This window comes from Bacillus sp. IT-79MI2 (assembly GCF_949768135.1).
GTDB classification, from domain to species: Bacteria; Bacillota; Bacilli; order Bacillales; family Bacillaceae_G; genus Bacillus_A; species Bacillus_A pseudomycoides.
Window position 1 is genome coordinate 288,357 of sequence record NZ_CATKPV010000062.1, and the last position, 115,343, is coordinate 403,699.

A 115,343-nucleotide genomic window follows, 5' to 3' on the forward strand; every position below is an offset into this window, starting at 1 on the left:
CGATTGTGAAACCTCGCTTGCAGCAATTTGAAATTGAAGTTGTAAATGAGTTAACAGAGGCACATGTGGTCGCCGATTTTGATAAGACGAAGCAGATTTTCTTGAATGTGTTCGATAATACGATTAAATATAGCGATGCCTCACAAGTACGTATGAATGTCGTTGTAAATGAGCATGAGGCAAAAGTTTTTATTTATGATGATGGAATTGGTATGGATGAAGGTATATTAGCTGAATGGAATCGTTCTCCAAAAGGGAAGGTACTCTCTTCTAGCTATGGGAATGGGTATGGTTTGTACATTTGCCAAGAGATTATGAATAAGCAGGGCGGAAGCATGCGAATAGAGAGTAGTGAAGAAGTGGGCACGATGGTGACGCTCGCATTTTTGTTACCGAGACGTTTGGAATATATAAAAAATTTGAAAGCGGTTGAATGATACATTTATGAAACAATTATGCGGTATTTTCGAAACAACGTTTTTTTATCTTGGAGGTAGGCAGAAATGAAAAGGCTATCATTTCAAATCCTTTTGTTTGTCTTTTGCACGATTGCTTCTCTTGTGTTGTTTTATTTTCTAGAGAAGCAGTTATATAACCGTGTTACAACATTGGATGACAAACAAGCTGTTTTAGAAAGAGCGAATGAATCCCTTCCTACTGAAGTGCGAGTAAAGCATGAGAAGTGGGGAGAGCTAGTTGTAACGGATGAAGTTCGTCTACATGCGATTGTTTCATTTTTTGACCGGATTCGAATGGAGCAGACAGGGGTGAAGATCCATGAACAAGTATTTACTGGAGAAGTAACGTACTTGAATGGACATAAGCGTACTTTTGCAGTAGGTGACTTGTTCCAGTATGAGGAAAACGTATACGGAAAGAATGGTACGGATCCAATGATTTCCGCATTCCAAACGTATTTGTTAAGCCTGTATTATACACCAGAGTCTATTGGCAACTTCTTTGCATCAGCAAAGGGAGTTATCGTGCGGCAAGGTGATATAGTGCATTCTACTGATCTTACGCGATTACTTGATTCGATTCGGCAAGCAAAGCAAATTACAGACTACGGAGAAATTCAGCAGCTACTGCAATCACAGAAGGATCCAATCGCTTATATGACTGCTTATCAAAACGGGAAGCAGGTAAAGAATGAACGTGAGGATGTTCTGACGATTTCTGTATATCCTTCTTACTTTGTTGTGCAATATCTTGGTGATAATAACGGGAACGTGATGTATATGAAAGGCTCCCTAGCAAATCTATTTGTAAAGGAGAATGTTTCATGAGAAAGATAGCCTTTTTCTTTTTTTTGCTAGTGATAGGAGGAGCGATGTCTAGTTGCTCTCGAGATACACCCTCTATTAAATATAGTAAAAATGGTCTTCCGATTTTGAAGGATCGCCATCTTGTTGCGTATGTAGCGGCTCGTGAAGAAGTTGGTGAAGCGCTGCTTTCATCATTTTGTAAACCGCGCGGATGTACATATGAATTTATTCGTCTTTCTACAGAAGAGCTGCTTAGAAGAGTGGAAGAAGAGGCGGGAAATCCGAAGGCGGATATTATTATTGGTGGTACACTAGATGCACATCAAACGATGAAGCGAAAAGATCTATCTATTCCTGTTACAAGTCAACATACGAATAGTCTTTCGAAAGCCGTTAAAGATAAGGATGGTTTTTGGTATGGCTATGAAGTCGAGCAGCTTGCCATTGCGATTAATAAAGAGCGATGGAATGAGGAAATAGCACCGCTAGGACTTTCATATCCAACGGAGTGGAAAGACTTATTACATCCAGCGTATGCCGGAAAGATTGTCATGCCTGATCCGAATGTTTCAGGAACAGCTTATACGTTGTTCCAATCACTTATTGATACATTTGGCGAAGAAGAGGCGAAGGGGTATGTAAGGAGCCTTGCCAAGCAAGTTGCAGAGGTAACGGTGAATGGTTATATGCCTGCTGAGTATGTGGCAAGCGGTGAATATATGATTGGTATTAACTTCATGGGAGACCAACGGATGCTTCAAAAACAAGGCTTTCCGATTTTGAGTAAAGTGCCTGAGCAAACAGGGTTATCTGTCAATGCGATTTCGAAACTGAAACATGCACCGAGTGGTATTATAGCGGATTTATTTATTGATTATTGTTTATCAGAAGAAGCGGGGCATATTTTAGAAAAAGTTTCGTTTGGCGTACCAACAATGCTTGCGAAGAATCAGAAAGAAATAGAAGGTCAGCCTGTTAGAAGAACGAATAAAAATGTATCAGATAGTGGAGTAATCGAGATATGGAATAGACAACGTCTCTCTCAAAAGTGAGAAAAGGAGAAGAGATGATATGTTTAAATGGCTTAAGCCAGCGCCAATAATAGAGCGCTTACCAGCAGATATGATTGATAAAGTATACAAACTCTTGCGTATTCGCGTGTTACTGGGAATTTCGGTTGGGTATGCAGCGTATTATTTAGTTCGTAGTAACTTTACGTTATCTAGTACGTACTTAATGAAAGAATATGGTTTTAGTGCAACGGAATATGGTTTATTAGGTTCCGTTACGGCGATTGTGTATGGACTAAGTAAGTTCTTTATGGGAAATTTATCAGATAAAGCGTATGCTCAGCGGTTTATTGCGGTTGGTTTATTCTTATCGGCAATTATAAATATTTGTTTTGGTTTTGCAAATTCATTTGGCATGATTTTAACATTATTAGTTTTCAATAATATTTTCCAAGGGATGGGGGCACCGCCTTGTAGTACCGTAATGACAAAGTGGTTCTCGAAGAAAGAGCGCGGTACAAAAACAGGACTTTGGAATATTTCACATAATGTTGGTGCGATGCTTGTAGCACCACTTGTTGGAATTGGTATTGGTATTTTCGGTGAAAGTCATTGGCAAGCTGGCGTGTTTATCTTCCCAGCGATCATTGCAATGGTCATTTCAGTTCTTATGTGGGTGAATGCAAAGGATACACCAGAATCTGTCGGTCTTCCACCAATTGAAGAATATCGTAATGACTATGAAGGTCTTGAGAAGGCAGACAATGCTAACGAAATGTCACCAAAAGAAATTCTGATGAAATATGTAGTGAAAAACAAATTTATTTGGTATTTATGTATTGCGAACGCATTTGTATATTTAATTCGTTTCGGTGTTATTAACTGGGTACCGATTTATTTAACAACGGTTAAAGGATTTACAAAAACAGAAGCGCATGCAGCATATTCAATTTTTGAAGCAATGGCAATTCCAAGTTCATTAATCGTAGGTCTGTTAAGTGATAAGTTATTTAAAGGAAAACGTATGCCACTATGTGTGTTTAGTATGGTTGGTGTTGTTATCGGAACGCTAGTATACTGGCAAGCATCGAATATACTTGTTGTGAGTGCGGCAGTTTCGATTATTGGTTGCTTAATCTACGTACCACAATTTTTAATTGGTTTAAGTGCAATGGAATTAGTACCAAAATTCGCAGTAGGTACAACAGTTGGTATGTGCGGCTTGTTCGGTTATTTAGGAGGAAGCCTTGTTGCAAACGCAGCGATTGGTGTTATCGTTGATCGCTCTGGTTGGGACGGCTGTTTCATTCTATTATTAGCCGGCGGTATTTTATCTACTGTATTCTTATTTATCGTTCAATTTGGTCATGAGAGAAAAGGTCCTGAGAGCAAAATAGCATAATCGTTTATTTAAGGGAGCTGTCCAAAAGTACTACTTTTGGGCAGCTCCTTTTATGTACATCTTATCAGTATAGATTTATATAAAATGAAAGAGATAAGGTGTAGTTTTTGAAACTTAGTAACAGTTTATCAAAAAGGCACTCGTTTTCGGATGCACTTATTACATAATGTTATTTCTAGTACATACAGTATGATGGTTATAAATTAATAGATTATATGCGATATCTATTAAGAATGAGTGAAGGGGTAGAGTGAAAGTACATTATATATAGAAAATTAACATTTATTTTACAATATCTTCAAAAATAAATGTTAAAATTTAGTAGGAGTTAGCAAGACAAATTATATGTATGAAGGAGATGCTGAAAAGTGGGAATCTTTGTATCAGAAGTAGAAACGTTTTTATTCTGTTCCGCAACAGTCACACAGCAAGATTGTACATTTGATTTTGTCGTTCGTAGTACGCCGATAGGGATTGCGATTTGTTTAGTAGAAGATTATGAAGTAGAGTGGCTTCCGATGAGAATTGAAACATATTTGAAAGTAAACGGAAGTATGTTTCCAGATGAAGATGCCAAAGAGGAATTTCGCAAGCAGTTAAATAGTGAAAATGGCTGGATGTTAGACAAGCAAGGTGATAACCCAGAAGGCATTGTTCAAAGGGCAATGCAAGCTGACGAATATGAAGCGTTTCAAACGGTAGAAAAGAATATTCCGCGTGAGATGAGAAAAGATGTGACAACTCTTCCATTTGAGCATGATTTGGATCAAGCGAAATTGAGTACTTGGAGGAAACGTCCAAACCGCCTTATGTAAGGCGTTTTTTTTTAGTCTTTTCATATGGCTTTTAGGTTTCTTAAAAATTGCTTAAAAGATAAAGTGTCATATTTCTAAACATTGGTATTTTTGTTACAATATAAAGGATAGTGTAAAACTTTGTAAAGAAAGCGTAATAATTTAAGAGATGCGAGTATCGTTTTCTGAAAGTCTTACATAATTGAAGAAACACTATATAAAGATATAAAAGGAGCGAGAATATGTTACCAAATACGGTTCGTACTCCAAACAAAAAGAAGAAATGGATTATCATTGGGGTTATTGCATTAATTGTCGTCGTTGCAGCCGTCAATATTTTTATCATGCAAGGAAAGAAAAAAGGCGCGACACAGGGAGACGCTGTTAGCTTTGAGAAAGTAACAGAACGTACATTGAATAATACGAAATTGATTTCCGGACAAGTAAAGCCTGGAAATATTGAGAGCTTCTACGCAGATCCGACAAAAGGAAAAGTGAAGGATATTGCGGTGAAAGAAGGACAGGAAGTAGAAAAGGGCGCGAAATTATTCTCTTATGATAATGAAGAAATCAATTTACAAATGAAACAAGCTGAGCTTGATCAAAAAATGGCAAGTATGCGCTATGATCAAGGGAAAAAGAAAATAGATTCACTAAAGAACCAGATTAAGAAAGCAAAAGATAGCGGTGCTGGGAAAGAGGTAACAGATCCGTTAGAAGAGCAAGTAAGCGAATTAGAAATAGGGCAAAAAACAATTGACCTTGAGAAAGAAAAAGGTCAATTACAATCACAACAATTAAAGAAAAAACAAGATGAACTCACAATTTATAGTAATTTCGCTGGTGTTGTGCAAAAGTTAGATAAAGATGCAGCACAAAGTTCAGCGCAAGCAATGGGTGGACAAGGAAAATCATTTTTACAAATCGCTTCTAAAGATTCATTCCAAATTCAAGGGACATTAACAGAACTTCAAAAATCACAAATTCAAAAAGATCAACCATTTACTGCAACTGCAAAAGCAAATAGTAAGAAGAAATGGACAGGTAAAATTACAGAGGTAAGTGAGTTCCCGACAAGTGCAGAAATGGCGCAAGCAGCTGGCGCGGGTGAGGGAGCACAAAACATGTCTCAGTATACATATAAAGCTAGTTTAGATGGACAAGAAGGTTTATCCCCGGGCTATCATGTATCTCTACAAGTAAACCTAGAAAACAAGAAAATGATTGCTGTTCCTAGTAAGAGCATTGTAGAAAAAGATGGTGAACCATTTGTTTATATGGAAGAAAAAGGGAAACTTCGTAAACAAAATGTGAAAAAAGGTTCTACTGATGGAGACTGGACAGAAGTTCTTGAAGGCGTAACAGTGGGGCAAAAGGTGGTTAAAAATCCTTCCGACAATGTATATGACGGAATGGAAGTGAAAGAAAAATGATTACGTTAAACAATATTCATAAAACATATTATCAAGGGAAACTGGCGGTACCGATTTTACACGGCATTAGTTTAACGATTCAAAGTGGTGAGTTTGTTTCCATTATGGGACCATCTGGATCAGGGAAATCGACGCTCATGAATATTATCGGTTGTTTAGATCGTCCAACAGAAGGCGAATATATGTTGAACGATGTGAATATCTTAACAGCAGACGAGTCAAAGCTTGCTCTCATTCGCAATGAATATATCGGCTTTGTATTCCAGCATTTTAACTTATTGCCACGTCTTTCAGCGGTAGAAAATGTAGAACTTCCGCTTATATATGGCGGCGTGAAGAAAGCGGAGCGCCGTCAGAGAGCTCTTGAAGCACTTGGGAAAGTCGGATTGTCTGACCGCGTGCATCACTTGCCAAGCGAACTTTCAGGTGGGCAAAAGCAGCGTGTTGCTATCGCGCGTTCCATTGCAAATGATCCAACTTTTATTATGGCCGATGAGCCAACTGGTGCTCTTGATACAAAGTCTGGACAGCAGGTTATGGATATTTTTACAAAGTTAAATGAAGAAGGTACAACGATTGTTATGGTTACGCATGAGGAGGAAGTTGCGGCGTATTCTTCGCGCCGAATCGTGCTACGAGATGGAAAAATCACAGAAGATAGAAGGTGTGCGGTATGAGTTTACTAGATAGTATAAAAATTGCCCTATCTTCTATTCTAGCTCATAAACTGCGCTCAGCACTTACAATGCTCGGGATTATTATCGGCGTTGGTTCCATTATTACTGTTGTTGCGATTGGGCAGGGCGGGGAGGCAGCGTTAAAGTCGCAATTCGTTGGATCTGGTAATAACGTAATCCCAATTCACTATAGTGCGGATATAAATGATCAGTTTGGTATGGGAATGATGGAACAACCAAAGTTAACTGAGGAAGATATTTTTGAAATAAAAAAACTTCCAGAGATTGCGCATGTTCTTACAACCAATTCAAGTATGGAGCCACTCGATATTGAAGATAAAAAAGAGATGGTGAGTATTACAGGATTAGATAGTGAGTACTTCTCAGTAAATAAAGTGAAAGTGTTAAAAGGCCGATCCTTACAGGAATCGGATATTGCGCAAGGTAATAACGTCGTGATGATCAGTAAGAGTATGGAAGAAAAGGTCTTCAAAAAGGAAAGTCCAGTCGGAAAAATTATTGAGATGAAAGGACAACCGATGCAAATTATCGGTGTCTATAAATCAGATAATGAGTTTATGGGAATGGGGTCATCGGAAGCTTTAATTCCAATTACATTATGGCCAACATTATATGGAAAAGATGAGATTCAAAGTATTTCTGTTCAAGCGAAAAATGTGGATGATTTAGAAAAAGCGGGTAAAAAAGCTGCCGACGTATTAAATAGTCGTAAGCCAAGTGATGCATCTGGTAAATACGAAGTGATGAATTTAAAAGAAATTCAAGAAGGTATTTCAAAAATGACGGGCATTATGACAATGATTATTGGTGGTATTGCTGGTATTTCATTAGTCGTTGGTGGTATTGGTGTTATGAACATTATGCTCGTATCTGTAACAGAACGTACACGTGAAATTGGAGTACGTAAAGCACTTGGAGCAACGCGCAGTAAAATCTTGCTGCAATTCTTAATTGAAGCTGTTATGTTAACGCTTCTTGGTGGATTGATTGGAATCGGTCTTGGTTATGGTGGTGCATATATTGTTTCTACATTTGCGAAATGGCCACCGCTCGTTTCATGGGAAGTTGTCGTTGGCGGCGTGTTATTCTCGATGACGCTCGGTATTATTTTCGGATTAATTCCAGCGAATAAAGCAGCGAAACTAGATCCAATTGAAGCACTTCGCTATGAATAGATTGGTAGTGTAGTAGAGAGGGTCTCTCTACTACACATATCTATTGTTCTAGTGGGCGGTTCACAGTCTCTGGGGAAGAGGAAGTGAACCGCCCACTAGAACGGGTGAGAAAAATACAAGGAGGTTTTTTAGAATGGAACCGAATGTTAATTCGCAAAAGGTTAGTGGAGAAAAACCATCTTTACTAGGAATGATCACATCTCCTGGCTTACAGTTTGAGAGAATGAAAGCGACTGATAAGGTTTGGGGTATGTTCTTTTTGGTTGCGTTGTTACAAGCACTTGTAAATGGATTATCTACATATGTGGCGCAATCATCGCCTGAGATGATGGAAATTCAGAAGAAATTTGGCACAGGCCAAGAAGACTCTATCGGATATTTAGTTGGTAAGTCAATCGGTTCAGGTTTTATTGGGATAATAATTGGAACTCTTATTGTAGCAGCTGTCTATAAAATCTTTATGATGTTTTTTGGAAATGATACTTCGTACAAAAAATTGTTAGCCATTATTGTATATGCGAATATTGTGCTTGTAATTGGTGGACTTATTAATTCTCTTTTAGATTTAATTCTTGGAAGTGGTGCAACTGGGTATACAAGCTTGGCACCATTATTTGAACAAGGTACTACGGGGTATGCAATCGGTAGTATAGTTGAGGTATTCTATTTATGGAATATCGTTTTAATCTGGATGGGATTACAAATAACAGCTGGGTTAGGAAAAGTAAAAGCTGCGGTTCCAATTATCGTTCTCTTTATTATTAAAGTAGCGTTTGTAAGTGTAATGATTATCGCATTAGCAAAGTTTATGCAAAGTTTCAATGGATAGGGATATGTGTAAAAAACGGCTCATATAGAGCCGTTTTTTTTATTTTTGTATGTATTTGAAATACTAGGCCTCGTATTTCAAATTTCCTCTACAGATATTTGAAATTTCCCTATGCAGAATTTCAAATAACTCACCATGAAATCCTCTTTATCTTCTTATATTGTAAAGGTACCGCGGAATAACAAAGAGGTATACCTTTTAGAAATAGGTATAATATGAAACCGGCTACTTTTACAGAAACAGTTACGTTGTATGAAAAGATGATTAAAAATCAAATGAAAAAGCTTTATCTGTACCGGGATTATGAAGAGTACTATCAATGCGGTTTAATTGGACTTTGGATGGCATATGAAAAGTATGAGGAGGAGAAAGGAACTTTTTCAGCTTATGCACTTGTAACAGTACGTGGATATTTGCTAGAGAAATTAAAGAAAGAAAATCGATTTCAAAAGCGGCATACATTCACCGGACAGGAAATGTTACAAAATGTATGCGGAGCGGAAGTGTCGTCAGAAACTCAGGATTATATGAGTTTGTTAGATGAGAAAGAGAAACATATTATTTACGAACGTTTTTATGCAGGAAAGAAGATACATGAAATTGCGGAAGAGATGGAGATGACATATCATCAAGTGAGATGGGTATATCGGCAGGCGCTGGGGAAGATGCGCAGCAGTATAAGAGAGTGAAAAAAGAAAAATGGAAGGCAGGAATATTCTGTGTCTTCCATTTTTTTTTATAACAAATTTGTACTAGCAAGGAAGTAATGGTTTGTCTAGGAGGCGCATGACTTTATAAATATCTCGAAATTGTTGTGAATCTTGCATGTTCATGCGGCACAAGAGGAATCCAGCTTTCAAAAATTGTTGTTGCATTTGATAAAAACTAGTGGCAACAATTATGGTTGTACCATTATAAAAATGAAGTTTGGATTGCTTGCGATTATTATAAATTTCTATTTTGTTTATATGACTATAGAAAACCCAAATACAGTCTGGAGATGCAGGAGATTTCGTTGGAATGGCGCAAATATAATGACGATGATCAATTGGGATTGGAATATTTTGTTTAAAGTAATAATTTTCTTGAATCGCATCTCGCCTTCCTTTATATGTAGAATGGTTATGTAATAGGCAAGATAGCTGTACCAATTGTAATGATGTTTTAGATGAAAACTTAATATTCCCGTCATTTTCTGTTATTTTAGTACGGTGAAAAGGATGGGCGTAAGGCTCAAGTATCATTGTAGAACTAGAGATAGTATCATGACTAACTAGGTCGTCCAAAGGAAAAGCCTCCTTAAAAGTATTTGTTTACATATTTTAGTATATAGATAGAATATAAAAATAATTTTAAATATTTGTAAATATTTGTAAAGTTTATATATCACTTCTATTTTTTCATAAACAGTAAGTTTTCTAATTTGCATCGCTTGTACATATATATGAAAATAGAAACAGTTAGGCGGTGATAGAATATGAAACGGAAGTATATTATTATGGCACTTGTTGTCCTTCTTTTCGTATATTTAGCAAACAGCAACCCGAGTAAAGAGGAATATACAGAATGGGCAGCAAAGCAATTTATGAATCGCAATGATATTAGTAAAAAATTAACAGAGGTTGAAAAAGAAGATCCAGATGGGCTTGTTGGTGAACTTGCGACAATTGGTAAGAAGTTAGCAAAGAAATATGTAGAGCCACAAGTTGACGTGTTGATTAACCATTATACAAAGCGAAGCGATTATATTTTCTTCTCGACGTATAAGACGGAATTTACAATTGGGAAAGAAAACTATAAATATGTTTCAGTCGGATTCTCTCATATTTTTATTCCGATTGAGATGCCGAAGAAAAAAGACGAAGCTGCAAATTGATGCAGCTTCGTCTTTTGCGTTTAAGGAGCAACTGTTACTTCTGATACTGTCTTTTCAACAAGGCGTGCCCCTTTTTTACGAGTGTTCCCACTAAGTGATAAGAAAATTGCAGAGGAGAGAATTGTGTCCATCACTTGGCTTATGGTTTGTTCATTCACAGGTGTAATCGGATTGTCGATAGAGAAGACGACTGTTTTTCCATCCTCTTTTAAGAAAATCAGTTCGAGTACTGTCATTGTTATTTACCTCCTTGTCACTAAAGTTTTACGGATTTGAGATGTCAGATGTACTTAAAAGCTGAACTGCATGAAGCTTTAATCCTTGTAATGAAGCAAGGGCACGTCCCACTTCATGGACCTGTGCTACATCAGCGTTTGGTTTTACTCGTTTAAACTGTTTGTTTTTCAAAATAGTTTTCCCATTTTTGTCTGTGCCACCGTTTAGGACAAGGCGCAAGCTTAAGTCAGTTACAATCGTTTCAATCGCCATTTTTTCACCCCCTTTTCGTCATATATATAGGAGGCAACGGTCATATTTTGGCGTGAAATTTTTTCTTTTTTTTGGTACGCTTAGAAGAATAAGAGAGGAGTTTCTATAGATGAATCGTAAATGGTTAGTTTGGATTCCCGTTTTACTATGGATGGGGATTATTTTTTATTCTTCAGCACAGCCGTATAAGAAGCAGGATATGCGTTCAGATATTGAGAAGTATGTTCCGTCTCAATTTGTAGAAGAAAAATTCTCCGGTGTATCGATTGACTATGGCGGGGGAACACCGGTTAGCATTGAAAATAAAGGCGTTGGTGGTTTTGTTGAGTTTTTCCTTCGTAAAGGAGCTCATTTCACAGTATTCTTGATTCTTGGTGCGCTTTCGTATTATGCATTGCACCGTTCTGGTTGTTCAAGAATGCGTTCCTTCGTATTCGCACTTCTGATTGTCGCTGGATATGCAACATTCGATGAAATTCATCAATCGTTTACAGGTGACCGTACACCGATGTGGCAAGATTCAGTTTTAGATACGTCGGGCGGACTGACAGGAATTATAATAAGCAATTGGTTTTGGCATAGAAAAAGGAGCTAACCCTTCGGGATAGCTCCTTTTTTGTGAATATATCGACGCCTCGACAATATGCGACACAGTATCTCATTATTAAAATGGATTTTATACACCAAGTAATTCCTTCAACTCGTCTGTGGAGAGTTCTGTCATCCAGCTATCACTTGTGATAATAGCGCTACTCAGTGATTGTTTACGTTCTAGCATTTCATCAATTTTTTCTTCAAGTGTACCTGTTGTAATGAGTTTATGAACGTGTACAAATCGCTTTTGACCGATGCGATATGCTCGGTCTGTCGCTTGATTTTCTACAGCTGGATTCCACCAGCGATCATAGTGAATGACGTGGTTTGCGGCAGTTAAATTTAGACCTGTGCCGCCAGCTTTTAATGAGAGGATGAAGATGTCGTATGTTCCATTTTGGAACTGTTCGATCATCTTATCACGTTCTATTTTCGGTACACTACCGTTTAGGAAGAGAACACGCTGACCGAATTTCTCTTCTAATATTTTCTGTAACATATTTCCCATTCCGATATATTGCGTGAAAATTAAGCAGCTTTCATTTTGATCTTTTATATTTTCAATAAGATCCATTAATGTTTGCGTCTTCATGGAGCGCCGTACAATATCTTTCGGCGCTTCTTCTTTTAAGTAAAGAGCGGGATGATTACAAATTTGCTTTAGCTTACTGAGCATCATTAAAATAAAACCGCGTCTTTCAATGCCTGTTAAGCCTTCAATGTTTTGTAGTGTATCTTGTACGAGTTGTTCATATAGTGATGCTTGCTCACCTGTTAGCGGACAGTACTCTTTTTGTTCTTGTTTGTCCGGTAAGTTTAATGCGACTGTTTGATCTTGTTTTGTCCGGCGCAGTAAGAACGGTGAGATGAATCTTTGTATTTGCTGAATTTTCGCTTCATCACGATCTTTCTCAATGGGTGTTACGAAGCGGCGCTGAAATTGTCCTAGGCTACCAAGATATCCGTGGTTCAAGAAGTCGAAAATAGACCATAGCTCTGCTAACCGGTTTTCCATCGGCGTACCTGTTAAAGCGATTTTGTGATTTGCTTGTAAATTACGAACCGCTTTCGATTGTTTCGTTTGCGAGTTTTTAATATTTTGCGCCTCATCCAGGATGATCGCATCCCAGCACTGCACGTTTAACTCTTCTTCATCAAGTTGTGCTAATGCATAAGAAGTTAATACGACATCTGTACTCTGAAGAAAGTCCTTAAATGAATCGCCTTTCGAACGGTTGCTTCCATAATGTAATTGAACCTGTAAATGCGGCGCGAAGCGTTCAAATTCCTTCTGCCAATTTCCAAGAACAGACGTCGGTGCTATGATTAGTGCCGGACCTGTTTGGAGGCTTTTTTCTTTCACATATAATAAGTAAGTAATGGTTTGGATACTTTTTCCAAGACCCATATCATCCGCTAACAACGCTCCAAATCCGAGCTCTCGTAAATATAAGAGCCACTCTACACCGTGTTCTTGGTATGGGCGAAGTGTGGCTTGCAAGGAAGATGGGATTGGAACTTTTGGAATGTCTCCGATATGCAATAATTTTTGGAAGAGCTCTTCGTAATAGCCATCTAGCTCAATTTCAATGTCTGTAAATGGATTATCTTCTTCTACAATTTCTGCTTCGGCAGAGTTTGATAAGTGTTGCTGCAAAACATCCTTCATTTCAAGGCCATATTTATCTGCACGTTTCATTAGTTTTTTCACTTCTTCAATAAAGGCAGGGTCGAGTCTCATCCATTGTCCATTTAAATTGAAGAGTCGTTTGTTTTGTTCGACAAGATCGAAAAACTCACTCTCTGATAGGTCGATGCCATCTGTGGAAACGCGCCAGTCAAAATCAACGAGAGTGTTCATGCCGAAGAAGGATTGTGTTTGATTCGTACTTTGCTTCAATTGGACGCGTAACTTTGGTTTCGTTGCTTTTAAGTTTTGCCACCAAGAAGGTAGTAAAATATCAACGCCGGCTGCTAATAATTCGTTACTCGCCTCTGTTAAGAAGTTCCATGCTTCTGTTTCATAGAGCTCAGTTCGAAAGTGATCATCTTCCTTAAGCCATGGAACTAGCTTGCCGAACCCTTCCTGCGTTTCTTGAATACGCTCTTCGTAGTTATGCCATCTTTTTGGTAGTGAATCGATGTCATTATAGACGTATATCCGGTGTGCTCCGCGTTTTGTGGTGATAATCGTTTCAAGTTTCCACAGTTCAAAATCATTGTGTGGTTCTTGGAGACGAAGTCCAATTGTGAAGGGAAGATCATCCTCGATATAGCCGATTTTCCGGAGCCAATCTTCTTCATGCATTGCTGTTACAAGCTGTCTTTTCGTAAAATCATAGTGCTCATATAGTCGCTTCGCATCTTCCCAGCCATCATTAGAGCGAGCATCTTGAAGAATACTCTCATTAACTGCCTGAGAGAAAAGTGATGCTAGCGTATCATCTTGAGCTGAAACATTGCTAACCTTCCATGACGGATAATCGGACCAGCGCTTCATATCAGGTATAAAGCTTCCAGTTACAAAGGCATCCCATAGTTCTTTTGCATTTGGCGTAAGTGCGGTAATAGGATCATTCATTTGCAGCCTGGCAAATGAATTCATTGGTTTCTTGGCGATATATTCAAATGCTTGAACGCTTGTTAGCATAATCCCGCTTCGTCCTTCGTATGTAGCTTCTTTCAAGAAGGTGCCATAGAAGGACGTTGAATGCCATGTAAAGGCATGTTGTTTCCAATCTCTTGCAGGTAAGAGACTGCCGGTTTCATCTTCTCCCCAAAGGAACCAACCTTGACTTACGTGCTGGAGCCGAATTGTTACTTCAGTTTGTATGATCATCGATTAACTTTCCTTTCCGCAGTTCTTCCTGTAGTGCTCTTAGACGTGAATATAAGTTAGCGATTTGGACAATGAAAATGTGCCATTCATCTGTTCGTTTGAGCCGTTTATAGAGCATACGCAATTTCTTTAAGTAACGGACTGCACGGCGGTATGACTTGCGATTCCGTTCTTCAATTGCTTGCATCGTTGCAAGATGATAGAGCGGAAGAGCTGCTTCTGGTGCTTCTTTTTCAATTTCTTTCAGTGGTTCTTTTAGCAATTCAATTGCTTCAAATCCATACAAGAGATGAAGTTCTGTCCATGCATGATATTGTTTTTTTGCTAGTACATATTGCTCGTAGTTTGTGAAGCTGTATGGCAATAGTTCTTGCAAAATCATTTCAAGACCTGCTTGTTCATTTGTGTGTGTTGCATATGTTTCATACATCATGACAAACAAACGAACGATATCTTTTACAAAAAGGGGATCGGCCTGATCATTCATTGTTTTCTTCACTTGTTTATATGTGAAAGACAGCCAATTCTTGGCGCGCTCCCATTGCATTGTACTCAGTAAATCTTCGAGCCAGTCGAAATAAAGACCGACAACTTGAGTTGGTTGTGTTTCGAGTAAGTTCATAGCTAAATGATCCTCTTCTTTTAAAAAGAGGAGGTGAGAAGAGGCGAGTGCTTTCGAAAGTGGATTCATCTTCGCATCAATTCGTTTTTCTTCTTCTTGTATCCAAGATTTTTCTGCTAGCAACTCTCCCCATATATGCCGGTAAATAAAGAACCTCTCCTGTGTATAGGAATCGGTAGAGAAGAAAATATCATGCACTTGGTGAGCTGTTTCTTGCAAAATTGGTTCGCATTCAGCAGGAATCGATTCTGATTTCAAGTCACGTACAAGTGATTCAACTTTATCGACAAATAGCCGGACAACGTTAATAGGTTGGTGATAGGAATACGTTTTGTTTGTCTCAAAGTCAAGGATTTCTTCTAATAGCTTTTGAAAGCAAAAAAGTGCGCCGTGTAATTTGAACAATTCATGTATAGCAACGACACGCGGCGCTTTTCGTTCTAATTTCATGTAAAAGTCTGTAAAGATGCTCATAAGAAAATACATTTGTCTATACGAGAGTCGTGTTTGTTCTTTTTTAAATGCGTCATATTCAGATTCAAAATATGCGTGCCAACTTGTAAAGTCCGTTTCTTCAAATGCAGACGATTGTAATACTTGTCGTGCTGTTCGAATCGGAGGGAGTGATGGTTTCGTTTTATTTTTAAATAATGTTAATACTTCTCCCACTTGTCCGAAGCTAGAAGCAGCAGATAGTAAAACAGCGAGCATGTGCTCGCACTGCGTCGGAGCGAAGCAATCACAATAGCTTTCCGCGATATTACGAATCGGAATATGAACGCTATACACGTTTCCTTCAGCATCTACGGTACCTGATAACGTATAGCCATCAAAATCAACGTTGTAGACAAGACCGCTGCGATATAAATGACGAGCAGTGGCAACATGCTCTTGATCGGCTACTTGCTGCGGATCGAGTCCTTGAACAAATTCATTCGCGATCATCATAATTTCATCTTTCGTAATTGAATGTTGCAGCATAGTTTTCCTCCGTACAAAAGATTTATTTCCTTTACCATTATAAACAAAAAGAGGCGAAAACAGAAAAAATGAATTTGCTCGTACTTAATATAGAAAAATATGGTAATATATATAGTTAAATACGTGACTTTTTTGTTTAGGAGGGAATTTGATTTGTCAGATTTGCAGACGAAATTAGGAAACGGTATGAATAAGCTACAAGAAGGAATTGAACAGGGAAAGATAAAGTTGCAAGTGGCACAAAAGATTGCGCAATTAAAAAAGGAAATACAAGTGCAGCTTCATAAGAAGACAGAAGTTTTATTAGAGCTTGGCCAACAGGTATATGTTCAGATTCGAGATACTGGAGTCAAGGAAGAAGTATTAAAGCAATTAGTTGCTCCGATTCAAGAATTTGACGTTTTAATTTATCAAGCACAAAAACGAATTGTTGAACTGCAAAAACAACAAGGAGAGAAAGTAACGTGTGAGTGTGGAGGCTCTTTATCAATTGGTGATAAGTTTTGTGGGACATGCGGAAAACCAAATCCAATGCTAATTGTAGAGAGCAACGTAGAAAAGGTTACGTGTGTATCATGTAATGAACACATTGCAAAAGGCTCCATTTTTTGTCCAGTTTGTGGAATTAAGCAAGGTGGGGAGTGAACGAAATGTACTGTCGCATGTGTGGGAATCAACATGGAGAAGAAGTGAACTACTGTCCAAATGAAGGAAGTATGGCAATGGTGTCTGGAGACAGTGTCGTTCTTGAGCAAGACAACTCTAAATATTGCCGTGGTTGTGGCAATGAAAATGCAGAGCAGAACCTGTATTGCCAAAAGTGCGGACATTCTTTATTTACAGTGAAGAAAAAAGAACATATCGTAAAGTTACCTAGTATGGAAAAAGGTCATAAAGTTGAATTAGGCTTACATAAAGGTGGTCTGAAGACAGGGATAATTGGTGGAGCAATTGCAAGCGTTCTTATGTTACTTGCGGGATGGCTTGGAAGTTTAGCGGTTTCAGAGATAATGAAAAAGATATTCCATGAATTTGCTAGGGAATTAACAATGTTACCTGATTTTTATGCGAGTACAACCTCTACACTATTAAGCTATCATTTACTTGGTTTTTCAGCAGGAGATGAAGGCAGAATTGTTATGTCGTTATCTTGGCATACTCCATTCTTTTTACTATTAATTATTCCATTTGTTATTTTATGTGGAGTAGGGATTTGGATAGGGAAACAACGTGTTGCAAAGACGATTGGAGAACAAATCGTACTAGCGGCAACAGTCGGTATTATTTATGGATTGTTCTTATTTGTAATCAGTTTTATTGCCTCACAATCAGCTACATTCCCAGAAGTAGGAACGATAACAGTTGGATACTCTTCGTTGAAAAGTTTAGTAAGTGGTTTTATGTACGGAACTTTCTTTAGTTTATTTGGATTGATTGCGTATACAAGCCGAAACAATATAGCAGATGCGTTTCAGGAGCTACTTCCATACGGGGCATCGCTATATCATGGAATGGCAGCGATGGTGAAAGGTCTTTTGCTGACAGCGGCTATTTTTTGTGTGACGACATTCATTGCACTATCTGGTAGTAATGCAAAGCCTTTCGAAGATGTAGCACCGACAATTTCAGCGCGCGCAATGATGGCATTGCAACTCACACCAAATGTATGGAGTATGACTCATTTTGCACCAGTAGAAATAAAGGTTCCAGCGTTACAAAAGGAAATGTCTAAAGTGATGACAACAGGTGACAAAAGTATGATAGAACTTTCATTCATATCAGGTGTATCTGCTGGTGGCGTTAAAATAAAAGATATTTTAATTGCTGAAGGTGCTCCGCCATCAGTAATGGAAAGTTTTGATGAGATAAATGGTAAATTCCACCTTGGTTTGTTGCTCCTTGTGATCCCAGTATTCTTTATGTTTAGAGCGGGACAAAAATTAGCGAGGGTGCCATTCTCTAATATGTATGTAACGTTAGCTGTATGTAGCGGTGCTTATACAATTATGATGATTGTAATGAATCTTCTTTCTAAAATTGAGATTAATATTGCAGGAAAGCTAACAAAGGAATTTGGAGTAGGTGGAACAGTATTTTCTATGCAGAGCGGCTGGATCTATTTAATACTCGGTAGTTTTATTCTGACATATGCAGCTGCCTTCGCTGGAATGAAATTGGCAAGGAAGTAGGGGGGGAAGTATCGTGAAGTTTTGTGGGAAATGTAAAAAACAAGTCGCAGATTACTTGAATTTTTGTTCTGAATGCGGAAGTAAAGTAGAAGTGATTGAAGAAAATGTAGCGGCTTCGAGAGCAGATGTACAGAGGGAAATGCAACCAAAGAAGAGCAAGAAAAATATTGTACTCCTCATTGTATTCGTCGTACTCGCTGCTTTACTATTTGGAGCATATAAATTCGGAGCATATAAATTCTCGAAAGAAAAGCAAATCAATGCATTAATTGATGCTTTCAATAAAAAAGATATAAATACAATTGATTCTCTTATAAAATCGGATGACCCAGGCTTGAAAATTAAAACAGAAGATATTAAATCTTATTTACGTTATTTAAAGGATAATCCTTCGTACAATAAAGAATTGTTATCTTATTTACAAAAGCAAACGGTAGATACAAAGCTCGTTAACAAAGAAAGCTTTGTGGACGGACAAATTGTAGAAGATGGAAAAGAGTGGTTCTTATATCCAAAATATAAGTTCAGCATTAAGTCGTATTTTATGACGGTCAGCACAACTGCAAAAAATGCAGAAGTATATGTAAATGATAAAAAAACGGCGGATATTTCTAGCGGAAAATCTTCTAAAGAAATCGGACCCTATTTCCCTGGGACGTATGTTGTAAAAGCAAAGGCGAAGGCAGAGCTTACTGAACTAGAAACGGAAAAGGAAGTTGAGTTAGCTGGAGAAAAAGAAGGGAAAGTGGATGTGAAATTACCACTTGAAGGAAAATATGTTACAATCTCTTCTGACGAAAATAGCGCTAATGTCTTTGTAAATGGTAAAAAACGTGGGAAACTAGAGTCTGGAAGCTATAAGCTCGGACCAGTACCAACAGATGGGACGGTGGAAGTTCATTTAGAGAAACAAACTGATTTTGGTGTTGTGAAAACCGAAAGCGTAAAAATTGGTGATGAGGAGAGCACGTATTATTTGAGATTCCCAAAACAAACATCTGAAACTGCGGTTGGTGATTTCGTTCGAAATCATATTTATGACAATGTACGGGCTATTTCTTTAAATGACTTTAGCTTAATTGAAAATAATTATGATAAGAGCGGAAAATCATATAAAGAAGACCATGATTATCTGCAATATTTAAAGAAAAAAGGAATTACTGAGGATTTATTAAAATTTGAAGTCCGTAATGTTGAACGTCAAAGTTCTACGAAATATAAAGTAACGACATATGAAGAATACAATATTCGCTATGGTGATGGATCTGTAAAGTTTAAGAGCTTTAGCAATGAACATATCGTTACAGTAAATGCGGATGGGAAACTAATGTATCATTCAATCAGTGCGAATAATACATTGAAAACAGAAGAAGTATCTGGCCCAACGCATTAAAATGTGAAAAGACTATCTCTTTACAAAGAGGTAGTCTTTTTGATATATCGACTTCTCTACAAAATACGACAAGCTTGTACATATGGATCTTGTAGAATTCTTTCTACTAACGGAAGCATTTCTTCTTGAAAGGGTATATCAATTGGAAATGGTTTTTGTGATCCCGGTTTTGTGCCGTATTGCACAAACTTATATTGAACGGATTGATCGTGCTTGAGCACCATCAATTTATAGCGATTGTCATCATGCTCAAGTGAAAAATCAATTGTAGCCCCGTCGTATGTTACATCATCTTTGTAGATGTATGGCTTCGGTGTGCCGATCCAGTCTATTTTTGCATGTGGGTTCATGGTATAGCCTCCTTATCGTCATTATATATATATCCATTTTGGTTTTCCAACATATAAGTCGCTGCTAGGAGACTTGCGCTCGTTTTTACTTTGCATGGGGTTAAAAAAGGATGTTTTTTCATTTGTGTTTATATAAAAAAGTAAAAGCCAGATCTCAATATATGAGAACTGGCTGAATTTTTAGCAGTCATTGGTTATTTTAAAATTTTCACTTTAACGGATTTACGTCCCCATTTGTTAGCAGCTGAATCAGAGCCAACTAGAACGTCGATACGGTTACCTTTAATTGCGCCGCCAGTGTCACCAGCGATTGCTTCTCCGTAACCTTCTACCCATACTTTTGACCCAAGTGGAATCACTTTCGGGTCAACAGCAATCATTTTCATGTTTGGATTCGCTGTTAGGTCATGACCCATTGCAGTTAATACACGACCACCATATGTGCCGCCATTTTCACTCGGATGAGCTGTATATGCTGTAGCTTCAACTGTTAGTTCACGACCACCAGAAGGAGTGTTTGTTTCTGCTGCTTTGACAGCAGGTTTAGCAGCTGGTTTTTCTTGTGCTGCTGGTGCTTTTGCCTCTGCTTTAGCAGGTGCTGCAGCTTGAGCAGGAGCAGGCGTTTCTTGTTTTTCAATAACAGGTGCTGTACCTGTTAAGAAAGGAACATGAACGTAAGCCGTTTTCCCATTATATTCGAATTGTAACCACTCATTTTGTACTTGGTTCGTTGTTTCGATCATATCGTCTTTCTTAAGCGTACCAAGAATTTCTGAGTTTGTGTTTGCTTCAGCACGTACGTTTAATACGTTTGCTGTTACGTAATAGATGCTTTTTATAAATTCTGCGTTTACGAATGCGTCTTTACCATCTAATTTGATTTTTGACCATCCGTTTTCTGTATTTGTAACATCTAATTTATGACCATTTAATACTTTGCCTACAACTTGTGATTCAGTAGTTGGGTTCTCGCGTACATTTAATACGTCTGTTGTTACAACAGTTTCTGCTTTTGCAGAAGTAGTGAAAATCCCAAGACCAAAAACCGCTGCCGTTGCTATACCAATTAATTTTTTCATGATAGCCTCCATTGCGTTTGTTTTCGTGTCCTCATTATAGCAACAGTTTTTTTCGGAATTTGGGAAATCACACAATTACAAACCATTCGTAACAAATCATTAATACTCTGTAATATAGAAAGAAATAATAGAAAGCGGTTTTCATTCCGTGTTTTTAAGAGGTTTGATAGATATCTCTATTACCTATAGCACAGAGGATATTTTTCAACTGAGCTAATAATGTTACGCAGTTATTACGGTAGGTTTACTAAATGGTTACAATCCTTGAGTAATTCGTCGATTTGTGACTAAAATAGTTATATAAACATAAACAATTTGTTTGTGTATTCACAAAGAAGTGCTATATCCTTACAAAAACAACCGCATAATTGTTACAAAAAGAAAGAGCTGCCATCCGTAAATTTGGCTTTTTTCCAACTGTAACACACCTTTTTTGGGAAACACACTCCCATCCGCATCTATCTCGCACGATTTGGCGGTAACATCTCCATTTTATAATCCGAACGGTTATATGGAGGCTGAACTGTCCATAAGAATTCTAATTGGTGAAGGCTGATTTTAGAGAGCTGGAAGAAAATCACCGCAAGAAATATTTCACTTTATCCGATTTAACATATCGTAATTAGAGTCATTTTACGAAAAAAAGAAACCTACAAAAGGGGGATTTTATGAGGAAACTGACAAAAACATTTATTGTCTCATTAACATTATGTATTGCATTTACAATTTGGGGGATTATTCCCGAATCTATAATCGGAAAAGGTAATTTAGGAAATGTGACTACTGCAATTCAAACTGCATTAGTTAGTAAATTTGGTTGGTTCTATATCATTTCTGTTTCTGTTTTCTTAGGTTTAGCTATCTTTTTAATCTTTTCAAAATATGGTTCGATCCGTTTAGGGAAAGATGATGATAAGCCTGATTATAGTTATATGACCTGGTTCGCTATGCTCTTTAGTGCCGGCATGGGAATCGGTTTGATTTTTTGGGGAGTTGCGGAACCATTAAATCATTTATACGCACCGCCATTTGGGGAGAGTGCAACAGAAGAGAGTGCACGTCTTGCACTTCGTTTTTCATTCTTCCATTGGGGATTACATCCATGGGGTTTGTATGCACTTGTAGCACTTTGTATTGCTTATTTTACGTTCCGAAAAGGGAAACCAAGTACAATTAGTGCAACAGTTGGTTCTTTATTTAAGAGTGGTGAGCACGGACGGATCGCACATACGTTTGACGTATTAGCTGTATTTGCGACAGTATTCGGTGTTGCAACTTCATTAGGACTTGGAGCAAAACAAATTGCAGGTGGCCTTAGTTACTTAACATCTATTCCAAACTCATTAACAACGCAGTTAGTTATTATTGGGGTAGTAACGGTCCTATATATGTTATCTGCACAAACAGGATTAGATAAAGGGATTAAATATTTAAGTAATATAAATATTATTTTAGCCTTTGCACTTATGGCAATCTTATTATTTGCAGGTCCAACGAACTTTATTATGAATTACTTTACTTCTACAATCGGTTCGTACATTCAAGAGTTGCCAAGTATGAGCTTCCGTTTAAGCCCATTAAATGAGGGTGGTAACCAATGGATTCAATCATGGACGATATTTTACTGGGCATGGTGGATTGCATGGTCCCCATTCGTTGGTACATTCATTGCCCGTGTTTCACGTGGACGTACGATTCGTGAGTTTGTTATTGGTGTGTTGCTCGTTCCAACAATTATTGGTGCGCTTTGGTTCTCTGTATTTGGGGGAACAGGTATTCACATGGAGATGTTTGATGGAGCAAATATTTATGGACAAATTAAAGAGATGGGTACAGAAATTGGATTATTCGCTATGTTAGATCATATGGGCAGCATAGGACCAGCTTTATCTGTTCTTGCGATTTTACTGATTTCAACATTCTTTATTACTTCAGCAGACTCTGCGACATTTGTTCTTGGTATGTTAACGACAAATGGTAGTTTAAATCCACCAAATCGTATTAAACTGGTTTGGGGTCTTGTTCAAGCAGCATTGGCAGCGATTTTATTATATGTAGGTGGATTAGAGGCATTGCAAACTGCTTCGATTATCGCAGCATTCCCGTTTGTATTTGTTATCTTCTTTATGGCTGCTTCCCTATTTAAAGAATTACAGAAGGAAGTTCGTCATCACCATAAATAATAGAAGGAAAGAGCTGATTTTGAATCAGCTCTTTTTTGGTAGGTTGTGCGAATTCCTGTTGATTAGCAGTTGTCGCAGGTTGTCGAATGGTCGATAAGTTGTGTCGAACCGCTGATATATTGTCAAAAGTAATCCATATTTTTGTCAAAAATTTGTCGGAAATGTGTTGTCACTTTTGCGTATATGTGCTATATTATTTCCTGTAAGCGATTTCAAATGGTTTTTAAGCGTATTCAAGGGGGACAACTAGAATAATGAAGCGTTACGAAAGAAAGTGGAAGCATATTTGTTTGAAACGTGTGGCACATCGCAGTGTCCAAGAAAACACGGAACCAAAGACTGAAGTGTCTAAAGAACAGCAAGAGAAGCAATTGGTTTTACAAAAATAGCAGTCACTTTTTCGTATATAAATGAAAGTAGATCGTTCGTTGGGGGATGGACGTGAAAATATTACTTTCGACTAAGGGGTATTGTCCGATATATAGATTTAAAGTAAAAATAAGCACAGAGCATACGGCGCTCTGTGCTTATTTTTTTAATCAAACGTTTGTTTAATTTTAAACGAGCCGCTGCCACTTTTACTTTTTAAACCTGACTGTCTTGTCCCATCCGATAATTTGTTTTTTATTTTTAGCGCGTAAGTATAGGAAGAGGCTTCTGATAAATAGGTACGTAAAGAGCTGGGCGTATGTGAAATACATTCATAAAAAAAGCTGACCCGAAAATTCGGATCAGCTCGATTTTTATTATAAGAACATCATACCTGCAACTGCTGCATTTAAGAAGTTCGCTAGTGTACCAGCGATTACTGCTTTAATCCCTAACTGTGCAATTTGTTTACGGCGAGAAGGAGCAAGTGTCCCTGTTACACCTAATTGAATTGCGATAGAAGAGAAGTTTGCAAAGCCACAGATTGCAAATGTTAAGATCATATTTGTTTTATCAGAGAAGTCTGCCATGTGTGGACCTAAGTTTGCATATGCAACGAATTCGTTGATTGCAAGCTTTTGTCCGATAAAGCTTGCTGCTTGTACAGCTTCGTTTGGTGAAACACCGATTAAGATAGCAAATGGAGATAGAATATATCCAAAGATTAAATCAAGGCTAAGTTTAATATGGAACCAAGATCCAACCCATCCTAATAGGCCGTTTAATACAGCGATTAATGCGATGAACGCCATTAACATTGCTGCAACGTTAATAACAAGTTGCATTCCTTCAGAAGCTCCGCGTGCTGCTGCATCGATAACGTTAGCATCTTCACGCTCTGTAGAAAGTTTTACATTGTTATCCGGTTTTTCTGTTTCTGGCATAATTAGTTTTGCAATTAATAGGCTTGATGGTGCTGCCATAATTGCTGCTGCTAATAAGTGCTCTAGCGGAATTCCCATTGCTGCATAACCAACAAGAACTGACCCAGCAACAGCTGTCATACCGCTTACCATAATCGTGAAGAATTCACTGTTGGTTAGACGTGCTAAGTACGGTTTAATTAAAATTGGTGCTTCTGTTTGTCCTAAGAAAACAGTTGTTACTGCATTTAAACTTTCTGCTTTAGAAGTGCCAAGAAGTTTGCTTAATGCACCACCAACGATACTAACGAACCATTGCATAATACCTAAATAATATAAAATTGCTACTAATGAACTAATAAATACAATTGGAAGTAGTGCTTGAATGACAAAAATGAATCCCCAAGGACCATCTTTATCTAATAAGTTACCAGCGACGAATTTAATTCCCTCATAAGAAAAATTGATTAAGCCTTGAACGCCGTCAGAAGCAACTTTTAAGCCAGCTTTTCCGGCATCCCATCGTAACACGATGAAAGAAAACGTAATTTGTAATGCTAGCGCGATTAAAATTGTGCGCCAATTAATAGCTTTGCGGTTGGAAGATAGTAAAAAAGCAACTGCTAAAATTCCAATCACGCCGCCAATTCCCCATAAAACATTCATGTAGTGTAAATCTCCTCTCTCATAGTAAAAAAGTATATATAACAGATGTCTATACTCTACGAAAATAGCATCTTAAGTAACTTATCACACCGGACATCAGAGGTCAAACGTCTATTGAAAAATTTTAATAGAAAGAAAATTCCTTAAGAAAACACATATCAATCTTATGGAGGTGAAATAGGTTATGCTTTTTAGGGGGATATATTCATTATTATAACGTTATGAGCTGTTTTTATAGAATATAGTGTATGAAATAAGAGGAGAGAAACATATTTGTAGAAATACGAATTAAAAAAATGATAAAGACTTTTCTTTTATAGGTAGGGAGAGAGCGTCCGGCCATGGATAGAAGCGGCCAGGGCCTTTTTTCGCCTCGTGCCGAATTGAAAACAAAAGGAGAAAAAGAGAGCAGGTCACCTTTTGTTCTTCGTAGCAGCGACTTATATGCAAAAAATCAAAAGGATTTATCCCGCATTAACGGGCAGTAATATTCCCACCTCAAAATGCGGTGAAAGCAAAGAGGTTAGGTGGGAGATCAACTGCCCGTAAAACCCCCACTGATTAAAGTTTCACTTTATATAAAAAGAGCCTTCTAGTAATCTAGAAGACTCTGAAACTATGACTTAAGGTGCTTTTGTATATCCTAAGAAGTGGCTGCTCCAGTAAGAGTTATTCATTGAAACAATTTTAACTCCGTTGTCACCAGCTTGAATAAATGATCCGCCACCAAGGTAGATACCCATGTGAGAAGGACCTGGCTTATAAGTGTTTTGGAAATAGATTAAATCGCCTGGTTGTGGATTTGAAGTTTTTGGTAGACTGCTCCAATATCCTGCTACAGTTTGACGGCTAACGTTGTGACCGAATTTGTTAAATACGTGGAAAATGTAACCACTGCAGTCAACGCCATTAGCAGAAGTGCCACCCCATACATATGGTACGCCTTGCATTGATTTTGCATATGCAAGAATAGATGATGTATCACCACTTGTGTTGCCTGCGTTGTTATTATTATTTTGGTTGTTGTTATTGTTACTGTTGTTAGGTTTATTGTCTACAGCGCCACCGACTGGTGTTTTAGATAGGAAACGAGTTCCTACATAGCCAGTGCGACCGTTGTAGTTAATTTTACTCCATCCATAATGTTCAGAAATAACTTGTACTTTTTGACCTTGTGGAAGAGCACCGATTACGCTGTAATTTGTACCTTCGCCGCTACGTACATTTAATGCGGCCGCATTAATGTAGTATTCACCAACAGAGGTTTGTGGTTGCTCAGGCTGGTTTGGTTGTTCCGGTGTCGTTGTGCCACCTTTAACAAATTTCACAAATTCGCTGCTTACATAGCCAGTTTTACCGTGATGATTAATTTTGTACCAACCATTTTCTACACCAATTACGTTTAATGTTTGACCGTTTAATACGCCGCCAAGTACACCGTGGTATGTAGCTGGGCCTGTACGAACACGTAATGATGTTGTATTAACAACATAAGTACCGCCAGTTTGAACAGTTACGTTGTTATTGATTTCTTGTTGTTGATCATTACCTTGGACAACATCGTTACTAGAACCACCTTTTGTTACGTAGTCCTTGCTAAGGTAAGCAGTTTGTCCAGCATAGTTAATTTTGAACCAATCTTGAACTTCGCCAACAACTTGTACAACTTGTCCTTTATGAATAGATCCTAAAACTGTATGAGAAGTGCTAGGGCCTGTACGGACGCGAAGAGAAGATACATTTACTGTATAGTTTCCGCTTGCTGCTTGAACATTGTTGTTATTTGAAGAACCAGCATTTGAAGAAATGCCAGATACGAATTGTCCACTAACATAACCAGTTTTGCCGTTATGGTTAATTTTAACCCATCCGTTTTCTATGCTAATAACTTGCAATGTTTGTCCTTCATATACACGTCCCATAATGGAACTAGAAGCATTTGGGCTTGTGCGAACACGCAATACATCAGCAGTAACTTTGTTTTTGCCACCTGTGCTTACGTTTGGTGTTGCACCATTTTTTGATACGAATTGTCCACTAACGTAACCAGTTTTACCATTATGGTTAATTTTAACCCAACCGTTTTCTTCACCGATTACGTTTAATTTTTGACCCTCATATACGCGAGAGATGATGTCGTGAGAAGTGCTAGCTCCTGAACGAACGTGTAATACGTCAGCAGTAACTGTGTAGTTTGAATTGTTTTGTGGTGCAGCTTGAACAGTTTGTGTAGCAGGCTTTTGTGTATTTTCAGGGGCAGCTTGAACGCTATCTAATGTCGGGGCTGCTCCTCCTGCTACAGACACTGCCGCAAGACCGGCAAGATATTTTTTCATGTTTTGTCGATTCCTTTCTGTCTGTAATATAGTAATGAAATATTTACCAACTGTTAAAAATTCTAAAAGGCATGTCGATTACTGTCAAGGCTTATGCGGTAATCTGAATATGTCAAAAATATTACGAAAAAAAAATCAGGGTGCATGCTCCACCTTGATTTTGAACGAAAATACATACATTATTTTATTGTGAAATTTAAAATGTTCGTGTTTAAGGTAATGAGATATTAGAAGTTGAAAAACTTTGGACAAATGTTTTTTGTAGTAGTTTGGTGATTGGCCCAACTTGCCCATTTTGGATGGCAGTTCCATCAAGATGTGTCATAGGCAGCACTTCTACAGTTGTTCCTGTAAAAAAGCACTCGTCAGCATTATAGACATCACGAATACTGAATAATTCTTCTTGAACAGGAATCTGTAGTTTATGGGCTAAGGAAAGAATATATTGACGAATAATCCCATTTAGGATTAGGTGATTAGCAGGGTGGGTATAAAGGATCCCGTTTTTTACAAGAAAAAAGTTCGAGTGACTACCCTCTGTAACTATTCCGTTACGAACGAGAAGGGCTTCTTTACATCCTTTGCGTTCTGCTTTTGTGGCAGCCAATACATTTGGCAATAGATTTAAGGATTTAATATCACAGCGGAGCCAACGTGTATCAGGTTCTGATATGGCACGTATTCCGTATTCAATCCATAAAGCGGGTCGTTCTTTTTTTGAGATATAAGCATAAATCGTTGGGGTTACATCAAAAGAGAATGTGTGCGCACGATGCTGTACTCCTCGAGAAACTTGCAGGTAGATGGTACCATCTTCTTGGAAGTTATTATTTTCGAGTAATTTGTAAAGTAGTGTAATGAGTTCTGCTTTAGAGAAAGCGAGTGTTAGTTCTATTTCATCCATTGAACGGTATAACCGAGTTAAATGTGGATCTAATAAGTGGATGTTTCCTTTATAAATACGAATTACTTCATAGACACCATCTCCAAATTGTAAACCACGTTCTTCTAATTGTATGTACGGTTGTTTGTTATTTGTATCAATAATTGTGTCATTCCATAATACAAATCTTTCGTATGCCATTTTACTTCCCATCCTTTCTTAATTGTTTAAATGATGAGTGGTGAGAGCCCGTATGGAAACGCCAATTTATTGTATTGCGCATATACAAATTCGCAAATGAGAAATGAGAATCCTGCTTTTTAGAAATAAAAAAAGCAACATTCATATAGAACGTTGCTTGCAACAATGTTGCATAAGAGGGTAGCTTGTTTCATAGGGATATTGTCTTGGTATAGCTTAGAAAGGTGACCAGTAAACCAAACGGCTTTACTAAGACAATGGATGTTACTTCCCGGTAACATCAGGGAAATTGTTACACAAATGATACTATTATTCCCCATGAGGAATGAACAGAACACTGTTTACAAATTCTATTATAGAGATGTTTCATGAATTTCATGTAAATATTTGGTGAAGATTGTGTAATTTTATCATACTAATGTAGAGAAAAAGACGCTGAGATTACTCAGCGCCTTTTTTGTCTTCTTTAATAATTGTTTTTACTTCGCCCGTTTTAATTTTGTTGCTTTCAGAGAAGCGAAGTAAGTCTCCCTCAATGAGTTTATCAGACATGTGCAGTTCATTTTGCGCACGATCAATCATCGCTTGAGCTTCTTCTTTCGGTACTTCTACAATTTCGCCTGTTTCGCGGTTATAGAATGTACTGTTTGTATATATATATTGTTCTGTTATAAAACTTCCATCACGAAGAACAACGAATGATTTATAATCTGGTGAGAATACATCATGACCGAAGCTAATGTCATTGCTTGAATCAACACCAAGTAAGTTTAGAATTGTTGGTTTAATATCAATTTCACCTGTTGGTTTTGAAATTGTTTTACCTTCTTTTTGACCTGGAACGTGAATGAACATTGGTGTACGTTGTAAGTTCATATGATCAAATGTTGTAATTTCTTCTTTTCCTAAGAATTGTGCCATCGCACGGTTATGGTTTTCAGAAATACCATAGTGGTCACCGTAGAATACGATAACCGAGTTATCATAAATACCTTCTGCTTTTAGACGTTCAATAAAGTTTTTCAGTGCTTCGTCTAAGTAACGAGCTGTTACCATGTAACGGTCAAATACACCATCACCAGAGTTGTAAGGCTCGATTAATTTTGTACCGTCATCATAAGTAAATGGATAGTGGTTGGTTAAACTAAGGAAGCGAGTATAGAATGGCTTCTTCACTTGTTTTAACATATCCACGGATTGATTAAAGTACTCAATATCTTTTAATCCCCAGTTTAACTTTGTTTCTGGTGTGATTTTGTAGTCAAGTTCGTTATAGTAACGATCGTAACCAAGTGCAGGATACATGATGTTACGGTTCCAGAATGTTGCGTTGTTCGCGTGGAATACAGCTGTGTAATACCCTTGCTGACGCAGGATTTCTGGTGTTGCAGTATATTCGTTATTACCATGTGTAAAGAATACAGCACCTCGGTCTAACGGATATAGTGATGTATCTACTAAGAATTCAGCATCCGATGTTTTTCCTTGTCCAGTTTGGTGGAAGAAGTTATCGAAGTAATAGCTTTCTTTTGCAAATTGGTTTAAGAATGGTGTAACTTCTTGACCATTTACTGTCGCACCAATTAAGAATGTTTGCAAGGATTCAAGAGAAACGACGATTACGTTTTTCCCTTTCGCAACGCCAAACATATTTGGATCTGGTTTCTCTTTGAGTGTCTTCACATAGTTTTCTGTTTCTTGTAATTTGCTACCATCAGCAAATGCTTTTTGTGAACTTGATTTTGCTTGTAAGCCAAGATCATATAATTGGTGAGTATATAAACCTAAGTTTTTTACGAGCATAACACGGTCAAATGAACGCGTTAATAGTTCCGGACGCTCAGTTTCTGCAAGACCTAAGTTTGCGAAGAAAATAGCAACCGTTGATACGAAGTATAAAGAACGCATTGGACGTGACACACGCTCCGTTTTTGCAAAGTCTTTCTTCTTTTTTAATAAAACGAAGAAAAGAATAATATCAGCAAATGCAACAATGATTTTGTAGTTGAGTAGTTCTTTTACACTAGAACCTAGCTGTCCAAAGTTGGACGTTTGCCCAAGTACCGGTAAAGTAACGAAATCATTGTAGAATCCGTAGAACATTACGTTACCAACAAGAACGATTGTTAAAACAAAATCAATTCCAAGTGCTATATAATTACGTTTTTTCCCTTTTGCGAATAATGCAAGACCCACAAGCAGTAATGATGTTGCCAATGGACTAATAAATAAGATAAATTCTTGCATGAAAGATTCAAGTTTCAAATCAAAGCTCGTACGCGTTATGATGTAAGTTTTTAGCCATAAGGCCAAAGCGACGAACAAAGTAAAACGCACACTATGAAATTGCGATTTTAAAGATTCCTTCATCCATTTCCACCCTTTCTCTATCAGGCTTGGTCGATTTTTGAGAGAAAAATGCTAAAATAAAAAATACATAGTTTTCTTGGCCATGAGCAGGGTTTTCTATATCACCCATATACGACTTTAACTATGCATACCCTTTTGGTTTCCTGCCATTTCTTTTGTTGATCCATAAGCATAACGTCATTTCTGTATTATACAACAAAATTCAATTCTTAGAAACACTATAACATTTTACAGTTTTTGTATTTTCGTTGTTACTACCAGAGAAAACTTTAACATTGGTTTATATGCTCGTCAACTAGAAAATATAACAAAGATAAAAGAGAATGTTAAGAGAAATAGAACATTTTATATTGAGAAATATTGATAGAAAATATATAAACCCTTTCTTTTTAGATGGGAGAGAGTGTCCGACTAAGCATAGAAGCTCGCCCCATGATGAGTTTAAAACAAAGGGAGGAGAAGAGAGCAGGTCCATTTTTGTATGCAAAGCAACTTATAAGTGAAAGAACAAAAAGGAGTTGTCTAGCAAAATTTCAATTGGTGATGGGAGTTTTAATATATAACCCCCCCTCTTTTTAGGTGGGAGAGAGCGTCCGCCTGAGTATAGAAGCTCGCCCCATGATGAGTTTAAAACAAAGGGAGGAGAAGAGAGTAGGTCTTCTTTTGTTCCCGAAGTCGTGATTTATATGTGAAAAATCTTAATATAAGTAGAGTAAATAGCGGGAAATGATTACGAACACTTGTTCTTTCTTGTGTTGTCTGTTACAATAAGTTTTTATCGATCGGTTATGTGTATATTTGATGAGCTTTTTATTGACTAATGGGGCTAGTTTTTTCTTTTTGAAGGCACATCTACTTTTTGCGTATAATGAAAAAAACAAAATATGGGGGCTCTTTATATGGAACGAAAATTTTCAGTTGAAGCGTTTTGGAATAAAGTGAAACATGTAGCGAAACAAGCGGGACAATCGGTTATTTATGCAAGTTTATTGCTGTTTTACGTTATGCAAAGACCGGATGTTCCAAAACGAGTAAAGGCAACCATTATCGGAGCGCTTGCTTACTTTATTGCGCCAATTGATGCGATTCCGGATTTTATAGCTGGAATTGGTTATACGGATGATTTAGGGGCATTAACAGCTGCACTTTTGCAAGCATCCATGTATGTAAATGAAGATGTAAAAGAAAAAGCGCAGATGAAATTAGCGGATTGGTTTGGTTCGGATATAGACACATCGTTTATCGATCAAAAATTAGATCAATAGGTGAGAACTGTCATGTGCTGGCAGGGCAAACATAAGCGAGGAAGTGTACTATGCCATCAGGAAAAACACATACGAAAATAAACTTACTTTCTCTTCCGATTGTTTTATTTATGCTTGTTTCGTATGGACTAACAAATTTTGATTTTTTACTTACTTTTGCGATAGGATTTTTAATCGGCACGTTTTTCTTAACACCAGATTTGGATATTCATAGTAACGCCTATAATAAATGGGGATTACTTCGTATTTTTTGGTATCCGTATCAATGTGTGATGCCGCATCGTTCTTTTTTAACGCATACGCTTGTAATCGGTGATCTCATTCGTATATTGTATATGCTTCTTGTCTTTTCTCCATTCCTATACATAGTAAATAAAATGGTACTAGACGGAAGGTTGCTTGAGATTGCAAAGGAACATGATGTTGCTTTAACGACATTTGTAATTGGAGTTATCACTGCGAGTGCACTCCATATTATAGCGGATCGATTGAATACGCGCCGGAAAAAGCTTATGAGAAAAAAGAAGAAAAGAAGAAGAAGGTAGGGCACTTGCGAATTGCGAGTGCTTTTTCTTTTTTAGTTGTGCTGAACGAGGCATAAGGCTTTTAATCAAACGTTTGTTTAAAGTGAAATACGCCAGAGTGATAGTCTTTTCTTTTGTTAATCAAACGTTTGTTTAAAATAATGAGGGAAGAATGAAACTTACTTTTTTCCTATTTATAGAAAGTGCAATTAAACGAAAAAACGGGAAAAATAATCAGAAAAATCTTTTTAAAATAAAAATGATATGGTAAAGTATAAATACAATAATTGAAAACGTTTTCTTAAACGTTTTTTATTTTAGACTTAAAGGTATGATGACCGGATAGTCTATTGATAGGATTATAAGAATTTTAAAACAGGGGATTACAGAAAGGGAGAGGACAATGGGCACATGGACACAAGTTTACGATCCGTTCGGTAACATTTGGATTTCCGCAGCGGTCGCACTTATTCCAATTATCTTTTTTTTCTTGGCTTTAGCAGTGTTTCGTATGAAGGGGTATGTGGCAGGATTTATTACAGTTGTATTAACAGTTTTAGTCGCACTATTTGCGTATAAAATGCCGTTTACAATGGCGATGGCAGCAACCGGATATGGCTTCTTATATGGGTTATGGCCAATTGCATGGATTATTGTAATGTCGGTATTTTTATATAAAATTTCTGTTAAAACAGGGCAATTTGATGTGATACGTGCATCGGTATTATCGATTACGAATGACCATCGATTACTCGTTATTTTAATTGGTTTTTCATTTGGCGCATTTTTGGAAGGAGCAGCTGGATTTGGTGCACCGGTAGCAATTACAGCAGCGCTTCTTGCTGGTCTTGGTTTAAATCCGTTATACGCAGCTGGACTTTGTTTAATTGCAAATACAGCGCCGGTAGCATTCGGAGCAATGGGGATTCCGATTACAGTTGCAGGGCAAGTAACGGGTATTGATGCTCATAAAATCGGACAAATGGCAGGACACCAATTACCGTTCCTATCATTATTTGTTCCATTCTTTATCGTATTTTTAATGGATGGCTTTAAAGGTATAAAACAAACATGGCCTGCACTATTTGTAGCAGGTGGTTCATTTGCAATTACACAGTTTATTACAGCGACGTTTTTAGGACCGGAACTTCCGGATATTACATCAGCGCTTGTCAGCTTAGTATGTTTAGCGTTATTCCTAAAAGTATGGCAGCCGAAAGAAATTTATCAATCTAATCAGGCGAACGCTGAAGTGGCAGCGACAACAACAGCTTCATCCATGCCGAAATTAACAGCTGGAAAAGTTGTGAAGGCTTGGTCACCGTTTATTATTTTGACAGTTATGGTTGTAGTTTGGAGTCAAGGATTCTTCAAAGCTCTATTTGCTCCAGGCGGGGCTTTAGAAAGTCTTGTCTTTAAGTTTGAAATTCCAGGTCTGCACAATTTAGTCATGAAGGCAGAACCAATTGTAAATAAGCCAACACCTTATGAGGCCGTATTGAAGTTTGATATTTTATCAGCAACTGGAACAGCAATTTTAATTGCTTGTATTATTTCTATCATTATTTTAAAAATGAGTGCAAAACAAGCTGTAGAAACATTTGCAGAAACTTTACAAGAATTAAAAATGCCAATTCTATCTATCGGTTTCGTATTAGGATTCGCATTCATCGCAAACTATTCTGGTTTATCGTCAACACTCGCGTTAGCATTAGCAGGAACAGGTGGATTATTCCCGTTCTTCTCACCATTCCTTGGCTGGATCGGCGTATTCTTAACAGGATCAGATACATCGGCAAACGCATTATTCTCCAACTTGCAAGCTATTACAGCACAGCAAGTTGGCGTCTCAGAAGTATTGCTTGTTGCTGCCAATACAACAGGTGGTGTAACGGGTAAAATGATTTCTCCGCAATCGATTGCAATTGCGTGTGCGGCAGTAGGTCTAGCTGGAAAAGAATCTGACTTATTCCGCTTCACATTAAAACATAGTTTATTCTTCGTAACCATTGTTGGGATTATGACATATGTACAAGCTTACTATTTAACGTGGATGATACCTTAAGTTTTTAGATGGGTATAAGCCGTCAACTTAACACAAACAAGCCAGGTGCTGAAAGTACCTGGCTTGTTTGTGCCTAAAATGATACATACCCTTAACCCGATGGTTACCCACGGCATGAAAGACTATTCATCCTCGAATAAATACCCTCCCAAGTTTATTAATCCCTCTATAAATAAGTATGCTGTTTGTGTTTTTTGATTGTTTTTTGCTATAAATTTAATAAAAGACAGCCTCACATTAGCTGCCTTTCGTTCTAAAAATTTATGTAATATAAATAAAGCAATTAAGCATTTATTTTATTTAAAATTGAAACTTTATTAGTAGTAAATAATATATAATTTTGTTTTATAGTTTTAATTAAGATACGATCAGTTGTACCATATGCTGTTCCTATTCGAATTGCATCAGCTTTTTCCACACCAGCATAAGTATCATCTTCAGTAATTTCGATGATTTCATCTAATGGAATACTAATTTTTGCTAATTGCCATTTAATAATTAATTCCTCTGTTGTCTTTATAACATCGATACCTAGCATATTACCAAGATCTACCTATCCTGTTATCTGGATATAATTATATATCTTAATTGGATATCTATGTTTAAAAATAATAAATTATTTTTATCATTTTTGAAAGTAAACTTCTAAATAAACGTTTACATTGATGAAAATATTATTTTAGCTGAACATGGATAAGTTTTGACACCCACCTCAAAATTCAGTGGAAACAAAGAAGTTAGGTGGGAGATGAACTGTCTGTAAAAGCCCGATTGGTCGGGCTAATAATCAGTGGGGGGATGAAGAAAACCCCACTAATTAAGGTTCACTTTATCAGCGGTTCGATAAGGAGTATCGACTAGCAGATAAAAAACGACATGTAAAAATTGTACTTCATGCCTTTGCATTTTTCTGATTATCGTGTATGATGGGAAAGTATTGAAAATTAAATCAGTGATAAACTAGGGGTGCCCAAGAGAAGCGTGGGCTGAGAGAGAAGTACGAGAACTTCTTAACCCTCTGGACCTGATCTGGCTCGTACCAGCGTAGGGAAGTTAACGGCTTTACATAACTATGTCTTTATGAGCCAGGTCCTTGTTTTACTATGGACCTGGCTCTTTTTATTTTGGCATACGCTGGTCACTAGTTCTTGTCCTTTTCACAAGTAAAGCGAAAGCGGCTCGGTCAGAATGGGAGGGGATGGAGCTTCAGCTGAAGAGGCGAAGCCACCGACCATTCTAGCTGCTGAAGCGGGAATCGAATTGCCCAGAAGGTGGCCCAAGATTCTGAGCAAGTTCGATGTGCCTGAAATGATAAAGGGGAGGAAACACAAATTATGAAGCAATCTGTTTCAGCTGAGCAAATTGAATTGAAGTCGAGTTTACCAGGAAGTCAGAAAGTCTATGTTGATGGCCCGCGTGAAGGTATGAAAGTACCAATGCGTGAGATTGAGCAAAGTGATACAAACGGTGTACCAAATCCGCCGATTCGCGTGTATGATACAAGTGGTCCGTACACAGACCCTGGGTACAAAGTAGAGCTGGAAAAAGGCATTCCAACACCTCGCCGTGCTTGGATTGTTGACCGTGGAGATGTAGAAGAGTATGAAGGACGTGAAATTAAACCGGAAGATGATGGCGTGAAGGCTGCTTCTCAGCATACACCTGTGTTCCCGCAGATGGATCGTAAACCACTTCGTGCAAAAAAGGGCGCAAATGTAACGCAAATGCACTATGCACGTAACGGTATCATTACATCTGAGATGGAATATGTTGCGATTCGTGAAGGTGTAGAGCCTGAGTTTGTTCGTAAAGAAATCGCAGAAGGACGTGCGATTTTACCAGCAAACATTAACCACCCAGAAGCAGAACCGATGATTATCGGACGCAATTTCCACGTGAAAGTAAATGCGAATATCGGTAACTCTGCAGTTTCTTCTTCTATCGCGGAAGAAGTAGAGAAGATGACATGGGCAACGCGCTGGGGTGCAGATACAATTATGGACCTATCAACAGGGAAAAATATTCATACAACTCGTGAATGGATTATTCGTAATGCTCCTGTACCAGTTGGAACAGTGCCGATTTACCAAGCGCTAGAAAAAGTAAATGGTATTGCTGAAGATTTAACTTGGGAAGTATACCGTGACACGTTAATTGAACAAGCGGAGCAAGGTGTGGATTACTTTACAATTCATGCAGGTGTACTACTTCGTTACATTCCAATTACAGCAAAACGTACGACAGGAATTGTTTCGCGCGGTGGTTCTATTATGGCGCAGTGGTGTTTATTCCATCATAAAGAAAACTTCTTATACACTCACTTTGAAGAAATTTGTGAAATTATGAAACAGTATGATGTTTCCTTCTCTCTTGGAGATGGATTACGTCCAGGTTCGATTGCGGATGCGAATGATGAAGCGCAATTCTCTGAGCTTGAAACGCTTGGTGAGTTAACAAAAATTGCTTGGAAGCATGATGTTCAAGTTATGATTGAAGGACCAGGGCATGTACCAATGCATTTAATTAAAGAAAATATGGATAAAGAACTTGATATTTGCCAAGGCGCACCATTTTATACACTTGGACCTTTAACAACGGATATTGCACCAGGTTATGATCATATTACATCGGCGATTGGTGCAGCGATGATTGGCTGGTTTGGTACAGCGATGCTTTGTTATGTCACACCGAAAGAGCATTTAGGCTTACCGAACAAAGATGACGTTCGTGAAGGGGTTATTACGTATAAAATTGCGGCGCATGCGGCTGATCTTGCGAAAGGACACAAAACAGCGCAGCAGCGTGATGATGCTCTTTCAAAAGCGCGTTTTGAATTCCGCTGGCGCGATCAATTTAACTTATCATTAGATCCTGAACGGGCAATGGATTTCCACGATGAAACATTACCAGCAGAAGGAGCAAAAACAGCTCATTTCTGTTCCATGTGTGGTCCGAAGTTCTGTAGTATGAGAATTTCACATGACATTCGTGAATATGCAAAAGAAAATGATTTAGAAACAACAGAAGCAATTGAAAAAGGCATGAAAGAGAAATCAGAAGAATTTAAAGAAGCTGGTAGTCACTTATATCAATAATTGGATTTGAGATGGGGTACGAATGCCCACAAATAGTGGGAGATATGTACGGCTTCCGAACACCTTTTAACTTGATTGATCACGTGTATCTAATTTAAATATAGAAGAAGCCTCCTTTGCTAAGACGGTAGCAAAGGAGGCTATTGTTTTTTAGAGGGAGAAGAAAAGTTGTACCCAGTAGAATAAGAGGAATAATGTTACGATTGTTGAGAGCGGAATGACGATAAGGGATACGCTTAAATAATCTTTCCACTTCACTTTAATTTTATTTTGTTTTAGGATGTACATCCAAATGAGGGAAGCAAGTGTACCGATTGGTAATAATAACGATCCCATGTCACTACCGATAATATTTGCAAGATAAATTGTTTTTAGAGTAACTGGATCGAGTCCCATCTCGGTTAATGTAATGGTACCAATCATTAATGCGGGGTGATTATTAAAGACGTTGGAGAGAAGTGAAACCAATCCACCCATTGTAAAGCTTGCGTATAGTAGATGTTGGTTAACAATCGGTTCGAGCCACGTTACAAGAAACGTTGTTAATCCTGCATTGTGAAGCCCGTAAATAATAACATACATGGAGAATGCGAAGATCAAAATGTGCCACGGTGTCTTTTTTAAGATATCGACAGGGTTTGTACGTAAATAGTACCATCTCCATATAAGGAGAATGAGTGAACCGAGTACAGCTACAATTTCAATTGGTATGGATAGGAAGGAAGCGACGAAGAGAAGACAGCGCATAAGAAATACGAAAAGTAATACCTTTAACATAAATTTTGTCCGTTTTTGTTTTGTATCAACGGAATTTTTTCCTTTTAGAGGATGGAAATTTTTTGTGAAGAAGATTTCTTCAATATCATAAGAGGAAACTGGTAATTTTTTAGGTAGTTTTCTTTTTAAAACAGTGTACATGAGCCATGACATAAATAGTAGTCCTAGTGTTGCAGGTACGAACATCATTGCAGTGTGCATATAAAGTGTCATGTGTACGATATTTAATGCGATTAAGTTTACGATATTACTTACACCAATTGGTGCACTTGAAGCAGTAGCAATTAAAGCACCACTTAGTAAATACGGAATTTGTTGGTGTGGTTTTAATTGAAGGTTTTTGAGAAGTAAAATTAAAATTGGAGTTGTAATTAAGATGCTGCCATCGTTGTTAAATAAAAGAGTCATGAGGAAGCATAGTAATTGAATGTACCAGTATAAACGGTGACCAGAACCTTTTGCTAGATTTGCCAGTTTTGCAGCCGCCCAATGGAAGAAGCCGAAGCTTTCTAATATAACGGCCATAACGATAGTTGCTAAGATAGTTATGGAGGCGCCTCCTATTTTACTAATAATATCCATAACATCCGGTTTTGATACAAGTCCTGTAAGGAGAATGATACCAGCGCCAATTGCAGCGGGCCATGCTTCATTCAATCCCCGTGGTCGCCAAAAGATAACGACCATGGTTAAGAAGAAGACGATGATAGTAATCAATATTTCAGTACTCATTGTTAGCCTACCTTTCTTTTTTACCTGAGCAAATAGATTTGAGCTTGTCTCAAGTGTATACAGCATTATATTCAAAAAAAAATAAGAAGAACTAGGCATGTACCTGAATCTAGTGAATATGTATATTTGATGTTAAAAGGCAAATATAGATATGAGAGAGATAACTAGTGCTTTTTGATAGAGAGAAGAACCTAGATAAATAAAAATTGAAAACATGATATAAAACCTTTTTTGGGGTGGGAGAGAGCGGCCGCCCGAGTGGGAATCTTCTTTTGTTTTCATAGCCGCGACTTAGTATGAAGGAAAAACAAAATGGATATATATGGTATTTTTGTTTGTAAAGATGTAGAAATTATTTAGGGAGTCATTATTATAAAGAGAAGCTACTCTAGACATTTTAGTAAATGTTTGGAGTAGCTTCTCTTTAAATCGTTATTTTTCTTTGAGGAACGTTCGATCCTTTAAGAATAAATTCCAGAAGAAGATAAAGCCTGGAAGCAAGATTGCGATGCCGATTGCATAGAGGATGAGCAGCGCATAGAATGTTTCTTTCGTTGTAAAGCTTGTAAATACAGTAACGTCCGGATAAATGATATACGGTAAATGCGCGACGCCGTAAGCGTAGCTAGCAAAGGCATATTGTGCAACAACTGCTAAAACAGCGATGCGAGGCCAGCCGAGTGAACCGTATTTTTTATTTGTCCACCAAAGGGAAGAATACCCGATTACAAATAAAAGAATGGAGACTGTGAACCATGGAAACTGCTTAATTAATCCTTGCATGAGCCACTGTGTTTCTGGTTCCATAACAACAAGGGCGATAATGGCTGTAACGAGCGTCGCCGGACCAAGTACGATGGCGTTTCGTCTGTAGAGTCGATACGTATCCTCTGAGCGCTGCTCTCTTGCAAAGTCAGCTAGAAAAAGAGAGGATAGGAACAACTCTGAAGTTAACCCAAATAACATATACCAATAGATTACAGGGCTTGATAGAAGTTTCCCGTATAATAGCACTTCTTTTCCACTAGAGGTCGTAATATAAGCACCTTCTGTTACTGGCAAAACTGTAATTAATAAGGCTGGAATTAAGAGCCCTGTAATACCAGAAATAAAGCGCAAGATATGCTCATACTTCGGTACGGAATATGCAAAAACCATGAATGTGCTACGAATGGCAACGAGAACTAAAATTAATGTCACCGGTACAAACATCACTGTTGCGAGTGTAAAAGCTGCTTTCGGAAAGAAGCCAAGAAATGCGACAACGACAAAGACGAGAAATGTATTCGTTACTTCCCATGTGGGCGATAAATAACGATTAGCAAGCTTTCCAGCTAGCGTCGGGTGCTTCGCGTATACCATGCCCCAAAATCCGGCCCCAAAATCAATGGAACCTAAAATGCTGTATACGAAGATAATGGCCCATAAGATGATAATCGCAATACTTGCCTCATGCACGAGGATCTCCTCCTTGCTGCCCTAGATCATTTTTTAATGGATGTCTTCTAAAGAAAGTTCGTAGTACAAAAATCGTTAAAGCGCCAAGACCGATATACAAAATGATGAATAAAATAAATAAAGGCCCGACGAAATCAGCGCGCGTAGCAGCATCCATTGTGCGCTGCATCCCATAAATCGTCCAAGGTTGACGACCGCTACAACTGAAAACCCATCCGAATTCAATGCCGAGCATCATAATCGGTCCGCACGCAGCAGTGGCCCATAGAAGCCATTTTGGTAATTCTGCCCCTTTTTTTCGATAGATAAAGTACCAATATACAAGAGCGATTGCTGCTACAGCAAAAGTGAATGCAGCTGTACCAACCATTAAATTAAAGAACGTATGGGTATAAAATGGCGGCCACGTTTCTTGTGGAAATTCATTTAACCCCTTTACAACGGTATTAGGATTAAATCCAACTAACATGCTTAGCATATTTGGGATTTCGAGGGCGTAGTTCAGTTTAAGAGTTTCAGGATCGACAACTCCGCCAAGGGACAAAGGAGCATGTGATGTCGTTTCAAATAAAGCTTCTGCAGATGCTAATTTTTCCGGAGAATGTTCATGCAAAGCAATTGCTGATTCATGTCCAGAAAGCCACATCGTAGCACCTGTAATAAACGTGACAACGAGGCCTAAAAATAGTCCTTTTTTATGATAAGCAATTTCCCGTGGACTTATATTTCGTTTTAATAATTTAAATCCAGCGATAGAAGCAATGACTGCTGCACCTGTTGCATAAGCCGTAATGACAACGTGAAGGGAGCTTGTGAAAAAGCTTGGATTAAAGAATGCTTTCCACGGGTCAACGTTAAAAACAGAGCCATCAGGATTCATAGAAAAGCCTGCCGGTGTATTCATCCATGTGTTTGCTGAGGTAATTAATACGGCAGATGCAGTGGCACCAAGCATGACAAAAAAGAGTGAGATTAATCTCATAAATGGTGGTAATTTATCTGCTGCATATACATAAATGGACATAAATAAAGCTTCTAAGAAGAAGGCGAAAATCTCAATCTGAAATGGAACAGAAATCACTTGACCGACAATTTTGGCGAATCCGGGCCAAAGAAGTGAAATTTGTACACCGACGATTGTTCCAGTAGGAATTGCGACACCAAGAAGGATGGCGAAAGCCTTTGTCCACCTTTTTGCCATAACAGCGTAATCAGAATCCTTTCTCCAGTGATATAATACTTCGCTTATAAAAATCATTAAAGATAGTCCGATTCCAAGTGTTGCAAAAATAATGTGGAATGCTAGTGATGACCCAAAGAAAGCCCGTGACAATGTAACAGTATCCATAATTCTACTCCTCTTCATTTTTGCCATTATTTTCTGATTGGATTGGAAAATTTATTCAAAAAAATGCCAAAAATATATATGTATTTTAAAAAGTGGATATGATATTATAATTTTGAAATCTTCAGAAAAGAAGGATAATAATATTTTATTTGTGTTTTAGAACAAAATCTTTTATAATGCTTACGCGAACGTTAGTTCTGTCTAAGGGGTTTTATTTGTAGAAGGACAAGCTAGAGTTTAACAGAATGTGGAAGTTCACGTAAAACGGAGGGGATGTTTGTATGTATCCTGAAGTCATTAGAAAAATGGCGTTTTCGAAAGAGCATAAAGATTTGTTATTAAAGTTATATAATAAAGAAATTACACGGCGTGAATATGATCACCTTGTGCAATTATTGTATCGCCCTACAAAAGAGGCTAATTAACGTGTGTAAAGGATAGAAAAGTGAGAGACAATCTAAAGGATTGTCTTTTTAATGTTTTCGTATGCTCTACTAAGATTACGGTTAGTCTTATTATAGAGGTGAGAAAAAGTGCGGAAACGTTTGTATATATGGATTGCGTTAACTTTATTTATGGTTTTAGGTGGAATTGTTTTTTGGACTGCACTACAAGGAAATCGAACAGAATATTTTATTATGAGACATATGATGAACGAGAATGGGACGCTCGCAACATATCGCATAGCTGATTCAAAGGTAGGAACGAACGAGGCTACCGGCCGTGAAGCATTATCAGAATCATCAGGGCTATGGCTACAATATACGCTTGATATGGACGATCAATCATTGTTTGATGAACAAGTAAAGGTGATCCAAAATTATTTTATACATCCAGTCCATATTGTGTTATGGAAGATTTCTGAAACAGGAGAAAGACAGGTTGGTACGAATGCTCTCATTGATGATCTCCGCATCATCGAACAGCTATATCGTGCTTATGACATGTATAAAGAAGAGCGGTATAAGCATCTTGCGGATCAAGTGAGTGATGCTGTACTACGTTATAATAAGAAAAAGAAAATCTATGTTGACTATTATGACGCAGATAGGGGGATGCAAAATAACATATTAACGACATCTTACATAAATCCAAGTGCATTCTCTTATATGAAAAAGTACGGAAAAATTTCAGAAACGCAGTATCAGGAAGCTATTCAATTTTTAGCGGATTATCCAAGACGTGGCTGGGCATTCCCGAAAGAATACAAAGAGGATGGTGCATTTACATATGAAGACCGGGTGAATCTCATTGATCAATCGTATGTTGCCTACCATCGTAGTTTAGGCGGAATTTCCTCCGAAGCATATTTAGAGTTTATTAAAAAGGTATTCCGCAAAGATGGAAAGTTATACGGTCGCTATGATTTAGAAACAGGAAAACCAGTAGTAGATTTTGAATCACCAGCAGCATATGGGCTAACGATTTTATATGTATTACAAGTAGGAGATAAAAAATTTGCCCAAGAATTGTATGAGCGCATGAGTGAATTTCGGAATGACAATGTATTCAGCAGGTTTTATGGTGGATATGTGATTGGGAAAGAGAACAACACGCATATTTTTGATAATGTGTTGCCGCTATTAGCTGAGACGGAATTGAAAATGGATAAGAAGTAAAATGAAACTTTAATCAGTGGAGAGCTTTATTCCCCACTGATTATGACCCTTCACCAATCGGGATATTACTGCCGGTTACTGCGGGATAAAAATGTCACTGAAAAGTGGCATTTTTATTTTGGAGATTTTTTAAGTACGTGGTGATGAAATGCTCGAGAAATAGTGAATAACGAATTGACGGAACTTCTGAGCTGTCGATGATAAGTAACAAATATAGCAGTATTAAGTAAGAGTGGAGAATTCCTTCCAATGTCTCATTCTCTCAGAGGGCTTCAGGATGTTATATCTCTAGGAGATTGGTCGCAATTACAAATGCAAATTTTAATTTTATTATGTTATTTAGTTGATGCTGGTGGAATTGCTTGGATTACAAGTCACATACAGCATAAAGAAACTTCTGCAGAGCAGGTTTCTTCCTAAAAAGAAGCTGTCCAAAAAATCTTTTTGGACAGCTTCTTTTACTTTTTACTTCTTAATAATGGCAGTAAAGGCAGGAGCGTTGGCCATTTTAATACAGGCGTGGGAGAAGGTCCTGTAATCCATGTATGGAATGGAATCGTGCTACATATAACCATTGTGATGATAGAGAATGTTGCTGTTAGAAGAAATAGTAATAGACTATATAGAATTGTATTTGCCTGTATTGTAAATAGAGATAGTAATTTCGTAATTAGCTGTAAAAAGAAAAAGTGTGCTAAATAGGCTCCGTACGTGTAGTTTCCGATAAAGCGTAATGTTTTATATAAAGCACCTCGCCGCTGTACAATCATGATAGATAGTACGTATAGTATTAAAATTTCACATACAATGTACAGAAACATGGATGGCTTTAAATAGGTAGATACAGTAAGGTGAATGGAATCTACACCATAAAAGCTAAATAGTTCATAGTTGATGAATAAGAATAGAATAAAAAATAAGATTGTTATAAGTGGTATGTGTTTCATTACAAATAAGCGCCAAGCTTGAAGTGCTACAGCAGCGATTCCTCCTATGACAAAGTAAAATGAATAGAAGAAGAAGGAACGATCTGTATAATGCAAAACAGTTGATTGAGTTAGCACTTCACCGTTAAAAATATAGTGAGAAGAATACCACATTAAGAGAAAATAAATGCTAGCGAAAGCGGCCATGTATCGGTATATATCTTGCTGATTTTGTGTTCTTTTTTTAAACCAATAAAATAAGGTGCATAATAAGGGAAACAGCAAATGGATTTGGAACATCATAATGACATACCAAAGATGAGGCGCAGCTGTTCCGAGCAATAGGCTCTTTATCCCGCTTTGCACTGTAACGACTTGGTTTGTTGTCAATAAGTAAACGACGGACCAGAAGAAGTAAGGAGCAAGTAAGTGTGCTGTTTTTTCATAGATGTATTCTGTATAGACCATTTGTTTTGTGTATTGCCGAATTAAATGGAACCCGACAATGAAGATGAATGCAGGTGCTGAAAATTTTGCGAGATTAAATAGCATTCCCATAATGAGAGATTGTTCTAGTAGAATATGTCCTTGATTCATTGTATATAGTAAGGAACTTTGCAAAACAACAGCAAGGAACGCAATGCTTTGCAAAACTTTAAACTCTGGGGCGCTGTGTGTCATAGTTTCCATCTCCTTTTCCATACATGATTATAGTACGAAGGAGAGGAAAGGGCTATGGAAACTTTGTGAAAGTTATAACAAATTTGTGGGTGTAGCCTGAGTAAAGTGTAGATATAAAACAAACTGATAAAATAAATAAAGAAGCTAGAGTAAATATCTAGCTATTTTTTATTTTAAAAGAATGATAAGAACTATTGTATTACTTTATTTTTAATCCAGTTCTTTCCTTCAACAAGACGAGCTGTCATTACGGCACAAGCGTTATCGCCTGTTACGTTTAACATCGTTGCTGGTGGGTCAATGATTGTACTAATAGCTGCGATAATTGGTAGAGCTTCTGGTGGAAAACCGTATAGAGAAACGATTAACATTTCACCAATCATACCGCCGCCAGGAATAGCACCCATTACTGTTCCAACTAATAGAGAAACAACAAGAGCGATTGCTAATATTTTCAACCTTATCAGGTCTTGTTAATTCTAGTACAACACCTTGTGCTGGCGGGAATACTTTCACAACAATAATCATAAAAATTGCAGCAATAATACTCGTAAATAAGAAAGTCCCAGCCATGCTAGACATAATTTTTCCGAAACGTTTTAATCCATCCATATTGGCAATAGATGAGGCAATGCTAAAGAACACGAGAGGTACGACAATCGTAAAACATTAAGTTTAAGAAAATGTCACCAAGCGGTTTTAAAGCAACTGCATCGGTACCCATGAAATAACCAATGAAACCCACCAATTAGGATGGAAGATAATAAAATAAGTGGAAAGCGATAAGCCTTCATCATATATCTCCTCCTATCTAATGTAAAAAATCATACTGAATTATTATAGTGATTTGTGAGGCAGTTTACTAGGAAAATACAGATAGCTGGAATAGAGTGAAAACGGAGAAATTTTTGTTTTTATGCTCGTCATATGGAAACCAATATAGACATATACATTGGTAACCTAGTAGTGGATATGAAGAGAAATGTGGATAGGATTCCAGCTGATTAAAAGTAAGGAGGGAGTTTAATGAACATTTTACTTTGCTGTGCAGCAGGAATGTCTACTAGTTTGCTTGTAACGAAAATGGAGAAAGCGGCACAGGCAAAAGGGTTAGAAGTGAAAATTTGGGCTGTATCGGGTTCGGAAATACGGAATCATATTGATGAAGCGGATGTGCTCTTGCTTGGACCTCAAGTGCGTTATTTATTACCGAAGATGAAGGAAATGTGTGAAGAAAAAGGGATACCTGTTGATATTATTCACTCTGTACATTATGGGCTTTGTAACGGAGAAGCCGTATTAGAGGCAGCGTTGTCAATGAGAGCATAAGGAGAGTGGAGTAGATGGTCCGGTTTTTAGAGAAATATGTTATGCCAGTAGCAGGGAGAATTGCGCAGCAGCGGCATTTACAAGCAATTCGTGATGGGATTATTTTAACGATGCCTTTCTTAATTATCGGTTCATTTTTTCTTATTATCAGCGCTTTGCCAATACCTGGATATAACGATTTTATGGAAAGTTTATTTGGAGGGAATTGGCAGAAGGCGTTAGGGTATCCAGTTAGCGCAACATTTAATATAATGTCTTTAATGGCTACTTTTGGAATCGCTTACAGACTGGGAGAACAATATAAAGTAGATGCATTAGCAGCAGGAGCATTGTCACTTGTATCCTTTTTACTAGCAACTCCATTTCAAGTGACACATATTATACCTAGTACGAAGGAGAGTGTAGTAGTAGATGGGGCTATACCTGCTGCATTGATGGGGAGTCAAGGGCTATTCGTGGCGATGATTATAGCACTTATATCTACCGAAATTTACAGGTTTATTATCCAGAAGAAGATGATTATTAAAATGCCGGAAACGGTTCCACCAGCTGTAACACGTTCATTTACTGCACTCATTCCAGGTTTTATCGTTGTGACGGTTGTTTGGATTCTGCGCTTAATTTTGGAGCAAACCACTTTTGGTAGTATTCATAATATTGTAGGGCAGCTTCTGCAAGCTCCGCTTAGTGCACTTGGAGCAAGTCTTTTTGGCGCGGTGGCAGCGGTTATTGTTGTTCATGTGCTTTGGGCATGTGGGATTCACGGGGCCGCAATTGTAGGCGGTGTTATGAGCCCGGTTTGGTTATCATTAATGGATCAAAATCGTATTGCTTTTCAGGCAGGGCAAGATGTCCCAAACACGATAACAGCACAATTCTTTGATTTGTGGATCTACACAGGTGGATCTGGTGCAACGCTTGCACTTGTTGTAGCGATGTTATTATTTGCACGGAGTCAGCAATTAAAAAGTTTGGGTCGGCTATCAATCGCACCAGGCATTTTTAATATTAATGAAATGGTCACGTTTGGAATGCCAATTGTACTGAATCCACTTTTGCTCATTCCATTTATACTTGTTCCTGTCGTTATGACATTTGTTTCTTATTTTGCAATGGAATGGGGACTTGTTGCTCGGCCAAGCGGTGCGGCAGTACCATGGACTACACCAATTCTTTTTAGTGGATATTTAGGGTCGGGTGGGGAAATTTCAGGAGTTGTCTTGCAAATTGTTAACTTTATACTTGCATTTTTGATTTATTTACCGTTCTTGAAAATATGGGATAAACAAAAAGTAGCCGAAGAAAAAGGGGGATTAGGCAATTAAGATGGATATATTAGAGACACAAGCCTTTCATCTAATTTTACATGGAGGGAATGCGAGAAGTTGTGCGATGGAAGCCATTGATTATGCAAAGCGCGGAGAATTTCAAGAAGCGGAGGCGAAATTGCAGGAGGCCTTACAAGAACTACAAGAGGCACATCGTTTACAAACGGATTTAATACAGAGGGAAGCTGGGGGGGAAAAGACAGAGATTACACTGCTCATGGTTCATGCGCAAGATCATTTAATGAATGCGATTACGGTGAAGGAATTAGCAAGTGAATTTGTAGAGTTATATAAGAAAATGTTAGCGAAAGAATGAGGCCTTGCGTATGCAAGGTTTTTTTATGTTTGAAAAAGAGTCAGTTATGACGTAAAGAATACCACTTATGTACCAATCTATTTCTTTTTTTGAAATATATGTAACAATAAGGGCGTAAGGGAGGTGGAAGGCAGTGAAAATTCACCTTGAATTAAATCCATCACAAGATGAGATAGAGATTATTGTCAAAGCAAAAGAAGTGACAGATGAAGTTCAGAAACTTTTAAAGAGGATAGAAGGGGGGAATGTGAAGCAAATTGTTGGAGTATTGAAGCAACAATATTATTTGTTAGAGCCAAAAGATATTTATTGGTTTTATACAGAGGATCGAAAGGTAATGGCTCAAACGACGAAAGGAATTCTTGAAGTGAAATCCCGTTTGTATGAATTAGAAACAAAATTACAGGGTGATCGCTTTGTACGATTTTCAAAGTCTACAATCGCTAATTTACAGCATGTAACAAGTTTTGAAATGTCTTTTAGCGGCAGTATGTGTGCACACTTTTCAAATGGAATGAAAGAGTACGTTTCAAGAAAATATGTACCACTTATTAAGGAAGCTCTAAATATGGGAGGAGGCTAGAATAATATGGTTACATTATTTGATAGAATAGGCGCCAAAGTGATTGCAGGAATGGCGATGGCAATGGTATATAGCATGTTGTTTTTAGGAATTGGTTATGCAAATGGAATGGATGTATTAGAGACAAAGACATTGCTTACTCACCTTGTCACAGCAAATATTGTGGGGTTGATTTTCTCATTTGCTTCATTTGTATTTGAGAAAGAAGAATGGGGCATTTTAAAGCAAACAATCATCCACCTTATCATTTTATTAGGCACATTTTTACCGACTGCAATTTGGGTTGGTTGGGTTCCAAATCATCTCGTTCCGCTTCTCATTTGCACAGGTAGCTTCATCGTTATTTACTTCATTATATGGTGTGCGATGACAATGTATTGGAAGAAGAAAATTGAGGGATTGAATAATAGCTTGAAATAAAGGAATCGAAATGAAGTAGGCCATTTAGTGAAAATCATATTGTTTTGGTGGAGCTCAATGATAAATCGAGAGTCGGTTTAATCACATTTAGTCTTGTATGAATCATAACAGTACCATCAGTGAATCCACTGATGGTACTGTTATGACTGAAAGTCCTCGCTTTTCATAGTTGATATATATGAGTTCTTTCCTCTTAATTTATCCTTTTGTATATTGAAAAATATAATTCCCATAAATTTTTTCTTATTACAGAGAAAATGAATGTTTTTTATAAAAATATTTTATTTTATGTTTTAAGCACAACTAGACACTAATCTATTTTCATACAGATATGTGTTGCAAGCGTGTTGTTTTATAACACACTATCAGTATTTTGGGTAACACACTTTTTGAAAGCGGTAACACACAATAAAAACATAGGGAAAAACGTTAATTTTAGGCGGTTTAAAAAGTTGGCACGGAAGTTGCATTAATAAAAGGCGTAAAGAAAAACAAATAAACAAAAATAGTTTACATGCATAGGGGGACTTATTAATGAATATTTTACTTTGTTGTTCAGCAGGAATGTCTACAAGTTTACTAGTTACAAAAATGGAAGCAGCTGCAAAGGCTCGCGGGTTAGAGGGAAAGATTTGGGCTGTATCTGGGGATGCAGTGAAAAATAACATTGATGAAGCAGATGTATTATTACTAGGGCCACAAGTTCGTTATATGCTGTCTTCAATGAAAGCGCTTGCCGATGATAAAAACGTTGGAATCGACGTTATTAATCCAATGCATTACGGCATGATGAATGGAGAGGCGGTTTTAGATCACGCATTAACACTAAAAAAATAATTAGGGGGGAAAGAAAATGCAAAAGTTTATTGCATTTATGGAGAAATATGTTGTTCCAGTCGCTGGTAAAATCGGGTCACAACGTCATTTAGCTGCAATTCGTGATGGATTTATTGCTGTTATGCCACTTATCTTAGTTGGTGCCCTGGCATCACTGATTAATGGTTTTCCATCTGAAGCCTTCCAAAATTTCATGAAAGGTACATTCGGAGAAGTTTGGAAAGACGTTGGCGGAGGAATGTGGACTGGTTCTTTCGCAATTTTAGCATTAATTATAGCGTTTACAACAAGTTATAATTTAGCAAAATCTTACGGTGTTGATGGATTGTCAGCAGGTATTATTTCATTTGGTGCGTTAATTATTCTTACGCCAACAACACCGAAAGAGGGCGGATTGAACTTAGCTTGGACGGGGGCACAAGGCTTATTCGTAGCAATCATCGTGGCACTTCTTGTTACTGAAGCATTCCGTTTCTTTGTACAAAGAGAGATTACTTTCAAAATGCCAGACGGAGTACCACCAGCAGTTTTAAGATCATTTGCAGCATTAGTTCCGGCGTTTGTTATTTTAACAGTAGTTGCAGGTATTCAATTAGCAGTGAAATTAGCAGGCACAAGTGTTCATGAATTTATCTTTAATACAATTCAATTACCATTACAAGGTTTAGCAGGTACATTACCAAGTGCGATTGTCATTGTACTTCTTGTTCACCTTCTTTGGTTCTTTGGTTTACATGGTCCAAACATTGTTGGGGGTATCATCGAGCCATTATACTTACCAGCATTAGAAAAAAATATCAAGTTATTCCAAGATGGCACATCTTCATTTGATGTTCCAAACATTATTACAAAACCGTTCTTTGATACTTTCGTATATCTTGGAGGTTCTGGTGCAACATTAGCATTCTTAGTTGTTGTATTAATTGTAGCGAAAAGCGCGCAAATGCGAGGTGTATCAAGGCTATCAATTGGACCAGGTGCATTCAATATTAACGAACCAGTAATTTTTGGTACACCAATTATTTTAAACCCAATTTTATTCGTTCCGTTTATTGTGACACCAATCGTATTAGTAATTACTTCTTATACAGCTATATCTCTTGGATTGGTGCCAAAAACAGTTGCGATGATTCCATGGGCAACACCACCAATCATTAGTGGTTACCTTGTAACAGGCGGACACATTTCCGGTACAATTCTACAGTTATTCAACTTTGTAATCGCGATGGTGATTTACTATCCATTCGTTGTATTATGTGACCGTTCTATCATTCGCACTGAAAAAACTACAGCACAAGGAAACGATCAATCTGTACCTATGTAATACATGATTGTTCTCACGGGTGAAACGAGCTCGTGAGAACAATAACTTTATATCTTGTTCAGAAAGATGGCACACATCTAGAAGAACACCAAAGCCAATTTAAGAAAATAATATTTTCATAGACACGTTCAAACTGAAGGGGTATTTTAATCGGTTGAACTATATAGAGAGGGCGGTATTTAGGATGACTACAGCAGAACAAATCCCATTCCAATTAATTTTACACAGCGGTAACGCAAGAAGCTATGCGATGGAAGCACTGCAATATGCAAAACAGGGGAAATTAGGGGAAGCAGATGAAGCGATGGTAAAAGCGAAAGAAGCGATTAATGAAGCACATCATTTCCAAACAGAACTCATACAATCAGAAGCAAGAGGAGAAAAAACAGAGATTAGTGTTCTTTTAATTCATGCACAAGATCATTTAATGAATTCAATGACTGTGAAAGAATTAGCAGCGGAATTTATCGACCTTTATAAAAAGCTTGATGCGAAAGGGGAATAAGATATGAGCGGAATTAAAATTGCTACAATCGGTGGTGGCTCTAGTTATACACCGGAGTTAATTGAAGGGTTTATTAAGCGTTATGATGAGCTTCCTGTTCGTGAAATTTGGTTAGTAGATATTGAAGCGGGAAAAGAGAAGTTAGAAATCGTTGGTAACTTAGCAAAACGTATGGTGAAAAAAGCAGGTTTACCAATTGATATTCACTTAACACTTGATCGCCGCGCGGCATTAAAAGATGCTGATTTTGTAACAACGCAGCTTCGCGTTGGTTTATTAGAGGCGCGCGCGAAAGATGAAGCAATTCCATTAAAATATGATGTGATTGGTCAGGAAACGAATGGTCCTGGTGGTTTATTCAAAGCATTGAGAACGATTCCTGTTATTTTGGATATTTGTAAAGACATGGAAGAGCTTTGTCCGAATGCTTGGCTGATTAACTTTGCAAATCCAGCTGGTATGGTAACAGAGGCTGTACTTCGTTATACAAGCATCAAAAAAGTAGTTGGATTATGTAACGTTCCAATTGGTATTTGTATGGGACTTGCAAAGATTCTTGAAGTAGATGCGAGCCGTGTTCATGTTGACTTTGCTGGTTTAAATCACATGGTCTACGGATTAGATGTGTATTTAGATGGAGTAAGTGTGATGGACCGAGTGCTAGAACTTGTAACAGATCCAGAAAAGCAAATTACGATGGAAAACATCGCTGCACTTGATTGGGAGCCAGATTTCATTCGCGGACTTCGTGCAATTCCATGTCCATATCATCGCTACTACTATAAAACACGTGAAATGTTAGAAGAAGAAAAACAAGCTTCTATTGAAAAAGGGACACGTGCAGAAGTGGTGAAACAATTAGAAGATGACTTATTCGAGTTATATAAAGACCCGAATTTAGATATTAAGCCACCGCAATTAGAAAAGCGCGGAGGAGCGTACTACAGTGATGCAGCATGTAGTTTAATTACGTCTATTTATAATAATAAAGGTGATATCCAACCTGTTAATACAAGAAACAATGGTGCAATTGCAAGCTTGCCACATGATTCTGCTGTTGAAGTAAACTGTATCATTACGAAGGATGGTCCAAAGCCGATTGCAGTAGGTGATTTACCGGTTCCTGTTCGCGGTTTAGTTCAGCAAATTAAATCATTTGAGCGCACGTCAATTGAAGCTGCTGTTACAGGGGATTATCATAAAGCGCTGCTTGCTATGACAATTAATCCACTTGTACCATCAGATAAAGTAGCAAAACAAATTTTAGATGAAATGTTGGAAGCACATAAAGAATATCTTCCGCAGTTCTTCAAAAAAGTAGAAAAGTAAAAAGCGGCGCTGACTCAGCCCGCTTTTTTTCATTTTACAGGAGGGAAAAATCTATGATTCGATTAATTGTAAATGCAGATGAACTACAGATTTTAACGGAAAGTGTTTTACCAGAAGGGATAGAGCTTGTGAAATTTTAATATAAAAAACTTTCCTTTTAGGAGGGAGAGGGAATCCGCTCATGGATAGAAGCGGTCAGTGCCTCATGCTAAGTGGAAACCTCTTTTCGTTTTCATAGCCGCGACTTATATGCTTGAAAATCAAAGGGAAGTTATATAGTAAAAAAGACGATTTAGTAAGACCGTCTTTTTGTATGTTTAGATAATAGAAAGAATATAGCCACTAAAAGCACCAAGAACAACAACGATCCATGGTGGTGCTTTCCAAAATGCTAATAGACAAAATAGGAGAGAAGCAATAACAAAATCAGTTTTACTCATGATTGTGCTTGTCCAAATAGGGTCATAAAAAGCAGCTAGTAAAATACCGACGACGGCGGCATTAATGCCAAGGAGCGCCCCTTGTACATAAGACAAGCGTCTCACTTGATCCCAAAATGGCAATACACCAATGACAAGTAAGAATGCCGGGAGAAAGATAGCGATTGTCGCAATAGTAGCTCCTAGTGCCCCGTCTAGTACCGTTCCTATGTAAGATGCAAATGTAAAAAGAGGACCTGGAACCGCTTGGGTTAAGCCGTATCCTGCTAGAAACTGTTCTTTTGTCATCATGCCATTTAATACAAACTCATTTTCAAGAAGGGGAAGAACGACATGTCCTCCGCCAAACACGAGTGAGCCAGAGCGATAGAAACTATCAAACATGGCAATCCAGTGCGAAAATGGTCGTAATAGTGGTAACAAGAATAATAAACTAAAGAATAGTAAGAGACAAAGGGCAGCTGTTATACGTGAAACAGGAATATGTGTTTTGCTAGCAGATGGAATTTCATGCTTACGATATAAGAGCCAACCGAGAAGACCAGCAAGTAGAATAAGCGTAACTTGTGTCCAAGCGCTTGGAAATAATAACGCAATTGCAGCAGTAATAATTGCAATTGTTGCTCGGTTACGGTCCGGTGTTAATTTCTGTGCCATTCCCCATATTGCATGTGCGACAATCGCTACTGCTACAAGTTTTAATCCATGAATCCAGCCAGCTTCCACCACATGAAATTGCTGGATTAGTGAAGCGGAAAAAACAAGAAAGAGAACTGACGGGAGTGTAAAGCCAATCCAAGCGACTACAGCTCCAAGGAGCCCGCCTCGTGATAAACCGGTGCCAATTCCAACTTGGCTGCTTGCAGGACCGGGTAGGAATTGACAGAGTGCCACTAAATCCCCATAGCTCCGCTCATCCATCCATTTTCGTTTTTGTACATATTCATGATGAAAGTACCCAAGATGAGCCACGGGTCCTCCGAAAGAAGTAAGGCCTAACTTGAGTGATACGAGAAATATTTCTATTAATGTTTTCAAAAAGAACCTCCTGAAGAAATTTCAAATTTACGTGCATTATACAGGAAGCAGTGTGGTGTGAGGAATGATTGTTATGTAATTTTTTTGTAAATATTTCTTGAGTAGAATAGCCATTATGAAAAAGCATTTCTGAAAGAGTCATAATTGATCGTGTCCCAGCAATAAATTAGTTAAAGAGATATCAGCATGAGTTTGAAATTTATATAAGGAGAATGTTGCTAGTATGACAAAACATTTTGTTGCTAAGCTGAAAGGTGATAATGAACTACCTCCTGTAAAAACGAAAGCTTATGGGGTCGCGGAGCTTATTTTTAATAGTGATTTTACGAAACTACATTATAGGATCATATTGAAAAATATTGAGAAGGTAACATCTTGTCAAATTCATTTAGGGAAAGGAAATCAGACCGGGCCAGTAGTTGTGTTTTTATATGGACCTGTGAAGCATGGAATTAGCGTAAATGAAGGAACGATAACGGGTGTGGTGTTCACTGAAGATTTAGAAGGACCTTTGCAAGGGAAGACGTTTGAAAATCTTGTGCAGGCAATTGATGAAGCGAATGCATATGTAAATGTTCATACAAAAGCACATGCAAGGGGAGAAATTCGTGGGAAGGTAAAAGAATATAGCAGGTCCATGAGCCGGTAAATAAACATGCCCATGAATTTTGAAATTCACGGGCATGTTTACGTTACTCTTTTTTTTCTGGTTGGTTTCTTATGAAGAAGTCCATTACATAAAACACTTCATCATCTGGAATCTGCACATCAAACGTATTTTCAATTGGTTGCAGGGCTTTTTTTACTTTCATATACATCCAATATTCATCTTGTCTACGCGCTTCTTTGTCAGGATAAGGGAGGAGCTTTTCTCCCTTTTGAAGCCGGTCAATCATACAGCTCATATGCAAAATAACTCCCATTAAACTATCAGAGTTTAACTGTAAGGAGATGAGCTCTTGAATTGTATTGAGCGCGTACCGTATTGTTTTAATCATCAGTGCCCCATCATGGCGCTGCATTTGTTGCCCGAGAATATCAGCCATTTTTGCATATGTTTCTTCATACGTAATTAATTCTTGAATTTGCTGAATGGCTTTATAGTTTACAATGTCTTGGAAATGATAAGTTAAACATGGTACTTGTACATCAAAGTTTGTGACAATACAAATCATATTGCGTTCTTTCTTTATGTTTTCGATCATTTTTGTTAAATCTTTTTCATGAACGATACTAATTGGAATAATTTCTATTAAATCTTTATCGAATCGTAAATAGTTTTCAAGCATTTTTTGAATGGCCAGTGCGCTTCCTTCTCCTGTTAAACAAGCTGTTAAAATGACTGATTTCATGGGAGCAAGTGGCTTTTTCTTTTCTTCTTGTACATTAAGGTAAAACGGTGTTAAGTTTTTCACGGTTTCATATAACGCATCTAATGAGTACCCGAGCTGAGCTTTTCTTGCTGCTTCTAATGCATGCGGCGTACTTGTCATAGAGAGAACGCGTACAGGGATATGAAATTCCGTCTCTAGTATATCCCCGATATAGGCAAGTGAACCCATATCGACGAGTAAAAGCAGTCCGTTTATATGCCCGAGTGTTTTCATGTACACTTTTACTCGTTCTAAGAAATCTTTCGGTGATTCATGAAGCGGCATATCAATTCCTGTTACTTCATCAATACCGAGGAGTTCATTCGCGACATTTGCCATTTCTGTTGCGATACCATTGCCGTGGGCTAAAATTAATACTTTTACTTCTGTTTGGGAAGCAGGAATGGGATCAACAACGAAAAACATCGTTAAGAATCCAGCTTCATCAATGGGCATCGTTACTTGTAATTCTTCTTCTAATAGTTGAATACATTGCATGGCAACTGAGAAAGCTTCTTTATATTTCGTGCGAATTTGATTCAGCTGCGGGTGATGAATTTGTTTCCCGCCCTGCAGTCGTTGTAAAGTTGTCTGTACATGTAAATTTAAAGCAAGAAAGACTTTTTCATCAAATGTCTTAGCTAAATGTTTTTCGGCTAGTTCAGCGATTTTTTCGCATACAGAAACAATATTGCGATCGACAATTTTAAGGACATTTTCATGACTTGTCTTTTGTGACATTTGATTAAAATACTGAACGAAAAAGCTTTGGAGATCGTTGTCTATTAGTAATTCTAATTCTTCTTCTTCAATACCGCGTGCTTGTAATTCTTCATATTTATGATCAATGTAATCATAAATGGAAGAACGTGAATCTTCTGTTTTATGTTTGCTCCATCCTTCGTCACTCGTAAATACAAATGTTTCGTTTGGCACTTGATACAGATGACGGCTTTTTCTTTCAATAAACAAGCCTTCCTTCATGTACCATGGCAAGTCAGCACTTGAAACGCGGACATGCTCTCTTTTCTTTGTTACGAAATCAGAATAGGCTTTCGCACAGGCAATTTGTACATCGGTTTTTAATTGTCCGATATTGTTTGGACATTGATAAAAGACGAAAGCACGCATTGCGTTCGGACTGACATGAATTTTTTTTCGCAGACGAATTGCTTCATTTGTAAAAAAGAGCTGCAAGAGAGCGAAGCGTTCCTGATGCGTTCGCTCACGAAGTGGTGGAAGCGTTACGGTCATCGGAATCCGTCTCGTAAAGGTTTTGAGTAAAAAAGAGTTTGGTTCTTCTGTTGTTGCAGTAATAATTAATACTTGTGCTCGGCGCTCGTTCTCTGTTTCCCCAAGGCGGCGATATACACCGCGGTCAATAAATGTGAATAACATTTCTTGACCTTCTGGCGGGAGGCGGTGCACCTCATCCAGGAAGAGAATTCCTTCGTGGGCTTTTTCGATTAACCCTTTTTGGTCACTTGCACCAGTGTAAGCCCCCTTTTTTATCCCGAAAAGTTGTCCAAGCAGGAGCTGTGGATTATTTGCGTAATCCGCACAGTTAAAAACGATAAACGGTGCATCTTTTGGGAGCTGATTTACTTCAATTGCATACTCGTGCATTAAAGAGGCAAACATAGATTTCCCGACACCCGTTTCTCCAAGTAGTAATGTATGCATACCATTTGGAGGATAGAGTACAGCAGCCTTTGCTTTTTCAATCGCAATTTTGAGGCTTGTGTTTTTTCTTGCAAAGGCATCGAGTGAAGTGTTATTTTGTGAATGCGTTTCCACGTGGGAGTTGTCTCCTAAATAGAAACGGACAGGGCGTGTTCCCGTTTTGGATAAACGACCATCTTTCACAAGTTTATTTAAATCGCTGCTTACATTTGCACGGTCTAGCTGTAGAAGTGTAGCGAGTTCAGATGCTGTTACACCTTCTGAGTAATTCCCTTTTTGTATTGCATTATAAATGAGGTCCATTCGTTTCATTTTTCTTCACCTCGAAACTTTGTCACTATTTAAAATTTTACACAAAAATGGGAAGTGTGGGAAGAGAAAAAGAATAAACAGCTCTAGTCTATACTAAAGCTGTTACAATCTTGCGTCCTTCCAGAAATTCACTTCTGAATGAGAGGAAGGATTATAGGGAAGAAGCGTGTATCCTTTCGCCTTAAGGTAGTCAATTACCTTTGGAAGAATTTTCACTGTAACGCTAGAATCATGCATTAAAATAACTTCAACTTGTTCGTCGCTTTGGTTCATAACACGCTCTAATATAGCAGAAGGATTATGATAACTTTTCCAGTCATATGTATCGATTGTCCAATCCCACATTTTGTACTGAGCGGAAACAAGTGCATCACGATAATTCTTTTTTAAATAAGGCATACTACCATACGGAACGCGAACAAGGTGTGTATCTAAATTTGCTATATGGCGCACAATAGAGCGGGCCTGCTCCATTTCGGTAATTAAAACGGATGGATCACCAGTATATAAACGCTTTACGTCATGAGACATGCTATGAAGACCGATATAATGACCTTCTTGTATGAAACGTTTCATTGTTTGTGGATAATGTGAAGCCTTGCCACCAATTACAAAGAAGGTTGCCTTTCCCTGCTTTTGCTTTAAGATGTTTAAAATTTGTGATGTGTATTTGTTTGGCCCATCATCAAATGTTAAGTATGCAATTTTGGGCGGAAGAGCCGCGTTCTGAATCGTAGATTGATGTGTAAGTGGGGAGTTAGCGGCTGCTTCAGTATAAGATACCAGACATGTAGTAATACTTAAAAATATAATAATACATTGAAACATTTGCTTCATCAAAATACTCACCCTCAGTCTAACAGTCATGGAGAAGGAGTTAAGATTGTAGTCTCATTATCCTCTTTACATATATATCTTTCTCCAATAGAAGAACTCTCAAACAAACTATATTTTGGAAATGAAAAATAGCACCCTTTCTTAAGAAGAAAGAGTGCTATTTGAATATTTTACACTAATAAAGGCTATACTACAGTTATTATTCGCGTTTTTTTACTTTTTTATAGAAGGAAATAATTGGTTTGTAACGTTCGTGCACAAGACCAATTACTTCTGCTACGATTTCAGTAAAGAAGATTAAAGCGAACAGAAGGATAATGGATAACCACAATGTTGCGCTAGTGAAAATAATTGCATTTACGCTAAAGAAAATACCAAATGCGTAAATGATAAGTACCGTCGTACGATGAGAAAAGCCCATTGCCAATAGACGATGATGTAAATGCGATTTATCTGGTGCAGAAATTGGTTTTTTATTCACAATTCGTCTGATAATCGCAAATGTTGTATCGAAGATAGGTACACCTAAAATGATAATAGGAACAAGGAAACTGAATAACGTTACACTTTTGTATAATCCCAGTAACGATATAACAGAAATACAATATCCTAAAAATAATGCACCTGTGTCTCCCATGAAAATTTTTGCTGGATGGAAGTTATAGAATAAAAATCCAAGTGTACTTGCAAGTGCAATGAGTGCTAGTGGCAGAATAATAACAGCACCAGTACCCATAGGGCTAGTAAAGGCCATATATGCTAATGTTGCAAGGACGATAGATGAAATCCCAGCGGATAATCCATCTAATCCATCAATTAAGTTAATGGCATTTGTAATACCTACAATCCAAAATACTGTAATTGGATATGCAAGGATACCAAGTTCAGTATCTCCTAAGATTGGAATATATAGCACCTGTACTAATAATCCACTTTTTACAATAAGTACGGCAACTAATAGTTGTCCACCGAATTTTACTTTCGCTGATAATTCGTACATATCATCTAAAATACCGATGATGATAATGATAATAGCACCTATAGTAATCGACATCATTCTTTGTTCATATAATCCACTAACAAAGAACCCAACGGCTACACCGATGAAAATTGCCAGTCCACCTAGACGAGGCATAATTTTTTGGTGTACTTTACGTGCGTTTGGCTTATCAGTTGCTCCAATCTTAAATGCTAATTTGATAACGAAAGGAGTAACAACTAATACGGTAATGAAAGATGCCAAAACAGCATAAATCACTTGTGAGTCCATTAATACCCCACCTTTTATATTTTAACGTAATTTTTGAACAAGTTATCTGAAAATTATGATGATTGTTTGCAGGCTCATAACATATGGTATCACAAAAAGATTAGAATTCAATCTTTTTTTCTATTCACTGTAATTGGAAATAGATAAAATATATGACAAGTTTATAATAAATACGATGTCGCACAAGAAGGTTATAATATATCTTATCATTAACTTGTATTGCATAGTTTTTAAATTGTGGTACAGATTTATGACATTTACATATAAGTCTGTCCCTAGTAGGGATGGTAGGATGTGACCGATTCTCTTTACTATAAGTGTTGCACGTTAAAATACGTACGTTCCGCGTTAAAATATGGAAACTTCAAATGTGCCGATAATAGAACAGTTTGTAAAGAAATACATCCAAATAAACGATGTTATTTTACAAAATCTTAAAAAAAGAAAGAGCAGGCGTCTCATATAATAGGGAGTGAGGGCTTGCATGCTATCTCATTTTTATATACTTAAAAGCAACAACTTCATGTCTTAGTATGGGAAACAGGGTGCCTTAAAGACATCGACATATATTCAGTTTTAGTATGAAAGGGGGAAGCCTAGAATATCTAAACTATAATCTTAGGTATTCTATGCGGAACATCTAATGAAAATTACGTTGATAGGTACTGGATATGTAAGATTAATTACTGGAGTAGGATTAACCACATTAGGTCATTCGGTTACTTGTTTTGATATAAATCAAGGGGAAATAGCGAGAATGAAGTAAGGGGAAATGCTAATTTATGAACCTGGTCTGGGGCAATTAGTAGATGCAGCAGTCCAAGAAAAATGATTAGCATTTACATCAAGTCAAACAGAGGCATTTAAACATTCAGATTTCATATTTGTAGCAGTAGGAACACCATCTTTACCGGATGGAACGGCAGATTTAACATATATTCGTAATAGTTATTATGAAATTGGTATGTGTGCCAATTCAGATATAATTGTGGTTACAAAAAGTACGGTTCCTGTAGGTACGAACAATCAAATGAAAGAATGGATTCAAGAGAAGCTACAAGGGCGGCATATGTATCATATGATACATATGGTATCAAATCGGGAATTTTTACATGAAGGTTCTGGTATACATGACTTTTTTCATGGTGATCGCATCGTCATAGGAGCGGAGACAGAAGAAATCGCGCAGAAGGTAGAGAGGCTATACAGTAAGCTGTTAATTGAAACGTTTGTTACAGATATCCGCAGTGCGGAGATGATTAAATATGCTTCAAATGCTTTTTTGGCTACGAAAATTAGCTTCATAAGTGAAATTTCTAATATATGTGAGAAAGTGGACGCAGCGTTTATTGTAACCGATTGGGAATGCATACGAACGTATCCATTAGAAAGGTATGTGCAACTTATGGGTGAACCTATTTTATTTGATGGGAGAAATTGTTATACTGGGAAAGATGTTGAGAAACATAGAATGGATTACTATTCCGTTGGCAGAAAGAGCATTCGTAATAGGGAAGTTTCTACCGTCTATTAAAAACGCTTTTTTTTGTCCTTTTGTCTTCTCAATATATAATGGTGAGTGTAACAATACTATATAAATCCATGTTGATTAGCTGGCATATAAGTTGCGGCTATGAAAACAAAAGGAGATTTTCACTCGTTTTCTCCGTTTGTTTTCACATGGCATGGGGGCTAAAGGGTCTGACCGCTACTATGCATAGCCGGACGCTCTCTTCCACCTAAAAGAGAAGATTTTAGGTTAGTTTTTCAATTTGTATTTATATAAATCTATGTTGATTAGCTGGCATATAAGTTGCGGCTATGAAAACAAAAGGAGATTTTCACTCGTTTTCTCCGTTTGTTTTCATATGGCATGGAGCTAAAAGAGGGTCTGACCGCTACTATGCATAGCCAGACGCTCTCTCCCACTCAAAAGGGGAGGTTTTATGTTAGTTTTTCATATATCGTAACTAGTGAAAGAAAAGAGGCATTGAAATGACTGAACGTTTAAAAGTAATGACGATTTTTGGAACACGTCCAGAAGCGATTAAAATGGCACCTCTTGTGTTAGAGTTGCAAAAACATCCTGAGCAAATTGAATCAATTGTAGCAGTGACAGCACAGCATCGCCAAATGTTAGATCAAGTATTGAATATCTTTGGTATTACGCCGGATTTTGATTTGAATATCATGAAAGATCGTCAAACATTAATTGATATTACAACACGTGGTTTAGAGGGCTTAGATAAAGTAATGAAGGAAGCAAAGCCACATATCGTTCTTGTACATGGTGATACAACAACTACTTTTATTGCGAGCCTTGCTGCTTTCTATAATCAAATTCCGATTGGCCATGTTGAAGCTGGACTTCGTACATGGGATAAATATTCTCCATACCCGGAAGAAATGAACCGTCAATTAACAGGTGTAATGGCAGATCTTCATTTCTCTCCTACTGCAAAATCAGCAACGAATTTGCAACAAGAAAATAAAAATGAAGCACGTATTTTCGTAACAGGAAATACAGCGATTGATGCACTAAAAACAACAGTAAAAGAAGAATATAGTCATCCAGTACTAGAGAAGCTTGGAAATGACCGACTTGTACTTATGACAGCACATCGTCGTGAAAATTTAGGTGAACCAATGCGCAACATGTTCCGTGCAATTAAACGCCTTGTTGAAAAGTACGAAGATGTACAAGTTGTGTATCCAGTTCATATGAATCCTGTTGTTCGTGAAACAGCTAACGATATTTTAGGAGATCATAATCGTATTCACTTAATTGAGCCACTAGATGTAATTGATTTCCATAATGTTGCAGCACGTTCATACTTAATGTTAACAGATTCTGGTGGTGTGCAGGAGGAAGCACCTTCTCTTGGCGTACCGGTTCTTGTTCTACGTGATACGACAGAACGTCCGGAAGGTATTGAAGCAGGTACATTAAAATTAGCAGGTACAGACGAAGAAACAATCTTTACACTTGCAGACGAATTATTATCTAATAAAGAAGCACATGACAAAATGGCGCAAGCATCTAATCCTTATGGTGATGGCCTTGCTTCAGAGCGTATTGTAGAAGCAATTTTACAATATTTTAATAAAAAATAAGTAGAAAAAAGAGCCGCTCCTCATATCTGTTGATATAAGAAGCGGCTCTTTTCTTTTAAGTAGTAATCTCTACTGATGATTTCGCATTAACCATTCCGCGTTAGCGTTCGTAGACGGAGGTTCCTGTTCTTTTTTCTTAGTAGATGAATTTGTTGAATTCGTATCAGAATTAGAACTTGTATTGGTTGTAGAATGCGTGTCTGTTTTATCTTGTCCTAAGTTTTTCAAAATTTCATTACGAACATTTTGAACGCTCATTTCATTTGGAATAAAGTAATAGATACCATTTAGTTTTTTATCTTCACCTTCTAATTTAATCGTTTGTATGGTAGAAGGATCGAATCCAGATAACTTATTATATAAGGCAAGTCCATCGGATACAGGTATATCAGTTTTTACGTATTTCCCAACAACCTCTGCTAAGTCTTTAATTTTAAAGACTGTAGAAGCGGAATTTAGTTTATGGACAACCGCGGCAAGTACTTGTCGTTGTCTTGCAGCTCGGCCATAATCTCCATTTGGGTCTTGCTTTCGCATACGGACATAAGCGAGTGCTTCTTCGCCATTTAATTCTTGCTGTCCTTGTTTAAATTGAATCAGTTTGTAGTAATCTATATCAGATCGTTCCTCGAAATTAAACGGCACATCGACTGTAATGCCACCAACGGCATCGACAATCCCTTTAAAGCCTTTGAAATCAATTTTAACGTAGTGGTCAACAGGCACCTCTAAAAAATTCTCGACTGTGTCTAATGCCATTTTTTCTCCGCCGTAAGCATGCGCCGCGTTAATTTTATCTTTTTTATTTTTTCCAGCAATCGTAACACGTGAGTCACGCGGGATACTCATGAGTGAAACATTTTTTGTTTTTGGGTTAATTGTTGCGAACATAAGAGAATCTGTTCGTCCATTTTGTCCATCCGTTGCATAATCTTCAATTCCCATAATAAGGACGCTGAAAGGTTCTTTTGTAATTTCTACATCTTTCGCACGTAATTTTGATTTATCACGAGTAAAGCCACTATACATCTCCATGAGTGAAGAGTAAGAGTTAAACATGTAAAGCCCTGCACTACCAATTAAGGACATAAAAATGAGGTAGATAAACAATCTACGTCTGCGCTTTTTTTTCACTCTTCTTTTCTGGAGATGATGATAACGCTCTTCCATACATAAACTCCTTTTAATATATATATGTTATTGTTGCACAATGTCTTGTTCTAAATACAGCATGTCATCTTCTTGTATTGTACATTTCCCATTTGTTAGTTCAATCATCCACTCTGTGAAAGTTTGTTTTTGATCTTCTTCCACATAAGTGTCAAATGTCACATTTTCTAGGTAATGAATCTCTTTAATAGCATATTTTGAGTGGCGTAATTCATTTTCAATTTTTCCAAGTAGTGTATAGTCAATTTCTGTCTTCATAACTCGCATTAATTTTCGTTCGACAACACCTACATAGTTAATTCCTTCACTTGTACATTTTCCATATGCACGAATTAAACCACCGGCACCAAGTTTAATGCCGCCAAAATATCGTGTGACAACAACAACTGTATCTTTCAATCCACGTTTTTTTAATACTTCTAGCATAGGTACACCAGCTGTACCGCTTGGTTCACCGTCATCATTTGCCTTTTGAATTTGATCTTGCTCCCCAATTAAATAGGCTGAGCAGTTGTGTGTTGCGTTCCAATGCTGCTTTTTTATCTTTTGAATAAATTCTTGTGCTTCTTCTTCTGTTTTCGCTCGACTTATATAGCAAATAAACCGTGACTTTTGAATGACAATTTTGTGTTCACCGTAGTCTTTGATTGTTAAATATTGTAATAACAATGATATACGCCCCTACCTTTCAAGATTACTAGTACTTTTTATTGTAAAAGGGGGAGTTTTCAGATTCAAACATTTTTTGTAGGAAAATAGCAAGTTCTATTATAAATTTAATATTTTTGTTGTAAATTGTCCAAGTGTTTATTATAATCTTATCCCGGCATTTTTCATACATTAATGCACCTTTTCCTATTTTCGTGTAAAATTAGGAAATAAAAACTTTTTTATAAGGCAGGTACGAAAATGAGAACAGCTATTGTTACTGATAGTACAGCATATATACCGAAGCATATTCGTGAAGAACTCAATATATATATGATTCCATTAAATGTGATTTTTGGAACGAATTCTTATCAAGAAGAAGCAGAAATTACAGCGGATGATTTTTATGTAAAAGTACGTGAACATGAAGAACTTCCAAAAACTTCTCAACCAGCAATTGGAAAATTTGTGGAGCTATTTGAAGAACTAGCAAAAGAATACGATGCGGTGATTTGTATCCATCTTTCAAGCGGAATTAGTGGTACATATCAAACAGCAACGACAGCTGGGCAAATGGTCGAAGGGATAAACGTATATACGTATGATTCTGAAATTAGCTGTGAGGTACAAGGGTTTTATGTGCGTGAAGGTGCGAGAATGGTAAGCGAAGGAAAGGTGCCAGAAGAGATTTTAGCTAGGTTTGATGAAATGAAGCAAACGATAGATGCTTATTTTGTTGTTGATGATCTTCATCATTTGCAACGCGGTGGCCGTTTAAATAGCGCGCAAGCATTTATCGGTAGCTTATTGCAAGTAAAGCCAGTTTTATATTTTAGAGATAAAGTTATTATCCCGTTTGAAAAAATTCGCACACGCAAAAAGGCACTAAAGCGTATCGTTGAAATTTTCGATGAACATGCGAGTAAAGGTATGCCGATGGAGGCTGTTATCATTCATGCAAATCGTGAAGAAGAAGCGAAAGAGTGGCAGCAAGAATTAGAGGAAAAGTACCCTCATGTTACAATCCGTATCAGTTATTTTGGCCCTGTAATTGGAACGCACTTAGGAGAGGGATCACTAGGTCTAGGGTGGTATACAAAATAATAAAAATGTAAAAGCTCTCTTTTTGTAGAGAGTTTTTTACGGATATACGAATGCCTATTTGACAAGTTAATATTTTGAAGTGATAAAATTTAATTTATATAAATACGGATTGAAAGACCGACATAAAGTGAAACTTTAATTAGTGGGGGGCTCCATCCCCCACTGATTATTAGCCCTCGCCAATCGGGCTTTTAGGGACAGTGCCTTTTTTATCCCTATTCCATGTGAAAACAGAAGGAGAAAATGAGTGGGAGTCTCCTTGTGTTCTTCATAGTCGCAATTTATATGTTGGAAAATCAAAATGCATTTATAAAAAATAAGGAAAGTTTTATTACTTACTTTTTATAAGAAACTATTTTATAATAAAGGAGAGGTGAAACATATGGAGCATAATTCTTGTTTATGTCCAAAGTTTGAGTCGGCTTTTACACTTCTTAGTAAAAAGTGGACGGGTTTAATTATTAAATCTTTGTTAGAAGAGCCGAAGCGATTTAGAGAAATTGCGGATATTATTCCAAATATGAGTGATCGTATGTTGTCAGAGCGTTTAAAAGAATTAGAGAGCGAAGGTGTAGTCGTTCGTAATGTGTACCCAGAAGTACCTGTTAGAATCGAATACGGATTAACAGACAAAGGAAAAGCATTAGAAAGTGTTATGAATGAAGTCCAAAATTGGGCTGAAAAATGGGTGAAATAATAGATTGTTCGATGAATAGGGAGAAAAAAGCACAAGGAGTGTTCCTTGTGTTTTTTTTATAACGAATGTATGACAATTGTACAAAAAAACAGCGCGATTTTCTTAAGATTCTACAAGAAAATACAGGATTAGAAGAAAAATGTCAGGAAATTACAAGTATAATATTACATTTATTTTACAAAATCGTAACAATGATAAAATATCTCCCGAAATATGGTATAAATTTTAATAGATTATTACATACGGAAAAGAAAAAAAGAAAGCGGTGTAAAAACAAAATGAAAAAGCTAAAAATGGCATCTTGCGCATTGGCTGCAGGATTTATGATGTTTTCAGTAGTAACACCAAATGTATTTGCGGAAAAGATTGAGGACGTAAAAACACAAATTAACACACAAAATGACACTTTACATAAACAACAACAAGAACGTGACGAGCTTCAAAAACAAATGAACGACTTAAATAAAACGGTTCAAGATTTAGATACGTCTGTTCAAGAAAATGCAGCAAAACTTGATGAAACAACGAAAAAAGTTGAAGAAACACAAGCATTAATCGAGAAGAAAAATCAAAACATTGCAGATTTACAAACGAAAATTGCAAAACGTGAAGAGTTATTAAGAAAGCGTTTAGTAGCGCTTCAAGAACAACCAAATACAAACGTTGTAACAGAAGTTGTTGTAAACTCTAAAAACATTGCAGATTTAGTAGATCGTTTAACTTCTGTTTCGAAAATTCTTGAATCTGATGAAGATATCATGACAACACAACAACAAGATCAAGCAACTGTGAAAAAAGATGTTGAAACGGTAAAAGAAAAACAAAAAGAATTAAAAGAAGCGCAAGTGAAAATCGAAACTGCAAAGAAAGAACTTGATGCTGAAAAAGCGAAAAAACAAGAAGCAGTGACCGATTTAAGCGGTAAAATGGATACAGTTGTAAACAGCATGACAAGCACAGAAGGTCAATTAAAAGAGCTTGAAAAACAAGCGTTATACTTACAACAATTAGCAGAAAAAGAAGCACAAGAAAAAGCAGCACAAGAAGCCGCTGCGAAGAAACAAGCAGAGCAAGCTCAGCAACCAGCACCGGCACAACAAGCTGCACCGGCACAACAAGCTGCACCGGCACAACAAGCTGCACCGGCACAACAACCAGCACCAGCAAATAGTGGTGGACAAGGTAAAAAAGAAGATGTTAAACCAGTACCGGCTCCAAAACCAGTTCCAGATACGGGTGTAATTGGAAAAGCAAAAAGCTTAGTTGGTATGAAATATGTTTGGGGTAGTTCTTCACCGTCAAATGGCGGTTTTGACTGCAGTGGATTAGTTTCTTATGTATATGGTTTAGGACAACAAGATACAAGAAGTTTATGGGGATCTGTACAAAAAATTAGCGCATCTGAAGCGCAACCAGGTGACCTTATCTTCTTGCAAGGTACTTACAGAGCAGGCGTATCACACGTTGGTATTTACATTGGTGGAGGCCAAATGATTCACGCTGCTGATGAATCAACTGGTGTTACGTACGGTAGTGTAAATAGCAGTTATAACACAGCTCATTTCTTAGGTTACGGTAGATTATAAGATTTTTAACTAAATAAAACATGTGTATAAAGTCGATAGCTTACTATTTTAAAAGTAGGTTATCGGCTTTTTTGCGTTTTTACGAGATAAAGAGAAGGGATTATAGTAGAGCTATATAAATATAAATACGCATAGAAAGACCGACATAAAACCATTCCTTTTAGGTGGGAGAGAGCATCCGCTCATGGATAGGAGTGGTCAGTGCCTTTTTTAGCCCCATGCCAAGTGAAAACAGAAGGAGAGAATGAGTGGAGAACTTCTTTTGTTTTCATAACCGCGACTTATATGCTGAAAAATCAAAATGGATTTATATAGGGGGCGTTACTATGCTAGCAGGAAGACAGATGCTATTAGAAGAGCTGTCACTTACAAAGGATGAATTAGACTGTTTGGAAAGAGAAGGGGATATTTCTTTAGAAAGAGGTGTTATACAGAAATCTTCATGTTATGTATGCCAGCGCTGCGGAAATAACGAGCAACGGTTATTTGCTTCGTTTTTATGTAAAAGGTGTAATCAAATGTGCACGTATTGCCGAAAGTGCATCACGATGGGGCGTGTGGGAGAATGTACAGTGCTCGTTCGAGATATACGACATGTAGTATGGGAAAGTTTGCCGAATCCTTTACGGTGGGAGGGCCATTTATCACCTGGGCAGGAGAGAGCAGCTAGCGGAGTAACAGAAGCAGTACGCCGAAAAGAATCCTTCTTTATATGGGCAGTATGCGGAGCTGGTAAGACAGAGATGCTTTTTTATGGTATAGACGAAGCTTTACGAAAAGGCGAACGGGTTTGTATTGCAACGCCGCGGACTGATGTGGTGTTAGAGCTCGCACCCCGTTTACAAACTGTTTTTCCAGATGTACCGATTGCTGCGTTATATGGTGGTAGCTTGGACCGTGAAAAGGAAGCGAGGCTCATCGTTTCTACAACGCACCAGTTGCTTCGTTATTATAGGGCATTTGATGTTATGATTGTGGATGAAATTGATGCTTTTCCATATGCGATGGACAAAATGCTTCATCATGCAGTAGAGCAAGCGAGTAAAGAGCGAGCTGCGCAAATTTATTTAACTGCAACCCCAGCAGAAACATGGAAACGTAAGCTATGGAGTGGTGAACAAAAAGGTGTAATCATTCCGGGGCGTTATCATCGTCAGCCTTTGCCAGTCCCAAGGTTCAGGTGGTGCGGTAATTGGAAAAAGGCGCTAAAACGAAAAGAAATCCCGCATGTTGTTTTAAAATGGCTACAGTATCATCTCCTTAAACAATCTCCTATTTTTCTATTTGTTCCTCACGTACGTTATATTGATGAAGTAAGTGTATTATTAAAAAAAATAGATGATCGCATTGAAGGTGTTCATGCGGAGGATCCAAAGCGAAAAGAAAAGGTAGCTTCGTTCCGAAAAGGAAATATCCCATTATTAGTAACGACGACGATTTTGGAACGCGGCGTGACGGTAGAGAATTTGCAAGTAGCTGTGTTAGGGACGGAAGAAGTCATTTTTTCGGAAAGTGCACTTGTACAAATTGCTGGTAGGGCCGGCAGAAGTCATCGCAGGCCAGATGGTGATATTCTTTATTTTCATTATGGAAAAACAGAAGCAATGATACGCGCAAAAAAACATATTCAATTTATGAATAAAAAGGCAAAGCAAGAAGGATTGATACATTAATGCATTGTCTACTTTGTCATGATTTTATTTCAGAAAGCGTTAGCTGGTATTCTTTTTTTATTCAGTCTGACAGGCGGTGTATATGTGAGCGATGTGAACGAAAACTTTCCTATATTATAGGAGAAATTTGTGATGACTGCGGCAGGCCATTTGAGTCTCTGTCAGAGGAGTATAGAGAAGGTAACCTTTGCAAGGATTGCGTAAGATGGCAGGAAGAGAGAAAGTTTCTACCTATAAAAAATCGATCTGTGTACGTCTATAATGATTGGATGAAGGAAATATTAGCTCAGTTTAAATTTCGTGGGGATGCTGAGCTTGTTCGTATTTTTCATGCGCACTTTGTAGCTACATTTCGTAAGTATTTTTCAGATTGTCATGCGATGATTCCGATTCCGCTTAGTAAAGAGCGAGAATACGAGCGTGGTTTTAATCAAGCGGAATTGTTAGCATCTTGTTTACCACTTAGTTTTCTACAAACATCTTTAAGTAGACAAGACACGCAAAAGCAAAGTAAAAAGAAACGTATAGAGAGGCTTTCAGTAGCGAATCCCTTTTACTTTCACAAAGAAGAAATGTTTATTGGACAGCATCTTTTACTCATTGATGATGTGTATACGACAGGAATTACGGTTAGGCAAGTTGCAAAGTGCCTGTATGATGCAGGTGCTCAAAAAATTTCTAGCCTTACTCTTTGCCGCGGATAATATATGTATGTCGAAAGATACAATAAAAAGGCGACAAGACTTCTTTGACTTGATATGTTGTCATTCGTTATAGTCAAATTATGGGGTAAATGCCCTTATTTTTAGAGTGAAGGGAATGGAACGAACATGCAAGGACGAGTAAAATGGTTTAATGCAGAAAAAGGATTTGGGTTTATCGAGCGTGAAGACGGTGATGATGTTTTTGTTCATTTTTCTGCAATTCAACAGGATGGGTATAAGTCGTTAGAAGAGGGACAAAAAGTAGAATTTGACATTGTAGATGGTGCGCGTGGACCACAAGCAGCGAATGTTGTGAAATTATAATTTCGAACGAAGAGTTTTGTGAGAAACATAGAGCTGGGGTTGTGGCAACGGTTTATATATATTCAATTTAATCTTCCAAAATATAAATTGCGGCTATGAAGAACAGAAGGAGACTTTCACCTATTGTCCCCTTCTGTTTTTTTTGCGTGGCATGGGGGGAAAAGTCCTGTCCGCTCTTATGCAAAGACGGACGCTCGTTCTCACCAAAAAGAAATGGTTGTATATGGTTCTTTCAATTTATAACTTTAATTTGATTTCACGGCACATAAATTACGGTTATGAAAGACAAACAGGGACTTCCGCTCATTGTCTCCTTGTGTTCTTACATGGCACGGGGCTAAAAAAGGCCCTGCCCGCTACTAGCCATGGACGGATGCTCCCTCCCGCCTAAAAGAGATGGTTGTGTTTTCAGTCGGTCTTTCCATTCAAATGATAAAAATGTTGTCAAAAAGTTGTTTCTTTTCTGTAACGAATTGTCCATACTTATATTCGTTATTTACGATGTTAATAGGGTAAAATGTAAATAGAAACGATGCATCTTTTCTTTTCAACAAAAAACGATAAAAAATTTCAATTTCCCTAACTTTTTCAAAAAAGTTAGCAGGAGTTCTTAAGCCGTTGTCGAAATTGTATACATAGGCTTGAAAGGGGGAATTCATCTATGAAATTCAACATTCGTGGTGAAAATATTGAAGTAACTCCAGCATTAAAGGAATATGTAGAGAAAAAACTTAGCAAATTAGAGCGTTATTTTGATACATTTCCAGAGATTAAAGTTAATTTAAAAGTATACTCTGACAAGCAACGTATCGAGGTAACAATTCCATTTACAGATTTATTACTTCGTGCAGAAGAAACTCATAGCGATATGTACGCTGCAATTGATTTAGTGGTTGATAAAGTTGAGCGACAAATTCGTAAACATAAAACAAAAGTAAATCGTAAATTACGTGAAAAAGGTTCTCCGAAAACTGCATTTATCCTTACAGAGCCAGCGGTAACGTTGGAAGAAGTGAAAGAGGATGAATTAGAGCTTGTACGTACAAAACGATTTGATTTAAAACCAATGGATGTTGAAGAAGCCATCTTACAAATGGCTATGTTAGGTCATAACTTCTTCGTCTTCACAAATGCGGATACAAATGAAACTAATGTTGTCTATGGCCGCAAAGATGGAAAATATGGATTAATTGAAACAAAATAATAAGTAAAGAACGCAGCTGTAAAAGGCTGCGTTTTTTTATTGTGTATAAAATGTTTTACGTGTAGACCGATGAAACATATGAAAGTCTTTGAGTTTTCACTCTATTATTTTTGGGAAGACATACCGCTGTCTCATAATGGAACAGGAAACAAAGAAGTTTAGTAAAGGATGAAATCGCTATAAAACGCCTATTAATCAAAATTTCAGCTAATTTAGGCTATGCGTTTGGCCAGTTGTTGTCATAGCTATAAAACAAGTGTTACAATTATCATTAGGTTTATACTTTTTTTGTTTTTTTAATTAGGAGAGAAAATGCTAGAAAATAAATTTGCGTTTTATAACGACTGATTAGTGAGCAGAAATATAGAGCACGATCGGAAGTTTTATTTTAATAAAAGAGGAGCGTATTTCCTATGATCGGTATTTTAAAAAAGGTGTTTGATGTAAACCAGCGCCAAATTAAACGTATGCAGAAAAATGTGGATCAAATAGAAGGGTTTGAATCATCGATTCAATCGTTAACTGACGAACAATTAAAAGGGAAAACAATTGAATTTAAAGAGCGTCTTACGAAAGGCGAGACAGTAGACGATTTATTACCAGAAGCTTTTGCGGTTGTTCGTGAAGCAGCGACACGCGTTCTTGGTATGCGCCCTTATCCTGTGCAATTAATGGGTGGTATTGCCTTACATGAAGGGAATATCTCTGAGATGAAAACAGGGGAAGGTAAAACATTAACTTCTACTTTACCGGTTTATTTGAATGCTTTAACAGGTAAAGGTGTTCATGTTGTTACAGTCAATGAATATTTAGCGCAACGTGACGCAGGGGAAATGGGACGACTACATGAGTTCCTTGGCTTAACAGTAGGAATTAACTTGAATAGCATGTCACGTGAAGAAAAGCAAGCTGCTTACGCTGCTGATATCACATATAGTACAAACAACGAGCTTGGTTTTGACTATTTGCGTGATAACATGGTGCTATATAAAGAGCAACGTGTTCAGCGTCCGCTTCATTTCGCAATCATTGATGAAGTCGATTCCATTTTAGTTGATGAAGCGCGTACGCCGCTTATCATTTCTGGACAAGCACAAAAATCAACAGAACTATATATCTTTGCAAATGCATTTATTCGTACGTTAGAAAATGAAAAAGATTACTCATTTGACGTGAAAACGAAAAATGTCATGTTAACAGAAGACGGGATTACGAGAGCAGAGAAAGCTTTCCATATTGAAAACTTATTTGATTTAAAACACGTTGCACTTCTTCACCATATTAATCAGGCGCTTCGTGCACACGTTGTAATGCACCGCGATACAGATTATGTTGTACAAGAAGGCGAAATTGTAATTGTAGACCAATTCACTGGTCGTCTTATGAAAGGCCGCCGCTATAGTGAAGGTTTACACCAAGCGATTGAAGCAAAAGAAGGCGTAGAAATTCAAAATGAAAGTATGACATTAGCAACCATTACATTCCAAAACTACTTCCGTATGTACGAAAAGTTATCAGGTATGACTGGTACAGCGAAAACGGAAGAAGAGGAATTCCGTAACATTTATAATATGAATGTTATCGTGATACCAACAAACAGACCAATTGTTCGTGATGACCGTGCGGATTTAATTTTCAAAACGATGGAAGGAAAATTCAATGCGGTTGTTGAGGATATTGTAAAACGCCATAAGCAAGGGCAACCAGTTCTTGTTGGTACAGTTGCAATTGAAACATCTGAACTTATTTCAAACATGTTAACACGTAAAGGTGTACGTCATAACGTCTTGAATGCGAAAAACCATGCACGTGAAGCGGATATTATTACAGAAGCAGGACTTAAAGGCTCTGTAACGATTGCGACAAACATGGCTGGTCGTGGTACGGATATTAAACTAGGCGAAGGTGTAAAAGAAGCTGGTGGCCTAGCGGTTATCGGTACAGAACGTCATGAAAGTCGTCGTATTGATAATCAGTTACGTGGTCGTTCTGGTCGTCAAGGAGACCCTGGTGTGACGCAGTTCTACTTATCAATGGAAGATGAATTAATGCGCCGATTCGGTGCAGATAATATGAAAGCGATGATGGATCGCCTTGGTATGGATGATTCACAGCCAATCGAAAGTAAAATGGTATCTCGTGCTGTAGAATCTGCGCAAAAACGCGTAGAAGGAAACAACTACGATGCACGTAAACAGCTCTTGCAGTATGACGATGTACTTCGCCAACAACGTGAAGTAATTTATAAGCAACGTCAAGAAGTAATGGAATCTGAAAACTTACGAGGCATTATCGAAGGTATGATGAAATCTACTGTAGAACGTGCTGTTGCCCTTCATACGCAAGAGGAAATTGAAGAGGATTGGAACATTAAAGGTCTGATTGACTACTTAAATACAAACCTTCTTGAGGAAGGTGATGTTAAGGAAGAAGAAATACGCCGCCTTGCACCAGAAGAAATGAGCGAGCCAATCATTGCAAAATTAATAGAGCGTTATGATGAAAAAGAAAAACTTCTACCAGAAGAACAAATGCGTGAATTTGAAAAGGTTGTTGTATTCCGCGTTGTAGATACGAAATGGATGGATCATATCGATGCGATGGATCATCTTCGTGAAGGTATTCATTTACGTGCTTACGGTCAAATTGACCCGCTTCGTGAATACCAAATGGAAGGATTCGCAATGTTTGAATCCATGATCGCTTCCATTGAAGAAGAGGTTTCTCGTTACATTATGAAAGCAGAAATTGAACAAAACTTAGAGCGCCAAGAAGTAGCTCAAGGTGAAGCAGTTCATCCGAAAGATGACGGTGAAGAAGTGAAAAAGAAACCAGTCGTAAAAGGTGAACAAGAAGGACGTAACAACCTATGCAAATGTGGCAGTGGTAAGAAATATAAAAACTGCTGTGGTATTGGGAAATAAGGAAAAGTGGCGCCGACTGTTCAGCATCGTTGGCTAAGGTTCTTCCGCACAGAAAGTGATTTGTACTTTCTTGTGCGGAAGCGGCTCGTTCAGAATGTGAGGAGGATGGAGCTCCTAACAGAGAGGCGTAGTTTGCCTCGCAGGAAGGCGCTCAAAATCGACCTTACACGAAATTTTATTTTCAAAATGGAAAAGTTTTAAAAGTATCCATATAATAAAAAGGGACAAACTCTCTCTGTAATAAGCGGAGGGAGTTTCCCTTGTTTTATATAAAAGCGATAGCAATTACATAGAGGTGAAGAGCATGGAACTAGTAGAAATTAGGCAAGAATTAGAGAAAATGGCTAAGAGATTAGCGGCTTTTAGGGGGTCTCTTTGACCTTCCTACAAAGGAAAAACGCATTGCAGAATTAGAAGAAACAATGATGGGTGCAGGCTTTTGGGATGATCAACAAGGCGCACAAACTGTAATTAATGAAGCGAATGCGTTAAAAGAAATGGTTGGGAAATTTCGTCAGTTAGATGAAACATTCGAAAATCTAGAAGTGACACATGAACTTTTAAAAGAAGAATATGATGAAGATTTACATGAGGAATTAGAATCTGAAGTGAAATCTTTAGTTCGAGAAATGAATGAGTACGAGCTTCAGCTATTATTAAGCGATCCTTATGATAAAAATAATGCGATTTTAGAACTACATCCAGGTGCTGGTGGAACAGAATCACAAGACTGGGGTTCTATGCTATTACGTATGTATACACGCTGGGCTGAAAAACGCGGATTTAAAGTAGATACAGTCGATTATTTACCAGGCGATGAAGCAGGAATCAAAAGCGTAACATTGTTAATTAAGGGTCATAACGCTTACGGTTACTTGAAAGCAGAGAAAGGTGTACATCGTCTTGTACGTATTTCACCGTTTGACTCTTCAGGCCGTCGTCATACATCGTTCGTATCTTGTGAAGTTGTACCTGAATTTAATGATGATATCGAGATTGAAGTGCGTACGGAAGATTTAAAAATAGATACGTACCGTGCAAGTGGTGCGGGTGGACAGCACGTTAATACGACGGATTCAGCGGTTCGTATTACACATACGCCAACGAATACGGTTGTAACATGTCAATCCGAGCGTTCGCAAATTAAAAACCGTGAACATGCGATGAAAATGTTAAAGGCGAAATTATATCAAAAGAAATTAGAAGAACAGCAAGCACAGTTAAATGAAATTCGTGGTGAACAAAAAGAAATTGGCTGGGGTAGCCAAATTCGTTCTTACGTATTCCACCCATACTCTCTAGTGAAAGACCACCGTACAAATACGGAAGTTGGTAATGTACAAGCGGTTATGGATGGAGAAATTGATCCGTTTATTGATGCATATTTACGCTCTCGTATTTCTTAAGAAAAAAGCCAACGGACTGTTGGCCTATCGTTGAGGAGATAGCGGGGAATAATGAGGTACATCTTGTCTGTATTGATAAGAGAAGGAGGAAGAGGAGTTGGGTGACAACTTCTCTTTTTGATGAGCTTGGTTTTATGATACAAGGTCGTATATTGTTTTGTAAAAAGTGAAAAATATTAAGAAGCAAGCTATAAATGATAAGGAAGCCGTATAGAATTTTTCCTTTTTTGTTTTGCAAAAACAGTATCTTTATAGTAATTTATATTTGTTCACAGAATTGAAACAATTGGTGAAAGCTTTATATGAGTAGGGTTCTCATCCCTTTTGTAAAAAATATCCTATGAAGGTTGGTTTTTCTATAAGGGGATAATTATTATAATGGCAAGTGAGAGCTATGTGAGAGTATGGCTATATCAATAATAAGAAGGATATCAACAATGGGGGGCGATAAAAGTGAAAAAGAAATTGTTGGCTATTGTATTAGGAACATCATTAGCTTTTACTATAGGAGCATGTGGAAAGAAAGAAGAAAATAAATCTTCTAATCAATCTGCAAGTACAGATAGTGCAGAGCAAATTTTCAAAAAAAGTTGTGCAGGTTGTCATGCTAGCGACTTATCTGGTGCAACTGGACCTGATTTACGAAAAGTAGGCGGTAAATACGACGCGGCGGAGATTGAAAATATTATCCAAAAAGGGCGCGGGGCAATGTCACCAGGAATTATTCAAGGTGAAGATGCAAAAAAAGTATCAGAATGGTTAGCAGAACATAAGTAAGAAAAGCGGAAGTGGCTTGTTTAAAATCGTAGGACGTTGGAACCCCCGACAGAGAGGCATTTTTTGTCTCGTCCGAGGGAGTGAAACGGCCGGAGATTTTAGCCACTGCAGCTAGACAAAAGAAAAGCGGAAGTGGCTTGTTCAGAATAGAAGGAAGAAGCAAAGACACTGAGCATTCTAGCCGCTAAAGCTAGAACGTAAAAAAAGTGGAGCTGACTGTTTAGCAGTGTTGGCTAAGGGGCTTTTTTGTGTGGAAGGTTTTTAGACATGATGGGCTAAACAGTCAGTTTTTTGGGTTGTTTTATAAAAAGCTAGACTTATAAAATGATTCATAAAATGATATAGACTTGTTTATGATATATATGTATCCATTTTGATTTTAAAATATATAAACTGCTACTATGAAGAACAAAAGGTGACCTGTACTCGTTTTCTCTCTTTGTTTTAACTTGGCATGGGGTAGGAAAAGGATCTGACTGCTTCTTTTATGTTTGTTTTTTCAATTTGTACTTATATAGTTAGGAATTAACCTTTTATCGAGGAAAGGGAGCTTTGAATAACTGCTTTTTCTTGTTTCTTTTTGTGCTGTAACATAACTGTAACAAAATTGTATCCGAATTGGAAACCGAATGATGTTACAATGTAGTTTGTAGAATTTTGCTGAAACATGTACATAAGCAACAGTGATAGACTGAAAATGCTGTTACTGTTATTTGAAACAACAGAAATACTTCAATAGGTTTGTAGTACAGCAGAGTGTAAGTAAGAGTGGGAGCTTTTGCTTTCATGTTCAGATAGACAGAAAAAGTATGTCGAAAAAAATCATTAAGTATTGGGTGATAAATAATGATAAAAATGACGAATGTTTATAAGGAGTATCCAAATGGTATGAAAGCCATCGATGGACTCACAGTTAGCATTAAGCAAGGTGAATTTTTATACGTAGTTGGACCGAGTGGAGCCGGAAAATCTACATTTATTAAGATGATGTATCGTGAAGAAAAACCAACAACAGGATCTATCAATGTGAATGGACTTGTAATTGAAACGTTAGCAGAGCGAGATGTACCATATTTTCGCCGTCAGCTAGGCGTAATTTTCCAAGACTTTAAATTGCTACCTAAATTAACGGTATATGAGAATGTAGCGTTTGCTTTAGAAGTAATTGAAGAAGAGCCTGATGCAATTCGTGAGCGTGTTACTGAAGTACTGGGTCTTGTAAGCCTTGAAGATCGTGCGGACGCACTTCCAACTGAACTTTCAGGTGGAGAACAACAGCGTGTGGCGATTGCAAGGGCGATTGTAAATAAGCCCAAAGTTGTGATTGCCGATGAGCCGACAGGAAACTTAGATATTGATACAGCACTTGATATTATGAGTATCTTTAAACGTATTAATGAACGCGGTACAACAATTGTTATGGCAACGCATAATGCAGATATCGTAAATACAATTCGTCATCGCGTAATTGCGATTGAAGGCGGAAAAATTGTTCGAGATGAGATTGAGGGAGGATACGGATATGAAGACTAAAACCCTTAGTCGGCATTTACGAGAAGGTGTAAAAAATCTATCCCGTAACGGATGGATGACGTTTGCTTCTGTCAGTGCAGTAACAGTTACATTATTACTTGTAGGTGTCTTTTTAACAGCGATTATGAATATGAACCACTTTGCAACGAAAGTGGAGCAAGATGTAGAAATTCGTATACACATTGATCCAGCGGCGAAAGAAGCGGATCAAAAGAAATTGGAAAAAGATCTTAGCAAAATTGCAAAAGTAGATTCTGTTAAATATTCTTCTAAAGAAGAAGAGTTAAAACGTTTGATTAAAAGCTTAGGTGACAGCGGAAAAACGTTTGAGTTATTTGAGCAAGATAATCCACTTAAAAACGTATTTATTGTAAAGGCGAAAGAACCAACAGATACAGCTACAATTGCGAAAAAAGTTGAAAAAATGCAGTTTGTAAGTACAGTCCAATATGGTAAAGGCCAAGTTGAAAAATTATTTGATACAGTGAACACAGGCCGTAATATTGGGATTTTGTTAATTGCTGGTCTATTATTCACAGCAATGTTCTTAATCTCTAATACAATCAAAATTACAATTTATGCACGAAGCACGGAGATTGAAATTATGAAACTTGTAGGTGCGACAAACTGGTTTATCCGTTGGCCGTTCTTATTAGAAGGTTTATTCTTAGGTGTACTTGGTTCAATTCTCCCAATTGTTGTAATTTTATCTACTTATAATTCGCTTCAAGGTATGTTTAACCAGAAGCTTGGAGGAACGATTTTTGAACTTCTTCCATATAGTCCGTTTGTATTCCAACTTTCCGGTTTATTAGTGTTAATTGGTGCATTAATCGGTATGTGGGGAAGCGTAATGTCAATTCGTCGCTTCTTAAAAGTATAAAAAGTTGCAAACATAATTCGTACAAGCTTATCATATAGTAGAAATAGGTAAAGGCATCACACAATGTGTGATGCCTTTTGCTACACCACCTGTGTGTTCTGGAAAGGGGAATTCCGCATTGAAACGTAGAGTTGCGATTATTGGAATGATTGTTGCATTTTTAATTGGTGCTGGCGGAATGTTTGCAGGTATGTATATGTTTGGAATCAATCCATCATATATGGCGCAAACAATTACAGGCGATAGTGCCGGCACGAAACAAGGGGATTTAGCTAAAATTAATGAGGCGTATGCACTGATTGATTCGCGTTATGTGGAAGACGTGAAGGATGAAAAGCTTGTTGAGGGTGCGATACAGGGTATGTTGTCGACGCTGAAGGACCCTTATTCCACGTATATGGATAAGGAAACAGCGAAGCAATTTACAGAGTCGCTTGATCCGGAGCTTGAAGGTATTGGTGCTGAGGTGAACAAAACGGATGGAAAACTGATCATTGTCTCTCCGATTAAAGGGTCACCAGCAGAAAAAGCAGGCATTAAGCCAAATGATCAAATTTTATCAGTAAATGGAAACAGTGTAAAAGATTTATCACGTGAAGAAGCGGTCTTAAAGATTCGTGGTAAACAAGGAACGGACGTTACGCTTGAGATAAAACGTTCAGGAGTAGCAGATCCACTAGAATTTAAAATTAAACGTGAAAAAATTCCGATTTTTACTGTGTTTAGTTCTGTAAAGAAAGAGAAGGAGAAAAATATTGGTTATATCCAAATTACATCTTTCTCTGAAAATACAGCGAAAGAATTTAAAGATCAATTAAAAGAACTTGAAAAGAAAGATATAAAAGGCCTTGTCATTGATGTACGTGGTAATCCAGGAGGTTACTTAAATAGCGTACAAGATATTTTAGGATTAATTATGACGGACAAAAAGCCAATGATGCAAGTTGAACAACGAAATGGTGAGAAAAAGAAATTCTCAACTGCATTAAAAGAGAGAAAATCATATCCAATTTCAGTATTAATTGATAAAGGAAGTGCATCGGCTTCAGAAATTTTAGCAGGTGCATTAAAAGAAGGCGAAGGATATGATTTAGTTGGTGAAAAAACATTTGGAAAAGGTACTGTTCAGCAAGCTGTTCCGTTTAAAGATGGCAGCAATATTAAACTGACAATGTTTAAATGGCTTACACCAGATGGCAATTGGGTTCATAAGAAAGGAATTGCCCCAACGGTGGAAGTGAAACAGCCAGATTATTATCATGCAACGCCAATTCAAATTGAGAAAACACTTTCTTATAATTCAAATGATGTACAAGTGAAGCATGCGCAAGAAATGCTGAAAAGTTTAGGATATGTACCTGGACGTGAGGATGGATACTTTAGTAAGGAAACAGAGTCGGCTTTAAAAGCATTCCAAAATGCAAATGAAATGGAAATGACAGGTCAGCTTGATAAAAAGACAGCTGAAGCGATTCAAAATAAAATCATTGAAAAGATTCGCTCTGGTGAAAATGATCTGCAATTGCAGGCAGCATTAAAATTAATGGCGAAATAAGGAAAAATACAGGCATATTATTGCCTGTATTTTTTTGTATGTGTTTATCCCGCTACTTATGAACGGTAACACTTCTATCTCAAAATTTAGAAAAAGAAAAGAAGGTAGATGGGGGATGGAGAAAACTCCACTGATTAAAGTTTCACTTTATGATAAGATAAAAAGAAAGAATAAATGGTGGTGAAGCGATTCGTGGAGGCGTGGTCTTTTGAGATAATGCGAGCAGTTGGGCGTTTTTTCTTACACCCTGCTGTCTATGTATTTTTGATAAGTAGCATTTTTGCTGGATACTTACGTATATTACGAGAACGAAAAGATTTTTCTTTTAAAGTATATGATATTTGGTTTGAACTACGAACATCCTTATTTTCAGGAGTTGGATATGGATTCGTTGTATCCATCATAACAGTTGGAGCCGGACTAGTTATGTCGCAAGCAAGTATATGGATGATTTTAATTTGGACACTAGTATTTGGACTAGCTGCTCAATATAGATATTTATCTCCTGCTTACACATTTGGCGTGGCGATTGTAGCAGCTTTATTATCTTCTAAACTTCCAATCTCTTTCTTACAGCTTGGAGAAGGAGAAGAGAGTACCATTGCATCACTTGCCATTTTAATTGGCTTGATGTTAGTAGTAGAAGGATTATTAATTTCGAAAAATGCGGTGCGGCATTCAACGCCTAAGATGCGTAAAGGAAAGCGCGGTTTAAATATTGGACTACATGAATCAAAGCGTTTATGGCTCGTTCCGATTTTTATTCTTGTGCCGGGAGATGCTGTTACACAATTTGTTTCGTGGTGGCCGGTCATTTCTGTTGGTTCACAAACGTATTCCTTATTCCTTGTACCGTTTTTAATTGGCTTTATGCGAACAATTAGAAGTGAGGAACCGACAGAAGCATTATTATTTACAGGAAGACGTATATTTGGTTTAGCGACCCTTGTTCTTGTTTTAGGGGTGGTCAGTTATTGGTGGCCTGTTGTAGCTATTCTTGCGATGGGAGTCGCGATGCTTGGTCGCTTTACTATTGCGATGCGGGAACGTATAGCTGATGAAACGCGCCCAGCATATTTTGCAGCGCGCGATGATGGATTAGTTGTATTAGGTATAATTCCGAATACAGTCGGTGTAGAAATGAATCTGAAGCCCGGAGAGGTTATTACGAAGGTAAACGGTGTAATTCCTAAAAGTGCAGAAGAGTTTTATGATGCGCTTCAGTCCAAGACGACAGGGGCATTTTGTAAGTTAGAAGTACTTGATACAAAAGGCGAGCTCCGCCTTGCTCAAACGGCACTATATGCAGATGGACATCATGAATTGGGAATTGTGTTTGTAGAACAGAATCATAAGTGGGATACGGAAGCAGTGTAATTTAAAAGACCTTGTATATGTAATTTTAACAGAATTAGCGTACCATATAGGTAGGTAAGAAAAAGATACATATATAGGAGGCTGTAAAAAATGATCGTAACAACAACTTCTGTTATTCAAGGGAAAGAAATTATCGAGTACATTGATATCGTAAACGGTGAAGCGATTATGGGTGCAAATATCGTCCGCGACTTATTTGCTTCTGTTCGTGACATTGTCGGTGGCCGTTCTGGTGCATATGAAAGTAAATTAAAAGAAGCACGTGATATTGCGATGGAAGAGATGAAATCTTTTGCGAAGCAAAAAGGTGCAAACGCGATTGTTGGCATTGACGTAGACTATGAGGTAGTTCGTGAAGGGATGTTAATGGTTGCGGTAAGTGGTACAGCTGTCCGTGTGTAACATATAAAGAAAAAAGCCGTGCTCAGTACACGGCTTTTTGTATGCCTGTTATGTTGTATATTGTAGAAGCGACGATATATTTGCAGTCGAATCACTGATATTTCTTGGGAAATTTCAGGATCCTCGTCGAGATATCGGGAAGACATTAGAGTGCGTCCTTATAATTCCTGATTTTCTCCAATAACTGCTCATATTCTTGTTCAAGAATTGTAACATCATCATGTCGATCAGGCATCGAAATCGGGCTGATGATTTCTGTTAATTTTGTTTGCAATCGCAACAGTTCTTGCTCGGTAGTGTTTACAGAAGTTTGTTCTGTTCGATTCATATATTGATCATAGTTTCCATGGAAGAGTCGTGGTTCAGTCTCATCTATGTGTAAGATATAATCTGCAACCGAACGAATAAATGCACGGTCATGGCTAATGAAAAGGACGGTGCCAGGATATTCTTGTAACATGTTTTCTAGTTCTTCCTGAGTTGTTACATCTAAATAATTCGTCGGTTCATCGAGCAGAAGCATGTTATAGTTTCCTAAAAACACTTTCGCTAGTGCTACCTTTGTTCGCTCGCCGCCGCTCAGTGAGTTTGAAACGTTCGCAATGTGCCACTTTCCTTTTGCGAGGGAAGTGGCTGTTTCTAGTGTTTCTTCGCTAAACTGAGGAATGATGGTGATAGAACCGTGATGTGAGACAGTGCCTTCATCTGGCTCTATTTCTTTGCTTAAAATTTGTAATAGTGTAGATTTTCCGGCTCCATTGACTCCGACAATGCCGATGCGGTCATTTCCTTGAATTTCAAGCGATTGTACTGTAAATATAGTGCGGTCACCAAAGATTTTTTCAATATTACGTACGAATAAAATGGTCATAAAAAAACCTCCCTAGTTTCACTAGAGAGGATAGACGTCACCCATAGATGTAAAAAGTGTGTAGAAATAAGCGATGCACATATTTTTACACGATCGCGATAAAAGAAAGTATCGACAAATGGACAGACTCATCTTCTTCTAGTTTTCATCATTTTGTTTCACTATGCGTGATGGATGAATAAATAAGAGAATTAGAACTTCATTGGCCGGGTTACCTTCCTTTCATAATGTTATTTTTATTGTATGCGTATACGTATACAAAGAGATTTGTCAAACTAGTTTCTGGTTATTATTTCCGGAATTGTTCATTGTATAGTTTCGCCTTTACTAATGCTTCTTTATCGTTTGAAATTTCATCCGGTGCATTAGCATCACCGATAATGTAGCCTTCAAAAGAAGAACCGATAAAATCAAAGATGTATTGAAATTGTGCGATAAGTGGTAATGCCTTTAACTTTGGATTATCTCCACCAACAATGACAACGTACATCTTTTTTTCTTTCATCTTTTCTTTAAAATGAAGGGATCTATCACGTAAACTTTGTGACCAGCGATCAACAAAGTTTTTCATATGTCCGCTCATCCCATACCAATATAGAGGTGTAGCGAAAATAATTGTATCGTGTTCTAGCATTTGCTCAATTAGGTTTTGGTAATCATCATCTACTGGTTGAAATCCTTCTGCTTCATGACGTTGGTCTGTAATAGGATGAACGGTATGATCCCGTAAATAAACTTGTTCTGCATCGATACCATCAATCATCATGTGTGTAAGGGCTTCTGTATTTCCATTTGAACGGGAGCTTCCGTGTATAACGAACATATGCAATCATTCCTTTTCCTTCGTTTTTTTTAGGAGTGAAACATGCTTCTGTAAATTCGCTTGAATATTGGAGAGCAGTGAAATTTGCTTTGTTACCTCAGCCAGCTTTTCTTCGTAAAGTGTAAGAATACTACTGCATGGATTTTCGTATAATTGTGGTTCAATTTCTAAGCAGCGCAGCATTCTTGCAGTTTCTTCTAAATTCAAGCCAAGCTGTAAGTACATCTGAATGAGTTCAACTTTTCTGGTGGCACTTGCCTCAAAATCACGATAGCCATTTGTAAGGCGTTTCGAAGGAAGCAACCCTTTTTCTTCATAATGCCTTAATGAACGTTCACTGACGCCAGTTCGCTTTGATAATTCTCCAATTCGCACTGCACTTCACTCCTTTCGTATATATTGTAAACCTTCACACCAATGTGAAGGTCAACTCTGTTTTTGTGCAAATGAATGAACGTGGTCTAAAAAGACTTGAATGGCTTTGGAAGGAATAAAGTATTTGCCACGAACGATAGAGAAAGGGCGGATGAGTTTTTCGTTTGGAACTTCGACATGGAAAAGTTCTTTTGCTTGTAGCTCTTTCCTTACGGTCCAGTCAGAAAGGATTGCAATGCCGAGCCCAGCAGCAACGGCTTCTTTTACACTTTGAATGCTGCTAAATGTAAAGAAACGCTTCATTTTTAAATGGTGCTGATGGATAAAACGATCGCTATAGGCGCGTGTTCCAGATCCCATCTCCCTGAGAATCCATACTTGATCTTGAAGTGAAGCTTCGTTAATTGCATGTGCACCCAGAAGAGGATGTTTTGGTGGAACGACTAGTTTCATTTCATCTTTCATAAAAGTCTCTACATCTATATCGGTGTATACGACTTGACCTTCTACTAAGCCAATATCGATTTGGTTGGAACGAATGCTTTGGAGAACTTCTTCTGTGTTGGAGATAAACGTGTGTACTTCCACACGCGGATTTTCATTGGCGTAGCGTGCTAATATTTTTGGGAGTAAATATTCACCAATTGTAAAACTTGCCCCGATGCGCAGTGTTCCTGTAACAACGTTATGTAGTTCGTTAATTTCTTGTTTTGCTTCTTCATAAAGAGATAGCATTTGCTTCGCATGTATGTATAAAATATTGCCAGCTTCCGTAACTTGGACATGTTTTGGAGAACGCTGAATGAGCGTAGTGCCAAATTCGTTTTCTAAATTGCGAATATGCATGCTGACGCCAGGCTGAGAGAGATTGAGCAATTCTGCCGCACGAGAGAAATGCTTTTGTTCTACGACGGTCACAAATATTTTTAAAATATCGACGTTCATGATGTTTGCTCCTTTGCTCTTTTGTTATTGATCTAGAGATTAGCTTCGGCTTTTCTATTGTCTAGCTCCGGCGGCTAAAATCTCCGGTCGTTTCGCCCCCTCGGACGAGGCGAAAAGTGCCTCTCTGTCGGGGGCTCCAACGCCCTGCGATTTTGAACAAGCCGCCTTCACTTTTTTAGTTTATCATAAGTTTTTCTGATGATTGAGATTGAATATTGATATTAAACTTATTATTGGAATGCTCTTATAATGGAAGTATAAGAAACATGCATGTTTTAATACGATTATTGGAGTGATCCAAAGTGGAACAAACACTTGTTATACAAAAGAAGAAGCGTCTCGGTTTTTCGCAGGGGATTGGGATTACATTGTTGATTGCGATTAGCGCGAAATATTTAGCAGAGCTTCCATTTTTAAATATTATGGGCCAATTAGTTATCGCTATTCTAATTGGAATGATTTGGAGAGCTACAATTGGTGTTCCAAGCGAAGCGATAGCGGGAACGAATTTTGCGAGTAAGAAGTTACTTCGCTTCGGAATTATTTTGCTAGGTATGCGATTAAATCTTGTTGATATTGCAAAGGCTGGGCCAAAGGTGCTAGTTATTGCAGCGATTGTCATTGCTTTTACACTTGTTGTTGTATACGCATTAACACGCGTTTTTAAAGTAGATAAGACACTTGGGATTTTAACAGCATGCGGGACGGCAATTTGCGGCGCGGCCGCGGTCGTGGCAATTGCGCCGCAAGTGAAGGCGAAGGACGATGAAACAGCGGTCGGTGCAGCAATTATTGCTATTTTAGGTACAATTTTCACGTTAATTTATACTTTATTATACCCAGTTCTTGGATTATCCCCGTATAGTTACGGTGTATTTTCTGGAGCGACGCTGCATGAGATTGCACATGTCATCGCTGCTGCGGCGCCAGGTGGAAGCGCGTCTGTTGATATTGCGGTTATTGTAAAATTAACGCGCGTTGCCATGCTTGTACCGGTAGCGATTTTAATTGGTTTATGGTTTAAGCGTAGTGAGAGAAATGAGCAAAAGGGTTCTTGGCGTGATATTCCGATTCCGTGGTTTATCTTAGGGTTCTTGGCAATGAGTGCATTTCATTCATTAGGTGTTATACCGGAAGTGGTAGCAGGATACATCGTAATCCTTGCTTATATGCTCATTGCGATGGCAATGGCGGGACTTGGTTTAAATGTAGAATTTACGACATTCCGTAAATTAGGAAGTAGAGCATTTGTCGCAGGGTTAGTGGGATCTGTTTGTCTTTCTGTTCTCGGGTATATTCTTGTATATGCGTTAGGTTTTATGTAAGGTAACAAAAGGAGGCATAATCGGTATGCCTCCTTTTCCTATTTCATGAATGCTTCCACATCACGGCGTAAAAGGGTAATCATAAAGGATAATTCCTTTTCCACTTCAGTAAATTGTTCTTCTTTCACAAGCTGGATAATTTTTTGTGTGCGTCTAAAGCGAAATGGGCGTACAACTTGTATGATAAGAGGTAAGGCTTCCTGTTCAAGTGTAGATAATGCTCGTTCTTTCATATAGGCTGATAAAAATTCATAAAAGCAGTCATCTTGTTCATCCCCCATAAGTTCATATGCTAAAAAAATAGCTTCTCCGACGAGATGGTTAATAAAAACTTCATCACCAGTGATATTGAAATCAATAAGGGATTGAAATGTATCGTTATGATCTAGCAAAATATTTCCCTCTATTTTGTAAAGATATCTTTACTTAAAACTGGAAAATATTTATAATAAAAGTAAAGATATCTTTACTTTTAAAGGTGGATCCTATGGGTGTAAAAAACAGAATTAAAGAACTAAGAAAGCAAAATCACATAACGCAAATTGAAATGGCAAAAGCAATGCAAGTGACAAGACAAACGATTGTGGCGATTGAAAATCATCATTACAATCCGAGCTTGGAATTGTCACTGAAGATTGCAAAGTATTTTGGGATGAAGGTGGAGGAAATATTTACGTTGGAGTAAGGGGGAAGAGAGCATGAGAGATGATAAACAATTGTACATAGTCACGATTTTAGGGCTATTTGCAGGAGACATCCTAATACGCATTATGGATTCTTCCATACCGATATTGCCGCTAGTGGTTAGTAATATTTTAGCAATCGTATTTTTGACTTTGTACGTTTATTACAAAAAGTGTAAATACAAAAAAGAAGAGCTTCCAGATGTAGATGAACGAGTGCAGGAGAATATAAAAAGATATTTAAATATCTCGTTTTTATTTTCGTTCATTCTTTTTATTACTTACATTTGTATGAGTAAAGCAATCGGGAGAGCTGTAATACCAATACCAGAAATATTTATTGTGTGTAGCTTCCTATTTACAGGTAGTTTAATCGTGACAACTATATTTGGAAAACGAGCATAAAGAGCGGATAGAGGTGGAATGAGGATGCAAGATGAATACGAAAGACATCAGTCAGATAAAGCCTTTAAATATTTAGGGGTATTTTATGCGCTAAGCTTAGCGGTATGGGGTATGTATAATTTGATTGTTTACGGAAGTGCTGGAACGCCATTTATTCTTTTTGTAATTGGACAGTTTATATACTTTTTTGTGAACTATTGGCCGAAATGGCAGTTTAGAAAGGTAGAAGAGAGTGAGTAGTGAGGTATGTTCTACAAATAGATAAATAAAGGGGAAACGGGATGGGATTACCGATTTAATCCCGTAAAAGCTGTTTACATGAAGCGTGTAAACAGCTTTTTTTGCAGTTTTCCACAAAAACACTTGAAAGTTACGTTACGTCATCTTTTACAATGAAAGAGGAAAGGGTGATGGAAATGATCTCAATTCAAGAACTTACAAAGGAAACAGGAGTTACGGTAAGAACACTTCGTTATTATGATCAAATTGATTTGCTGAAACCAAGCGGGAAAACAGAAGGTGGACACCGTTTATATAGTGAAAGGGACGTCATTCGTTTGCAACAAATTTTATTTTTAAAAGAAATGGGTTTCTCGTTAAAAGAGATTATGAATATACTAATGACAGATGAATTTAGCTTAAGAGAATCATTAGAAAAACAGCATAAGTTTGTACAAGAAGAGCAGAAAAAGTTTAATCGGATGGAACGGATTTTACAAGCTGTTATGTATTCGGCTGAGTTAGAGGGAGAGTTAGATTGGAAAATTATGTTCGAACTTATTCAACTTTCGAGGCAGTCTCCTCGTATACGTGAAGTATTTCAAAAGCGAGTGTTTTCAGAGGATGAGCAAAAACTTCTTCGCAATTTGCCAAATATGAGCGAGGAAGATGAGGATGTTCGAGAATGGGTAGATCTGTTAAAACAGTTACGCAGCTTTATGAAAGAAGGGAAGGATGCATCTCATGATGACGTGCAAGAAGCTATAAAAAAGCTAATGGCTAAGTGTTTGGAGATGGCAAATGGGGATGAAGCATTTCTAGATAAATTATGGGAAGTACGAAAGTCAGAAGAAGACTCGCAGAAGATGAATATGTATCCAATTGAAGAGGAGCTTCTAGTGTATATGGATGAAGCTTTTCGTATATATGATGAGAGGGAGAAGGAGAAATGAGTATACTGGCAGAGTATCGTTGGTATTTCTTAATTGGTGCAGAAATTGTGTTTTGGATATCAGCAATTGGTTTCTTTTTACTTCGTTACGGATTTCGATTACGGAAAGCCAGTTTCATTGCTGGCATTGTGTTACTTCTCAATGAAGTCTTTATTTTAGCTTTAGGTGTCATGGATTATTATGAAACTGGTAAGTTTTCTAACTTTCAAATCATTACGATAGTGATATTATTATATGCATTCTTCTATGGGAAAAAAGATCTAAAAAAATTAGATGTATGGGTACAAAAACTTGTTGCAAAGTGGCGGAATGAGCCGATGCCTATTATAAAAGAGCCAGTAGAAGTTACGGGCTGGGCTTATGCGAAACAGGAAATGGGGCAGTGGGGCTTACATCTCGCTTTGTTTATCGTTGTTCATATTGTCTTTTTCTTTATGTATGGACTCGTGCCGATTGAACAGTGGGGAAATTGGCTTGAAAAAGGAATTGTGTTAAATGAGGCCGCCAGCCGTGTGAGTCAAGTTTGGGGAATTGTATTTTTAGTTGATACGGTAATTACATTCTCATATGTCATTTTCCCCAAAAAAGAAAAGAAGCTGCTGTCCTAATGGGACAACAGCTTTTTCATTATGCAACGTCTTCTTTTTGTTCATTTTGTAGCGTACTATTTTTGTAACCGTAACTGAAGTAGACAACAAGTCCAATTACAAGCCATACTGCAAAGCCAATCCATGTTGTTGCTGGGAGCTGCAATGCGAGGTATCCACAGAATAGAACAGCTAAAGCAGGAATCCATGGTACTAATGGCACTTTAAAAGCACGAGGTAGTTCTGGTTGTTTTTTGCGTAAGATGATTACTCCGATGGATACAACGATGAATGCGAATAGTGTACCGATATTTGTTAATTCTGCTAGTTTGTTTAAAGGAATGAAACCAGCAAAGAAAGCAACCATAGTTGCAGTAATCCAACTATTGATAACAGGTGTTTGTGTTTTCTTGTTCACGCGAGAAAGTGCTTTTGGTAGTAAGCCATCGCGGCTAATTGCGTAAAATAAACGTGTTTGTCCATATAACATAACGAGTAATACAGTTGTAATTCCAGTAATTGCTCCTAAAGAAATGAAACCTGCGATCCAATCTTGTTGGATGTATTGTAGTGCAAATGCAACAGGGTTTTTAACACCTAACTGATCGTAAGGCACAATTCCAGTTAAAATTAATGAAACAACGATATATAAAATTGTACAGATTGTTAAAGAAGCAATAATGCCGATTGGCATGTTACGCTGTGGGTTTTTCACTTCTTCAGCAGCTGTTGATACAGCGTCAAATCCGATGTAAGCAAAGAATACAGTTGCAGCTCCAGTTGTTACGCCAGAGAAGCCGAACGGCATAAATGGTGTCCAGTTTTCAGGTTTGACATAGAAAGCGCCAACACCGATAAATAGTAAGACAACAAAAAGTTTGATAGCTACCATGATCGCATTAAAGCGAGCTGATTTTTTTGCTCCTCTTGTTAATAACAATGTCATTAGAAAGATGATACAGATTGCCGGTAAGTCTACGTATGTTCCAGCTTCAGGATTATACGCGCTTGTTAAAGCTGTAGGTAATGTAATCCCGAATCCACTTAATAGTCCTTGGAAATATCCTGACCAACCAGAGGCAACAGCTGAGGAAGCTAAGCCATATTCTAAAATTAAATCCCATCCTAAAATCCAAGCGATTAACTCTCCAAATGTTGCATAGCTATAAGTGTATGCACTACCAGATACCGGTACAGTTGATGCGAATTCAGAATAACATAGTGCTGCAAATACACAGGCTAAACCGGATAAAATAAACGATAGAATAAGTGCTGGTCCTGCGTGTTCTGCTGCGGCAACACCAGTAAGAACGAAAATGCCTGTTCCAATAATGGCGCCGACCCCGAGCATTGTGAGATCAAATGCACCGAGTTCTTTCTTTAAAGATGCCCCTTTTTGTTCTGCCTGTGCTAATAATGCTGAAATGGATTTTTTCCGAAATAGATTCATATAGATCCCTCACTCCTTAGTTGTTATAATATTCTGAAAAATATTTCCGTTTTGTCGTATCGTGTCGAATCTTTGTAGTTCGTATTCTAAAGTAAAATAATATTTTTGTAAATATTTATTTTTTAGAAAATTCTACCTATTAATATTGTTCTTCTAGTTAATCTCGTGTTGAATGATAGTATAAAGCCAAAACAAGCTGGAGAGGATTTAATATGAGAACAGGAATTGCCTCATTGTGTTTTCTATTTTGTATTGGAAGCTTAGTAGCATGTTCACAATCGGGCGGTAAAATTGATGAGAATAATGATGTGATTGCAAAAGGACATAAAATTTCTAATTTACATAAATTCGAGAAGTTCTTCATGAATGTTGAAAAAGGTAGAGCGGATAAAATATGCATTGTGAATTATACACATGAAGGAGATCCAATCTTTCAAACGTTAGAATATGATGGGAGAGAAATCAGCTATAAGGTAGATAATTCTTATGATAAATTTGCTGGTAAAGATAAAGGGATTTACTCCGATACTTGTAAAAAGATAATGAAAGATACTCGTGAAGATATAGGGTATACGCTACATGATTGTGTGAAAGAAACAGGTCATAATGGATATGACCTGTTTCGTATACCGGCAAAATAAATGGGATTAAAAAAGGAAGGAGCTTATAAAAAAAGAAACCTTCCTTTTGCTATGTTTATCCCGCTATTTGCGGGCAGTAAGACCCCCATCTCAAGATTCAGAGAGAAACGAGGAAGATAGGCGGGGGACAACTGCCCGTAAAAGATAGATTCATTAACCATCAGTAGAGATGAAGAAAACCCCTACTGATGGAAGTTTCACTTTATATTGTCGAAAACTTTACCGAATATCTGTTCGTTTTCTTGGTTTTTTCATGGGCATTCGTGGTAAAATGGGAATACAGATTTTTTACGAGGAGGTCGGTTTTGTTTGGAACATCAATTTGAGATTGTCTCAGAATATTCCCCGCAAGGTGATCAGCCAAGAGCGATAAAGCAGCTGATAGCGGGGATTAATAATGGTAAGAAACATCAAGTGTTGCTTGGAGCGACAGGAACGGGAAAGACATTTACGATTTCGAATGTTATTAAAGAAGTGAAGAAGCCAACACTTGTAATGGCTCATAATAAAACATTAGCAGGACAACTGTATAGTGAACTCAAAGATTTCTTTCCGAACAATGCTGTTGAGTATTTTGTGAGTTATTACGATTATTATCAACCGGAAGCGTATGTACCACAAACCGATACGTTTATTGAAAAAGATGCACAAATCAATGATGAGATTGATAAATTACGTCACTCAGCGACATCAGCTTTATTTGAACGAGATGATGTCATTATTGTAGCAAGTGTTTCTTGTATTTACGGCTTAGGTTCGCCAGAAGAATACCGTGAACTTGTGGTTTCTTTGCGCGTTGGTATGGAAAAGGACCGTAATCAATTGCTTCGTGAACTTGTTGATGTGCAGTACGGTCGTAATGATATTGATTTTAAACGCGGAACATTTCGAGTGCGCGGAGATGTAGTTGAGATTTTCCCAGCATCGCTTGATGAACATTGTATTCGGATTGAGTTTTTTGGCGATGAGATTGATCGTATCCGTGAAGTGAATGCCTTAACAGGTGAAGTATTAGCAGAACGTGAACATGTAGCAATCTTCCCGGCATCTCACTTCGTTACACGTGAAGAAAAAATGAAAGTTGCCATTGAAAATATTGAAAAAGAATTAGAAGAGCGTTTAAAAGAATTAAATGATAACGGTAAATTGTTAGAAGCCCAGCGTATTGAGCAGCGAACTCGTTACGATTTAGAAATGATGCGAGAGATGGGATTTTGTTCGGGGATTGAAAACTACTCCCGTCATTTGACGCTCCGTCCAGCTGGTTCAACACCATATACATTAATAGATTATTTCCCTAAAGATTTCCTAATTGTTATGGATGAGTCGCATGTAACAGTGCCGCAAGTAAGAGCGATGTATAATGGGGACCAAGCGCGTAAACAAGTGCTTGTTGACCATGGATTTCGCTTGCCGTCAGCGATGGATAATAGACCGCTTATGTTTGAAGAGTTTGAAGAGAAAACGAATCAAGTTGTGTATGTATCAGCAACGCCGGGCCCATATGAACTAGAGCTTACACCGGAAGTTGTGGAGCAAATTATCCGTCCAACGGGGCTTTTAGATCCGCAAATTGATGTAAGACCAATTGAAGGGCAAATAGATGATTTATTAGGAGAAATCCATGATCGCATTGCGAAAAATGAGCGTGTATTGATTACGACATTAACAAAGAAAATGTCAGAGGATTTAACAGATTATTTAAAAGATGTTGGTATTAAAGTAAACTACTTACATTCTGAAATTAAAACGCTAGAGCGGATTGAGATTATTCGAGATCTTCGCCTTGGCAAATTTGATGTGCTTATTGGTATTAACTTGTTGCGAGAAGGGCTTGATATTCCAGAAGTATCACTCGTAGCGATTTTAGATGCGGACAAAGAAGGATTCTTACGTTCAGAGCGATCATTGATTCAGACAATTGGTCGTGCCGCGCGTAATGAACACGGTCATGTAATCATGTACGCAGATCGCATAACGAGATCGATGGGAATTGCAATTGAAGAGACGAAACGCCGTCGTCAAAAGCAAGAAGCTTACAACGAGGAACATGGCATTACACCGAAAACAATTCAAAAAGAAGTACGTGACGTGATTCGTGCAACAACAGCCGCAGAAGAAACAGAAGTATATGAAGCTGGGCCGGCTAAGAAAATGACGAAGAAAGAACGAGAAAAAACAATCGCGAAGATGGAAGCAGAAATGAAGGAAGCGGCAAAGGCACTAGACTTCGAGCGTGCAGCTGAGCTGAGAGATTTACTGCTAGAATTAAAAGCGGAAGGGTGAAAATAGTGAGCAAAGATTTTATCGTAGTAAAAGGTGCGAGGGCGCATAACTTGAAAAATATTGATGTAACCATTCCGAGAAATCAGCTCGTTGTTGTGACAGGTCTGTCTGGTTCAGGGAAATCATCATTAGCATTTGATACGATTTATGCAGAAGGGCAGCGCAGATACGTGGAGTCTTTATCCGCGTATGCGCGCCAATTTTTAGGGCAAATGGATAAACCGGATGTGGATACAATTGAAGGGTTATCGCCAGCAATTTCAATTGATCAAAAAACGACGAGTCGTAACCCACGTTCAACAGTCGGAACGGTGACAGAGATTTATGATTATTTACGCCTATTATTTGCGCGTATTGGGACACCGATCTGTCCGAACCACGGGATTGAAATTACATCACAAACGGTAGAACAAATGGTAGACCGTGTTTTAGAATATCCAGAGCGCACGAAATTACAAGTGTTAGCACCGATTGTATCAGGTCGTAAAGGTGCACATGTGAAAGTATTAGAGGATATAAAGAAACAAGGTTATGTTCGCGTTCGTGTTGATGGAGAAATGCTTGATGTGTCTGAAGAAATTACGTTAGATAAAAACAAGAAGCATTCCATTGAAGTCGTAATTGACCGTATCGTTGTGAAAGAAGGGGTTGCAAGCCGCCTTGCAGATTCTCTTGAAAGTGCATTGAAACTAGGTGGAGGTCGTGTATTAATCGATGTGATTGGAGAAGAGGAGCTTTTATTTAGTGAGCATCATGCTTGCCCGCATTGTGGTTTTTCAATCGGTGAATTAGAACCTCGTATGTTCTCTTTCAATAGCCCATTTGGTGCGTGTCCGTCTTGTGATGGGCTTGGCTTAAAATTAGAGGTAGATTTAGAACTTGTAATTCCAAATTGGGACTTATCGTTAAATGGGCATGCGATTGCCCCTTGGGAACCGACTAGTTCGCAATATTATCCGCAATTACTGCAATCTGTGTGTAATCATTACGGCATTGATATGGATATGCCTGTGAAGGATATACCGAAAGAGTTATTTGATAAAGTGTTGTACGGAAGTGGAGAAGAGAAGGTTTATTTCCGTTATGTGAATGACTTTGGACAAGTGAAAGAAAGTGATATTTTATTTGAAGGAGTTATTCCAAATATTGAACGTCGCTACCGTGAAACAAGTTCTGATTACATTCGTGAACAAATGGAGAAGTATATGGCGGAGCAGGCGTGTCCGAAATGTAAGGGCGGCCGCTTGAAGCCAGAAAGCTTAGCTGTTTTTGTTGGCGGAAAAACGATTGCGGATGTAACGAAGTACTCTGTTCAAGAAGTTTATGATTTCTTCGAGGGCATTGAACTGACAGAAAAACAAGAAAAGATTGCTCGTTTAATTTTACGTGAAATTAAAGAGCGCGTAAGTTTCTTAATTAACGTTGGACTTGATTATTTAACATTAAGCCGTGCAGCAGGAACATTATCAGGTGGGGAAGCACAGCGTATTCGTCTTGCAACGCAAATTGGTTCTCGTTTAACTGGTGTATTATATATTCTTGATGAACCTTCTATCGGCTTACATCAGCGTGACAATGATCGCCTGATTCGTACATTACAGGAAATGCGTGATTTAGGAAATACGCTAATCGTTGTTGAACATGATGAAGATACAATGATGGCGGCCGATTATTTACTTGATATTGGCCCTGGCGCAGGAATTCATGGTGGGCAAGTTGTGTCATCTGGCTCGCCAGATGAAGTGATGAATGATGATAATTCATTAACAGGGCAATATTTAAGCGGTAAGAAATTTATTCCGGTCCCACTTGAGAGACGTAAAGGGGATGGGCGTAAGGTCGAGATTATTGGTGCAAAAGAAAATAACTTAAAAAATGCGAAGATGTCATTCCCGCTTGGGACATTTGTAGCAGTAACCGGTGTATCTGGATCAGGAAAAAGTACGATGATCAATGAAGTTCTATATAAATCGTTAGCACAGAAATTATATAAAGCGAAAAGTAAGCCAGGAGCTCATAAGGAAATTAAAGGCCTTGAGCATTTAGATAAAGTTATTGATATTGATCAATCACCAATCGGACGTACACCGCGCTCAAATCCAGCGACATACACAGGCGTTTTCGATGATATCCGTGATGTGTTTGCGCAAACGAATGAAGCAAAAGTACGTGGGTATCAAAAGGGACGTTTTAGTTTTAACGTGAAAGGTGGCCGTTGTGAGGCTTGCCGCGGTGATGGGATTATTAAAATTGAAATGCATTTCTTACCGGATGTATATGTTCCATGTGAAGTATGTCATGGAAAACGTTATAATCGTGAAACGTTAGAAGTGAAATATAAAGATAAGAACATTTCTGAAGTACTAGGAATGACGATTGAAGATGGGGTAGAATTCTTTGCCAACATCCCGAAAATTAAACGGAAGTTGCAGACGCTTGTAGATGTAGGGCTAGGCTATATGAAATTAGGGCAGCCGGCTACTACATTATCGGGTGGTGAAGCGCAGCGTGTGAAACTTGCATCTGAATTACATCGCCGTTCTACAGGTCGTACGTTATATATTTTAGATGAGCCGACAACCGGCTTACATGCACATGATATTGCACGACTTCTAGAAGTATTACAGCGCCTTGTTGAAAGTGGGGAAACTGTGCTTGTTATCGAGCATAACTTAGATGTAATTAAGACAGCAGATTACATTGTTGACCTTGGTCCAGAAGGCGGAGACAAAGGTGGTCAAATCGTTGCATCAGGTACGCCGGAGCAAGTTGTAAAAGAAGAACGTTCGTATACAGGGAAGTATTTAAAAGAGATTTTAGAGCGTGATACGGCTCGTATGAAAGAGAAGATGAATGGGGTTGAAGTAGGGAGCTAAGCCAATTGGCTAGCTCCTTGTTTTAGTTTGGGAGAGGATTTAGCGTGGCAGGTATACAAGTATAAGGGCTGGAATAAGTTGTTATATAAAGTGAAACTTTAATCAGTGGGGGTTTTCTTCATCCCCCACTGATTATGAGTTGAACGAATCGGGCTTTTACGGACAGTTCATCTCCCACCTAACTTCTTTGCTTTCGCTGAATTTTGAGGTGGGAGTGTTACTGTCCGTTAATGCGGGATAAACTCATTTCGGTTTTCAGCATACAAATCATGACTATGAAGCCAAAAGGAGACTTCTACTCATTTCCTCCTGGGATGGGGCGAAAAAAGGATCTGTCCCCCCTATGGATGGGTGGATGCTCTCTTCCCACCAAAAAAGAAAGGTTTTCCCTCGCTTTTTTTATGGTTACTTGGCGTTTGCTATCCATTAGCGTATGATTAAGTATATATATCAAAAGGATGTGTAAGAAAATGAGATGGATTCTATCACTTCTTGTAAATAGCGTCGTATTAATTGTTGTATCAGGTCTTCTAAAGGGAATTGCACCAGACGCATTTTACATAGAAAACATACAAACCGCGATTATCGCGAGCATTATTTTGTCGATTTTAAATGTGTTTGTAAAACCGTTATTAATTTTAATTACGTTACCGATTACTGTTTTAACATTTGGTTTCTTCCTAATTGTAATTAATGCAATTACATTAGAGATGACAGATTCTTTGTTAGGTGATGCTTTTAACATATCAGGATTTGGTGTAGCAATTCTTGCGGCAATTTGTATTTCTATCTTAAATATGCTGATTGATAAAGTAATTGTCGAACCATTATCTGAGAAAAAATAGAAAAATGACAAAAAGAAAAACATTTCATGAACCTCATGAAATGTTTTTCTATTTAGTAGAAACCATATTTCTTGTTTTCAGAAAAAAATGGTACAATATCGGTTAGAATGGAATTTTACATCAAATAAGACTGAACCCGCAGCGGAGTGGAGGTTTACATATGCCGAAAGTAAGGACAAAAGATTTAATTGAGCAATTTCAATTGGAATTAGTAAGTGGTGAGGAAGGAATTCATCGTCCAATTGATACAAGTGATTTATCGCGACCTGGAATTGAAATGGCAGGATTCTTTACATATTATCCAGCAGATCGCGTACAGCTTCTTGGAAAAACGGAGCTTACTTTTTTTGATACATTAACAACTGAGCAAAAGCAAGAAAGAATGACAGCTCTTTGTACAGAAGAGACGCCGTGTATTATTGTAACGCGTAGTCAAGATGTACCTGGAGAATTATTGCAAGCATCACGTGAGTTTGGTGTGCCTCTTTTACGCTCTTCCCAAACGACGACAAGACTATCAAGTCGTTTAACAAATTATTTAGAAGGTAAGTTAGCACCAACAACTGCCGTTCACGGTGTATTAGTAGATATTTACGGCGTTGGTGTTTTAATTACAGGTCAAAGCGGCGTCGGGAAAAGTGAAACAGCACTTGAACTTGTTAAACGCGGTCACCGCTTAGTTGCGGATGATAGCGTAGAAATTCGTCAAGAAGATGAAGATACGTTAGTAGGAAGCTCGCCAGATTTAATTGAGCATTTACTAGAAATTCGTGGTCTAGGTATTATTAACGTCATGACGTTATTTGGTGCAGGGGCTGTGCGAAACTACAAGCGTATTACACTTGTGATTAATCTTGAGATTTGGGATCAAAAGAAAAACTATGATCGTCTAGGTCTTGATGAAGAGAAAATGAAAATTATAGATACAGAACTTACGAAGATTACACTTCCAGTTCGTCCTGGCCGAAACTTGGCTGTTATTATTGAAGTAGCAGCAATGAACTTCAGATTAAAACGAATGGGAGTCAATGCAGCACAACAATTTTCTGAGCGCTTAATGAGTGCGATTGAACTAGGAAATCAAGAATAAGTTTGGAGAGAGAGGTCATACATATGCTGTTAGGTTCTGTACCACAGCTAGATCGTGTAGCGATTCAGCTTGGACCATTCCCAGTCTATTGGTATGGGGTTATTATTGGGACAGGTGTTTTGCTTGGACTTTGGTTAGCTACGCGCGAGGGTGAACGATTAGGTATTCCAAAAGATACTTTTGTCGATCTTGTTTTAATTGCGGTACCAATCGCGATTATTTGCGCACGCGCATACTATGTTATTTTTGAGTGGGAATATTATGTGCAAGACCCAAGGCAAATTATTAATATTCGTCAAGGTGGATTGGCGATTCATGGTGGTTTAATCGGAGCGGTGATTACGGGGATTTTCTTTGCGAAAAAACGTGGTATTTCCTTCTGGAAGCTGGCTGATATTGCAGCACCAAGTATTCTTCTTGGACAAGCAATTGGCCGATGGGGAAATTTTATGAACCAAGAGGCTCACGGCGGTGAAGTAACAAGACAGTTTTTAGAAGGCTTACATTTACCAGAGTTTATTGTGAATCAAATGTATATTAATGGTGTATATTATCATCCAACGTTCTTATATGAATCATTATGGAATTTTGCAGGTGTAATTCTATTATTGTTATTACGCAAAGCGAATTTACGCCGTGGTGAATTATTCTTTACGTATTTAATTTGGTATTCAGTTGGACGTTTCTTTGTGGAAGGCCTACGTACGGATAGCTTAATGTTAGGACCGCTTCGCATTGCGCAAGTGATGTCCATCGGGCTTGTTGTTATTTCTATCATTTTCATTATTGTGAGACGTATAATGGGGCAAGCTGATAAAAGATATTCAGAAAACTAGAGAAAAGTAGCATCTTATATGAGATGCTGCTTCTTTCATATTCAGGCAGTGAAAGGACCTTAGCATATGAAAATAAATACAGTGTTATTTGATTTAGATGGAACATTAATAAATACAAATGAACTTATTATTTCTTCTTTTTTACACACGTTAAATAAGTACTATCCAGATCAGTATAAGCGCGAAGATATATTGCCATTTATCGGTCCATCTTTGCATGAGACGTTTCGTTCAATGGATGAGGGCAAGGTAGATGAGATGATTCAGTGCTATCGTCAGTTTAATCATGACCATCATGATGAACTAGTGGAAGAATATGAAACTGTCTATGAAACCGTTCAGGAATTAAAGAAACAAGGTTATAAAATTGGAATTGTGACCACGAAGGCGAGACAAACAGTAGAAATGGGTTTAAAGCTTTCAAAATTAAAGGAGTTCTTTGATGTTGTTGTAACAATTGATGATGTAGAACACGTGAAACCACATCCAGAACCCATTCAAAAAGCATTGAAACTATTGGATGCAAAACCGGAAGAAACATTAATGGTTGGTGATAACCATCATGATATAGTAGGCGGACAAAACGCAGGTACGAAAACAGCAGCAGTGGCATGGACGATTAAAGGTAGAGAGTACTTAGAATCGTATAAGCCGGATTATGTACTAGATAAAATGAGTGATTTATTATCTATTTTGTCTGAATAGTAGATAAGGGGAGAGAGCAAAGTGCGACGGACAACGCGCTACCCTGTTTCAGGAGCAAATTCATTATGGAATGTGTATAAAACAGTATCCTTCTTTAAGGTAATGAAAAATTTTATTGTTATTCAAATTGCACGCTATACGCCATTTTTATCTGTGAAGAACTGGTTGTATCGTACGTTTTTACGGATGAAAGTCGGAGAGCAAACATCATTTGCACTTATGGCTATGCCTGATACTATGTTTCCAGAAAAGATTACAGTTGGAGCAAATTCAATAATTGGTTACAATACAACGATTTTAGCTCACGAATATTTAATTACGGAATATCGTCTTGGAGAAGTAATCATAGGGAATGAAGTGATGATTGGAGCAAATTCAACTGTATTGCCAGGTGTGAAGATTGGGGACGGTGCTATTGTTTCAGCAGGTACGCTTGTTCACCGTGATGTACCAAGCGGTGCTTTTGTAGGTGGAAATCCAATGCGTATCATTTATACGAAGGAAGAGATGGCAGAGAGGAGAAAGTCAATGTTAAAAATGTAACATTTCTCTTCTCTTTTTATGAATAAAAAGGAAATAATTGATTATAATATACTGTTTTGTTTTTTACGGAATCGTTTATACTTATAAATAGAAGAAGGTATGAACGAAGAAAACAAAAAACTGGAGGATATATGGGGAAAAATCAAAGAATATTTAAGGAGAACGGACAAGTTATCTCTTTTAATCAATTAGCTGATTTCTTTTATAAAAAAGGGATGAAGTCTTATCGCAATCATAAATTACAAGATGCGATTAAATATTTTCGAAGAGCGGCACAAAGTGAGAAAGAGCCGTTTATTTTATGTCAATTAGCTACGGTATTATCGGAAGTCGGTGAGTATCAAGAATCAAATCAAATTTTCTTGAAACTGATTCGTTCGAATTCTAATATTGAACAGTGCTATTATTTTGTAGCAAATAATTACGCATATCTTGGCTTGTTTCAGCAGGCGAAGAAGTATGCGGAGCAATATTTAGAGATAGCTACAGAGAAGGAATTTGTGGAAGAGACGTTAGAATTGCTTGAAATTATGGAAGAAGAATCAATGGATGCGGAAGAGTTTGAAGATGAAGATGAGTTAATTGTCATGCAGGAACAAGCGAACCGTTATATTCGCAACGGACAATTAGAAGAAGCAATTGCTACACTTGAAGTTGTTACGAAAGATTATCCAGAATTTTGGTCAGGTTATAATAATTTAGCAATTGCTCATTTTCAGTTAGGAAATGTAGATAAAGCATTAAAGTTAACAGAGATGATTTTAGAGAAAAATCCTGGTAATATGCATGCGTTATGTAATACGCTTATTTTTCTATATTCAATTGGAGAGCATAAGCAAGTAGAGGCGTTAGCGAAGCAACTAGAATCCGTATATCCGATGTCATTTGAGCATCGATTGAAGCTAGGAACAACATTCGCGACAATTGGTCACTTTGCATCGGCATATAAATGGTTAAGGTTATTAAAGCGTCAAGGTTATGAAGGAGATGTCAGCTTTTACTATTGGTTTGCATACTCTGCTTATATGATAAAAGATCAACAGACAGCGGAAAAGATGTGGCAATCTGTTGTAGAATTACACCCTGATAAAAAAGGGAAAGAGCCGTGGAATGCCCTGCATTTAGCTGATGAAGGACAGAATGTTTTGTTTGAAGAGCTGAGGAAATCTTTCCAGCAAAGTACAACGTTAGAAGAGCAAATGTTAGCACTGTATTTAATGAATGAATTAACAACACCTGAGAAGATTGGCTTTTTCTTTGATGTGACGCAGGCGAAAAATCGTGTGCCAATTGTTTCGCAACTGGCAAAATACTTCTTTTTAATGAGCAGTCATAAGAGTATTCCGAGCGAGTTACAACCGTTTGAACAATGTATTCGGATTGCGGATGCCTTATATAACTATACAAATAAAGAAGATGAATTGATTGAAGAGTGCTTACATTTTTGGTTTTGTACTTTTATACGCCTATATACATCTGGGACGGTATTTACAAACGTGTTTGGTTGGTCTGCGGCAATCGAGTATATTGTGCGCGGAGAACAGAGAAATAAAATGACACAGGCCGAACTTGGAAATATATATAATGTATCTGTGGCAACTGTGAGAAAATATGTGCAAGTAGTAAAGCGTACTCACACGTAGGCAAATCATTGGGAAAAAACAGATGCTAACAGTATAATGAGGGTAAGTTATGGTAGGAATGAATAGGAGTGAATAGTGTGTCAGAAGAAAAAATTTATGATGTCATTATTATTGGTGCTGGGCCAGCTGGGATGACAGCTGCAGTGTATACGTCTCGTGCAAATTTAAGCACGCTTATGCTTGAACGTGGTATTCCAGGCGGACAAATGGCAAACACAGAAGATGTAGAAAACTATCCAGGTTATGAATCTATTTTAGGACCTGATTTATCAAATAAAATGTTCGAGCATGCGAAGAAATTCGGTGCTGAATATGCATATGGTGATGTGAAAGAAGTCATCGATGGCAAAGAATATAAAACAGTTGTAGCTGGTAAAAAAGAATACAAAACACGCGCGATTATTGTTGCAAGTGGTGCAGAGTATAAAAAAATCGGTGTACCAGGTGAAAAAGAACTTGGCGGCCGTGGTGTATCATATTGCGCGGTATGTGACGGCGCTTTCTTTAAAGGGAAAGAACTTGTTGTTGTTGGCGGTGGAGATTCTGCTGTTGAGGAAGGTGTGTATTTAACACGTTTCGCATCAAAAGTAACAATCGTTCACCGTCGTGATGCTCTTCGCGCACAGAAAATTCTTCAAGACCGTGCTTTCCAAAATGAGAAAGTGGACTTCATTTGGAATCATACTGTAAAAGAAATTAACGAAGAGAATGGTAAAGTAGGTAGTGTAACACTTGTAGATGTTAACACTGGTGAAGAACAAGAATTTAAAGCAGATGGTGCTTTTATCTATATCGGAATGTTACCACTATCAAAACCATTTACTGAGCTTGGCATTACAAATGAAAATGGTTATATTGAAACAAATGAACGTATGGAAACGAAAGTTCCTGGTATTTTCGCAGCTGGTGATGTTCGCGAAAAAATGCTTCGTCAAATTGTAACAGCAACTGGCGATGGTAGTATCGCAGCACAAAGTGCACAGCATTATGTAGAAGAGTTGTTAGAGGAATTAAAAACTGTAACAGAAAAATAAGGATATGAATCCTTTTAAAGAAGAAAGTTACCTTCATAGATGGTAGCTTTCTTTTTTTATCATTTTAACCGAGAAGACCCCCTCCTCTAAACGAAGTGAAGGTGGGGGTAGTTCAATTTCTGCCTAAAATGTCAAATGTTTGTCAAATTTCTCATGGGACGCACAAATAGTTATTGTTATACTAGAATTTACGAAAAAAATGATTATGGGAAATGAGGAGTTTATTCAGTATGGAATGGCGTAATATATATCGTGGTTTTTGTATGGGAGTTAGTGATTTAATTCCTGGTGTAAGCGGCGGGACAATTGCTGTTGTACTAGGGATTTATGAAAGATTGCTTGCGGCAATTAGCGGATTCTTTAGTCGTGAATGGAAAAAACATTTAGGCTTTTTAATTCCGCTTGCTGCTGGTGTAGCGGTGGCATTTTTAACATTAAGTCATGTGATTAAGTATTTACTGGCAAATCATTATGAGCCAACGCAGTTTTTCTTCCTTGGTTTAATCTTGAGTATTTTACCAATGTTAATGAAGGAAGCAAATGCAAAGGAAACATTTAAAGCAGGACATATTGTTCTACTAATCGTTGCAGCGGCTCTTGTAGCTGTAACAGCATTTTTTAAGCCAGATAAAGCGGCAGATCCGATTACTACGTTAACAATTTTAAATACAATTGGACTATTTTTGGCAGGTTGGATGGCAAGTATGGCTATGCTACTTCCAGGGATTAGCGGATCATTTATTTTATTAATTATTGGTGTATATCCAACAGCGATTAATGCATTAACAACATTAAACCTACCGCTAATTGCAGTCATTGGTGCAGGTGTTATGGTTGGATTTGTGGTGAGTAGTAAAGGGATTAGCTACTTATTAGCACATTTTAAAAGTGCAACATTCGCTGCAATTATTGGGCTTGTCATCGGATCGATTGCAGTAGTGTTTCCTGGGATTCCAGCCGGTGGTATGTCGATTGTAAGTTCTATTATTACGTTTATTTTAGGGTTTGCGATTGTATCGTATTTTAGTAAGAAAAAGTGATTGAGAGATAGCTCTCAATCACTTTTTTTGTTATTTGCATTTATATTTTTTGTATTTTTTACCAAGAATATACGAAAGCGATCCTTTTGGTGAAAAAGTTACTTGAGCTTACTTTTCTGCTTTATCTTGCCTTTCAACATTTGGTAGGAAAGTAAACCTTCTGTAAAAGTACAATTCATGACAGGCTACTTTACTTTATTTGGGGGTGTAAAATATGAAAGTGTCAATATTTATCACTTGTGTTGTAGATGTTTTTTATCCAGAAGTAGGAAAAGATGTTGTGGAAATTCTTGAAGATTTAGGGTGTGAAGTTGATTTCCCTAAAGACCAAACCTGCTGCGGACAGCCTGCTTATAATAGCGGTTATCATAAAGAAACAAGAACAGCTGCAAAACATATGATTAAAGCTTTTGCGAATTCGGAATATGTTGTAGCGCCATCAGGATCTTGCGCTATGATGGTTCACGAGTTTTCTAGTTTATTTTCTGAAAGTGAAGCAGAGTGGAAGAAAAAAGCTACTGAACTTGCAAATAAAACATATGAATTCACACAGTTTCTTGTTGAAGTATTAGGGAAAGAAGACTTAGGTGCGGAGCTTCATAAAAAAGCAACGGTTCATACATCTTGCCATATGAGCCGATTAATGGGGATTAAGGAACCGCCGCAAAAATTATTAAAATGTGTAAAGGGACTGGAAGTTGTTTCGTTATCACATAATTATGATTGCTGTGGATTTGGGGGCACATTCTCAGTGAAAATGCCAGAAATCTCTGAGCAAATGGTCGATGAAAAAGTAAAGCATATTATGGAAACCGGTGCAGAACTGTTAATCGGGATGGATTGTAGCTGCTTAATGAATATAAAAGGACGTTTAACACGCAATGGTTACCCAATTGATGTAAAGCATATTGCTCAAGTATTAAATGAAGATCGAAAATAAGAGGGGGGATATAAAGATGGGAATGAAAATTGGGAACGATCCTTTTCATAAGCGTGCTGAAACAGGTATAGGGGATCAATTCATGAGACAGGCTGTCAGGAAAGCACAAGATGGTCTTAGAGGCAAGAAATTAAAAGCTACTGAGAGTCTTGGGAATTGGGAGGAATGGCGAGCTTTAGGGGAAGAAATTCGAAAGCATACATTAGAAAACCTTGATTATTATTTGTATCAACTGAGTGAAAATATTGAGAAAAACGGTGGTTTTGTTTATTTTGCAAAGACTGCAGAAGACGCAAGGGAATATGTAAAAGGGATTGTAAAAAAGAAAAACGCGAAAAAAATTGTGAAATCAAAATCTATGGTAACGGAAGAGATTAGTTTAAATGAAGCGATTGAAGAGGCTGGAGGAGAAGTGTTAGAAACGGACCTTGCCGAATTTATTCTGCAAGTGAACGACCACGATCCTCCATCACATATTGTTGTTCCGTGTCTTCATAAGGATAAAGAACACATTTGTGAAATATTTAAAACAAAGTTAGATTATACTGGAACATCTGATCCTACGGAAATGGCGAGGTTTGTAAGGAATTATTTGCGTGATGATTTTTTTACAGCGGATGTAGGGGTGACAGGATGTAACTTTGCTGTTGCAGAGTCTGGGTCTATTTCTATCGTGGCAAACGAAGGAAATGCAAGACTTACCACGACGCTTCCGAAAACGTTAATTACAGTTATGGGAATGGAACGTATTGTTCCGACATGGGAAGAGCTTGATGTATTAGTAACACTTCTATGCCGAAGTTCTGTAGGACAAAAGTTAACAAGTTATATTACAGGGTTAACCGAGCCCGGCGGGACAGACGGACCTGAGGAATTTCATTTAGTCATTGTTGATAATGGTCGTTCTAATATTTTAGGAACAGAATTTCAAAGTATCCTTCAGTGCATTCGCTGTGCGGCATGTATTAATGTATGTCCCATATATCGGCATATCGGTGGACATGCGTATGGCTCCATTTATCCAGGACCGATTGGAGCTGTGTTGACACCACTTTTAGGAGGATATGATGAATATAAAGATTTACCTTATGCATCTAGCCTTTGTGGAGCTTGTACAGAAGCGTGTCCAGTGAAAATACCGTTACACGATTTATTAATTAAACATCGCCGCCACATTGTAGAAGAAGCGAAACAATCACCTGTAGCTTGGAACGTGGCTATGAAAGGTTTTGAAAAAGCGGTGAATAGCTCCAGGTTATTTTCCCTTGCTACAAAGACCGCTCCGTATGCATTAAAGCCTCTTACAAAAGGGGACAAGATCGAGCGTGGAATCGGTCCGTTAAAAGCTTGGACGGATGCGAGAGATTTTCCAGTTCCAGAAAAACAGCCGTTTAGAGATTGGTTTAAAAAACGTGTAAAGGAGAACGATAATGGCCATCCAAAATCGTGAGGAATTTTTATTCCAATTATCAGAAAAGCTTGGCAGAAAACGTCCGGAAGCAGTAAAAAAACCGAACTGGTCTTTTTCTCCGCAGTGGACTGTTTTTGACGGATTAACACAAGATGAACTTGTACTAAAGTTAATAGAGCAATGTGAGGTAATTCATACACAAGTTAAGCGAACAACAAAGGCCAGGCTTGTTGAAACATTACAATCTTTTCTAACAGAGTGGAATATCCAATCTGTTATGTATTCTAATGATGAACGGTTCAAGGAATATGGTCTCAGTCAATTTTTAAGCAATGAAGGTACAATACATTTTCGTAAGTGGGGCTTAGATCATAAAGAAGAGAACATAGAATTTGCGAAAGCTGCTGACCTTGGCATTACGTTCAGTGATATCGCTCTTGCTGAATCAGGAACCGTTGTTCTATTTAATGATGGATTAAAAGGAAGGCACGTTAGTCTTCTTCCTAAGTCATATATTGCAATTGTTCCTAAAAGTACGATTGTGCCAAGGTTAACCCAGGCTACAAAAGTCATTCACCATCAAAATAAAGCGGGAGACAAATTGCCAGCTTGTGTGAATTTCGTTTCTGGTCCGTCAAATAGTGCAGATATTGAAATGAATCTCGTCGTAGGTGTACATGGGCCAATCAGAACAGCGTATATTATTGTGGATGATCAATAAGGATTTACGTCTCCTTACCAAATAATGAGTTAAAAGATTTGACTTGATCTTTGTATATTGCGTATAAGATATGCCAATTGTGAGGGATTCTATTTTGTAATCCAACAGCGATGGGAATTAATTTCCATCGTTTTTTTGTTTCTTTAGGCCAGGAGCTCCTTCATTGTGACAAAGTGTTTTTGATAGTATAATGAAATGAGTATGTGATGAAGAAATTCATCATAAGTAGCTGAGGTGAAGAAACATGCAAAGAGTAACAAACTGTGTGTTAATCAAAGATAATGAAGTTCTCCTATTACAAAAACCTCGTCGGAACTGGTGGGTTGCACCGGGCGGGAAAATGGAACGCGGTGAAACAGTAAGAGATTCCGTTGTTCGCGAATATCGTGAAGAAACAGGTATTTATTTAAAGAACCCAGCGTTAAAGGGGGTCTTCACTTTTGTCATTCAAGAAGGTGATAAAGTTGTTTCTGAATGGATGATGTTCTCCTTTTTAGCGACAGATTTTGCAGGAGAAAACAAATTGGAAAGCGAAGAAGGCATCATAGGCTGGCATACATTTGATAAAATTGATGAGTTAGCAATGGCACCAGGAGATTATCACATTATTGATTATTTAATTAAAGGAAATGGAATAATCTACGGTACGTTTGTATATACACCAGACTTTGAATTACTTTCATATCGATTGGATCCGAGCTAAACCGTCAAGGAGGGGATACAATGACAGCGAATAATGATATTAAAATGGTAATTATTACAGGAATGTCCGGTGCAGGAAAAACAGTAGCCTTACAAAGTTTTGAAGATTTAGGATATTTTTGTGTAGATAACTTACCACCGATGTTATTGCCGAAGTTTGTTGAACTTATGGCAGACTCGAAAGGAAAAATGAATAAAGTGGCACTTGGTATTGATTTACGTGGCCGCGAATTTTTTGAACATTTATGGGGAGCGCTTGATGATTTATCAGAACGCACTTGGATCATTCCTCATATTTTATTTTTAGATGCTAAAGATAGCACGCTTGTAACGCGTTACAAAGAAACGAGACGTTCGCATCCGCTTGCGCCGACGGGTTTGCCGTTAAAAGGGATTGAGGCAGAGCGTAATTTATTAACAGACATGAAGGCAAGAGCTAATATTGTACTCGATACGTCTGAGTTAAAACCGAAAGAATTGCGCGAGAAAATTGTTCATCTGTTTTCAACAGAAAATGAGCAAGCGTTTCGTGTAAATGTGATGTCATTTGGATTTAAGTACGGTATTCCGATTGATGCTGATTTAGTATTTGATGTTCGTTTTTTACCAAATCCATATTATATTCCACAGATGAAGCCTTTAACAGGACTGGATGAAGAAGTTTCGTCATATGTGCTCAAATTTAATGAAACACATAAATTTTTAGAAAAGCTGACGGATCTCATTACTTTCATGCTTCCTCATTATAAAAGAGAAGGTAAGAGTCAACTTGTAATTGCAATTGGATGTACAGGTGGGCAACATCGTTCTGTTACGCTTGCAGAATACCTTGGAAAACATTTGAAACCAGAATATATCGTTCATGTATCTCATCGTGATGTGGAGAAGAGAAAGGGCCATTAAGGGATGAAAAAAGAGAGAAAACCTAAAATTGTCATCATGGGAGGAGGAACTGGACTATCTGTTTTATTAAGAGGATTGAAGAAATATCCTGTTGATATTACAGCGGTTGTTACAGTAGCTGATGATGGTGGCAGTTCAGGTAGATTGCGTGATGAGTTAGAAATTCCACCACCAGGCGACATTCGTAACGTACTTGTTGCGTTATCAGATGTAGAGCCGCTTGTGGAAGCTTTATTTCAACATCGTTTTACATCCGGAGAAGGTTTAACGGGTCATGCATTAGGTAATTTATTGCTAGCTGGGATGACGTCGATTACAGGAGACTTTTTCCATGCCATTACAGAAACGAGTAAAGTGTTAAATGTAAGAGGGCGTGTTTTACCAGCGGCCAATCAAAGTGTTGTGCTTCATGCAGAACTGGAAGATGGGCAAATTGTAACAGGTGAGTCGAAAATTCCGTATTTTGGGAAAAAGATTAATCGCGTATTTTTAACACCGGGTGATGTAGAACCACTGTATGAGACATTGATGGAGATTCAGCGGGCTGATTTGCTTGTTTTTGGTCCGGGTAGTTTGTATACAAGTATCTTACCGAATTTAATCGTGAAAAAAATCGGGGACGCTGTTCTTGCTGCAAAGGCGAAAAAGGCATATGTATGTAATGTCATGACACAAGCCGGTGAAACAATGGGGTATACAGCATTTGATCATGTGCAAGCTTTGCATGATCATCTTGGAGCACCTTTCATCGATACAGCGATTGTAAATAATCATGATATTCCTGCTGGATTACGTAAACTGTATGCAGAAGAGCTGTCTGAACCTGTTGTGGTTGATGAAGATCGTTTTGCTGAAAGTAAGATTCGTTTAATTCAAGATGAATTAGCAAAGTATGATGATCAAGTTGTAAGACATGATACATTAAAACTAGCTTCTATTTTATATTCGTTGTTATAAGCATGCGTTATCTCTTTATGAGATAACGCTACTCATTCATATAGGACAAAATTGTTGTTCCCAAATATCGTATAAGGAGGTGGGGCTGTGTCATTTGCATCAGAAACAAAGAAAGAGCTGACAAAGCTTGAGATGAAGGAGTGCTGTGAGAAAGCGGAGTTATCAGCATTGCTTCGAATGAACGGATCACTTTCTTTTTCAAACCGTCGTCTTTCGATTGATATTCAAACAGAAAATGCAGCAATTGCCAGAAGAATTTACACATTGCTGAAAAAAGGATATGACGTAACGGTAGAATTACTTGTTCGTAAAAAGATGCGACTTAAGAAAAATAATGTATATATCGTTCGGCTTGTTGAAAAATCACGTGAAATATTAGCAGATTTGCATATTGTAAGAGGAGACTTTTCATTTATTCGCAATATCTCACAGGAATTGATTGAAAAGAAATGCTGTAAACGATCGTATTTAAGAGGTGCATTTTTAGCAGGTGGTTCAGTAAATAACCCAGAAACATCATCTTATCATTTAGAGGTCTTTTCGCTATACAAGGAACATAATGATTCTATATGTGAACTGATGAACGGATTTGATTTAAATAGTAAGACGTTGGAAAGGCGTAAAGGGTATATTACGTATTTAAAAGAAGCGGAGAAAATTACGGAGTTCCTAAACATTATTGGTGCACATAATGCGTTGTTAAGATTTGAAGATATTCGTATTGTTCGCGATATGCGTAATTCAGTCAATCGTTTAGTGAATTGCGAAACAGCCAATTTAAATAAAACAATTGGTGCTGCTTTAAGGCAAATCGAAAATATTCGTTACATTGATGAGACGGTGGGACTGGATGTCTTGCCAGATAAACTGCGCGAGATTGCACAATTACGTATTAATTATCAGGATGTAACATTGAAAGAATTAGGCGAGATGGTATCTGGGGGGAAAATCAGTAAATCAGGTATCAATCATCGTTTGCGTAAAATCGATGAAATCGCAGAGAAATTACGCGCGGGGGAACCGGTAGCAAAAAAATAACGGTAAAGGGGAGAAACGGAGCTATGGTTCAAAAACAGGTTGAGGTTGCATTAAAAAACGGCTTGCAAGCACGTCCGGCTGCGTTGTTTGTACAAGAGGCGAATCGTTTTCATGCTGATATTTTCATTGAGAAAGATGGTAAAACAGTCAACGCGAAGAGTATAATGGGGATTATGAGCTTAGCGATTGGATCTGGCAGCAGTGTAACGATTATAACAGAAGGGTCAGATGCAGAAGCTGCTTTAGAAGCGCTGGCTGCTTATGTGCAAAATAAACAGTAAAACAGCTATCGCCCACGCGATAGCTGTTTTACTGTGAATGGTCGATATGTTGTGTTGAATCGTCAATGAGTTCACTTTATCATTCTCATATAAAGTGAAACTTTAATCAGTGGGAGGGTCTTCATCCCCCACTGATTATTAGCCCTCACCAATCGGGCTTTTACGGGCAGTTGATCCCTCACCTATCCACCTCGGGTTTCTTTGAATCTTGAGGTGGGGGTCTTACTGCCCGTTAATGCGAGATAAATTATGAAAGAATCCGTTTTTCTCCTTGGAGCTCACGAATTGGTTGAATGTTTTGTGTGAATTCGACAGTTCCTATATATTTTCCATCTGCATTGCGCACTGCGAAGTAACGAATATATACATATTTATCTTGAAATTGAATCCAAAAATCTTCGCAATCTTTTTTTCCAGATTTGAAATCTTCTAAGAGCTTTTCAACGACATGAACGCTTTTTGGTGGATGACAGTTTTGCACTGTTCGACCAATGACAGCTTTCGTACGAGCAAAGATTCGTTCTTTTCCATGAGAGAAGTAACGCACAACATCATTTTCATCAATGAATGTAATATCAACAGGTAAGTGATTTAACATTAGTTCTAACTGTTTTAAAGATAATATACCTGTTTCAAAACGAATCAGGCCTCCGGACAGGGCTTCTTCTTTGATCATATTTCTTTCTGGTTTCCATGTACTTGTAGGACTTGTTAAGCAGTAGCCAATTTCATTACTTTCATGAGCGATTTTTAGCCATTCATCTTCTGTAAGAGTTTGAAGGGCCATCGGAAATAAAATATTTTCTTCTTTAAAAATCATTTCAGTTACGTCATGGATGACGAAAGAAACGCTGTCTAAGACTGATTTTTTATCTTGATTATAATTTACTAATTTTTGTTTTGCCTCTTTAATAGCAGCACGAATTCTGTCATCAACGCCCCACATAACTTGAGTTGGTCCATAAATGCCGTATTTCTCTAGATAAGGGAAAAGTAGATTTTCTTTCCGGCTATAATGTTTATCAACATCGATTAATAAATTTAAGTCTTCTATTAGTTTATAAATATTTTCTTCGCTATCTTCTTTTTCAAAACGTTCATAGTGAAGTTGAAGTTTGAAATTCACAAGTAGATCGATTTCTTTGTTTTCCATTTTAAATGTATAAATGGGATGGCCTGGTTGCTCTTCTTGTTTATTAGATTGATGAATTTCTTCAATGGATCCTTTAAAAACAGCTGTATGAACGGAGCATAAGCGTTGTACTTCTTCAACTGGAATTCCTTCTTCCTCCATAAGTGCCTGTTCGAGCTTTGAAATTTCTGCTACGGTAATATTTCCGATCGCTTCTTGAAACTGAGCTGTTACATCTTCAATGTTTTTTCCGTTATGAAGATCTTTAATAATCGTCTTTAAGATTGCTTGACGTTCAGCGTTATTTATATCTTCTTGTTCCCTGTTATTAATGATTTCGCTCATAAGGATTCTCCTCTACTCGTTAATGTGAAATCCACTATTTTGAAAAGCCTCTTTTACTACGTCTAATGAAATACCTTTCAGTAGACATCCTTTCGGAATCGTCATTACTCGTCCAACGGTTTGTAGCATATTAGGTTTTGTTATATTTTCAAATCCAAGATTTTTTAAAATCGGAAGAACTTCAGGACATTGAGTCGTTAAATCATAAACAGTATGATGAAAATTAATTTGCTTTGTCATTATTCTCACCTCGAAATGATTGATATTAATTATCAATTACACTGTAACATAAAGGCAGGAATAAAATTGTGAGCCAAATCACACATTCGTTTTTTTAACAAGTTTGTCACTTTTACTTTCATCTCGTTATTCGCAGTTGGTGAGATTATGATCTCAAGATTTAGAGAGAAAAAGGGAGGTAGCGCAGAGTAAACAGCCTGTAAAAGGCTGTAATGAAGGTTCGCCATCAGTGGAAGATGAAAGCCTCCGCTGATGGGAGTATCACTAATGAAAGGGGGATGACTTCGAATAGAATATTGATTTAGGACAGTTTGGCATCTGATTATATAATTTCATTTTCCAACTTATTTAGATCGATAAGGAAATAACCATCCTCATCCGTAGCAATTATCTCATTTTTTCTTAAGTAAGTAATAGTTCGGCTCATAGTTTCTCTTGATGTTCCAATCATGTTAGCGAGTTCGCGGTTCGTAAAATGGGTCGTTATTTTATATTTGTCATCTATCTGTACACCATTTGACTTACATAAGCGTAGCAGTAGCATAATAATTCTCGCATATGTGTCATGAAGAATTTGTTCTTCTAATCTATTTTGAAGATCCACGATTTTTTCTCCAAGAACTCTAAATAATTTAATACATAATCCAGGGTGCTTAATTAAAATCATCTCAAAATCAACGATAGGAATGACAATTAATTGGGCATCTTCAAGAATTTCAGCATGAGCAGGAAATGAACCTTTTCGAAAGAAGCCGGAGTGAGGAAACATTTCTTCATCTTGAAGTATAGAAACAATTTGTTCTTTGCCAGATGCATCTGTTTTTTGAATTTTTACTTTGCCGGAGTGAATAAAAAATACTCGGTCAAGAGTATCACCCTGCATAAATACAAATGATCTTGCTTTATACATTCGCATTCGTGAAATTTCTACAATTGGTTGAATTTCTTCTTCTGAAAGTTCTTTAAAGAGGGAAACTCCCTGTAAGTGTTTTTTTATTATCTCTGACATGTATTCATCACTCCTAACATTATCCCAATGATAGTGCTTTTCTTA

The 115,343-nt window shown here is 37.7% G+C and carries 108 protein-coding genes, 3 pseudogenes and 1 riboswitch (1 of these 112 only partly in view); of the genes and pseudogenes, 76 read left to right on the forward strand and 35 right to left on the reverse strand.

From position 1 onward, the window contains the following. From ACM6HU_RS15060 to ACM6HU_RS15105, 10 genes are all read left to right on the forward strand, one after another. Positions 1-437 carry the end of a sensor histidine kinase gene (locus ACM6HU_RS15060; protein WP_016112603.1) on the forward strand. It extends 994 nt beyond the left edge of the window, so only the last 437 of its 1,431 coding nucleotides appear in the window; the start codon falls outside the window, past its left edge; its stop codon occupies positions 435-437. A gap of 66 nt (positions 438-503) precedes the next feature. Next, positions 504-1,286 carry a DUF3919 family protein gene (locus ACM6HU_RS15065; protein ID WP_088093761.1) on the forward strand — a complete coding sequence of 261 codons (783 nt, stop codon included), beginning with the start codon at positions 504-506 and terminating at the stop codon, positions 1,284-1,286. Beyond that, a complete protein-coding gene (locus tag ACM6HU_RS15070; protein ID WP_016112601.1) occupies positions 1,283-2,317 on the forward strand; it encodes an ABC transporter substrate-binding protein in 1,035 nt (344 codons plus the stop codon). The genes ACM6HU_RS15065 and ACM6HU_RS15070 overlap by 4 nt, the downstream gene beginning before the upstream one ends. A gap of 19 nt (positions 2,318-2,336) precedes the next feature. Continuing rightward, complete coding sequence (locus ACM6HU_RS15075) at positions 2,337-3,677, forward strand: MFS transporter (RefSeq protein WP_016112600.1); 1,341 nt, start codon at positions 2,337-2,339, stop codon at positions 3,675-3,677. Between the two features lie 368 nt (positions 3,678-4,045). Further along, positions 4,046-4,492 carry a hypothetical protein gene (locus tag ACM6HU_RS15080; RefSeq protein ID WP_016112599.1) on the forward strand — a complete coding sequence of 149 codons (447 nt, stop codon included), beginning with the start codon at positions 4,046-4,048 and terminating at the stop codon, positions 4,490-4,492. A gap of 221 nt (positions 4,493-4,713) precedes the next feature. Next, the gene (locus ACM6HU_RS15085) at positions 4,714-5,904 is read left to right on the forward strand and encodes an efflux RND transporter periplasmic adaptor subunit (protein ID WP_016131114.1); all 1,191 of its coding nucleotides are present in this window, start codon (positions 4,714-4,716) and stop codon (positions 5,902-5,904) included. Then, the gene (locus ACM6HU_RS15090) at positions 5,901-6,581 is read left to right on the forward strand and encodes an ABC transporter ATP-binding protein (protein WP_016112597.1); all 681 of its coding nucleotides are present in this window, start codon (positions 5,901-5,903) and stop codon (positions 6,579-6,581) included. The genes ACM6HU_RS15085 and ACM6HU_RS15090 overlap by 4 nt, the downstream gene beginning before the upstream one ends. Next, positions 6,578-7,777 carry an ABC transporter permease gene (locus ACM6HU_RS15095; protein WP_016112596.1) on the forward strand — a complete coding sequence of 400 codons (1,200 nt, stop codon included), beginning with the start codon at positions 6,578-6,580 and terminating at the stop codon, positions 7,775-7,777. Before ACM6HU_RS15090 ends, ACM6HU_RS15095 begins: the two co-directional genes overlap by 4 nt. 133 nt (positions 7,778-7,910) lie before the next feature. Further along, positions 7,911-8,606, forward strand: coding sequence for a Yip1 family protein (locus tag ACM6HU_RS15100; protein ID WP_016112595.1), 696 nt, complete (start codon positions 7,911-7,913; stop codon positions 8,604-8,606). A gap of 215 nt (positions 8,607-8,821) precedes the next feature. Continuing rightward, entirely contained in the window at positions 8,822-9,295 is a 474-nt protein-coding gene (locus ACM6HU_RS15105; protein WP_016112594.1) for a sigma-70 family RNA polymerase sigma factor, read from the forward strand. Positions 9,296-9,358: 63 nt separating this feature from the next. Here ACM6HU_RS15105 and ACM6HU_RS15110 read toward each other — a convergent pair whose 3' ends face one another. Further along, positions 9,359-9,850, reverse strand: coding sequence for a competence protein ComK (locus ACM6HU_RS15110; RefSeq protein ID WP_003209016.1), 492 nt, complete (start codon positions 9,848-9,850; stop codon positions 9,359-9,361). Positions 9,851-10,083: 233 nt separating this feature from the next. Between ACM6HU_RS15110 and ACM6HU_RS15115 the strand changes: the two genes are divergently transcribed. Further along, positions 10,084-10,482: a DUF4359 domain-containing protein gene (locus tag ACM6HU_RS15115; protein ID WP_016112592.1), complete on the forward strand. Its 399-nt coding sequence runs from the start codon at positions 10,084-10,086 to the stop codon at positions 10,480-10,482. 20 nt (positions 10,483-10,502) lie between these two features. On the opposite strand, the gene ACM6HU_RS15120 is transcribed toward ACM6HU_RS15115, so the two are convergent. After that, positions 10,503-10,718: a DUF2922 domain-containing protein gene (locus tag ACM6HU_RS15120; protein ID WP_003203134.1), complete on the reverse strand. Its 216-nt coding sequence runs from the start codon at positions 10,716-10,718 to the stop codon at positions 10,503-10,505. Positions 10,719-10,746: 28 nt separating this feature from the next. Then, entirely contained in the window at positions 10,747-10,971 is a 225-nt protein-coding gene (locus ACM6HU_RS15125; protein WP_003203136.1) for a DUF1659 domain-containing protein, read from the reverse strand. Positions 10,972-11,080: 109 nt separating this feature from the next. Here ACM6HU_RS15125 and ACM6HU_RS15130 point away from each other — a divergent pair, with 109 nt between their 5' ends. Beyond that, positions 11,081-11,566, forward strand: coding sequence for a VanZ family protein (locus ACM6HU_RS15130; RefSeq protein WP_003203138.1), 486 nt, complete (start codon positions 11,081-11,083; stop codon positions 11,564-11,566). 81 nt (positions 11,567-11,647) lie between these two features. On the opposite strand, the gene ACM6HU_RS15135 is transcribed toward ACM6HU_RS15130, so the two are convergent. Both ACM6HU_RS15135 and ACM6HU_RS15140 read right to left on the reverse strand, forming a co-directional pair. Then, on the reverse strand, positions 11,648-14,404 hold the full coding sequence (locus tag ACM6HU_RS15135; protein ID WP_016112591.1) for a DEAD/DEAH box helicase: 2,757 nt from the start codon (positions 14,402-14,404) through the stop codon (positions 11,648-11,650). Beyond that, on the reverse strand, positions 14,388-16,007 hold the full coding sequence (locus tag ACM6HU_RS15140) for an SWIM zinc finger family protein (RefSeq protein ID WP_016112590.1): 1,620 nt from the start codon (positions 16,005-16,007) through the stop codon (positions 14,388-14,390). Before ACM6HU_RS15140 ends, ACM6HU_RS15135 begins: the two co-directional genes overlap by 17 nt. Positions 16,008-16,160: 153 nt before the next feature. Here ACM6HU_RS15140 and ACM6HU_RS15145 point away from each other — a divergent pair, with 153 nt between their 5' ends. Genes ACM6HU_RS15145 through ACM6HU_RS15155 form a run of 3 tightly spaced genes read left to right on the forward strand, consistent with a single transcriptional unit; the run spans position 16,161 to position 19,589 of the window. Beyond that, positions 16,161-16,652, forward strand: a complete 492-nt coding sequence (locus tag ACM6HU_RS15145) for a zinc ribbon domain-containing protein (RefSeq protein WP_414848245.1) — start codon at positions 16,161-16,163, stop codon at positions 16,650-16,652. 5 nt (positions 16,653-16,657) lie between these two features. Next, positions 16,658-18,196 carry a zinc ribbon domain-containing protein gene (locus ACM6HU_RS15150; RefSeq protein ID WP_016112588.1) on the forward strand — a complete coding sequence of 513 codons (1,539 nt, stop codon included), beginning with the start codon at positions 16,658-16,660 and terminating at the stop codon, positions 18,194-18,196. Positions 18,197-18,209: 13 nt separating this feature from the next. Next, on the forward strand, positions 18,210-19,589 hold the full coding sequence (locus tag ACM6HU_RS15155) for a zinc ribbon domain-containing protein (protein WP_016112587.1): 1,380 nt from the start codon (positions 18,210-18,212) through the stop codon (positions 19,587-19,589). Between the two features lie 56 nt (positions 19,590-19,645). Here ACM6HU_RS15155 and ACM6HU_RS15160 read toward each other — a convergent pair whose 3' ends face one another. Further along, the gene (locus ACM6HU_RS15160) at positions 19,646-19,939 is read right to left on the reverse strand and encodes a DUF3910 family protein (RefSeq protein WP_016112586.1); all 294 of its coding nucleotides are present in this window, start codon (positions 19,937-19,939) and stop codon (positions 19,646-19,648) included. Between the two features lie 194 nt (positions 19,940-20,133). Continuing rightward, positions 20,134-21,030 carry a cell wall-binding protein EntA gene (locus ACM6HU_RS15165; RefSeq protein ID WP_098116716.1) on the reverse strand — a complete coding sequence of 299 codons (897 nt, stop codon included), beginning with the start codon at positions 21,028-21,030 and terminating at the stop codon, positions 20,134-20,136. Between the two features lie 656 nt (positions 21,031-21,686). Between ACM6HU_RS15165 and opuD the strand changes: the two genes are divergently transcribed. Both opuD and ACM6HU_RS15175 read left to right on the forward strand, forming a co-directional pair. Beyond that, a complete protein-coding gene (opuD, locus tag ACM6HU_RS15170) occupies positions 21,687-23,201 on the forward strand; it encodes a glycine betaine transporter OpuD (RefSeq protein ID WP_016112584.1) in 1,515 nt (504 codons plus the stop codon). Between the two features lie 254 nt (positions 23,202-23,455). After that, entirely contained in the window at positions 23,456-23,590 is a 135-nt protein-coding gene (locus ACM6HU_RS15175; protein WP_003205060.1) for a hypothetical protein, read from the forward strand. Positions 23,591-23,947: 357 nt separating this feature from the next. Here ACM6HU_RS15175 and ACM6HU_RS15180 read toward each other — a convergent pair whose 3' ends face one another. The 5 genes from ACM6HU_RS15180 to ACM6HU_RS15200 all read right to left on the reverse strand — a co-directional run bounded on the left by ACM6HU_RS15180 (position 23,948) and on the right by ACM6HU_RS15200 (position 31,058). Next, positions 23,948-25,159: a NupC/NupG family nucleoside CNT transporter gene (locus tag ACM6HU_RS15180; RefSeq protein ID WP_016112583.1), complete on the reverse strand. Its 1,212-nt coding sequence runs from the start codon at positions 25,157-25,159 to the stop codon at positions 23,948-23,950. Between the two features lie 623 nt (positions 25,160-25,782). Next, positions 25,783-27,495 (reverse strand): SH3 domain-containing protein, encoded by a 1,713-nt coding sequence (locus ACM6HU_RS15185; protein ID WP_016132414.1) that lies wholly within the window; start codon positions 27,493-27,495, stop codon positions 25,783-25,785. A gap of 211 nt (positions 27,496-27,706) precedes the next feature. Then, complete coding sequence (locus ACM6HU_RS15190; RefSeq protein WP_077294686.1) at positions 27,707-28,591, reverse strand: D-amino-acid transaminase; 885 nt, start codon at positions 28,589-28,591, stop codon at positions 27,707-27,709. A 429-nt stretch (positions 28,592-29,020) separates the two neighbouring features. Beyond that, positions 29,021-30,949, reverse strand: a complete 1,929-nt coding sequence (locus ACM6HU_RS15195) for an LTA synthase family protein (RefSeq protein ID WP_016112580.1) — start codon at positions 30,947-30,949, stop codon at positions 29,021-29,023. Further along, on the reverse strand, positions 30,918-31,058 hold the full coding sequence (locus tag ACM6HU_RS15200; RefSeq protein WP_170958259.1) for a hypothetical protein: 141 nt from the start codon (positions 31,056-31,058) through the stop codon (positions 30,918-30,920). The genes ACM6HU_RS15195 and ACM6HU_RS15200 overlap by 32 nt, the downstream gene beginning before the upstream one ends. Positions 31,059-31,848: 790 nt before the next feature. On the opposite strand from ACM6HU_RS15200, the gene ACM6HU_RS15205 reads away from it, so the two are divergent. From ACM6HU_RS15205 to lldP, 3 genes are all read left to right on the forward strand, one after another. Further along, positions 31,849-32,214: a YkvA family protein gene (locus ACM6HU_RS15205; RefSeq protein WP_016112579.1), complete on the forward strand. Its 366-nt coding sequence runs from the start codon at positions 31,849-31,851 to the stop codon at positions 32,212-32,214. Positions 32,215-32,264: 50 nt separating this feature from the next. After that, positions 32,265-32,759 (forward strand): metal-binding protein, encoded by a 495-nt coding sequence (locus ACM6HU_RS15210; RefSeq protein ID WP_016112578.1) that lies wholly within the window; start codon positions 32,265-32,267, stop codon positions 32,757-32,759. A 382-nt stretch (positions 32,760-33,141) separates the two neighbouring features. Beyond that, positions 33,142-34,803: an L-lactate permease gene (gene lldP, locus ACM6HU_RS15215; RefSeq protein WP_016112577.1), complete on the forward strand. Its 1,662-nt coding sequence runs from the start codon at positions 33,142-33,144 to the stop codon at positions 34,801-34,803. A 283-nt stretch (positions 34,804-35,086) separates the two neighbouring features. On the opposite strand, the gene ACM6HU_RS15220 is transcribed toward lldP, so the two are convergent. After that, positions 35,087-35,341, reverse strand: coding sequence for a hypothetical protein (locus tag ACM6HU_RS15220; protein WP_016132413.1), 255 nt, complete (start codon positions 35,339-35,341; stop codon positions 35,087-35,089). A 414-nt stretch (positions 35,342-35,755) separates the two neighbouring features. Continuing rightward, a riboswitch (TPP riboswitch) is annotated at positions 35,756-35,871 on the forward strand. A gap of 266 nt (positions 35,872-36,137) precedes the next feature. On the opposite strand from ACM6HU_RS15220, the gene thiC reads away from it, so the two are divergent. Next, the gene (thiC, locus tag ACM6HU_RS15225; RefSeq protein WP_016112575.1) at positions 36,138-37,898 is read left to right on the forward strand and encodes a phosphomethylpyrimidine synthase ThiC; all 1,761 of its coding nucleotides are present in this window, start codon (positions 36,138-36,140) and stop codon (positions 37,896-37,898) included. A 150-nt stretch (positions 37,899-38,048) separates the two neighbouring features. Here the strand turns inward: thiC and ACM6HU_RS15230 are convergent, their stop codons facing one another. From ACM6HU_RS15230 to ACM6HU_RS15240, 3 genes are all read right to left on the reverse strand, one after another. After that, positions 38,049-39,407: an arsenic transporter gene (locus ACM6HU_RS15230; protein WP_077294677.1), complete on the reverse strand. Its 1,359-nt coding sequence runs from the start codon at positions 39,405-39,407 to the stop codon at positions 38,049-38,051. Between the two features lie 432 nt (positions 39,408-39,839). Further along, positions 39,840-40,865, reverse strand: a complete 1,026-nt coding sequence (locus tag ACM6HU_RS15235) for a cytochrome d ubiquinol oxidase subunit II (RefSeq protein WP_016112573.1) — start codon at positions 40,863-40,865, stop codon at positions 39,840-39,842. Continuing rightward, positions 40,858-42,213, reverse strand: a complete 1,356-nt coding sequence (locus tag ACM6HU_RS15240; protein ID WP_016112572.1) for a cytochrome ubiquinol oxidase subunit I — start codon at positions 42,211-42,213, stop codon at positions 40,858-40,860. The genes ACM6HU_RS15235 and ACM6HU_RS15240 overlap by 8 nt, the downstream gene beginning before the upstream one ends. A 281-nt stretch (positions 42,214-42,494) precedes the next feature. Here ACM6HU_RS15240 and ACM6HU_RS15245 point away from each other — a divergent pair, with 281 nt between their 5' ends. From ACM6HU_RS15245 to ACM6HU_RS15255, 3 genes and pseudogenes are all read left to right on the forward strand, one after another. Further along, positions 42,495-42,638: a hypothetical protein gene (locus tag ACM6HU_RS15245; RefSeq protein WP_003205090.1), complete on the forward strand. Its 144-nt coding sequence runs from the start codon at positions 42,495-42,497 to the stop codon at positions 42,636-42,638. A gap of 108 nt (positions 42,639-42,746) precedes the next feature. After that, positions 42,747-43,832, forward strand: coding sequence for a glycosyl hydrolase family 8 (locus ACM6HU_RS15250; protein WP_414848246.1), 1,086 nt, complete (start codon positions 42,747-42,749; stop codon positions 43,830-43,832). A 210-nt stretch (positions 43,833-44,042) separates the two neighbouring features. After that, positions 44,043-44,252, forward strand: a pseudogene (locus ACM6HU_RS15255) (YhgE/Pip domain-containing protein); the annotation flags it as partial. 38 nt (positions 44,253-44,290) lie between these two features. Here the strand turns inward: ACM6HU_RS15255 and ACM6HU_RS15260 are convergent. Both ACM6HU_RS15260 and ACM6HU_RS15265 read right to left on the reverse strand, forming a co-directional pair. After that, positions 44,291-45,460 carry an acyltransferase family protein gene (locus ACM6HU_RS15260; protein WP_098116715.1) on the reverse strand — a complete coding sequence of 390 codons (1,170 nt, stop codon included), beginning with the start codon at positions 45,458-45,460 and terminating at the stop codon, positions 44,291-44,293. Positions 45,461-45,630: 170 nt separating this feature from the next. Next, positions 45,631-46,233: pseudogene (locus ACM6HU_RS15265) on the reverse strand (cation:dicarboxylate symporter family transporter). A gap of 232 nt (positions 46,234-46,465) precedes the next feature. On the opposite strand from ACM6HU_RS15265, the gene ACM6HU_RS15270 reads away from it, so the two are divergent. The 9 genes from ACM6HU_RS15270 to celF all read left to right on the forward strand — a co-directional run bounded on the left by ACM6HU_RS15270 (position 46,466) and on the right by celF (position 53,410). Further along, positions 46,466-46,768: a PTS sugar transporter subunit IIB gene (locus ACM6HU_RS15270; protein ID WP_003202011.1), complete on the forward strand. Its 303-nt coding sequence runs from the start codon at positions 46,466-46,468 to the stop codon at positions 46,766-46,768. A 14-nt stretch (positions 46,769-46,782) separates the two neighbouring features. Beyond that, positions 46,783-48,093, forward strand: coding sequence for a PTS cellobiose transporter subunit IIC (celB, locus tag ACM6HU_RS15275; protein WP_077294671.1), 1,311 nt, complete (start codon positions 46,783-46,785; stop codon positions 48,091-48,093). 1 nt (position 48,094) lies between these two features. After that, a complete protein-coding gene (locus tag ACM6HU_RS15280) occupies positions 48,095-48,412 on the forward strand; it encodes a PTS lactose/cellobiose transporter subunit IIA (protein ID WP_016112563.1) in 318 nt (105 codons plus the stop codon). 133 nt (positions 48,413-48,545) lie between these two features. After that, on the forward strand, positions 48,546-48,995 hold the full coding sequence (locus ACM6HU_RS15285) for a LytTR family DNA-binding domain-containing protein (RefSeq protein WP_016112562.1): 450 nt from the start codon (positions 48,546-48,548) through the stop codon (positions 48,993-48,995). A 6-nt stretch (positions 48,996-49,001) separates the two neighbouring features. Beyond that, the gene (locus tag ACM6HU_RS15290) at positions 49,002-49,415 is read left to right on the forward strand and encodes a DUF3021 domain-containing protein (protein WP_016112561.1); all 414 of its coding nucleotides are present in this window, start codon (positions 49,002-49,004) and stop codon (positions 49,413-49,415) included. Between the two features lie 534 nt (positions 49,416-49,949). Then, complete coding sequence (locus tag ACM6HU_RS15295; protein WP_077294668.1) at positions 49,950-50,252, forward strand: PTS sugar transporter subunit IIB; 303 nt, start codon at positions 49,950-49,952, stop codon at positions 50,250-50,252. A gap of 16 nt (positions 50,253-50,268) precedes the next feature. Continuing rightward, positions 50,269-51,576 (forward strand): PTS cellobiose transporter subunit IIC, encoded by a 1,308-nt coding sequence (gene celB, locus ACM6HU_RS15300; RefSeq protein WP_077294665.1) that lies wholly within the window; start codon positions 50,269-50,271, stop codon positions 51,574-51,576. A gap of 184 nt (positions 51,577-51,760) precedes the next feature. After that, positions 51,761-52,081 carry a PTS lactose/cellobiose transporter subunit IIA gene (locus ACM6HU_RS15305; protein ID WP_077294663.1) on the forward strand — a complete coding sequence of 107 codons (321 nt, stop codon included), beginning with the start codon at positions 51,761-51,763 and terminating at the stop codon, positions 52,079-52,081. A 3-nt stretch (positions 52,082-52,084) separates the two neighbouring features. Beyond that, the gene (gene celF, locus ACM6HU_RS15310) at positions 52,085-53,410 is read left to right on the forward strand and encodes a 6-phospho-beta-glucosidase (protein WP_077294661.1); all 1,326 of its coding nucleotides are present in this window, start codon (positions 52,085-52,087) and stop codon (positions 53,408-53,410) included. 317 nt (positions 53,411-53,727) lie between these two features. Here the strand turns inward: celF and ACM6HU_RS15315 are convergent, their stop codons facing one another. Next, on the reverse strand, positions 53,728-54,888 hold the full coding sequence (locus ACM6HU_RS15315; protein WP_077294659.1) for a chromate transporter: 1,161 nt from the start codon (positions 54,886-54,888) through the stop codon (positions 53,728-53,730). Between the two features lie 223 nt (positions 54,889-55,111). On the opposite strand from ACM6HU_RS15315, the gene ACM6HU_RS15320 reads away from it, so the two are divergent. After that, entirely contained in the window at positions 55,112-55,537 is a 426-nt protein-coding gene (locus ACM6HU_RS15320) for a CHRD domain-containing protein (protein ID WP_077294656.1), read from the forward strand. Between the two features lie 43 nt (positions 55,538-55,580). Here ACM6HU_RS15320 and ACM6HU_RS15325 read toward each other — a convergent pair whose 3' ends face one another. The 3 genes from ACM6HU_RS15325 to ACM6HU_RS15335 all read right to left on the reverse strand — a co-directional run bounded on the left by ACM6HU_RS15325 (position 55,581) and on the right by ACM6HU_RS15335 (position 60,363). Beyond that, positions 55,581-58,256, reverse strand: a complete 2,676-nt coding sequence (locus ACM6HU_RS15325) for a PRD domain-containing protein (protein ID WP_088093764.1) — start codon at positions 58,254-58,256, stop codon at positions 55,581-55,583. Positions 58,257-58,358: 102 nt separating this feature from the next. Next, positions 58,359-59,093 (reverse strand): polysaccharide deacetylase family protein, encoded by a 735-nt coding sequence (locus ACM6HU_RS15330; RefSeq protein ID WP_414848247.1) that lies wholly within the window; start codon positions 59,091-59,093, stop codon positions 58,359-58,361. 199 nt (positions 59,094-59,292) lie between these two features. Next, on the reverse strand, positions 59,293-60,363 hold the full coding sequence (locus ACM6HU_RS15335) for a glycosyltransferase family 4 protein (protein WP_016112550.1): 1,071 nt from the start codon (positions 60,361-60,363) through the stop codon (positions 59,293-59,295). Between the two features lie 643 nt (positions 60,364-61,006). On the opposite strand from ACM6HU_RS15335, the pseudogene ACM6HU_RS15340 reads away from it, so the two are divergent. Then, positions 61,007-61,897: pseudogene (locus ACM6HU_RS15340) on the forward strand (nucleotide sugar dehydrogenase). Positions 61,898-62,358: 461 nt separating this feature from the next. Further along, positions 62,359-63,477 carry a non-hydrolyzing UDP-N-acetylglucosamine 2-epimerase gene (gene wecB, locus ACM6HU_RS15345; protein WP_016112547.1) on the forward strand — a complete coding sequence of 373 codons (1,119 nt, stop codon included), beginning with the start codon at positions 62,359-62,361 and terminating at the stop codon, positions 63,475-63,477. 69 nt (positions 63,478-63,546) lie between these two features. Here the strand turns inward: wecB and ACM6HU_RS15350 are convergent, their stop codons facing one another. Then, the gene (locus ACM6HU_RS15350; protein WP_077294647.1) at positions 63,547-64,647 is read right to left on the reverse strand and encodes an LCP family protein; all 1,101 of its coding nucleotides are present in this window, start codon (positions 64,645-64,647) and stop codon (positions 63,547-63,549) included. A gap of 27 nt (positions 64,648-64,674) precedes the next feature. Further along, entirely contained in the window at positions 64,675-65,316 is a 642-nt protein-coding gene (locus ACM6HU_RS15355) for a YigZ family protein (protein ID WP_077294644.1), read from the reverse strand. 240 nt (positions 65,317-65,556) lie between these two features. On the opposite strand from ACM6HU_RS15355, the gene ACM6HU_RS15360 reads away from it, so the two are divergent. From ACM6HU_RS15360 to cspC, 6 genes are all read left to right on the forward strand, one after another. Continuing rightward, positions 65,557-66,399: a DegV family protein gene (locus ACM6HU_RS15360; protein ID WP_414848248.1), complete on the forward strand. Its 843-nt coding sequence runs from the start codon at positions 65,557-65,559 to the stop codon at positions 66,397-66,399. Positions 66,400-66,781: 382 nt separating this feature from the next. After that, entirely contained in the window at positions 66,782-67,096 is a 315-nt protein-coding gene (locus tag ACM6HU_RS15365) for a winged helix-turn-helix transcriptional regulator (protein ID WP_016112543.1), read from the forward strand. Positions 67,097-67,374: 278 nt separating this feature from the next. Further along, positions 67,375-68,682 (forward strand): NlpC/P60 family protein, encoded by a 1,308-nt coding sequence (locus tag ACM6HU_RS15370; RefSeq protein ID WP_414848249.1) that lies wholly within the window; start codon positions 67,375-67,377, stop codon positions 68,680-68,682. Between the two features lie 326 nt (positions 68,683-69,008). Beyond that, the gene (locus ACM6HU_RS15375; protein WP_275857302.1) at positions 69,009-70,355 is read left to right on the forward strand and encodes a DEAD/DEAH box helicase; all 1,347 of its coding nucleotides are present in this window, start codon (positions 69,009-69,011) and stop codon (positions 70,353-70,355) included. After that, positions 70,355-71,059: a ComF family protein gene (locus tag ACM6HU_RS15380; RefSeq protein ID WP_275857301.1), complete on the forward strand. Its 705-nt coding sequence runs from the start codon at positions 70,355-70,357 to the stop codon at positions 71,057-71,059. Before ACM6HU_RS15375 ends, ACM6HU_RS15380 begins: the two co-directional genes overlap by 1 nt. A 126-nt stretch (positions 71,060-71,185) precedes the next feature. Next, positions 71,186-71,383, forward strand: a complete 198-nt coding sequence (gene cspC / locus ACM6HU_RS15385; RefSeq protein ID WP_001162040.1) for a cold shock protein CspC — start codon at positions 71,186-71,188, stop codon at positions 71,381-71,383. Positions 71,384-71,808: 425 nt separating this feature from the next. Here the strand turns inward: cspC and ACM6HU_RS15390 are convergent, their stop codons facing one another. After that, entirely contained in the window at positions 71,809-71,934 is a 126-nt protein-coding gene (locus tag ACM6HU_RS15390; protein WP_256388727.1) for a hypothetical protein, read from the reverse strand. Between the two features lie 110 nt (positions 71,935-72,044). Here ACM6HU_RS15390 and hpf point away from each other — a divergent pair, with 110 nt between their 5' ends. From hpf to cccB, 4 genes are all read left to right on the forward strand, one after another. Then, a complete protein-coding gene (gene hpf / locus ACM6HU_RS15395) occupies positions 72,045-72,587 on the forward strand; it encodes a ribosome hibernation-promoting factor, HPF/YfiA family (RefSeq protein ID WP_016112539.1) in 543 nt (180 codons plus the stop codon). A gap of 413 nt (positions 72,588-73,000) precedes the next feature. After that, on the forward strand, positions 73,001-75,511 hold the full coding sequence (gene secA / locus ACM6HU_RS15400; protein WP_275857300.1) for a preprotein translocase subunit SecA: 2,511 nt from the start codon (positions 73,001-73,003) through the stop codon (positions 75,509-75,511). 304 nt (positions 75,512-75,815) lie between these two features. Then, positions 75,816-76,917 (forward strand): peptide chain release factor 2 gene (gene prfB / locus ACM6HU_RS15405; RefSeq protein ID WP_097786915.1). Its coding sequence is split into 2 segments (ribosomal slippage): positions 75,816-75,887 and positions 75,889-76,917, totalling 1,101 coding nucleotides; the frame shifts between segments, so codons are not numbered across the junction. Positions 76,918-77,370: 453 nt separating this feature from the next. Continuing rightward, positions 77,371-77,694, forward strand: coding sequence for a cytochrome c551 (gene cccB / locus ACM6HU_RS15410; RefSeq protein ID WP_016112536.1), 324 nt, complete (start codon positions 77,371-77,373; stop codon positions 77,692-77,694). A 525-nt stretch (positions 77,695-78,219) separates the two neighbouring features. Here cccB and ACM6HU_RS15415 read toward each other — a convergent pair. Continuing rightward, entirely contained in the window at positions 78,220-78,363 is a 144-nt protein-coding gene (locus tag ACM6HU_RS15415; RefSeq protein WP_414848250.1) for a hypothetical protein, read from the reverse strand. A gap of 177 nt (positions 78,364-78,540) precedes the next feature. Here ACM6HU_RS15415 and ftsE point away from each other — a divergent pair, with 177 nt between their 5' ends. The 5 genes from ftsE (at position 78,541) to ACM6HU_RS15440 (ending at position 83,444) form a co-directional block, all read left to right on the forward strand. Further along, a complete protein-coding gene (gene ftsE / locus ACM6HU_RS15420) occupies positions 78,541-79,227 on the forward strand; it encodes a cell division ATP-binding protein FtsE (protein ID WP_077294635.1) in 687 nt (228 codons plus the stop codon). Then, entirely contained in the window at positions 79,217-80,110 is an 894-nt protein-coding gene (ftsX, locus tag ACM6HU_RS15425) for a permease-like cell division protein FtsX (protein WP_016112534.1), read from the forward strand. Before ftsE ends, ftsX begins: the two co-directional genes overlap by 11 nt. Positions 80,111-80,180: 70 nt before the next feature. Beyond that, positions 80,181-81,665, forward strand: a complete 1,485-nt coding sequence (locus ACM6HU_RS15430) for a S41 family peptidase (RefSeq protein WP_016112533.1) — start codon at positions 80,181-80,183, stop codon at positions 81,663-81,665. Positions 81,666-81,839: 174 nt separating this feature from the next. Continuing rightward, positions 81,840-83,042, forward strand: a complete 1,203-nt coding sequence (locus ACM6HU_RS15435) for a PDZ domain-containing protein (RefSeq protein ID WP_051124575.1) — start codon at positions 81,840-81,842, stop codon at positions 83,040-83,042. A 90-nt stretch (positions 83,043-83,132) separates the two neighbouring features. After that, positions 83,133-83,444, forward strand: a complete 312-nt coding sequence (locus ACM6HU_RS15440) for a heavy metal-binding domain-containing protein (protein WP_016112531.1) — start codon at positions 83,133-83,135, stop codon at positions 83,442-83,444. Positions 83,445-83,589: 145 nt separating this feature from the next. Here the strand turns inward: ACM6HU_RS15440 and ACM6HU_RS15445 are convergent, their stop codons facing one another. The 4 genes from ACM6HU_RS15445 to ACM6HU_RS15460 all read right to left on the reverse strand — a co-directional run bounded on the left by ACM6HU_RS15445 (position 83,590) and on the right by ACM6HU_RS15460 (position 86,458). Further along, positions 83,590-84,315: an ATP-binding cassette domain-containing protein gene (locus ACM6HU_RS15445; RefSeq protein WP_016112530.1), complete on the reverse strand. Its 726-nt coding sequence runs from the start codon at positions 84,313-84,315 to the stop codon at positions 83,590-83,592. A gap of 289 nt (positions 84,316-84,604) precedes the next feature. Continuing rightward, on the reverse strand, positions 84,605-85,138 hold the full coding sequence (locus ACM6HU_RS15450) for a flavodoxin family protein (RefSeq protein ID WP_016112529.1): 534 nt from the start codon (positions 85,136-85,138) through the stop codon (positions 84,605-84,607). Positions 85,139-85,144: 6 nt separating this feature from the next. Continuing rightward, positions 85,145-85,513 (reverse strand): MerR family transcriptional regulator, encoded by a 369-nt coding sequence (locus ACM6HU_RS15455; RefSeq protein WP_016112528.1) that lies wholly within the window; start codon positions 85,511-85,513, stop codon positions 85,145-85,147. 51 nt (positions 85,514-85,564) lie between these two features. Next, positions 85,565-86,458, reverse strand: coding sequence for a LysR family transcriptional regulator (locus ACM6HU_RS15460; RefSeq protein WP_003201848.1), 894 nt, complete (start codon positions 86,456-86,458; stop codon positions 85,565-85,567). Between the two features lie 302 nt (positions 86,459-86,760). Here ACM6HU_RS15460 and ACM6HU_RS15465 point away from each other — a divergent pair, with 302 nt between their 5' ends. Beyond that, positions 86,761-87,783 carry a YeiH family protein gene (locus ACM6HU_RS15465; protein ID WP_016112527.1) on the forward strand — a complete coding sequence of 341 codons (1,023 nt, stop codon included), beginning with the start codon at positions 86,761-86,763 and terminating at the stop codon, positions 87,781-87,783. A gap of 38 nt (positions 87,784-87,821) precedes the next feature. Here ACM6HU_RS15465 and ACM6HU_RS15470 read toward each other — a convergent pair whose 3' ends face one another. After that, positions 87,822-88,175 carry a hypothetical protein gene (locus tag ACM6HU_RS15470; protein WP_016112526.1) on the reverse strand — a complete coding sequence of 118 codons (354 nt, stop codon included), beginning with the start codon at positions 88,173-88,175 and terminating at the stop codon, positions 87,822-87,824. A 95-nt stretch (positions 88,176-88,270) separates the two neighbouring features. On the opposite strand from ACM6HU_RS15470, the gene ACM6HU_RS15475 reads away from it, so the two are divergent. The 5 genes from ACM6HU_RS15475 (at position 88,271) to ACM6HU_RS15495 (ending at position 90,651) form a co-directional block, all read left to right on the forward strand. Continuing rightward, complete coding sequence (locus ACM6HU_RS15475; RefSeq protein WP_016112525.1) at positions 88,271-88,468, forward strand: helix-turn-helix transcriptional regulator; 198 nt, start codon at positions 88,271-88,273, stop codon at positions 88,466-88,468. 13 nt (positions 88,469-88,481) lie between these two features. Next, on the forward strand, positions 88,482-88,871 hold the full coding sequence (locus ACM6HU_RS15480; protein WP_016112524.1) for a hypothetical protein: 390 nt from the start codon (positions 88,482-88,484) through the stop codon (positions 88,869-88,871). A gap of 24 nt (positions 88,872-88,895) precedes the next feature. Then, entirely contained in the window at positions 88,896-89,111 is a 216-nt protein-coding gene (locus tag ACM6HU_RS15485; RefSeq protein ID WP_016112523.1) for a hypothetical protein, read from the forward strand. A gap of 170 nt (positions 89,112-89,281) precedes the next feature. Next, a complete protein-coding gene (locus tag ACM6HU_RS15490; protein ID WP_016112522.1) occupies positions 89,282-90,043 on the forward strand; it encodes a MerR family transcriptional regulator in 762 nt (253 codons plus the stop codon). Then, positions 90,040-90,651, forward strand: a complete 612-nt coding sequence (locus ACM6HU_RS15495; RefSeq protein WP_016112521.1) for a hypothetical protein — start codon at positions 90,040-90,042, stop codon at positions 90,649-90,651. The genes ACM6HU_RS15490 and ACM6HU_RS15495 overlap by 4 nt, the downstream gene beginning before the upstream one ends. A gap of 19 nt (positions 90,652-90,670) precedes the next feature. Here the strand turns inward: ACM6HU_RS15495 and ACM6HU_RS15500 are convergent, their stop codons facing one another. Further along, positions 90,671-92,080, reverse strand: a complete 1,410-nt coding sequence (locus tag ACM6HU_RS15500) for an amino acid permease (protein ID WP_016112520.1) — start codon at positions 92,078-92,080, stop codon at positions 90,671-90,673. A gap of 212 nt (positions 92,081-92,292) precedes the next feature. Between ACM6HU_RS15500 and ACM6HU_RS15505 the strand changes: the two genes are divergently transcribed. The 19 genes from ACM6HU_RS15505 to ACM6HU_RS15595 all read left to right on the forward strand — a co-directional run bounded on the left by ACM6HU_RS15505 (position 92,293) and on the right by ACM6HU_RS15595 (position 112,572). After that, a complete protein-coding gene (locus ACM6HU_RS15505) occupies positions 92,293-92,721 on the forward strand; it encodes a DUF4362 domain-containing protein (RefSeq protein WP_016112519.1) in 429 nt (142 codons plus the stop codon). A gap of 309 nt (positions 92,722-93,030) precedes the next feature. Next, positions 93,031-95,007, forward strand: coding sequence for an excinuclease ABC subunit B (gene uvrB, locus ACM6HU_RS15510; protein ID WP_016131105.1), 1,977 nt, complete (start codon positions 93,031-93,033; stop codon positions 95,005-95,007). 5 nt (positions 95,008-95,012) lie between these two features. After that, on the forward strand, positions 95,013-97,883 hold the full coding sequence (gene uvrA / locus ACM6HU_RS15515; protein ID WP_414848251.1) for an excinuclease ABC subunit UvrA: 2,871 nt from the start codon (positions 95,013-95,015) through the stop codon (positions 97,881-97,883). Positions 97,884-98,353: 470 nt separating this feature from the next. Next, positions 98,354-98,728: a phage holin family protein gene (locus ACM6HU_RS15520; RefSeq protein ID WP_016112516.1), complete on the forward strand. Its 375-nt coding sequence runs from the start codon at positions 98,354-98,356 to the stop codon at positions 98,726-98,728. A 160-nt stretch (positions 98,729-98,888) separates the two neighbouring features. Continuing rightward, positions 98,889-99,818 (forward strand): HPr(Ser) kinase/phosphatase, encoded by a 930-nt coding sequence (gene hprK, locus ACM6HU_RS15525; RefSeq protein WP_016112515.1) that lies wholly within the window; start codon positions 98,889-98,891, stop codon positions 99,816-99,818. Positions 99,819-99,841: 23 nt separating this feature from the next. Continuing rightward, a complete protein-coding gene (lgt, locus tag ACM6HU_RS15530; protein WP_016112514.1) occupies positions 99,842-100,654 on the forward strand; it encodes a prolipoprotein diacylglyceryl transferase in 813 nt (270 codons plus the stop codon). A gap of 66 nt (positions 100,655-100,720) precedes the next feature. After that, the gene (gene ppaX / locus ACM6HU_RS15535; RefSeq protein WP_016131103.1) at positions 100,721-101,359 is read left to right on the forward strand and encodes a pyrophosphatase PpaX; all 639 of its coding nucleotides are present in this window, start codon (positions 100,721-100,723) and stop codon (positions 101,357-101,359) included. A 21-nt stretch (positions 101,360-101,380) separates the two neighbouring features. After that, positions 101,381-101,902, forward strand: a complete 522-nt coding sequence (locus ACM6HU_RS15540; RefSeq protein ID WP_003201873.1) for an acyltransferase — start codon at positions 101,381-101,383, stop codon at positions 101,900-101,902. Positions 101,903-102,033: 131 nt separating this feature from the next. After that, positions 102,034-103,545 (forward strand): tetratricopeptide repeat protein, encoded by a 1,512-nt coding sequence (locus tag ACM6HU_RS15545; protein ID WP_016112512.1) that lies wholly within the window; start codon positions 102,034-102,036, stop codon positions 103,543-103,545. Between the two features lie 77 nt (positions 103,546-103,622). Then, positions 103,623-104,579 (forward strand): thioredoxin-disulfide reductase, encoded by a 957-nt coding sequence (gene trxB / locus ACM6HU_RS15550; RefSeq protein WP_016112511.1) that lies wholly within the window; start codon positions 103,623-103,625, stop codon positions 104,577-104,579. Between the two features lie 230 nt (positions 104,580-104,809). Beyond that, a complete protein-coding gene (locus tag ACM6HU_RS15555) occupies positions 104,810-105,619 on the forward strand; it encodes a DUF368 domain-containing protein (RefSeq protein ID WP_016112510.1) in 810 nt (269 codons plus the stop codon). A 214-nt stretch (positions 105,620-105,833) separates the two neighbouring features. Continuing rightward, positions 105,834-106,559: a (Fe-S)-binding protein gene (locus tag ACM6HU_RS15560; protein ID WP_016112509.1), complete on the forward strand. Its 726-nt coding sequence runs from the start codon at positions 105,834-105,836 to the stop codon at positions 106,557-106,559. A 16-nt stretch (positions 106,560-106,575) separates the two neighbouring features. Beyond that, positions 106,576-108,009, forward strand: coding sequence for a LutB/LldF family L-lactate oxidation iron-sulfur protein (locus ACM6HU_RS15565; protein WP_016112508.1), 1,434 nt, complete (start codon positions 106,576-106,578; stop codon positions 108,007-108,009). Next, positions 107,990-108,691 (forward strand): LutC/YkgG family protein, encoded by a 702-nt coding sequence (locus ACM6HU_RS15570; RefSeq protein ID WP_016112507.1) that lies wholly within the window; start codon positions 107,990-107,992, stop codon positions 108,689-108,691. The genes ACM6HU_RS15565 and ACM6HU_RS15570 overlap by 20 nt, the downstream gene beginning before the upstream one ends. A gap of 244 nt (positions 108,692-108,935) precedes the next feature. Beyond that, on the forward strand, positions 108,936-109,394 hold the full coding sequence (locus ACM6HU_RS15575) for an NUDIX hydrolase (RefSeq protein WP_001190078.1): 459 nt from the start codon (positions 108,936-108,938) through the stop codon (positions 109,392-109,394). Between the two features lie 20 nt (positions 109,395-109,414). Then, positions 109,415-110,296, forward strand: coding sequence for an RNase adapter RapZ (gene rapZ / locus ACM6HU_RS15580; RefSeq protein ID WP_016112506.1), 882 nt, complete (start codon positions 109,415-109,417; stop codon positions 110,294-110,296). 3 nt (positions 110,297-110,299) lie between these two features. Further along, entirely contained in the window at positions 110,300-111,253 is a 954-nt protein-coding gene (locus ACM6HU_RS15585; RefSeq protein WP_016112505.1) for a gluconeogenesis factor YvcK family protein, read from the forward strand. A gap of 87 nt (positions 111,254-111,340) precedes the next feature. Continuing rightward, positions 111,341-112,291, forward strand: coding sequence for a DNA-binding protein WhiA (gene whiA, locus ACM6HU_RS15590; RefSeq protein ID WP_016112504.1), 951 nt, complete (start codon positions 111,341-111,343; stop codon positions 112,289-112,291). A 23-nt stretch (positions 112,292-112,314) separates the two neighbouring features. Beyond that, entirely contained in the window at positions 112,315-112,572 is a 258-nt protein-coding gene (locus ACM6HU_RS15595) for an HPr family phosphocarrier protein (RefSeq protein WP_016112503.1), read from the forward strand. 247 nt (positions 112,573-112,819) lie between these two features. Here ACM6HU_RS15595 and ACM6HU_RS15600 read toward each other — a convergent pair whose 3' ends face one another. The 3 genes from ACM6HU_RS15600 to ACM6HU_RS15610 all read right to left on the reverse strand — a co-directional run bounded on the left by ACM6HU_RS15600 (position 112,820) and on the right by ACM6HU_RS15610 (position 115,298). Next, positions 112,820-114,049 (reverse strand): DUF438 domain-containing protein, encoded by a 1,230-nt coding sequence (locus ACM6HU_RS15600; RefSeq protein WP_016112502.1) that lies wholly within the window; start codon positions 114,047-114,049, stop codon positions 112,820-112,822. A gap of 12 nt (positions 114,050-114,061) precedes the next feature. After that, positions 114,062-114,289 carry a DUF1858 domain-containing protein gene (locus ACM6HU_RS15605; protein WP_016112501.1) on the reverse strand — a complete coding sequence of 76 codons (228 nt, stop codon included), beginning with the start codon at positions 114,287-114,289 and terminating at the stop codon, positions 114,062-114,064. A gap of 322 nt (positions 114,290-114,611) precedes the next feature. Next, a complete protein-coding gene (locus ACM6HU_RS15610) occupies positions 114,612-115,298 on the reverse strand; it encodes a Crp/Fnr family transcriptional regulator (RefSeq protein WP_016112500.1) in 687 nt (228 codons plus the stop codon). Positions 115,299-115,343: the final 45 nt, after the last annotated feature.

Bases quoted from the DNA above. Each gene is read 5' to 3' on its own strand.
- ACM6HU_RS15605 (WP_016112501.1), bottom strand. From the start codon at position 114,289: ATGACAAAGCAAATTAATTTTCATCATACTGTTTATGATTTAACGACT.
- ACM6HU_RS15480 (WP_016112524.1), top strand. From the start codon at position 88,482: ATGAGAGATGATAAACAATTGTACATAGTCACGATTTTAGGGCTATTT.
- lldP (WP_016112577.1), top strand. From the start codon at position 33,142: ATGGGCACATGGACACAAGTTTACGATCCGTTCGGTAACATTTGGATT.
- ACM6HU_RS15565 (WP_016112508.1), top strand. From the start codon at position 106,576: ATGGGAATGAAAATTGGGAACGATCCTTTTCATAAGCGTGCTGAAACA.
- ACM6HU_RS15115 (WP_016112592.1), top strand. From the start codon at position 10,084: ATGAAACGGAAGTATATTATTATGGCACTTGTTGTCCTTCTTTTCGTA.
- opuD (WP_016112584.1), top strand. From the start codon at position 21,687: ATGAGGAAACTGACAAAAACATTTATTGTCTCATTAACATTATGTATT.
- ACM6HU_RS15270 (WP_003202011.1), top strand. From the start codon at position 46,466: ATGAACATTTTACTTTGCTGTGCAGCAGGAATGTCTACTAGTTTGCTT.
- ACM6HU_RS15365 (WP_016112543.1), top strand. From the start codon at position 66,782: ATGGAGCATAATTCTTGTTTATGTCCAAAGTTTGAGTCGGCTTTTACA.
- ACM6HU_RS15595 (WP_016112503.1), top strand. From the start codon at position 112,315: ATGGTTCAAAAACAGGTTGAGGTTGCATTAAAAAACGGCTTGCAAGCA.
- celB (WP_077294671.1), top strand. From the start codon at position 46,783: ATGGTCCGGTTTTTAGAGAAATATGTTATGCCAGTAGCAGGGAGAATT.
- ACM6HU_RS15280 (WP_016112563.1), top strand. From the start codon at position 48,095: ATGGATATATTAGAGACACAAGCCTTTCATCTAATTTTACATGGAGGG.
- ACM6HU_RS15320 (WP_077294656.1), top strand. From the start codon at position 55,112: ATGACAAAACATTTTGTTGCTAAGCTGAAAGGTGATAATGAACTACCT.
- rapZ (WP_016112506.1), top strand. From the start codon at position 109,415: ATGACAGCGAATAATGATATTAAAATGGTAATTATTACAGGAATGTCC.
- ACM6HU_RS15205 (WP_016112579.1), top strand. From the start codon at position 31,849: ATGGAACGAAAATTTTCAGTTGAAGCGTTTTGGAATAAAGTGAAACAT.
- ACM6HU_RS15095 (WP_016112596.1), top strand. From the start codon at position 6,578: ATGAGTTTACTAGATAGTATAAAAATTGCCCTATCTTCTATTCTAGCT.
- ACM6HU_RS15090 (WP_016112597.1), top strand. From the start codon at position 5,901: ATGATTACGTTAAACAATATTCATAAAACATATTATCAAGGGAAACTG.
- ACM6HU_RS15290 (WP_016112561.1), top strand. From the start codon at position 49,002: ATGGTTACATTATTTGATAGAATAGGCGCCAAAGTGATTGCAGGAATG.
- thiC (WP_016112575.1), top strand. From the start codon at position 36,138: ATGAAGCAATCTGTTTCAGCTGAGCAAATTGAATTGAAGTCGAGTTTA.
- ACM6HU_RS15495 (WP_016112521.1), top strand. From the start codon at position 90,040: ATGAGTATACTGGCAGAGTATCGTTGGTATTTCTTAATTGGTGCAGAA.
- ftsE (WP_077294635.1), top strand. From the start codon at position 78,541: ATGATAAAAATGACGAATGTTTATAAGGAGTATCCAAATGGTATGAAA.
- ACM6HU_RS15120 (WP_003203134.1), bottom strand. From the start codon at position 10,718: ATGACAGTACTCGAACTGATTTTCTTAAAAGAGGATGGAAAAACAGTC.
- ACM6HU_RS15445 (WP_016112530.1), bottom strand. From the start codon at position 84,315: ATGACCATTTTATTCGTACGTAATATTGAAAAAATCTTTGGTGACCGC.
- lgt (WP_016112514.1), top strand. From the start codon at position 99,842: ATGCTGTTAGGTTCTGTACCACAGCTAGATCGTGTAGCGATTCAGCTT.
- ACM6HU_RS15190 (WP_077294686.1), bottom strand. From the start codon at position 28,591: ATGGGAAGTAAAATGGCATACGAAAGATTTGTATTATGGAATGACACA.
- ACM6HU_RS15360 (WP_414848248.1), top strand. From the start codon at position 65,557: ATGAGAACAGCTATTGTTACTGATAGTACAGCATATATACCGAAGCAT.
- ACM6HU_RS15140 (WP_016112590.1), bottom strand. From the start codon at position 16,007: ATGCTGCAACATTCAATTACGAAAGATGAAATTATGATGATCGCGAAT.
- ACM6HU_RS15500 (WP_016112520.1), bottom strand. From the start codon at position 92,080: ATGAATCTATTTCGGAAAAAATCCATTTCAGCATTATTAGCACAGGCA.
- ACM6HU_RS15460 (WP_003201848.1), bottom strand. From the start codon at position 86,458: ATGAACGTCGATATTTTAAAAATATTTGTGACCGTCGTAGAACAAAAG.
- ACM6HU_RS15335 (WP_016112550.1), bottom strand. From the start codon at position 60,363: ATGGACTCACAAGTGATTTATGCTGTTTTGGCATCTTTCATTACCGTA.
- ACM6HU_RS15575 (WP_001190078.1), top strand. From the start codon at position 108,936: ATGCAAAGAGTAACAAACTGTGTGTTAATCAAAGATAATGAAGTTCTC.
- ACM6HU_RS15200 (WP_170958259.1), bottom strand. From the start codon at position 31,058: ATGGGTGATATAGAAAACCCTGCTCATGGCCAAGAAAACTATGTATTT.
- ACM6HU_RS15175 (WP_003205060.1), top strand. From the start codon at position 23,456: ATGAAGCGTTACGAAAGAAAGTGGAAGCATATTTGTTTGAAACGTGTG.
- ACM6HU_RS15485 (WP_016112523.1), top strand. From the start codon at position 88,896: ATGCAAGATGAATACGAAAGACATCAGTCAGATAAAGCCTTTAAATAT.
- ACM6HU_RS15260 (WP_098116715.1), bottom strand. From the start codon at position 45,460: ATGGAAAAGGAGATGGAAACTATGACACACAGCGCCCCAGAGTTTAAA.
- ACM6HU_RS15415 (WP_414848250.1), bottom strand. From the start codon at position 78,363: ATGTTTCAGCAAAATTCTACAAACTACATTGTAACATCATTCGGTTTC.
- hprK (WP_016112515.1), top strand. From the start codon at position 98,889: ATGCCGAAAGTAAGGACAAAAGATTTAATTGAGCAATTTCAATTGGAA.
- ACM6HU_RS15555 (WP_016112510.1), top strand. From the start codon at position 104,810: ATGGAATGGCGTAATATATATCGTGGTTTTTGTATGGGAGTTAGTGAT.
- ACM6HU_RS15490 (WP_016112522.1), top strand. From the start codon at position 89,282: ATGGAAATGATCTCAATTCAAGAACTTACAAAGGAAACAGGAGTTACG.
- ACM6HU_RS15150 (WP_016112588.1), top strand. From the start codon at position 16,658: ATGTACTGTCGCATGTGTGGGAATCAACATGGAGAAGAAGTGAACTAC.
- ACM6HU_RS15610 (WP_016112500.1), bottom strand. From the start codon at position 115,298: ATGTCAGAGATAATAAAAAAACACTTACAGGGAGTTTCCCTCTTTAAA.
- ACM6HU_RS15100 (WP_016112595.1), top strand. From the start codon at position 7,911: ATGGAACCGAATGTTAATTCGCAAAAGGTTAGTGGAGAAAAACCATCT.
- ACM6HU_RS15075 (WP_016112600.1), top strand. From the start codon at position 2,337: ATGTTTAAATGGCTTAAGCCAGCGCCAATAATAGAGCGCTTACCAGCA.
- ACM6HU_RS15435 (WP_051124575.1), top strand. From the start codon at position 81,840: ATGGTGGTGAAGCGATTCGTGGAGGCGTGGTCTTTTGAGATAATGCGA.
- ACM6HU_RS15070 (WP_016112601.1), top strand. From the start codon at position 1,283: ATGAGAAAGATAGCCTTTTTCTTTTTTTTGCTAGTGATAGGAGGAGCG.
- ACM6HU_RS15570 (WP_016112507.1), top strand. From the start codon at position 107,990: ATGGCCATCCAAAATCGTGAGGAATTTTTATTCCAATTATCAGAAAAG.
- ACM6HU_RS15220 (WP_016132413.1), bottom strand. From the start codon at position 35,341: ATGCTAGGTATCGATGTTATAAAGACAACAGAGGAATTAATTATTAAA.
- ACM6HU_RS15475 (WP_016112525.1), top strand. From the start codon at position 88,271: ATGGGTGTAAAAAACAGAATTAAAGAACTAAGAAAGCAAAATCACATA.
- ACM6HU_RS15185 (WP_016132414.1), bottom strand. From the start codon at position 27,495: ATGAAAAAATATCTTGCCGGTCTTGCGGCAGTGTCTGTAGCAGGAGGA.
- ACM6HU_RS15195 (WP_016112580.1), bottom strand. From the start codon at position 30,949: ATGAAGGAATCTTTAAAATCGCAATTTCATAGTGTGCGTTTTACTTTG.
- ACM6HU_RS15105 (WP_016112594.1), top strand. From the start codon at position 8,822: ATGAAACCGGCTACTTTTACAGAAACAGTTACGTTGTATGAAAAGATG.
- ACM6HU_RS15130 (WP_003203138.1), top strand. From the start codon at position 11,081: ATGAATCGTAAATGGTTAGTTTGGATTCCCGTTTTACTATGGATGGGG.
- ACM6HU_RS15165 (WP_098116716.1), bottom strand. From the start codon at position 21,030: ATGGAGGCTATCATGAAAAAATTAATTGGTATAGCAACGGCAGCGGTT.
- ACM6HU_RS15375 (WP_275857302.1), top strand. From the start codon at position 69,009: ATGCTAGCAGGAAGACAGATGCTATTAGAAGAGCTGTCACTTACAAAG.
- ACM6HU_RS15380 (WP_275857301.1), top strand. From the start codon at position 70,355: ATGCATTGTCTACTTTGTCATGATTTTATTTCAGAAAGCGTTAGCTGG.
- ACM6HU_RS15600 (WP_016112502.1), bottom strand. From the start codon at position 114,049: ATGAGCGAAATCATTAATAACAGGGAACAAGAAGATATAAATAACGCT.
- ACM6HU_RS15440 (WP_016112531.1), top strand. From the start codon at position 83,133: ATGATCGTAACAACAACTTCTGTTATTCAAGGGAAAGAAATTATCGAG.
- secA (WP_275857300.1), top strand. From the start codon at position 73,001: ATGATCGGTATTTTAAAAAAGGTGTTTGATGTAAACCAGCGCCAAATT.
- ACM6HU_RS15560 (WP_016112509.1), top strand. From the start codon at position 105,834: ATGAAAGTGTCAATATTTATCACTTGTGTTGTAGATGTTTTTTATCCA.
- ppaX (WP_016131103.1), top strand. From the start codon at position 100,721: ATGAAAATAAATACAGTGTTATTTGATTTAGATGGAACATTAATAAAT.
- ACM6HU_RS15545 (WP_016112512.1), top strand. From the start codon at position 102,034: ATGGGGAAAAATCAAAGAATATTTAAGGAGAACGGACAAGTTATCTCT.
- ACM6HU_RS15430 (WP_016112533.1), top strand. From the start codon at position 80,181: ATGCCTTTTGCTACACCACCTGTGTGTTCTGGAAAGGGGAATTCCGCA.
- ACM6HU_RS15305 (WP_077294663.1), top strand. From the start codon at position 51,761: ATGACTACAGCAGAACAAATCCCATTCCAATTAATTTTACACAGCGGT.
- ACM6HU_RS15505 (WP_016112519.1), top strand. From the start codon at position 92,293: ATGAGAACAGGAATTGCCTCATTGTGTTTTCTATTTTGTATTGGAAGC.
- cspC (WP_001162040.1), top strand. From the start codon at position 71,186: ATGCAAGGACGAGTAAAATGGTTTAATGCAGAAAAAGGATTTGGGTTT.
- wecB (WP_016112547.1), top strand. From the start codon at position 62,359: ATGACTGAACGTTTAAAAGTAATGACGATTTTTGGAACACGTCCAGAA.
- ACM6HU_RS15330 (WP_414848247.1), bottom strand. From the start codon at position 59,093: ATGAAGCAAATGTTTCAATGTATTATTATATTTTTAAGTATTACTACA.
- ACM6HU_RS15110 (WP_003209016.1), bottom strand. From the start codon at position 9,850: ATGATACTTGAGCCTTACGCCCATCCTTTTCACCGTACTAAAATAACA.
- ACM6HU_RS15350 (WP_077294647.1), bottom strand. From the start codon at position 64,647: ATGGAAGAGCGTTATCATCATCTCCAGAAAAGAAGAGTGAAAAAAAAG.
- ACM6HU_RS15240 (WP_016112572.1), bottom strand. From the start codon at position 42,213: ATGGATACTGTTACATTGTCACGGGCTTTCTTTGGGTCATCACTAGCA.
- ACM6HU_RS15065 (WP_088093761.1), top strand. From the start codon at position 504: ATGAAAAGGCTATCATTTCAAATCCTTTTGTTTGTCTTTTGCACGATT.
- ACM6HU_RS15160 (WP_016112586.1), bottom strand. From the start codon at position 19,939: ATGAACCCACATGCAAAAATAGACTGGATCGGCACACCGAAGCCATAC.
- ftsX (WP_016112534.1), top strand. From the start codon at position 79,217: ATGAAGACTAAAACCCTTAGTCGGCATTTACGAGAAGGTGTAAAAAAT.
- ACM6HU_RS15245 (WP_003205090.1), top strand. From the start codon at position 42,495: ATGTATCCTGAAGTCATTAGAAAAATGGCGTTTTCGAAAGAGCATAAA.
- ACM6HU_RS15180 (WP_016112583.1), bottom strand. From the start codon at position 25,159: ATGAATGTTTTATGGGGAATTGGCGGCGTGATTGGAATTTTAGCAGTT.
- ACM6HU_RS15325 (WP_088093764.1), bottom strand. From the start codon at position 58,256: ATGAAACGAATGGACCTCATTTATAATGCAATACAAAAAGGGAATTAC.
- celF (WP_077294661.1), top strand. From the start codon at position 52,085: ATGAGCGGAATTAAAATTGCTACAATCGGTGGTGGCTCTAGTTATACA.
- ACM6HU_RS15125 (WP_003203136.1), bottom strand. From the start codon at position 10,971: ATGGCGATTGAAACGATTGTAACTGACTTAAGCTTGCGCCTTGTCCTA.
- ACM6HU_RS15520 (WP_016112516.1), top strand. From the start codon at position 98,354: ATGAGATGGATTCTATCACTTCTTGTAAATAGCGTCGTATTAATTGTT.
- celB (WP_077294665.1), top strand. From the start codon at position 50,269: ATGCAAAAGTTTATTGCATTTATGGAGAAATATGTTGTTCCAGTCGCT.
- ACM6HU_RS15085 (WP_016131114.1), top strand. From the start codon at position 4,714: ATGTTACCAAATACGGTTCGTACTCCAAACAAAAAGAAGAAATGGATT.
- hpf (WP_016112539.1), top strand. From the start codon at position 72,045: ATGAAATTCAACATTCGTGGTGAAAATATTGAAGTAACTCCAGCATTA.
- ACM6HU_RS15230 (WP_077294677.1), bottom strand. From the start codon at position 39,407: ATGAGTACTGAAATATTGATTACTATCATCGTCTTCTTCTTAACCATG.
- ACM6HU_RS15450 (WP_016112529.1), bottom strand. From the start codon at position 85,138: ATGTTCGTTATACACGGAAGCTCCCGTTCAAATGGAAATACAGAAGCC.
- ACM6HU_RS15295 (WP_077294668.1), top strand. From the start codon at position 49,950: ATGAATATTTTACTTTGTTGTTCAGCAGGAATGTCTACAAGTTTACTA.
- ACM6HU_RS15585 (WP_016112505.1), top strand. From the start codon at position 110,300: ATGAAAAAAGAGAGAAAACCTAAAATTGTCATCATGGGAGGAGGAACT.
- ACM6HU_RS15210 (WP_016112578.1), top strand. From the start codon at position 32,265: ATGCCATCAGGAAAAACACATACGAAAATAAACTTACTTTCTCTTCCG.
- ACM6HU_RS15370 (WP_414848249.1), top strand. From the start codon at position 67,375: ATGAAAAAGCTAAAAATGGCATCTTGCGCATTGGCTGCAGGATTTATG.
- ACM6HU_RS15135 (WP_016112591.1), bottom strand. From the start codon at position 14,404: ATGATCATACAAACTGAAGTAACAATTCGGCTCCAGCACGTAAGTCAA.